The organism is Microbacterium istanbulense (assembly GCF_037204145.1).
Lineage (GTDB): Bacteria > Actinomycetota > Actinomycetes > Actinomycetales > Microbacteriaceae > Microbacterium > Microbacterium istanbulense.
The window spans coordinates 1-115,343 of the sequence record NZ_JBBDGN010000005.1; the positions used below are offsets into that span (position 1 = coordinate 1).

Below are 115,343 nucleotides of genomic sequence, written 5' to 3' on the forward strand. Positions count from 1 at the left end.
CACCTCCGATAATCATTGAGCCGGACCCCACCGGCCCGATACCCAAAACCTAACAAGCCCCCCAACCACACGTCGATGGGGAGGAGTACCCATCAGCCGCCGAGGCGCTCGCCCTCGACCAGCGGCATCTGCACGGTGACCTGACGGCCCGACTGCACGAAGATGCCGCGCCCCTCGGGGAAGTCGGTGCGCTTGACCTTCGGGAACGGCACCTTGAACACCGCGTCGCCGTCGAAGGCGTCGGGCTTGAGGATGATGCCCTTGCGCCCTGCCTTGAAGTCGCCGATGAAACCGAAGCCGCTGGTGACCTGCGTCACATCAGCGTCGCCCACGAGGAAGTGATCACTGCGGTTGATCGCCTGGAACAGCGCCTTCATCTCACGCTCGGCGGGGCCGTCCGCGAACTGGGGCACATCCTCCACGACGACCATCAGCCGCATCGGCAGCGTCTCGTCTGCGATCAGCTCGGCGAGCTCCTTCGCGAGCTCCTTCGCGTCGTCGGGCGTGACGGCGCTGCGCGTCCAGTCGGCGTAGTCCTTGAGCTGCGCGCGACGCCCCCCGAAGTGGAACAGCTTCACCTCCGGGTCGAAGCGTCGCATCGAGGTGATCATCGCCTTCAGCGCCGTGGTCTTGCCCGCCAGCGGCGGACCGGCCACGACGAAGGTGCCCACCGGATCGAACTCGCGTGCCGCCAGGGTGTCTTCGGCCACGCCGAGCACCGGGAACTCCCCCACGCGGTCCGGCAGGTCGCGCGGCGACAGGCGGGTGGGCAGGGCACCGATCTCGGCGACCTCCCTGGCGCCGGCGGCGCGCAGGTCGGCGGCCAGCGCCTCGAGCAGTTTGGTCTGCTCGGCGACGTTGGGGGTGCCGCCGAGGGTGGCGATCTGCGTCTCGAGGCCGTCGACGATGGCGCGACCGGGCGCAGAACGCTCGTCGAGCACGTCCTTGGGGGCGTTGAGCATCGCATAGCTGGATTCGTCGGCCAGGCGCAGCACCACGCGGCGCGAGACGTTGGCGCTCACTGCCGTGGGGACCGATCCGGAACGGTCGGCCGTGGCGACGACGTGCACGCCCAAGGGGCGCCCCTCGCCCAGGATCCGCATGAAGGTCTGGTAGAACGGCATCCGCGCCGTCGTCGATTCCCATTCCGAGCGGAACTGGGGGAAGCCGTCGATGAGCAGCAGGATGCGTGACTCGTCACGGCCGGTGAGCTCTCGGTACTCGGTGAGGCTGGCGGCGTTCGCGGCGCTGAACCGCTTGCCGCGGTCATCGAGCACGCGTGCGAGCGAGCGCAGCACGCGCTGCACGCGCTCGGCGTCGTCGCCGGCGATGATCGAGCCGACGTGCGGCAGGTTCTCGAGACTGCGCAGCGAGCCCGATCCGAAGTCGAGCCCGTAGACCTCGACGCGGGAGGCCGGGTCGTAGCCGGCCGCGATGGCCATGGTGCGCAGCACGGTCGATTTGCCCGAACCGCTCGTGCCGTACACGAGCAGCGAACCGTCCTTGTCGGGGTGGAAGTACGTGGCCTCCTGCAGCTGCCGGGCCGGCACGTCCATCTTGCCGAGCAGGATCTGCCCGTCGCCGAGCAGCGGCAGATCACGCAGGTCGACGGCACGCTCCAAGTCGTCGAGCCAGGGCCGGCGGGGAGCGGGGATGCCGGCGCTCTGCGCGGCCTTCACGAAGGTGGCGACCAGGCGCTTCTGGTCGTTGGGTCCGAGGTCTTCATCGTGCGAATCCGACTCCGGCTCCTGGTCGGCCTCCCACAGCTGCGTCGACCCGAACCGCAGTTCTGCGACTTTCACTTCCGCCGCCTGCACCTCATCGGTCGACCAGCCACCGGCGTACGCCGACTGGAAGGGCACGAGGCGCCCCGGGCCCGTCTTGGCGATGCCGCGCCCGGGCAGTGACGGCGGGAAGGATGCCGCCACCGGGTCATCCACGACGTCTTTCGAGTCGGACTCGTCGGCCATGCGCAGGGCGACGCGCAGGTTGGTGTTGGCGCGCAGGTTGTCCTTGATGACGCCGGCCGGGCGCTGGGTCGCCATGATGAGGTGGATGCCGAGGGAGCGACCGCGCTGGGCGATGTCGACCACCCCGTCGACGAACTCCGGCACCTCCCCGGCGAGCGCGGCGAACTCGTCGATCACCAGCACGAGCGCGGGCGGGGTGTCGGGGTCGCGCCGCTTCTCGAGCTCGAGGAGGTCCTTCGCCTTCTTGCGGTTGAAGAGGTGCTCGCGGTGGTGCAGCTCGGCACGCAGGCTGGTCAGGGCACGGCGCACGAGGTGCGGGCTGAGGTCGGTGACGAGCCCTACGGTGTGCGGCAGGTCGACGCAGTCGGCGAACGCCGAGCCGCCCTTGTAGTCGACGAAGAGGAACGTCACCCGGTCGGGGCTGTGCGCGGCCGCCATGCCGAGCACCCACGCCTGCAGGAACTCGCTCTTGCCGGCACCGGTGGTGCCACCCACGAGGGCGTGCGGGCCCTGCGTGCGCAGGTCAAGGGTCATGGCATCCGTCTGCGACTGGCCGATGATCGCACGCAGGTTGCCGGCCTTCTTCAGCCGTGCCTGTGGCGCGCCGGAACGGTCGAGGATCGTGTTGTTCTGCCGCCATCGGTCGACCACTGCTGCCGGATCGCTCGCCATGTCCGAGCCGACCAGCGAGAGGAACATCACCGAGTTCGGGATGTCGGAGGAGTCCTCGATCACGGTGCTCGAGTCGACGACCGGCGCGAGACGCTTGGCGAACATCGTCATGTACGCGTGCGAGACGCCCTCGACGCGCACGCCGGGGTAGCCGACGCCGCTGCGCACCGTGCCGACCGTGGCGTTCTCGAGCCCCTCGCTCACGTCGATGAAGCTGCGGCAGGCGGCGGGAAGTGCCGCGACGACCGGCGCCACGAACAGCGCGTACACGCCGACATCCGCTCCCCGCTCGAGAATCTGCGTGAGCCGGGCACGGTCGACGGGGGCGTCGTTGGTGACGATCACCAGCACGGCCGTCTGACCAGGGAAGCTGGCCTCTTCCGAGGCGCGCTTGACGTCGGTGCCGTACAGCATCGGATCCCAGTCGTCGCCGTACGGCGGGCGGGGCGAGGTGGCGGCCTTCGCGCGCCGCATGACGAGCTCTTCGAGGCCGCTGAGCAGGGCCGTGCCGGTGGATGCCGAATCTGCGAGCGGAACATCCTTGAACGGGTTACGTTCGCTCGAGGTGTGCGGCAGCCACTTCAGCCAGTCGAGTTCGTTGGCCCAGCCGGGCTCGGTGAGGGCGACGGCGACGAGCTCGTTGGGGGAGTGCATGCCGAACAGCTGCACGGCAAGGCCCCGCAGCGCGTCGCTGGCGAGGGAGGTGGGACCGGCGACGCCGATCGAGCCGACGCTCTGCAGCGACTCCAGGATCGGCACGTCGTCGATCATCTTGTAGCGCTCTTCGAGCCGGTCGACCCGTTCGACATACTCGACGAGGGCCTCGGGTGTGTCGGTGCGCTTGATGCGCGTGCGGGCCTCATCGGTGCTGACGCCCAGGCGCAGCGACAGGAAGTTCCAGTGCTCGGGCCGTCGCGTCCACAGCAGCGGTCCCAGCCGCATGGCCTCGTCGAAGACCACGGCGACAGCCGGCACCTCGTTGTGGCGCACCTCACGCTCCCGCGGGTGCGCGTGGTAGAGCCTCTCTTCGAGGCGCTCGAACTGCTCCTCGAACGAGTCGACCTCTTTGCGCAGGCGCTGCCCGAGGTTGGTCTTCTGCGAGATGAAGTTGCCGAACATCATCATCGGCGACGCCGCGGCCATGAGCAGGGAGAGCGCGCGTCCGGTGATGGCCCACATGCTCACGGCGAGCAGGATGGGCGCGACGAGCATGGGCCAGGGGAAGAGCCGCTGCACCTGATCGCGCGGGTACCGGGGTTCGTCGAGGTCCTCGCCGCTGAAGCGGGGCTCGACGCGAGGGCTGCGGTTGAACAGCAACGCTCCGCCACGCTCGAGCACGGGGTCGGCGGCGGCCGATCCGTCGAAGTCGCTCACCATGCGCACGACCAGGTCGCTGTCCCCGATGGTGAACGTCTGCCCGGGGATGACGCGCAGGCGCTGCACCAGACCGCCGTCGACGAGCAGACCGTTCGCGGAGTTCAGGTCGACGATCTCGACGAAGGTCGCGGCCACCTCGATGCGCGCGTGCCGCTTGGAGACCAGCGGGTCGGGCAGGGCGACGTCGCTGGCGGCGTCACGCCCGATGAAGAAGTGCCCCACCGGCAGGGGGAATTCTTTGCCTGCGGCCGGGCCCGAGGTGACCGTGAGCAACGCGGCGGGCTTGGCACCGCTGGGAGCGGCGGATGCCCGGTTCGGGCCGAGGTTGGTGATCTCTGCGAGGAACCCCGAGCCGATCGGTGCGTCACCGATCAGAAGATCGGGGTTCAGCGTCTCGAGCCCCTCACTCGTGGGCGCGGCCACCGACAGGCTCAGCGTGTCGCCCTGCCGCGCGGCGGTGCTGCGCAGCGGGTCGGTCGTGGCGATCTGGCGCGCCACATCGGCGACGGTCGCGGTCGAGTCTGCCATCACGACGATGTCCGTCAGCGGTGCGCCCGGGCGGCGCAGAGTGAGCTTGACTCTCATCGGTTCTCCTGATCGTCGGCGGTCGTCATGCGCGTTCCACGCTCAACGTGCGATCGCCGAAGCGCACGATGTCGCCGGCCTGCAGCGCGGCCGGATCCCCGGCCGCGAGCGGCGTCTCCACACCACCGCGCACCAGGCTGCTGCCATTGGTCGACCCACGGTCGACGACGATCACACCCCGGCGGGCGGGCAGAATCGCGAAATGCGTCTTCGACACCGATCGGGTGTCATCCGCCACCTGAATGAGCTGCACGGCGCCCTCGCCGGCAACGGGCGCCGGCGCCCGGCCGAACAGCGTCGCACCGCGCACGTCGATACGCTCACCGTCGTCGAGGACGACCACGGCTCGTACCGCGATACCGGGGCGGTCTTCCACCGCGGATGCCGACGGCGGGGGAATCTGCTCGGCGGTCGGAGATGCGGGCGCGGGAGAAGCGGTCGGCGCGGACGGCGCTTCGACGTTCGGCGGGGAGGCGGGCGGTGTGTGCGGCGCCGGTTGCACGGCGAAACTGTCGAGCAGCTGCCCCGGAGACAACGGCGGCGGCACCGCGTCGACCATCTCGGTCGGCGCCACGGGGACCGAGGGAGCAAAGGCGGGTACTGCCGGGGTCGCCGCGAGGGGCGAGACGGGAGACGGCGCTGCCGGTGCCGGCGCAGGAGCCTCGGATGCTCCCGTGCCGACGCTCATCCGGTGTGCACCGATCACCCCGCCGGACAGACGACCCGACGGAACATATTCCGCAGGAGCATCGCGGTCGACGGGGGTGGCCAGCGAAGGCAGGGGCGCCTTCTCTTCGTGCTCCGGTGTCGTGAGTGTCTTGCGCGCGATGCGCATTCTCTTGGTGTCGTAGGGGTTCAGCCCCCGGCGCACATCGACGAGCCACATCGCCGCTGCCATGTCCGGCCAGCCGCGCCCGCGGCGTTCCGGGTCGAACAGGGGCGAGAGGGCGATGACCAGCACCGGGCCGATGATCGGTACGAGGAAGGAGGCATACATGAGCAGGTAGCGCACGACGGCTCCGCGCCAGAAGCGCGGCTGCTCGAGGGTGCGCACGTTGATCGACCGCAGCCCGAACATGGCCTTGCCGACGGTGACGCCCTTGCGCCCGAGCAATACCAGCTGCACGATCGTGAAGATCATCACCAGGGCCTGTGAGATCACGACGGCCGCGATCGGCCAGAGCAGTTCGCCCGCCTGCAGCATCCGCATCGGGTCTTCCCCACCGGTGATGCGCAGGGCTGTCAGCGTGCCGACGATCGTGCCAGGCAGCGCGAGCACGGCGAAGATCATCAGCTCGACGATCGTCGCCATCACCCGACGGCCGTAAGGGGCGCGGATCAGCCCCAGCGCCGCCGCGTATGCGGGATCCGGGCGACCGTGCTCATCGAGTCCTTCCACGGCGCGGGGGCCGTCGTCGATCTCCCAGATCAATCCTGCTCTCCTTCGACGTCGGCCTGCGGCGCATCGAGCAGGCCCAGGTCGGCGCGGGTCACGAGCCGCGAAGCGACCGCGTGCTCGACCAGACGCGCGCGGCGGTTGGTGGCGAAGCTGCGCTGACCGCCACGCATGCCGGGCACCCCGATGCGGTCGAGCTTGTCGCACACGTTGTCGAGCTTGCGGTTGAACCGCGTCACGGTCCACCCCAGGCGCTCCGCGGCTTTCGCCGAGGTGGGGATCTCGCTGCGTCCCGTGCCGTCACGCCGCAGCTGCGGCTCGGCGAGGGCGAGGATGAGCAGCTTCTGGCTCTCGGTGAGAGGAACGTCACCGATCGTCGAGGCGCCGTCGGCATCCGCCTCATGCCGTGTGTGCCGGAAGGTGGGTTCGGCGGCGTGCACGGTGAGCTCGTAGGTCGTCGGCCCCGCGGTGAAGACGACGGTGGTGCGCTCGAACACGAGCGGCAACCTGGCCCCGGGGGACAGCCACGCCTGCACGCCTCCGGCCGAGTCGGTCACCGTCGCGGTGAGGCGCGTGCCGATGTTGGCCAGCCACCACAGGCCCTCGCCGTGCGCGATCTCGAGGAAGTGCCGGTGCAGGAACAGGTTGTCGTCGAGTTCGAGGTCGCCCTCCCGTCCCACGAGGAACGGTTCTTCATCGCTGACCGGGAAGTACTCCCCCGCGAACTCGACGGTCACCGCGCTCATTCCACGCACTCCCTCACCGGGTCGGATGCACGCCCGTCGGCGCGCTTCAACGTCACTTCGATGCAGGTGCGATCCGGATGCGCCCCCGGCAGGGTCACACTCGTCTCGGCGATGTTCTGCGCCGCCTGCGGGCCGTCGAGGGTGATCTCCTGCCAGATGAACGAGTCACCGTCTTCGGGGTCGGCGTTCATCCACGTGAAGCTGACCTGATCTCCCGCGCGGGTGCCGCTCAACTCCGTCACGGCTGGCACGAGGTCGGCGAGCGGGTCGACGGGGGCGGATGTCTCGGATGGCGCTGTCGTCGGTTCCGGCAGCACGAAGCCGGCGATCGCGTCACTGAACACGAAGTACAGCACGATGAGCAGCAGGGCGACGCTGCCGCCGACCCAGCCCCACCAGGGCATCCCGCCGCGCTTCTTCGCCGGCGCCTCGGTGGGCTGCGGCGGCGCGACGACCGCGTCGGCGGGCGCGGATGTCGGTGCCTCGGGCGCGAGCACGCGCGGCGCGCGCAGCAGCGTCTGGTCGTCGGCCGCCGCGGATGCCGCCGGTGTCGGCGGGCGCAGCTGCGTGTCTTCGACGACCGCGGCCACAGGCACGACGGGAACGTCGAAGCGCGGCATGTCCGCCGCGACGGCGCCAGGCCGCTTCGGCTCGGTGATGGCCGACGGGCGCGTCGCGGTCTGTGAGTTCGGGTCGATCGAGACGACCTCGCGCACCCGAGTGAGGCCGTCGCCGTCGTCGTCGACCTCGTCGGTCATCGGATGCTCGTCGACGATGTCGATCGGGGTCACCGAGTGCGACAGTTCGATCTGCACCTTCTGCAGCGCCCGCGCGAAGGCCACCGCGCTGGGGTAGCGGTCGTCGGCGTTCTTCGCCATCGCCCGATCGAGCACGGCCTGCAGGCTGGCCGGCGAATCGGGTCGGTTCAGCGAGGGCAGAGCCATCCGCTCGATGCGCTCGATGAGATCGGCGCTGGTGTTGCGTTCACCCGCACGTTCGAACGGCGACCGACCGGCAAGCAGGGTGTAGACCGTGGCGCCGAGGGCGTAGACGTCGGTGCGCGGACCACTGCGGGGCGGGTCGCCGAACGACTCGGGCGGCGACCACGGAATCGACATGCCGGCCGCCTCGGTCACGGCCCCGCCGGTCGAGGCGATACCGAAGTCGGTGAGGGCGGGCCGGTTGTACTCGGTGACGAGGATGTTCGCCGGTTTGATGTCACGGTGCAGCACGCCGGCGCGGTGCGCGGTCTCGACGGCGCCGGCGACCTGGATGCCGACGCGCAGCGCTTCGGCGACCGAGAACGGCTCCTTGCGTGCACGCACCTGCAGGTTCGGGCGCGGGCAGTACTCCATCACCAGATAGGGGCGGCCGTCGCCGGCGACTCCCGCCTGGTAGATCGTCACGATCGCGGGATGCGTCGACAGCATCGCCATCACGTTCGCCTCGTCAGTGAACTCCTGGGCGGCGCCCGAGGTGATCCGCTCGGCGATCAGCACCTTGACCGCCACCCGGCGGCGCGGCATCTGCTGCTCGTAGAGGAACACATCCGCGAAGCCGCCCGTCCCGAGCGGCTGCACGTAGACGAACCCGGGCAGCTCGGGCGGCGGCGAGGGAGTGCGGGTCACGCGAGCCCCTCGAAGGCGACGGTGATGCCATCGCCGAGGTCGACGACGTCGCCGGTGAGCACGAGCGTGTGCTCACCCGGGTGCAGACGCACCGGGTCGGCCCCGGGGCGCAGCAGGGTGGATCCGTTGGTGGTGTGCAGATCGATCACCACGACCGAGTCGCCCTCGGGGCGGATCTCGAGGTGGCTGCGCGAGATGTCTTGCTGCGGGCTCTCCACGGCGACCAGGTGCGGCAGCGTCGTTCCGCTGGCTCGCGTCGCGCGGGGACGACGTCCGATGATGATGGTGCGATCGAGCTCGATGACCTGACCGCTCGACACCCGCACTCGACCGGCGGATGCCGCCGGCTGCTCCACGACATCGAAGACGGCGGTCGGGGCATCCGGGGCGGATGACTCGTCGCGCAGACGGCGGGCCTCGGCCAGCGAGATGGTGGCGCCGTCGTGGTCACCGAAGGCGGCCGGAGTGGGCGGGGCGGCCGGTGCCGGAGGAGCGGATGCCGGCGAGACCTGCACGGTCGCGTCGGGGAAGAGGTCGTCGATCGACGGGGCGGCCTCCTCGTCGTGGTCGGTGACGTCCGCCTCCGGTTCCGGGGCGTAGGTGAACTCGCTGGGCATCAGCGTGTGCTGCGGGGCAGGGGGCTCCGCGACGACGTTCGCTTCCGCGTCCACCTGCTCGATCAGTTCAGTGGCGACCTGCTCGGGCGCGGCCGGCGGGTCGATCTCGATCTCAGCGTCGGGCTCCGGCTCGGCGATCTCGGGCGCGGCGTCGGGCTCCGGCTCGGCGATCTCGGGCGCCTCAGACGCGGGCGCGGCGAATGCGGGGGCGTCATCGGCGGGTGCCTCGCTTGCCGTCTCGTCTGCGGCGACGGCCAGGGGCACTTCCTCCTCCGAGGTGTCGCCGACACGCACCGCACCGGCGAGGACGACGCCCGACCGGAGCGGGTACTCGGCCTGCGCACGGCTGTCATCGAGCAGCAGTTCGAAACCGCGTGACTCGGCCACGAAACGCTCGCTCCAGGTGGTGACATCAGCACCCGAGACATGGCCGCCGTCGGCGACACCGGCGATCTTCACGTGCACCGGACCGCGCACCGCGAAACGCGTGCCATCCGGCCCGTCAAGCGCCATGGCGAAGGAGCCGAGCGTGGTGATCGAGCCGTCGGCGAGCGCGTCGATGACCTCGGTCAGTGCGGGTGCACCCTGCTGGAGCATGTCGGAGAGGCGGGTCACGCGGGTGGGCGCGGTGTCGGCGGGCACGGCGATCACGCCGGCATCCTCCGCGATGACCAACCACGACCCCGGGCGATAGACGATCTGCTTCATCGGACCCCTCCATTCAGTGCCTCACGCGGACGCGTGTCGTCATCGACCTCGTCCGAGTGCACGATCGTTCCCGGCCGAGACGCGACCGAGACGGCATCCACGATCACCACAGTGACATTGTCACGGCCCCCGGCCTCGACGGCTTCGGCGGTGAGGATGTCGGCGGCCCGCTGCGGGTCGCTCTGTTCCGCCAGGACAGCGCGGATGCGCTCTTCGCTGAGCTCGCTGGTGAGGCCGTCTGAGCAGACGAGCATGCGGTCACCGAGCTCTGCCGGGAACAGCCAGTAGTCGGCGTCGCCGGTGCTGCCCGCACCGATGGCCCGGGTGATGATGTTGCGGCGAGAGTCGTTTGCCGCTTCTTCCACGGTGATCTCGCCGCTGTCGATGAGCTCCTGGATCACCGAGTGATCCACCGTGATGCGTTCCAGCCGGCCGTCGGCGAAGCGGTAGGTGCGCGAGTCTCCGATGTTCAACGAGAGCCAGTACCCCATGCCGTCGACCGAGGCGATCACCACGCCGCTGAGCGTCGTGCCCGCGCGCGCGGCACCACCCGAGGCGAGATCTTCGACCGCGGCCCTGGCACGGCTGAGAGCGCCACGCACGTCTTCGAGGGCCAGCGCCTGCAGGCCGACGAGGCGCCCGAACTGCTCGATCACGGCGGCGCTGGCCCGCTCCCCCGCCTCGTGCCCGCCCATGCCGTCGGCGACGAGGAACACAGGTGCCGCGGCGAGGTGCGCGTCTTCGTTCAGGGTGCGGCGCTGGCCGGTGTGGGTGGCGGATGCCGCGCTCACGCGTACCGGGGCACTCATGCGTACCCGCCGATGGTGACGATGCGGTCGCCGATCTCGAGCGCGTCGCCCAGGCGCACCGGCATCCGCTGCCCTGGCGGGCAGGCGATGCGGGCGCCGTCACGGACGACGAGCGTGCCGTTGGTCGAGTGCCGATCCATCACCCAGCCACCCGAGGGTGATGCGCCTGCCTCGAAGTGCGTCTTCGAGAGCGAACGGGTCTCGTCGCGGACCACGACGACGACCGCGTCGGGCTCCTGTTCGGGGTTGCGCCCGAACACGGTGCGGCCAGACACGGTAACGCGCTGACCGTCGTCCCAGGTGAAGACGAGGCGGTGCCCGGGGATGCTGATGCGGGTCGACTCGATGTCGTCCTCGGATGAGGCCGGAGCAGGAGGAGCCACGGGCGCGGCTGGGGCAGGCGGAGCCACGGGCGCGGCCGGTGCAGGCGGAGTGGTCACCGACGGCGTGGGTGCCGGTGGCGCGGGTGCCGGCGGGACGGGCTCCGGCGGGACGGTAGCCGGCGGCGATACGACGGGCGCGGGCGTGCGCGGGGGCGTCGGCTGCGTCACACCGGGCACGAACGAGATGAGCGGATCCCCCGGCGCGGGGGCATCCGTCCGCGGTGCGACAACAGTCTCCTCGGGGAGAGCCGCGGGCGGCGCGACCGGCTGCGCCACGGGCGGTGCCGGCTGCGCCGCACTGACCGGAACGGCAACCGATGACGGTGCGGGCGGAGCCGGCAGCACCATGGCGCTCGTCTCGGGGTGCGCGTCGCCCTTCGGCACGCGCGCGTCGATCATCAGGGCGCCCGTGGCCTTGTCGTGCCAGCCCTGGAAGCGCCCGGACGAGTCGAAGAGCACCGAGAAGTAGCCGACGACGAATGCGGCGGTCAGCCCCCAGACGATGTTGCGCAGCAGGGCCTTGCCGAAGCCGAGCGGCTCACCGGTGGTGGCCGAGACCAGGCGCAACCCCTGCGCGCGCATGCCGATCGAACCGGCACCACCCTGCATCCAGGTGTAGACGAGCGCCCAGGCGAGCGAGACCAGCCCGAGCACCGGGCCGCCGAACAGCAGGGCCGTCAACTCGCGGCCGGTGAGCGCCCACACCCCGAAGAAGAGCAGCCCGGCGACGATCCCGATCGCACTCGCGATGAGCACATCGATGATGTACGCGATCGCCCGCCTCTGAAGCGGGGCGACAGTGCCCGCGGGAAGCATGGTCATGGGGTGTTCTCGCTCTCGGATCGCTTCGCGTTCTTGTCGATGTTGCCAGGTTCACGGCGGATGCGCGCGGTCGCGGCATCCTTCAGATCCTGCATCCGCGCGGCAATGCGGCCCTTGCCGGTGAGTGATCGGATGCTCAGTCGCGCCTTCAGGCGCTTCCAGAAGCCGACGTCCTTGCCCATGCCGCCGACGGCCGCGTCGACATCGTTCCAGAAGGCGTCGACCTCTTCATCGGTCGGCTCGGCCGGCCCGAACACCTGACCGTCCGCACGTTCGGCGAGAGCCGTGACCGTGGGAACCGTGAGGGCGGCTTCCACCACCGCCGCCTCTTCCGTTCGGGTGCCGCCGGGCGCGAGGCGGGCGCCGTAGTCGATCGCGCGATCGGTGAGTTCGTCCCATCCGCCGCTGATGCGGTCGCTGCGCCGTTCGGCGAGCCGTCGTGAGCGCCGCTTGGCAGCCTTCCACGCCCCGATCACGATGAACGGCGAGGCGAGGATGAGCAGCACGAGCAGTGAGACACCGACGATCGCGAGGATGACCGCGATGATGCCGAGGATGTTCGGAGTGTCGTCCTCGGGTTCACGGTCATCCGGCACGGTCGGAGGCAGGTCGACCGGCTCCTGCGGCGGGGGCGGCGGCTGCAGCACCTGCGGCTTCGGGTCGACTCGCGGCTTGGTGTTCTGATCCTGAGGAACCTTGTCCTCGGGCGGCGTGGGGTTGATCGTCACCCAGCCGAACCCCTCGAAGGCGACCTCGACCCAGGCATGCACGTCGTCACCGGTGGCGGTGAAGACCGGCTCGCCCTCCTGCTTCTCGTCGGGGTAATAGCCCATGACGACCCGGGCCGGGATGCCCATCTCGCGGGCGGCGAGCGCCATCACGACCGCGTACTGCTCGTCGTCACCGATCATCTGGTCGCCACCCAGCAGCGTGGCGATGCGCTCGGCGGTGTGGCCGGCTCGCGAGAGCACCTCGCCCTCGAGGCCGTGGCTGAAGAAGCCCCCCTCGGCGAAATAGGTCTCCAGCGCACGCACCCGCTCGATGTCGGTCTCGGCCTCGGCGTCCGAGATGATGTCGGCGGCGAGGGTGGCGAGGTCTTCGGGCACGTTCTTGGTGGGCGGCAGCGTGATGTTCGCGAACGACGCCTCGGCGAGCTGCTCGTCGGTCACCTTGGGCGGCACGATCACGTCGAGCGTGTACGCGTCGCCCTTGGTGAGACCAGCGGTGGTGATCGTGGTCTCGGTGCCGACGTTGTGATACGCCCCGCGGCGCAGTTCCTCGGCGCGGGAACCGTCGAAGGTGAGGTCGTCGGTGGCCGTGACCCCTGGCACCCACACGCCGCTGTAGTCGGCGATCTCGACGCGCACGGATGCGGGCACGCCTTCCGCCTCCGGCACCATGTCGGCGCGCAGGGGCGCGAAGGCGCTGGATGACTCGGGACCGCCGTCGGCGACGTTGTAGACCACGCCATCCCAGTCATCCATCGCAGCCAGTCGAACGCGGGCACCGTCGGGCAGGCCCGAGACGGTGAACAGCGTCTTCTCCTTCTGGTCGCGCACGGTGCCGCGGAACGACTGCAGCGGGCTGGCGTAGTCGCGCACGTTGAAGGGCGGGATGATGCTGTCGCGGAACACCTGCCGGGGCTCGATGGGGGTCGTGGCCGCGCTCACGGCGATGCCGGCGCCCGCGGCGATCGCGACGACCGCCACGCCGCCGATGAGTCGTCGCGTGCGCATGTGCGCGGCGCGGGTCGGGTCGACCTGTGACACGTCGACGGCCGAGTTCTGCGGCGCCCACCACGCGCGCAAGGACAGCCAGATGACGGTGACGACCGCGAGCACGACGCCCTGGACGAGCGGGAACGCCGGGTCGGGCACGCCCATCGCGATGACAAGCACGAAGGCACCGAGCACCGGCAGCAGTGCCCAGGCGGCCTGCCGCAGTCGTACGGCGAGCGAGCCGGCGGTGACCGCAGCCAGCAGCGCGACCAGGTAGACGACGAGCAGGTGGCCATCGGCGGCCGAGACCGGGGCGACCGTGGTGAGCAGCTGCTTCCACGAGGTGACGGCGCCCAGCGCGAGACCTGCGAACGTGTCGAGCGTCGGGATGACGCTGGCGATGGTCGTCTGCGGCAGCGCGAGCGCACCGCCGAAGAGGAAGTACACCACGATGGTGATGCCGGCGATGACGAGCACGCCCCAGCGCCGCCAGGCGCAGACGAGGGCGACAGCCAGCCCCAGCAGGATGCCGCCGATCGCGGTCAGCATGAAGCTGGCGCCGCCGAAGGTGGGCCAGAAGCCGATCAGAGCGACCAGCAGCAGCACCGCCATGGCACCGAGATCGAGTGCCCAGCGGCGCACGGGGCGGGCGGTGGTCACGGCGGTCATGCGAGCACCTTCTGCAGGGCGAGGGGGAGCTGTTCGAGCGCACCGATGGTGACGACGTCGGCGTCGCCGATCTTGCGCAGCGCGGGCTGGTCCAGGCCGCCCTGCACGACGACCGCGAGGGCCCGGGCACCGAACGGCAGGCGGGAGCAGGCCACCCGCAGATCTTCGGTCGAGACGGTGGATCCGCACACCAGCACCACGACGCTCGCGAGGGGCATGGTGGCCGAGAGCACGCCGGCCAGGTCACGGATGCCGCCCTCGCGCGGCTTGGATGCCTCGACCATCGCGAGGGAGTCCAGCAGCTGCTTTCCGGTGCCGGAGGTGAGTTCGCGTCCCTGCACCCGCACGTCGACGCGCTGCGAGTCGCGCAGGGCGCGCAGACCGATGGAGCCGGCAACAGAGATGCCGAGTTCGAAGTCGTCATCGGTGCGGTAGTCGCCGCTTGACCGTGACAGGCCGATCACGAAGTGCGAACGACGGGTCTCCTCGAACTGGCGCACCATCATCACGCCGGTGCGGGCGGTCGAACGCCAGTGCACGTGGCGCAGGTCGTCGCCGGGCTGGTACTCCAGCAGTGCGTGGAATGAGACGTCGTCGCGCGATAGATCTGCGGCCGGGAGGCCTTCGAGATCCCGCAGGAAGCCGAGGGACTGCCCGCCGAACAGCACGGTGCGCGGGTGCACGTACAGGTCGACGGGGTCGTCGCGGCGGTGCGCACGTTCGAAGATGCCCAGGGGGTCGCCGCGGACGACACTGACCGGGCCGACCTCGACCACGCCACGGCGCTGGGTGGGGATCGCGAAGAGCTCTTCGGCCTGCTGCTGCGGCGCGAGGCGCTGGATGGAAAACTCGCCACGGCCGGCGCCGACGGGCAGCACCACGCGGGAGGGCAGGATGGCGCGGCTGCTCGGGTTCGACAGCGTCAGGGCACCGATCGCGCGCTCGCCGACCACCACCCGAGTGCGGGCGAGGTCGAGGTCGACGTCGTACTCGGTTCGCCCGATCAGGAACAGCGCGCAGATCACGAGGATGAACGCCAGCACCGTGGCGGCGACCCGCAGCTCGTACCAGCCCATGAAGGCGCCGACCACCCACAGCACGACAGTGAGCGCGATGAGCACCCACCCGAGCGGTCGGATGGCCGAGGCGATCAGGCGCGCCCGTGCGAGGATGCGCGCGCCGAGCAGCGCGACGATGTCGCGCCATCCGGCTTCGCGTTCGTCCTCGCGGGGCGCGGCGGCCGTGCCTGCCGACATCAGGCCGCCGATCGAGCCTGGGGTGCGGCGACCGTCTCGAGCACGCGACCGATCACGACATCCGAGGTGGTGCCGGCGAACTCGGCCTCGGCATCGAGCAGCAGACGGTGCTGCCACACCGGGCGGGCGAGCGCCTTGATGTCATCCGGCAGCACGTAGTGCCGACCGTGAGCGGCCGCCCACACCTTCGCGATGCGGATCATCGCGATCGCGCCACGCACCGACACGCCGAGCTTGATCGCCGAGTCGGCGCGGGTCGCCTCGGCGAGCTCCGCGGTGTAACGCAGGACGGCGGGTTCGACGTGCACGGTGGCACCGAGGTCGGCCATGTCGGCGACGGCACCGGTGGTGATGACGGCCGAGAGGGCCGCCGACGGGTTGCGCTGCGAGGCGCCGGCGAGGATGCTCTCGGTGACGGCCAGGTCGGGGTAACCGATCGAGGTCTTGATGAGGAAGCGGTCCAGCTGCGCCTCGGGCAGCTTGTAGGTTCCGGCCTGCTCCACGGGGTTCTGGGTGGCGATTACGAGGAACGGGCGGCCGGCCTCGTGCGTGACGCCGTCGACGGTCACCCGCGACTCCTCCATGACCTCCAGCAGCGCCGACTGCGTCTTCGGCGAGGCGCGGTTGATCTCATCGGCCAGCACGATCGACGCGAAGATCGGGCCCTTGTGGAACTCGAAGCGGTGCGACTGCTGGTCGTAGATCGTGACGCCGGTGACGTCGGAGGGCAGCAGGTCGGGCGTGAACTGGATGCGCGAGCTGGTGCCCTGCACGGTGGCGGCGAGCGCCTTGGCCAGGCTGGTCTTTCCGGTGCCGGGGGCGTCTTCGAGCAGCACGTGGCCCTCGGCGAGCATGGCCGCGATCACCAGGCTCACCACATCGGGCTTGCCCTGCAGCGCCTTGTCGACGTTCTCGACGAGGCGGTGGAAGGTGCCCTGGAACCAGGCAGCCTGTTCGGGGGTCATCGTCATGTCAGTTCTGTTCCTTCTGTGTGCTTCACGGTGCGTCAGTCGGGTGGGCCGGCCGCGCTAATACCAGGTCATCGAGTCGGCGTTGCGACTGCCCATGCTCACCCACGCAGTCTCACCGGGATCGCCGAAGAAGCAGTTCAGCTGGTACTCGCCGTTGCCGGACAGCCGGACACTGTACGGGCCGCCCCATGTGCCACCGTTGATTCCGGTGGCGTTGCATCTCAGAGAGTAGGTCGCGTCAGGCAGGTTCGAGTAGACGATCTTCATCTTCGCGCAAGACGAATGCGTGCACTCGCCCGGCCAGTAGCCCGATGCGCCCTTGACCGTTCTCACCGACGGTTGCGGTGGCGAGTTGGTCTTGGCCGAGTAGGTCGGAGACACGGCCTGCTGGCCCTCGGAGTCGGTGGCACGCACGCGGATGCTCCAGGTCTGGTCATAGCCGTTGCCGCGCATGATCGAGCCGTTCAGCGACCCGGCGTTCTGCCAGCCGCCGCCGTTGATGCTGTACTCGGTCCGCACGATCGGTCGTCCGTTATCGGAGTTACGCGCATCCCAGTACAACTGCACCGACGTTCCCCGGTTCACGGCGTCACCGCTCGGCGGGCGGACCGGGCCGAAGGGCACGGCCTGGTTCGAGGAACCCGCGGCGCCGGGCTGGGACTGCTGCCCGCCGACGACCGAGTAGGCACGCACATGCACGGTGTAGGTGTTGCCGTTGGTGAGGCCGCCGATGTCGGAAGAGCCGTTCCAGTTGGTCCAGGCGCCGTTGTTGAGCTGGTACTGATAGCGCAACTCGCTGGCGCTGGCCCCGTTGCCGGAGGGAGCAGTGAACGTGACCCGCACCGCGCGGTCGAGCGGCGTCGCGCTCACGTTCGTGGGCGCGCCGGGCGAACCGAAGGCACGCTGCGGCGCAGACGCCGGGCTCGGGTTACCCCAGCCTGCCTTGTTGCTCGCCCGCACCGTGTAGGTGTAGTCGGTCTGATTGGTCGGCACCGACACCGTCTGCGACAGCTGCGAACCGGGCACGGTAACGCTGCCGACGAGCGCTCCGCCGCGGTACGTGCGCAGTTCGTAGTTGGCGATCGCGTCGCCATTCTGGAAGGCCGCATCCCACGAGACAGTCATCTGCGCCTCGGTGCCTACCGAGGGCGCACTGCTCACCCTCGGAGCGGGCGGCGCGCCCGGCACGCCGGCCGGCACTTCTGGCAGCGAAGGCTGACTCCAGTCCGACGGGTCGGGCGCCTGGTTGTGCGCGCGGACGCGCACGGTGTAGTTGGTGCCGTTCTCGAGCCCGTCCCAGACGAGGGAGTTGCCGGTCACCCCGGACTTCTCTCCGATACCCGACGGCGGGGTGGGCGAGATCTCGAGGGTGTAGCTGTCGACCGGTGAGCCGTTGGAGTTCGGGGTGGTCCACGCCACGTTCAACGACTTGTCGCCGAAGCTCAGCGTGGGCGGTGCCGGGGTGTCGGGTCGCGTGTCGGGTCGCGCGGGGCCCGACACCGGCGAGGGGTCACTCTCGCCGACCCGGTTGTGCGCGGTCACCTGGAACGTGTACGAGACGTTGTTGGTCAGTCCGTCCAGGGTGCATGTCGTCGACTCGCACGTCTTCGAATACGGTCGGCCGTCCACCGACGTGACGGTGTACTCGGTGATCTCGGCGCCGTTGTTCGACGGCGACGACCACGCCAGGACCACCGTGCGGTCCTCGACCGCCGAGACGGTCGGCATGCCGGGGGCATCCGGCACGCCCTGCACCGTCACCGTCACACGCCCGTCGACCTCACGGTCGGGGTCTTCCGTGGCGTCGGCGATGCGATAGCGAACGACCATCACACCGACGAACGTGGCATCCGGCGTGATCTTGAGCACGTCGCCGGCGACCTCGACATCACCCTGACCGCTCTCCACGAGCGCCGACAGCAGGTCGAGCGGCTTGCCCTCGCTCTTGAACGGGTTGGTGTCGTTGTCCAGCACCGGCACCGTGATGGTCTCGCCCTGATCGGCTTCAGACACGGTGTCCGGGTTGGCGACGGGCATGTTGCGGGTCGACGCGGACACCGTGATCTGCACCGTGCCCTCCACCGGCTCCGTGGTGCCGTCCGTGATGCGCACGGGCACGGTGACGGTCGTCCCCTTCTTCGCGTTCGACGCGGCCTCGGCCAAGAGCTTGTCGCCCTCGATGCGCACCGAGATGCCCTCACCGGGCTGGCCGGAGGTGGAGAAGCGCAGCTTGTCGGCGTCTTCGGGATCCGGATCGGTGGTCAGCGCACCCAGGTCCAGCGACGTGGCCTCCTCGCCGGGCGCGACCTTGACCTGGCCGTTCACGAACGTCGGCTGCTGGTTCTTCGGGGGCAGGACGGTGATCGGAATCGTCAGCACCGACTTGCGCCCCTCGGGGTCGTCGGGTCCGTCACCGTCGGTGACCTCGAACGTGAGCGCGTCGGCGCCGAAGTACCCGTCCTTCGACGTGTACACCAGAGTCGTCGTGTCCTTGATCAGGGAGTCACCGTTGGCGTTGACCGCGCTGACCTTCGCCGCCTCGGTCAGACGCACGTCTCCGCCACCGGCGACCACGACGTACTTCGACAGCGGCAGTTCCTTCGTCTCTCCGCTCTTGACCTCGACCGGTTTGGTCGAGCTGAGGGTCGGACGCAGCTCACTGATCGCCGGCACGAAGATGAAGGCCGACGCGACGCGCTCGTCCTGGTCGGTGACCGTGTACCGGATGAGCTGACGCTTCTCAGAGACGGTCACCCGAACAGTGCCGTCCTCTCGCAGACGACCGCCGTCCTCGACCTCGACCTTGAGTCCCTGGACGGTGCCGTCTGGATCCTCGTCGTTGGTGAGGATGTCGACGTCGACGGTGAGGCCGTCCTTCACGTCCGCGATCTGCACGCGGTCATCACGTGCGATCGGGGTCATCAACGGCACGTCCTCGTCGACGGTCACGAGGATCGGCGCCTGCGCCTGCGCGCCGCGCTCATCCTCGATGGTGTACTGCACGGAGGTCTCGAGCTCGCGATCCGGAACGTCGATGATCACGTGGCTGCCCGACACCTCGGCGGTGACGTCTTCCTCGCCGGCGGGCTCGAGCCCGTTCGGCACGAGACCGATCTTGTCGCCCTCGGGGTCGGAGTCGTTCGCAAGCGCGGGCACCGCGACCGATCGGCCGGGGCGCACGACCACGGCATCCTTCACGGCGTACGGCGCCTGGTTCATCGACTCGGGCGGCGCCACACCGACACGGATCGTGGCCGTCGCCTCGGCGCCCAGGCGGTCGCGCACCCGGTAGGTGAAGCTGTCGACGCCGGTCGAGTCGTCGAACGCGCGATACTCCAGGTAGTTCGGGCCGGTCTTGGTGATCTGCCCCTTGCCGGGGGCGCTGTCGATGCCGAGCAGCTCGATCGAGTCACCGTCGGCGTCGAGGCCGTCGAGTGTGATCGGGATGTTGATGCTCGACCCGGCCAATGCCCGTGCGGTCACATCATGCGGGCGGGGCGCCGCGTTCTTGTCCTTGACGATCGGCAGCACCTGCACGGTGACATGGCCGCCCGCCTTCTGCCCCATCGAGTCGACAGCCTCGTAGGTCAGGTAGACGGTGCGCGCCTCGGTACCGGCGCGGAAGCGCACGGTGTCTTGCGAGACGAAGGCCTCACCGTCTTCGGGGTCGGTCACCGGCTCGACGAGTTCGGGGGCGACACGCAGCTTGTCGCCGTTGGGGTGCACGTCGTTCTCCAGCACGGGGATGGTCACGACGTCACCCGCGCGCACGACGACCTCATCGTCATGCGCCACCGGCGGCATGAGCTTGGTCGGAGCGGGGATCGGGATGACGGTCACGTCGCCCTCGGCGGACTTCGATCCATTCGAGATCCGGTAGCTGATCTTGACCGGCTCATCCAAGGCGCCCTGATCGTTGATCCGCAGGGTCTCGTGGTTGAGCACCGAGACGGCGATGCCGCTGTCCTGCGGCACGGTCACCGACTGCACCACGAGCACGCCGCCCGACGGATCGGAGTCGTTCGCGAGCACACCGATCAGCGCTTCGCTGCCCTTGGGCAGCAGCGCGACGTCGCGCACGGCGACCGGAGGCAGGTCGGTCTCCTGCTTGTCGAGCACGTCGACGCGCACGATGCCCTTGGCCGGCTTCGGGCCCGACGTGGCCAGGTACTGCACGTAATAGGTACCCGAGGCGCCGGCCTTGAACGTGAACTCGTCGCTCGGGTAGTCGGGCACGAGGGTCGCCCCCGGTGTCGGCTCAACACGCGCCAGTCGCAGGCGCTCGGCACCTGCGCTGGTGTCGTTCGTGAGCGGCGCGACCGAGATGGTCTCACCGACGCGGGTGACCACATGGTCGGCATTCGTCACCGGGTCGGTGGAGCCGACCGGCTTGACGTCGAGCAGGATCTTGCCGACGGTCACCTTGCCGAGGGAGTCGGAAACCGTCACCTCGACCTCTTTTCGCCCCTGCAGGCTGGCCACCGCACGGTAGGTGATCTGGCCGTCGGTCGTGAACTCCACCTCATCACCCGGTGCGGCGCTCACCCCACGCAGGTAGACGTCGTCACCTTCGGGGTCGCGCCAGTCAGGCAGCACGTTGTACGACACCGTTCCACCGGTCTCGACCGCCAGCTTGGTGGTGCGCTTGGGCTTGGGCGCGGTGTTCTTGCTCCAGTCGTAGACCGTCGCGGTGACGAAGGCCGTGTCCTTGCCGTTGCGTCCATCGTCGATGGCGTACTCGAAGGTCGCCGTGCCCTTGGCATCCTCCGGCGCCATGATCTGCAGCGCGGCACCGTTGAGGATCGGCTGAACCTCGCCGATGGACGGCTGATCGTCAGCCAGGGACGCCACCAGCACGTCGCCATCGGTGTCGTTGTCGTTGTCGAGCACCGGTAGCAGCGTGGTGCCGCCCGGGCGCACGCCCAACTCGTCGTCCTCAGCGACGGGAGGAGTGTTCTCTTCCTTGCGCTCCGGCAGGGAGGTCTCCACCGTCTCCTCGGTGGTCTCCTCTTCGTTCTCGGTCTCGCCCTCCGGCGGAACGAGCACGCTCCAGTCGTCGACCCGCTGCAGGCTCTCGTTCGCCAGCCAGGCAGCGCCGCCCATGATGTCGTTGAGCACGATGACGTCGCGGTTCACGCGGAACGTGAGCGAGGTCGACTCCTCGGCACCCGGGATGGGCTTCTCGACATCCTGCGCGTCACCGGTGCAGTCGCGCACGAACTGTGCCGAGACACCCCACGCCGCGTAGGCGCAGCCGCGCAGGTAGACCGGTTCGGCCGGCACGCCCTCGCCGGCACCCGAGGGAATCGTGACCGGGTCCGCGCCGTCGAGCGGCACGCGGATGAGGTCGGTGGGGGTCGCGATGGCGACGCTGTCGGCCGCGGCGGATGCCTGCTGCAGTACGGCGTCGTCGGGAACGCTCACCTTGGTGGTGATGCCACCCGGCGTGCGCACCTGACCGCCCGCGGCGTCGAGCACCACAGGGGTCGTGCCGACGGCCGTGATCGACGCCGCTGCCGGGGTCTTGATCTCGCCGATCGACGAGGTCTGCGGTTGCAGCGGCTGTCCCTCAGGGTCGGTCGGGATCGTGACGACTTCACCACGCTTGGTCGAGAGCGCGTAGACGGTGCCGTCTCGACCGACCGCGACGTCGGCGTTCGCGCCGAGCTCGACCAGCGGCTCTGCCGACTTGATGTCGAAGCCGGCCAGGCCCTTCGCCGAGACGACCCAGAGATCACCCGACTTCTCGTCGAGCACCGCGGTGGTGAGGTTGCCGAGTTCGATGGTCGCGTCAGAGGGGATGGCCGCACTATCGGTGAGGGCCATCCGCGCGGGGTCGACCGCCGTGGCCGTGCTGTTGCCGTAGTCGACGGTCACGATCGTGCCGGCATCCTGCAGCACATCGAAGTCTTCACTGGAGGTGCGCAGTCCCCCGTCGATCACGGTGGACTCGTTGTTGAAGTGGCCCAGCAGCAGGCTCGACGTCTTCGTCAGCCACACGCCGGCATCGTTGAGGTCGACCTTGGTGGTCGGAAACCCGTCATAGGCGATGGCCATCGAGGTCAGCGCCAACGCACCGATCGCGACCCCCGCGACAGATGCGACAGATTTTGGCCGCGAACGTACCCACGACAGTGCCTTCATCGAAAATTTCCCCCTGAACAGCGCCGGTCTCGACTCCGACACCCGCGCACGTGTGCCGACACGCGCGACGATTCATCCTAACGACGGCCGACCGTGATAATCGAGTCGAGCGCATGGGGAGGAATACCCATCAGCCCCCGTCACGGGTGGGGAACAGCCCTCCAGCATCCCTCGACATGGTCGTCGACCATGCCAGCCGACTGCATCAGCGCATACATCGTCGTCGGCCCGACGAACCGGAACCCGCGCTTGCGCAGAGCCTTGCTCATCGCCTCGGACTCGGCCGTCACCGGCGGCACATCGCCAAGCGAGTGCGGGCGGGGTCGTGCGGGTGGGGCGAACGACCACATCAAGGCATCGAATTCACCTGCGGCCATATCTCGCACCAGCGCCGCGTTCGAGATCGTGGCCTCGATCTTGGCGCGGTTGCGGATGATTCCGGCATCCGCCATCAGGCGTTCGACGTCATCTGGACCGAACGCGGCGACCGTCGCCGGATCGAACCCGGCGAACACCTCGCGGAACCGGGGACGCTTGCGCAGGATCGTAATCCACGACAGCCCCGCCTGAAAACCTTCGAGCGCCATCTTCTCGAACAGCGCCCGGTCACCGCGCAGCGGCGAGCCCCACTCCTCATCGTGATACCGACGGTATTCGGCATCATCACCGACCCACCCACAGCGAGCGAGGTCGTCAGGGCCGGTGATCACAGATGCCATGTGTTCAGCGTAGAAGGCAGGACGGACACTCGATACGGTGGAGGCACGCAGCGGGGGCTGCGCAGAACTGGGGGAAGGTGCGGAATGCGCGCATCGAGGTGGACCGCTCGAATCATCACGGCGGTCATCGCCCTGCTGCTCGCACCGATCGCCGTCGGGATGGTGGCGACCGGCGGCGCCCAATGGCGCTTCGCCGCCACTGCAGCCAACGCCGGACTCGAGCTGTCCGGCGCGATTGCCCCTGGCCTGCAGTTGGCGATCGGCATCGCGCTGCTGGTGGGCATCGTGCTCACCGGCATCTGGAGCTCGGCCGGACTGCTCGCCGCTGGCGCGCTGGGCCTCGCCGCCCTGCTGTTCTCGTCCGTCCCCGCGCTGATGATGGGGATGTACCGCCTGCTGGCAAACTCGTTGCCCCGCGAATGGCTGGACGGCCTGATCGCCGGGGTGCCGTTGACCATCCTTCCCGCGCTCGGCGGGCTGGGCCTGGCGCTGGCAGCGCTGCGTCGACGCCCGGCCCCCTGGCGATCGGAGGCACGATCGGCGGTCTGATCGGCATCCCCCTCGCCCTGCTCGCCGGCGGCGTGGCCATCGCGTGGGGAGCCGGCGCAGTGGCGACGCAGGTCATGCGCTTCGCGCGCCTGGACGTGATGCCGCTGGTCGCGCTCGCGATCGTCGGCGGAACACTGCTGGTCGTCGCGGCGCTGGCTGCCGTTCGCTGGTCGCCCTACGCGCTGGTGCTGCCGGGCATCATCCTCGTCACGCTGAACGTCGTGGTTCTGCTGGGCAGCCCCGCACTGGTGTTCGGGATGCTACGCCCCTTCGGCATCGAAGCCGCCAACATGCTCATGCGGTTGCTCGAGCTGTGCGTGCCGCTCACGGTCGGCATCCTCTACCTGGCGTTCACCGCCACCGCACTGATCGTGCGGCGGCGGAGCCTGCGCGCACAGGCCGCCTGAGTCAGCGCGCCGCCGACTTCTTCAACGCCTTCTCGGAGATCGGGGCCTGTCCCGAAGCCGCGAGCTCGGCGTAGTACGCACGGGCCTCGTCCTGACGCTGCTGTTCGGCGCCAGAGGCGATCGGTGCACGCACGTGCTCCGGCTCGTAACCGAAGGCGTTGACGAGGTCGAGCGCATGGGGACGCAGACGCGCGCAGAGCCGGTCGATGTAGCGCGACACCGCCGCGGCGCGCTGCGCCGACAGACGCCCGTTGATGAGGTACCAGGCGAGGTGCTTCTCGATGAGCTGCAGGCCGAAGAGGTCGCGCAGCCAGGTGAGCACCTGCCGGGTGCCGGCGTCTTCGACGGAGTGCACAGCGTCGGTGAACGCCTCCCACTGGAGCAGCTCGCCGTGCGCACGTGCCGCCTCGATGAGCTCGGCCTGGTTCTCATTGAACAGCTTCTCGCCCAGCACCTTGTCACGGCCCGCGGGGCGCAGGCGCCCGGCGATGTCAGCGACCATCTGCTGCACGCGCTCGGCGAGCAGCTCGTGCTGCTGCTCCTCGCGCAGACCGTTCTCCACCGAACGCGCGGTCGAGCCGAGGTCGGCGACGGCCTGGCCGAGGGCTCGGAGCCCCGCGCCGTGGAAGACCTTGCCCGCCGTCTGCTCGACGGCGAACTTGGCCATGGCGGCAGCATCCTTGCCCTTGAACTGACCGGCGAAGTCGGTGAGCAGACGCTTGCCGACCAGCTGCAACAGCACGTTGTTGTCACCCTCGAAGGTGACGTAGATGTCGAGGTCGGCGCGCAGGCCGACAAGTCGGTTCTCGAACATGAAGCCGGCGCCGCCGCACGCTTCGCGGGCCTCCTGCAGGGTGTCGAGCGCGTGCCAGGTGGACAGCGGCTTGAGGGCGGCGGCCAGGGTCTCGAGATCCTCACGGTCCTCGGGGGTGTCGGTGCGGCCAGAGAAGACGCCGTCGAACTTCTGCAGGAACTCATCGTGCGCGAAGATCTGCGCGTAGGTGGTGGCCAGACGCGGCAGCAGGCGGCGCTGGTGCTTGCCGTAGTCGAGCAGCACGCGCTCCTCACCGTTCGCCCCGTCGAACTGGCGCCGCTGGGTGCCGTAGGTGATGGCGATGAAAAGGCCGAGTGCGGATGCCCACGAGGCGGCGCCGTCGAGCGAGACACGACCCTGCACGAGCGTGCCGAGCATGGTGAAGAACCGGCGACCGGGGCTGTCGATCGAGCTGCTGTAGGTGCCGTCGGCGGCGACGTCACCATAGCGGTTGAGCAGGTTGGTGCGCGGGATGCGCACGTGGTCGAAGCTGAGTCGGCCGTTGTCGATGCCGTTCAAACCGCCCTTGAGGCCATCATCCTCGCGGCCGATGCCGGGCAAGTCTTTGCCATCGTCACCGCGTAGCGGCACGTAGAAGCAGTGCACGCCGTGGTTGACGCCGTCGGTGATCAGCTGCGCGAACACGGTCGCCGCGATGCCGTGCAGGGCGGCGTTGCCGAGGTACTCCTTGGTGGCGCCGCGGAACGGCGTGTTGATCACGAATTCCTCGGTCTCGGGGTCGTAGGTCGCCGTTGTGCCGACGGCGGCGACATCCGAGCCGTGCCCGATCTCGGTCATCGCGAACGCGCCGGGGATCTCGAGGCTCATGATGCCGGGCAGCCACTTCTTGTGGTGCTCGGCGGTGCCCAGCTGCAGCACGGCCGATCCGAACAGTCCCCACTGCACACCGGACTTGATCTGCAGGCTCGGGTCGGCGACGACGAGCTCTTCGAAGCCGGCGATGTTGGCGCCGTTGTTCGCCTCGCCGCCGAACTCCTTCGGGAAGGCGCGGTGCACGGCCTTGTTCCGCACGAGCAGGTGCAGCTGGCTGAGCACGCGCTCGCGGTGCTCGTCCTTGCCGAGGCTGTCGTCACGCCAGAAGGCGGAGTCCTTGATCATCTCGCGCGCCTCACGACGCGTGTCAGCCCAGGTGCCGAGCAGCAGGTCGTTGACGCGAGCGACATCGAGGTGCGGCTCGTGCGTGGGGCTGTTGGCGGATGCGGGACGGACGGCGGCGTCGACCATGACGGTTCCTCTCGAGAGGTGTAGGGACATTGTCATGGTAGATCTACGACAACATCGCGTGAAGTCGACTGTGCATCCTGAACAAAGGGTCGGGAGGGGCGTGTCGTGCCGCGTTGTCGGCTGTCGACAGCCGGATGCATTCAGCGGGGCGGATGCGGGCCCCTCCCACCGCCCGCGACCAGTTTCTGTACGACGTCCAATTATGATGGGGGCATGGGTGCGCGGTACCGGACGCAGGCGATCAACAGCGATGGTGGTGACGGCAGGGCCCACGTTCCCGGGGGGCTGGACGTGGCCGTGGCGTCGCCGCTGGGCACGAACGTCGAGGCCGGCACCAATCCCGAGCAGCTGCTCGCGCTCGCCTGGTCGACGTGTCTCAACGCGACCGCCCAGGTGATCGTGGCGGGCGCTCGGCGCACCTCGGTGCGGGTGGAGGTGGAACTGCACCAGTCCGAACCCGGGCCGGGGTACGAGTTCCACGTCGACGCGTACCTCTCGGCCGAAGGCGCAACGCACGCCCAGGCCGAGGAGATCCTCACCGCGGCGCATGCGCGCTGCCCGGTGTCGAAACTGCTCAGCGGTTCCGCGACGGTGCATACACACGTCGAGGACTTCACCGGGCAGTGAGGGTGCGGCGCGCGCCGCGGTGAGGATGGAGAACGCTCGCTCCAGTGGGAACGAGCGAGCGTTCTCCACTTCTGCAGCGCCCTCTCCCGCATCCGGTGAGCACAAACGCATCCGGGGCCCTGCCTCCCGCATCCGGTGAGCCCAATCGCATCCGAAACCGGCGATTCAGCCGCATTTGCGCTCACTGCGCGCGTCGGCGCCCACGCGGTGTGCAGTAACGCTTCCCCCACGGGCGATTCAGCGACGTTAGTGCACTCCGCGTGCGAGAGCGCGGCGTGCGGGCAGGCGCGCGACCGGTCAGTGGGCGGCGATCACGGCGACGACGGCCTCGCCGTAGGCATCCCGCTTCTTCTCGCCGATGCCGCTGATGCCCTCCAGCGCGCTCACCGACGACGGGCGGTGCTCGGCGAGGGCACGCAGGGTGGCATCCCCGAAGACGATGTACGCCGGCACCCCCTGCTCGCGAGCAGTCTCGGCACGCCAGGCGCGCAGCGCCTCGAACAGCGACCGGTCACCCTCGGCGAGGGCGTCGGCGGCGGATGCCTTGCGGGCCCGCGTCGCGGTGGTGCGGCCCATCGTGTCGCGCCGCAACGGCACCGGCGTCTCACCGCGCAGCACCCCCGTGGCTGCCTCGCCGGGCGCGAGGGTGCCGTACTCCCCCTGCGCGACGAGGATGCCCCGAGCCAGCAGTTGTCGCACGACGCTGCGCCAGTCCTGCTCTGACAGGTCGACGCCGATGCCGTACGTGGCGATCTGCTCGTGCCCCATCTTGCGGATGCGGTCGGTGGATGCTCCGCGCAGGATGTCGATGAGGTGTCCTGCGCCGAATGCCTGGTTCCGCTCACGCTTCAGGCGCACGATCGTCGAGAGCAGCTTCTGCGCGGGGATCAGCCCATCGAACGTCTCCGGCGCCTCCAGGCAGGTGTCGCAGTTGCCGCAGGGCCCGGAGTCCTGTCCGAAGTAGCCGAGCAGGTTCTGCCGGCGGCAGGTGACCGTCTCGCACAGGGCGAGCATCGCGTCGAGATGCTGCCCCATGCGCATCTTGAAGGTGCGGTCGCCGGGGCTCTGGTCGATCAGGCGCCGCTGCTGCACGACGTCGCCCAGGCCGTAGGCCATCCACGCCACGGATGCCTCGCCGTCACGCCCGGCGCGACCGGTCTCCTGGTAGTACCCCTCGACCGATTTGGGCAGGTCGATGTGCGCGACGAACCGCACATCGGGCTTGTCGATGCCCATGCCGAAGGCGATGGTGGCGACCATGACCACGCCGTCCTCGCGGAGGAATCGCGCCTGGTTGGCGGCGCGCACCTCGGCCGGCAGGCCTGCGTGATACGGCATCGCGTCGATGCCCTGCGCGGCGAGATAGTCGGCCGTCTGCTCGACCGACTTGCGGCTGAGCGCGTACACGATGCCTGCCGGCTGGGTCCCTGAGCCCGTCGAAGGGCCCATCGACCGGATGAACGCGACGAGCTGCTTGCGCGGATCGACCTTCGGCACGATCCGGTACTGGATGTTGGGCCGATCGAAGCTCGCCACGAAGTGCTGCGCGGTCGGCAGGGCGAGCCGCTCGGTGATCTCCTGATGCGTGGCCCGCGTGGCCGTGGCGGTGAGCGCCATGCGCGGCACCCCGGGGAACCGTTCGCCGAGGTCGCCGAGCGCGAGGTAGTCGGGCCGGAAGTCATGGCCCCACTGCGACACGCAGTGCGCCTCGTCGATCGCGATGACGCTGAGCTGCCCCTTCTGCAGCAGCTGTGTGGTCTGCGGTGATGACAGCCGCTCGGGGGCGACGTAGATGAGGTCGAGCTCGCCGGCGAGATACGCGCGCTCGACGGCACGGCGCTCGTCGGGAGACTGGGTGGAGTTCAGGTACGCCGCGTTCACACCGTTGGCGCGCAGCGCGTCGACCTGGTCGTGCATGAGTGCGATCAACGGGCTGATCACAAGCCCGGTGCCTTCGCGCACCAGCGCCGGCACCTGGTAGGTGATGCTCTTGCCGCCACCCGTCGGCATGAGCACCACGGCGTCGCCGCCGGCGATGACGTGCTCGACGATCGCAGCCTGGTCACCACGGAAGGCGTCGTATCCGAAGACGGTGTGCAGCGCCTCGCCCGGCGTCGCGTAGCGGGCGGGTGCCGGGCGAACGGATGCCACCGGGGCCGCGGTCGGGCGCGAGGCGGCGGGCGCCGGCTGTCCCCAGTCGGACGACGGCACGTAGTCGTCGGCGGGCGGCACCCAGTCCATGTCCTCCGGGTCGCCCCAGGGCTCATCGTCGTAGGGGAGATCCTCGTACGGATCGCGCGGGGGCTGCGGCATCCTTCCACCGTAACCTGCGCGACCGACACCGGTCAGGCAGGTCCCGCCCCGACGCCTCAGCGTGGGCGTAGGTTTGGAGGCACCTTCTGGAAGGAGCCGCCATGGCAGACATCACGGTCACTCGCAACGACGAGGCATCCCGCTACGAGATCCACTATGACGGTGTGCTTGCGGGGTTCGCCGAGTACAAGCTGCGCCCGGGCGAGATCCTCTTCGTGCACACCGAGGTTGACCCTGCCTTCCAGGGGAAGGGCCTGGCGACCCGGCTTGCCCATGATGCCCTGACGGATGCCGTCGCCCACGACGAGACGATCGTGCCCTACTGCCCGTTCATCGCCCAGTACCTGGAGACCCACGAGATCCCCGGGGCCCAGATCCGCTGGCCGAACCGATGATTGGGCCGCGGCGGCTGACCCTCGAGCCCCGCGAGGTGCCGCTTGGCGGCGTGCGCAACATGTTCGTGCTGCGCACGTTGCCGCACCGCAACCTGCCGACGATCGGGGCGTGGTGCTTCCTCGACCGATTCGGCCCGGCCGACACTCGCATGCGGGTCGAGCCGCATCCCCACATCGGATTGCAGACCGTGACGTGGCCGCTCGTGGGTGAGATCCGCCATCGCGATGCGGTGGGCAGCGATGTCGACCTGCGCCGCGGGCAGTTGAATCTGATGACCGCCGGGTACGGCATCTCGCACTCGGAGTACTCCGTCGGTGAGGGTGCCCGCCCGCTCGATGCTCTGCAGCTGTGGGTCGCACTGCCCAGCTCGGCCACGACGCCGGGCTTCGAGCAGCACACGGAGCTGCCGGTGGTGACGCTTCCCGCGGCGGACGGCGAGGACGCCGAGGCCACCGTCGTGCTCGGGCGCTTCGCCGGGGTCGACTCTCCTGCGACCGTGTACACGCCGATCGTCGGCGCCGAGATCCGCCTGCCGGCCGGCACACGCGTCGAGCTGCCGCTCACGGTCGCCTGGGAGCACGCGATCGTGCTCGTCGAAGGCGACGCGCACGTGGCCGCGCATCCGATGGAACAGAACGAGATGCTCTACCTCGGTGACTCCCGTGACGCGGTCGAGGTGATGAGCGAAGAGGGCGCGCTGCTGTTCCTGCTCGGCGGCGCACCGTTCGACGAGGACCTCGTGATGTGGTGGAACTTCGCCGGCCGCTCGCACGAGGACATCGTCGCGGCGCGGGATGCCTGGGAGGCGGGCTCGGAGCGGTTCGGGCACGTCATCGGGCACGGCGACGAGCGGATCCCCGCTCCTCCCCTACCGCCCGTGCGGCTCATGCCCCGCACCCGAAAGCTCTGATTCCCGATGTGAACGAGCCCGGTTCCGTGGCATCGGGGGTCCACGGAACCGGGAGTCGATTAGTCGCGGGGCACGCCGGTGGCACGCGTGATGAGCGCGTCGAACTGGCGATCAGAGAGGATGTTCCCCGCAGCGATCAGCGGCTTGGCGCCGAATCCGACCGCGTACCGAGTCTTGGGACGGCCCGCGGTGACAGCCTTGCCGATGGCATCCGAGATCACCGACGGCGGGCTGTTGCGGTTCGCGTTGGCCTCGGAACGTAGCGACTTCGCGACCGCATCGGCCTGCCGCTTGTACGCGGAGCCCTTCGACGACTCGTCAAGGTGGTCGGCGGCGATTCCGCCCCACTCGGTCGCAATTCCGCCGGGCTCGATCACGACGACGTCGACCCCGAACGGTGCGAGCTCCAGGCGGAGGCAGTCCGAGAGCGCCTCGAGCGCGAACTTCGTGCCGTGGTACCAGCCGCCGAGCGGGGTGTAGATCTTGCCACCCATGGAGGTGATGTTCACGATCGTTCCGCTCTTCTGCTCGCGCATGTGCGGCACGACAAGCTGGACAAGGGCCATCGCACCGAAGACGTTGACCTCGAACTGGCGACGGCCCTCGTCGATCGGGACGTCCTCAATCGCGCCGTATGATCCATAGCCCGCGTTGTTGACGAGCACGTCGATCCGACCGGTCTCGGCAATGATCTTCGCGACGCCGTCTTTCATGGACTGCTCGTCGGTCACGTCCATCCCGAGCGGGCGGATGCCCTCTGCGGCGAGCTTCTGTAGACGGTCGGTGCGGCGCGCAGCGCCGTAGACGGTGAAGCCGAGGGACTGCAGCTTGCGAGCGGTCGACTCGCCGATGCCGGAGGAAGCGCCGGTGACGAGGGCAGTCTTGGTGGTCATTTCGTATCTCCCGATGTAATGTGAATCTTGGTTCATCAACATCATGAACCATGACTCACTTTGATGCAAGTGCGAGTTCGACTCTCATTTACGAAGACCTCACCTCCAGGAGCAGCACATGTCCCTTGACCGCCCCATGCGGGCCGACGCGGTCCGCAACCGCCGCAAGATCCTCGACGCGGCGCAGGCACAGATCAGCGAGCACGGACCGGATGTCGGGATGGACGAGATCGCGAAAGCGGCCGGCGTCGCCGTCGGCACCCTCTATCGGCACTTCCCCACCAAGACCGACCTGCTCGCTGCCGTGATCGCGGCGTACGTCGTGAGAGTCGCCGACGACGCGGAGGCGTCCCTGGCGCGCGCCCACGATGGGGCGGCAGCGGTCGATGAGGTCGTGGGGTTCTTGGACCGCGTGGTGGAGTCCGCTGCGCACACTCACGCCGTCAAGGCGGCGGCGCGGGGGCTCGGCGTGGGCGGCCACGGCGACCAGCCCGACGAGATCCGCGCGGGTGCGGCGCTGGCGGAGCTCCTCGCCCTCGGCCAGCAGGCGGGCGACATTCGTCCCGATGTCACCGTCGACGACTTCTACCTGCTGATGGCGACGGCGCCCACCGACCTCTCCGCCGAGGTCCGCCGCCGGTGGCTCACGCTTGTGCTGCCCGGCATCACCACCCAGCGCTGACACAGCCGTATCCGGGGTTCGGGGCCCTTCGACAGGCTCAGGGACCCATCGACAGGCTCAGGGACCCATCGACAGGCTCAGGGGGCCCATCCGGGGTTCGGGGCACAGGAAAGGGCCGGATGCCTCGTGTGAAGCATCCGGCCCTTTCGCGACCTCGTTACGGTGCGGTGACCGTCACGATGGTGCGCACACCGGAGTCGCCGTAGCGGACGACGCCGAGGTACTCACCGTCAGCCAGACCCGACCACGACAGGTCGTAGCTGGTGTTCTCACCACGGGTGACCGCCAGCGGGTTCGGGTCGGCGGTGAACGAACCCTCGCCACCGGGAACCGCGTTGGCGTAGGTCATGTCCCACGTCATCGGCCCGCTGGTCGAGTACATGTTCGCAACGACCATGTAGGTACCCGCGGTCGGCGCCGTGATCGTGACCTGCTCGTCGGCCGAGCCGGTCGCCGACTGCCAGCGCTGGTAGTAGCGCAGGTCGTCGGGCGAGATCACCCGGTAGACGGTCAGGTCGAGGTCACTGCCGGTGTCGTCCGACGAGTCGAGGTCGAAGCGCGACACGTCGGTGCCCTCGGGCACGTTCACGATCCACATGACGTCCTTGTCCTCGTCGCCCGAGTTCTCGTTGCCCGAGTGGCCCTCGACGGGGTTGGCCGCGTCGACCAGCAACTCGAACTTCGCCAGACCCGCCAGGTTCAGCGGCATCTCTCCGGTCAGACCGGGGGTGATCTCGATCTCGGTGCTGCCGTCGGCGCCCGAGGCGGCGACCTCGGCCGGCGCGTCGGCCGTCACGGGGAAGACCACCATCGGCGAGCGCACCGTGGTGTCGCCCTTCGTCCAGGTGAGTGAACCGCTCGCCCACTTCTCGACCGGGGCGGTGGAGTTGTCGAAGGTGACCGTGAAGGTCTTCGACTCACCGGCCTTCGCGAAGGAGAGGGTGGACGGCTCGACCGTGACGTTGACGCCGGGGATCGACGCCTGCGCGGTGTAGGTGCCCGCCTCGGTGGCGGTGACCGTCCGGGTGACGGTCTGCGCGCTGGCGAGCGTGCCGATCGAGATCGACGCGCCGTTCAGGTCGCTGCCATCGATCGGCTCGATGCCGTCGAACTCCGCCAGGCCCTTGCCCTCGATGAAGGCAGCCCAGTCCTGGATGCCGTTGAGGTACAGCAGCCCGGGTTCGAAGTAGCGGCTCGGGTCGACCTGACCGGCGCCCTGCGCGAACGGATCGGTGTTGGCCGAGCCGTCACGGTTGACCGTGTCGTAGGCGGTCGTCATGAGCGCGGACTTGATCTCGGCCGGCGAGGCGTTCGGACGCTCACCGAGGTACAGCGCACCGAGACCGGCGACGTGCGGCGCGGCCATCGAGGTTCCCGAGAGGATGCCGAAGGTCGGCTTCTCGTCGGGGCCGTTGTTGGTCGCGGCGAGGATTGCGACACCGGGGGCGGCGACGTCGGGCTTCATGATGTCGGAGCCGTCGGCGTTCATCGGGCCACGGCTCGAGAAGCCGGCGACCTGGGGTACCGGGGTCTCCTCGCCGGTGATGTTCTCACCGATGAGCGTGATCGGGCGGTCGGTACCACCGCGAACGTACGCGAGCACCGCGGCGTGGTGAACAGACGACAGGTGCACGGTGGGAACCGCGTGGAAGTCGTTGTCGAGCGAGTCGGCTCCGCCGGGCACGTTCAGCAGAACCATGCCCATGCCACCGGCATCCTTGACGACCTGCGACTTCTCGGCGCGGGCGTTGGTACCGCGCTCGCAGACCACGATGTGTCCGGCAACCTTGGCCGGGTCGAGCGAGCCGGGCAGGCACAGCTTCGCGCCGTCACCGGCCGAGGCGTCACCGGCGTAGATCGAGGGGCCGGTCACCTCTTCGCCGAACGGAACGCTCACCGAGGCGCCTGCCTCTTCGAAGCCCTCGAAGGTGACGGTGCCTTCCCAGGTCGGGATGGTGGATGCCGCGACCGTCGTGTACCACGGCGAGGCGTGGTCGGCCGTGGCGGCACCCGGTCCGCTGTTGCCGGCTGAGACCGAGACGAAGACGCCCGCGGCCGCCGCGTTGAGGAAGGAGATGTCGTCGGGCTCGAGCACGCTCGAGGCCGAACCGCCACCGATCGAGTAGTTGATCACGTCGACACCGTCGCCGACGGCCGTGTCGATGGCGGCCAGCAGGTCGCTCATCGCGCAGATGTCATCGTCGGTGGATGCCAGGTCGGGGCCCACGTAGCAGGCCTTGTAGGCCGATACCTTGGCGGCCGGGGCGACACCCGAGACCGTGCCGAAGTCGATGTTCTCGATCGAGGCATCGACGCCGAAGTTGCCGGCTGCGGTGCTCGCGGTGTGCGAGCCGTGGCCGTCGCCATCACGCGGCGAGAGGTAGTCGTAGGCGAAGTCGAAGCCAGCGGCCTTCGCGCCCGACGAGAAGTACTGACCACCGACGAGCTTGGTCGAGTAGTCGTGCTTGTTCCAGTCCTGGCCCTTGACGACCGGGCTCCGGAACGTCGTACCGTCGCTCTTGTCGTAGTAGACGAACTTGCCGTCGGTGTACGGCTGACCGTTCGACTTCTTGTTGCTCTTGTTCTTGAGCTTGTCGCCCGCGAAGGACGGGTGCTCCGGGGCGATGCCGGTGTCGATCACGCCGACCACGACGCCTTCGCCGGCGGAGTCCACGCCGCCGGTCTCCTCCCACAGGCCACCGGTGCCGTTGGAGTCAGAACCCAGCCCGAGGAAGTCGGTCGACGACTGCGCCTGCGGGTGGCGGACGCTGTCAGGGAACACGCCGAGCACATCCTTCGACGCGCGGAGCTTGTCGACCTGCGCACCACTCAATTCGGCGCTGAAGCCGTTGAGGGTGACCGCGTAGCTGGCGTCTGGGGTGACGCCGGCTGCCTTGGCCAGCTTGCGCTGCTCGTTCTTGAGGTGCGCCACGTACTTCTGCGAGTTCGCGGACTGCGCGTCGAGCTGCTTGCCCTTCTGAGGCTTCGTCGCCTTCAGGCCGGCGGTGCCGCCGTCGTAGCTCGCGAGAGGATCGGCCTTCAGCACCACGATGTAGTGGCCGGGCGTCCCCTCGATCGGGGTGGGTGTCGTCACCCCCTCTGCCGCATATCCGGTGGTTGCTACGGACCCTATGAACAACGCGGCCAGGGATACGGCCGCTGTCACTCGGAGGGGATTTCGTCCCATGAGCTGCTCCTGATGATTGCAGTGCGGCCGCGTTGCCGCACCGTCGCCCAACCTACCCATTGGCTATGACGCCCGGCTACCCAACGTGCCGCAGCCCGGAATTTCTCCGGCATCCGGCCCAGCCCTGGCACCGGACGCGCCGATAGGCTGAGTCGGTGAAGACCCGCCCGTTCCTCAGCACGCGGACGCTGCTCGTCTGCGCCGCGATCGGCGTGGCCACCGGCATCCTCGGCGGGATCGCCGGGCTGCTCACGCCGGCCGTCCTCGTGCTCGCCCCCTACGCCTACGGGTTGGTGCTGGGGTCGCACGTGCTGCCGGGCATCATCGCGCAGGAAGTGCTGCGCGAGCGCTACGTCGCCCTGGTCACGCACCTGATCGCGGCGCTCATCGCGAGCGCGTTCAACCCGGCGTGGGCACTGCGGTTCATCGGCACCGCGCTGCTGTTCGGTGCCGTGCAGGAAGGCGTCGCCGCGCTCACCCGCTACCGCTCGTGGGGGCCGTGGCGCTTCTTCATCTCTGCAGTCATCATTGGCGCGATCGTCGCCGTCGTGGTGTTCTTCGTGGCGCACCTGAGCACCCTGCCGCCGTGGGCGCAGATCGCCTACCTGCTGCTGTCGGTGCTCGGGCCGGTCATCTGGACCGCCATCGGGCTCGGCATCGGCTCGGCGCTGCGTCGCGCGGGCGTCGCCCAGCGCTGAGGACTCCGGCCGCGGTGGCCGGTCAGGTTAGGGTCGACTAACCTGGAGGAATTCGATCCGCTGGAGACCGGGGTTACGCCGTGCGCCCATCCGCGCCCCTGCTGAGCGTGCGTGACCTGTCGATCACGCACGCGGATGCCACGCATCCCGCCCCGCGCAGCGCGACTTTCGACATCCACCCCGGGGAAGTGGTGCTGTTGCTGGGGCCGTCCGGGTCAGGCAAATCGACGCTCACCCTGGCGCTGAACGGGCTGATCCCGCACGCGGTTCCCGCTGCGATGACCGGCGATGTGATCGCCGGGGGGCTGGACACCGCGACGACGCCCACCGCCACCCTGAGCACGCGGGTCGGCATGGTGTTCCAAGACCCCGACGCGCAGATCGTCACCGCCACCGTCTACGACGAGGTCGCCTTTGGCCCCGAGAACCTGCTGTTGCCGGTCGCCGAGGTCGAGCGGCGCACCGAGGATGCCCTGCGGCGCACCCAGCTGTGGGAGCGCCGGACAGAGAGCCCGGACGTGCTCTCCGGAGGCGGCCGGCAGCGCCTCGCGATCGCGTGCGCGCTTGCGCTGGACTCCCCGCTGATCGTGCTCGACGAGCCGACGGCGAATCTCGACCCGCAGGGCATCGACGACGTGTACGCCGCGCTCGCCGATGTGGTCGCCGCGGGTGACCGGGCGATCCTGCTCGTGGAGCACAACCTCGACGCGGCGATGGACTTCGTCACCCGAGTGATCGTGCTCGACCGCGCGGGGCACGTCGCGATCGACGGCCCCGCCGCCGAGGTGCTGCGCGCGCACACCGACGACCTCGTCGAGATGGGGGTGTGGCTGCCGGCGGCATCCCTCGCCGCGCTGCGACTGCGCGCGCTGGGCGTGCGGCTCGAACCGCTGCCGCTGACGCCGGGTCAGTTGCGTGCGGGGCTGGATGCCGCACCAGATCTGCCGGATCTCAGCACGCTGAGCGAGCAGTCGGATGCCGTCGCCGCTCCCCCGATCGTCCAGGCGCGTGGCTTGACCGTACGCCGCGGCCGCACCGAGCTGCTGCACGGCATCGACCTCGACATCCCCGCGGGCAGCCTGACCGCGATCGTCGGCGCGAACGGTGCCGGAAAGACGACGCTCATCCAGGCGCTGGCAGGCGTCGTGCCGCCGCCGCGTGGGCAGGTGCAGGTCGATGGACGGGATGCGGCGAAGGCGTCTCCCCGAGAGCTGTCGGCGCGCATCGGTTTCGTGTTTCAGAACCCCGAGCATCAGTTCATCTCGGCCACGGTCTTCGAGGAACTCGCGCACGGCCTGCGCCGGCAACGCGTACCGGATGCCGAGATCGACGAGCGCGTCGGCGAGATGCTGCGACGGTTCGGACTCGCCGGGAAGTCGGGCATCCATCCCTTCCTGCTCTCGGGCGGTGAGAAGCGGCGCCTGTCTGTGGGCACGGCGCTGATCACCCGGCCGCGGGTCCTCGCGCTGGACGAGCCCACCTTCGGTCAGGACCGCGCCCGGGCCGGCGAACTGCTGGATCTGCTGGAGCAGCTGCGCGACGAGGGGACGACGATCGTGCTGGTCACGCACGACCTGCAACTCGTCGCCGATCACACGACGCACACGGTGATCCTCGCCGACGGTCGCCTGCACGCGACAGGGAGGACGGCGGAGCTGTTCGCCGACGAGACGCTGTTCGAATCGGCCGGGCTGCGACTGCCCGCACTGCACCGGCTGCTGCCGCCGGGGCTGCGCGGACGGATCGGAGGCGTATGAGCCTTCTGGACCCGTATGCCCGGTTGGTGCCGACCAGGCCATGGCAGTTTCTGTACGGGCTGAATCCGCTCGCGAAGATCGCCGGAGTGCTACCCGCGATCGTGCTGCTGGTGTTCGTGCGCGATCTGGTCGTGCCGGCGGTCTTCCTCGCGGCGGCATACGTCGTGCTGCTGATCGGGGCGCGGCTGACCCGCACGACGGCGCTCGCGCTGTTCGTGGCGGTGCCGCTGGCACTCGTCGTGATCGGGGTGGGATTCGCGATCTGGGTCGATCCCGCTCAGGTGGATGCGTCTGCGGTGCTGGTGCAGTGGGGTGGATGGATGCTGCACGCCGGGGCGCTGCAGATCGGCTTCGCCACGTCACTGCGGCTCGGCGCGATTCTTGCCCTGTCGCTCATCGGCGGCTTGACCACCAGCGGACCCGACCTGGTGCGGGCGAGCGTGCAGCAGCTGCGGATGCCGTACCGGATCGGGTACACGGCGCTCGCGGCGTTCCGGTTCGTGCCGAGATTCCGGCATGAACTCGACGTGATCCGGGCCGCTCATCGGGTGCGGGGGCAGCATGGGGGCCGCGGGCCGTTCGCCCGGCTGGCGCGCGGCTGGGGATACATCGTGCCGCTGTTGGCCGGTGCGATTCGTCATGCGGAGCGGGTGGCGCTGGCGATGGATGCCCGCGCCTTCGGCGCCTACCCGACCCGCACCGAGCGCCACCTGGTGCCCTGGCGCACACGGGACACCGTGTTCGTGGCGGCCGCCGTCGCGGTGTCGGCCGCGATCTTCTGGATGCTGTTCCCGTGGGGCCTCAGCGGCTGAGCGTCCGCTCACCGTGCATGTCCCACTTTTCGTCGTGCATGTCCCACTTTTCGTCGTGCATGTCCCACTTTTCGTGGTGCGTGTCCCGCTTTTCGTGGATACCGCCGGGCGGGAAGGTTGCTTCGCGCGGAGATGTGCGCTTTGCGCGGAGAGAAATGACGGATGCCTCCGCGCGAAGCGCACATTCCCGCGCGAGGTCGACACGGCTGTAACCCTCGCGCGTGGTCGCATCCGGCATCCGGCATCCGGCATCCGGCATCCGGCATCCGGCATCCGGCATCCGGCATCCGGCATCCGGCATCCGGCATCCGGCATCCGGCATCCGGCGCAGCATGTCCCAAAAACTGCTGTCAAACAGGCCGGATAACCGCAGTTTTTGGGACATGCCCTGCAGAAAGTGGGACATGTACAGCGGAAAGTGGGACACGGGCTGCGGGAGGGGGAACATGCAGAGAGGGCCCCGGATGCAGCATCCGAGGCCCTCGTCCGACGTGGGCGTTAGCGCTTGCCGGCGATCTTTCGGCCGACGAGCTCGCGCATGATCTCGTTCGTGCCGCCGTAGATACGGTGCACGCGGGCGTCGAGGAACGCACGGGCGATCGGGTACTCGGTGATGTAGCCGTAGCCACCGTGCAGCTGCACGCCGGTGTCGAGCACCTCCCACTCGCGCTCCGTTGCCCAGAACTTCAGCTGCGCGGCCTCTTCGGCGGTGAGCTTCTCGGCCGCGTAGAGCTTGAGACCGCGGTCGACGTACGCCCAGACGGCGTCGACGGTGGTGGCCATGTCGGCGATCTTGAAGCGGGTGTTCTGGAAGTCGATGATGCGCTCACCGAACGCCTCGCGCTCCTTGGTGTACGCGACGGTCCACTTCAGCGCGGCCTCGGTCGCGGCGGCGGCCGAGACGGCGATCGACAGGCGCTCGAGCGGCAGGTTCATCATGAGCTGGACGAAACCGAGCCCTTCCTTACCGCCGATGAGGTTCTCGTCGGGGACGAAGACGTCGGTGAACGACAGCTCGGCGGTGTCCCAGCCGTGGAAGCCCATCTTGCTGAGCTTCTTGCCGTGGTCGAAGCCTTCCATGCCGTTCTCGACGATCAGCAGGCTGAACGCGTCGGGGCGGGTGCCTTCACCGGTCTTGACGAAGGTCACCACGATGTCGGCGGTCTTGCCCGACGAGATGAACGTCTTTGCACCGTTGAGGATGTACCCGCCGTCGACCTTCTTGGCGTTGGTCTTGATGCCGCGCAGGTCGCTGCCGGCTCCCGGGTCGGTCATCGCGAGGGCGCCGAGGATCTCGCCGGATGCCATGCGCGGCAGCCACTTCTCCTTCTGCTCCTGCGTACCCATGTGCACGAGGTAGGGCACAGCCAGGTCGTCCTGGATGCCGAAGGCACCGGCGAGCGAACCGGCGCCCGCACCGATGACCTCTTCGTTCACGATCGCCCGGAAGCGGTAGTCCTGGAGCATGCCTGCGCCGCCGAATTCCTCGGGCACCGACAGACCGATCAGGCCGGCCTCACCCGCGGCGAGCATCGTCTCGCGGTCGATCTCACCGGCGGCATCCCACCGCTCGATAGCCTCGTTCGAGACGTGGCGCTTGACGAAGTCCTTGACGAGGTCGCGGAAGGCCTCGTGATCCTCTTCGTAGATGTCGCGTTCCATGGCATCCTCCTGACGTGTGCGTGCGTCTTCGCACCCGCGATTCTACGTCTGCGTCCACGGCCGGGACACTCGATTGTGAGAATGCATCCCACAATCAGTGAGACTGCGTACCGGCGTTGTGGGATGCCGCAACGGCGGCGTCAGCCGGTGTAGTCCGGGGCGTGCGGCAGCGAGAAGAATTGCTCGAGGCAGTGGAAGCCGCCCGCACGGTACGCCTCGGCAAGCTCGGGGCCGATATACCGCAGGTGCCAGGGCTCGGCGAGGTATCCGGTGGTCCTGGTCTGACCGTCTTCGTAACGCACGATGAAGCCGTAGCGCCATGCGTTCTCGGCGACCCATGTGCCCTGCGGAGTGGCACCGAACGCATCCAGCCCCGTGCATCCGTCGTCACCGCACGCCACGACGTCGACCGCGAGCCCCGTCTGATGCTCGCTGTGACCGGGGCGGGCAGATCCGGCGTCGGCCTTCTCCTGCCCGTGCTCGTCGACGTGCGCCGCATACGTGGCCTGCTGCAGCCCGTAGGAGCGGTAACCGTTGTTGACGCCGATCGCGCCGACGCCATCGGCCTCGGCCTGCGCAGCCATGTCAGCCAGGGCCTCGACCACCTCGGGACGCATCCGACCCGAGGGACTCGTCGTCTGCAGCGTGTTCTGCGCGAGGGACGCCGGCGCGTAGTCGGTGGGCGCCAGCGGGCGCGCCTTGTTCACCACCACCCACACACGCTTCGGATTTGCCAGCGAGACGCACGGAGCATTGCCGGCCGCGACGGCGGCGCGGAACTCCTCGCCCCCGCCGAAGGCTCGCACGATGGCCTCATCGTCACCGTCGGCGACGGCGGCCTCGACCTCGGCATCGGCGCACGGGTCGGCGGCGATCTGCTGCTCCACGTCGATCGACGGCAGCTGCGCGGCCGCGGCGGGCAGCGGGGGCGCCGAGGAGTCGATCTTCGGCGTCGAGGCGAGCACCCCGAGGGATGCCGCGGCCGTGAACAGCAGTCCGATCGGGACGGCGACAAGAAGCATTCGGGAGTGCGACGCAGCGTGCCGGGGCTGCGAAACATGCATCCGTCCATTCTGACCCAGATCAGGACAGCACGCAGACCGTACATGTCTTCTACACCCCCTCGACAAACCTTCGTTTCTTTGTTCTAATGAACATATGCGGTGGCAGGGACAGACGATCGACGATGCGGATGCCGATGCGCTGCCTGGACTCGAGAACCGCACCGGCATCGTGCGCTCGGTCACGACGCCCGAGTTCGCCGGGATGACCTTTCACGAGGTGCTCGCGAAGTCAGCGCTCAATCGCGTGCCGGGGCCATCGAAGATGCCGTTCGGCTGGACCATCAACCCCTACCGCGGATGCAGTCATGCCTGCACGTATTGCTTCGCCCGAGGGACGCACGAGTACCTGGATCTCGACGGCGGCGGTGACTTCGACTCGCAGATCGTCGTCAAGACCAACGTCGCCGAGGTGCTGCAACGCGAACTGCGGCGCGGCTCGTGGCAGCGAGAGACTGTGGCGCTGGGCACGAACACCGACCCGTATCAGCGCTCCGAAGGGCGCTACAAGCTCATGCCCGGCATCATCCGGGCCCTGGCGGATTCCGGCACGCCGATGTCGATCCTCACCAAGGGCACGCTGATCCGGCGCGACATCCCGCTGCTGCGTGAGGCCGCGCGCCAGGTACCGATCGACGTACAGATGTCGATCGCGATGTACGACGACGACCTGCAGCATTCGATCGAGCCAGGAACGCCCTCCACTCAGGCGCGGCTCGACACCGTGCGCGCCCTGGCGGATGCCGGCTTCGAGGTCGGGGTCTTCCTCATGCCGGTGCTCCCCCACCTCACCGACTCCGTCGCCCACCTCTCCGAAGCGCTGCGCCGCATCAAGGAAGCGGGTGCGGATTACGCCATCTACGGTGCCCTGCACCTGCGGCCAGGCGTGAAGCCCTGGTTCCTACAGTGGCTCGAGCGCGAGCATCCGGAACTGCTCTCGTCGTACCGCGGGCTGTACCCGGGCACTGCCGCCGAGGCGCCGAAGGGTTACCGGCAGTGGCTCGCCAAGCGCGTGCGGCCGCTCATCCGCGCACACGGACTGCAGATGCGGCACGAAGACGAACAGCCGCGCCCTCCGCGCGCACGCCCGCGCTCGACCGTGCCCGCGGCCGCCGCACCACCTGCCGCGCCGACCCTTTTCTGACGCCGTCGCGCGTCCCCGCCGATCACGCCGGATACGCTGACGACATGCCCACCGATGACCTGCCGATCTCGGAGTACGCCTTCCCCGGGCCCCTCCGCGACCGACTCCTGGCAGCCATCCGTTCCGGCGCGAAGACGACCACGACACTTCTGCTGCTCGAACTCGACGTGGATGGCGAGCCCCTCCCCGACGTCGGCTCTCGGGCATCCGTCGTCGACTCCTCGGGAGCGTCAATCGGCATCGAGACGATCGAACAGGTGCGCATCGTGCGCCTCGCGGATGTCGACGAAGAGCACGCGCGCAACGAGGGCGAGGGGTACGCCACCGTCGCCGAGTGGCGCGAAGCGCATGAGCGCTACTGGCACGGCGCCGACTACCGGACCTGGCTGGGGGATCCCACCTTCCGTGTCGATGACGACACCCTCGCCGTACTCGTGCGGTTCCGCTTCGAGGCGACTGCGCATCCCGCGTAGGCTCGACGATCATGGCCATCGGTTCAACGATCATCACGTTCGACGTGCAACTGGCAGACACCGATCGTGGCGTCTATGAGGACTACTCACTCCGCGTCGCGCGGCATCCGTCCGAGACCGACGCGTACATGATCACCCGCGTGATCGCGCACGGCCTCGAGCACGCCGAGGGCATCGACTTCGGCGGCGGCATCTCGCAGACCGACGAACCCGCCGTGCTCGTGCGCGACCTCACCGGCAGCATCACCGCCTGGATCGAAGTCGGTGCGCCAGACGCCGAGCGACTGCACTACGGCAGCCGCCTCGCCGACCGCACCGTCGTCTACACGCACCGAGACCCCGCCAAGGTGATGGCGCCGTGGGCCGGCAAGCGCATCCACCGCGCCGAGGACATCCGCGTGTTCAGCTTCGACACCGGGTTCATCGACGCGGCAGCAGATCTGCTCGAACGCCGCAACACGCTGACGCTCACCATCACCGAACGGGTGCTCTACCTCGACCTCAACGGCACGGCGTTGAGCACCTCGGTGCACGAGCACATGCTGGTCTGACGACCCCGCAGACGCGACGAGGGGTCAAGATCCGTCGCCTGCGCGGGCAGGATGCGACAGTTCTTGACCCCTCGAGGGCGTGCGGGTCAGCGGGTGAGGTCGGCCTCGCTCGGCATGCGGCCGGCGATCTCCTCGATCACGTCATCACCGGGCTGGGCCTGATCGAACGGCGCGTCGATCTCGGCGCGGCCGAGCAGATCCTCCATGCGACGACGACGGTGACGGGTGATCAGCGTGACCACACGCCCCGAGCGACCAGCGCGGCCGGTACGGCCCGAACGGTGCAGGTACGTCTTGTACTCGTCGGGAGCGTCGGCCTGCACGACCAGATCGATGTCGTCGACGTGGATGCCGCGCGCGGCGACATCCGTCGCGACCAGCACCTGCACCTTGCCTGAGGTGAGCTTCTGCAGGTTGCGGGTGCGCTTGGCCTGGTTCAGGTCACCGTGCAGCGAGACAGCGGCGATGCCGGCATCCTCGAACTGCTCGGCGAGCATCTCGGCGTAGGCGCGGGTACGGGCGAACACCAGGGTCTGGCCCTCGCGGTCGACCAGCGAGGTGAGCACGTCGGCCTTGTCGCGGTGCTCGATCACGAGCACGCGGTGGTCGATCGTGCCCGAGTTCTGGTCTTCGCCGGCGACCTCGTAGACGGCCGGATCGACGAGGAACTCGTCCACGAGGGCTGCGACCTCACGGTCGAGCGTCGCTGAGAACAGCAGCTTCTGGCTGGCGGCACCGTCGTCGAGGTCGGTGCCCGTCTGACGAAGGATGCGCTGCACGGGCTCGGCAAAACCGAGCTCGGCCATGTGGTCGGCCTCGTCGAGCACGGCGATGCGCACCTCGGAGAGGTCGAGCTTGCCCTGATCGATGAGGTCTTCGATGCGGCCGGGGGTGCCGATGATGATGTCGACGCCCTTCTTCAGCGCGCCCACCTGCCGCGCCTGCGGCACACCACCGTAGATCTGCGTGGTGAACAGGCCCACGCTGCGCGCGATCGGCTGCACGGTGCGGTCGATCTGCAGGGCGAGCTCACGGGTCGGGGCGAGGATGAGCGCGCGCGGCTTGCGGCCGATCTCGCGGCGCTTGCCCTTCTGCGACAGCAGGATGCGCTCGACGAGCGGCGCGCCGAAGGCGATCGTCTTGCCCGAGCCGGTGCGACCGCGGCCGAGCACGTCGCGCCCCTCGAGGATCGACGGGATGGTCGCGGCCTGGATCGGGAAGGGCGTCTCGGCGCCCATGTTCTTCAGCGTCTCGACGATGTTCGAGCCGAGGCCGAGGTCACCGAAGGTGACATCCGCGACCTCGACGGCCTGCACGGCCTGCGCCTCAAGGCGCTCGTGCACGACGTCTTCGACCTGCTCGCGCGCGGGGGCCGCGGTGCGGTTCCAGTCGCTGCGGCTCGGACGATCGGCGCGCGCTGCGCGCTCGTCACGGTCGAACCGCGGACGCTCAGTGCGCTCGAAGCGACGGTCGCCGGATGCCCGGTCGTCGCGACGCGGGCGCTCATCACGGTCGAAACGCGGACGGTCGGTGCGATCGTTACGGTCGAAACGCGGACGCTCGTTGCGGTCGAACCGCGGACGGTCGGTGCGGTCGTTGCGGTCGAAACGCGGACGCTCGGTGCGGTCGAACGAGGGGCGCTCGGTGCGGTCGAAGCGACGGTCGCCGGATGCCCGGTCGTCGCGACGCGGGCGCTCGTCGCGGTCAAACCGCGGACGGTCGGTACGGTCGTTCCGATCAAAGCGAGGACGCTCGTTACGGTCGAAACGGGGACGGTCAGCGCGATCGTTACGGTCAAACCGCGGACGGTCGTTCCGGTCGTACCGCGGACGGTCATCGCCACCGCTCCGGTCGAACGAGGGGCGCTCGGTGCGGTCAAACCGCGGACGCTCGCCACGTTCCTGGCGCTGACCCTCGAAGCGACGGTCGTCGCGACGCGGTCCACGGTCGTCGCGGCGGTCGTACCCGCGGTCGTCGCGGCGATCGTAGCCGCGGTCGTCGCGGCGATCGTGGTGCGGGGCCTCGCGGCGGCCGGACTCGGCGCGGTTGCGGATCGAGCGGGCCTCATCGCGGCCGGCGCGCTCCTGTGCACTCCAGCGACGCTTCTCGCCACCCTCGGCCTCAGCGGGACGGTACCCGCGGTGCTTCGGGCTCACCGAACCGGGGCCGCGCGGGGTGCGGCGCTCACCGGCATCCGTCCGGTCATCGCGACCAGGGCGACCACCGGCGTGCCGGTCGTGGAACGAAGTCTTCTTGGCGCCGTAGCGCGGCTCGAAGTTGCGGGCGGGGCGACCGCCCTTGGGCTTGCCATTCTTGGGCATGGTGTTTCCTGACTGTCTCTGACACGAGAACAGCGTCCGCCCCGTGCGCACAGAGCTCAGCGCACGGCGGACATACCCGGGCGTTCATCGGCCGGGGCCATTCATGTGATGGTTTATGAACCATCGGCCCCTGGGCTCACACATTCAGAACACGATCCGCGCGGAGCGCGGCGCCCGAAGCCGACGCCCCCAGAATACCGGAGCCACCTGTGAAGCCGCCGCGCGGCATACGATGAGCGCATGTCTGAGACGCCTTCGCCCACCGGCATCCCGTTCTCCCTGCGCCGCGGCGACGTAGCCGCCGAGATCACCCAGGTGGGTGCGTCACTGCGCCACCTGGCCGTCGGCGGGGTCAACATCGTGCCGCCGTACCCGGCCGATGAGCCGACGCCGATGGCCTCGGGTGTCGTGCTGGTGCCGTGGCCGAACCGCATCCGCGACGGCGTCTGGCAAGACGGCGATGTCACTCGCGCGCTCGCGATCACCGAGCCGAAGCTGCGCAACGCCAGCCACGGTCTGCTGCGCTTCACCGCGTACGACCTCGTCGAGCAGTCCGAGTCATCGCTCACCCTGCGCGGCACGATCGTGCCGCAGACCGGCTATCCGTACCTCGTCGAGACGACCGTGACGTACGCGCTGACGGATGCCGGAATCGAGGTCACCCACACCCTCACGAACCACTCGGCCACGACCGCGCCCGTCGCCCTCGGCACGCATCCGTATGTGACGATCGGCGGCGTCGACCCGCGCGAGCTCGTGCTGCACATCCCCGCCGAGACCTATTTCGAGACCGACGACCGGATGCTGCCGATCGGCGAGCAGCCCGTCTCTGGCGGCACCGACCTGCGTGCGGGGCGGCGCCTGGGCGACGTCGAACTCGACACCGGCTTCGCAACGCTGCGGCGAGACCCCGACGGCCTCGCCCGCACGACGCTGACGGCACCGGACGGCCGCACGGTCACGGTCTGGCAGGGCGAGGGTTTCGACTACGTGCAGGCCTTCACCACCGACCGCTATCCGGGTCAGCCGCTCGTCGTCGCCGTCGAACCGATGACCGCGCCCGCAGAGGCCTTCAACTCCGGCCGCGGGCTGCGTCGCCTCGCCCCGGGTGAGACGTGGGAGCTGCACTGGGGCATCCGACTCGACTGACCTCGCGTCGCACCCAGCCGCGCGCCGCGCGCTTGGGAGGAGATCTCCGCGTGGGGAGGAGTCGCAGGTCAGAATCTTCCTCCCCAGCGTGCGATCTCCTCCCGAACAGGCGGGGCGCGGCGACCTCAACCCCCGTGTCGCTCGCGCCGCGTGAGCGGGTGGTCGTCGGATGCCGCAGGCGCGGCCTCTTCGGCATCCGTACCCCGCCGCTTCGCGGCTCGCCGCTCCTTGGCACCCTCGACGAGGTTGTACAGGGTCGGCAGCACGATCAGGGTGAGCACGGTCGACGAGACCAGACCACCGATCACGACGATCGCGAGGGGCTGCGAGATGAACCCGCCGTGCCCGGTGATGCCCAGCGCCATCGGCGTCAGGGCGAAGATCGTCGCCAGCGCCGTCATCAGGATCGGGCGCAGACGCTTCTCTCCACCGGCGAGCACGGCGTCGGCGGTGGACAGCCCCTTCTCGCGGTACTGGTTGACGAGGTCGACGAGCACGATCGCGTTGGTCACCACGATGCCGATGAGCATCAGCACACCGATCAGCGACGGCACACCCAGCGGCACCCCGGTGATGATCTGCAGCAGGATCGCACCGGTCGCCGCGAACGGCACCGACACCAGCAGCAGCAGCGGCTGCCGCAGCGACTTGAAGGTCGCCACCATCACCACGTAGACGATGAGGATCGCCGCCAGCATCGCCAGACCCAGCTGTGAGAACGAGTCCGCCTGCTGCTGGGTGACGCCACCCACCTCGGCGCGCGCGCCGTCGGGCAGATCGGTTCCGGTGAGCGCGGCGTTCACCGACGTGGTCGCCACGGCGAGGTCGTCGGATGCCGGAGGCACGGTGATCGTGGCGGTGCGCTGACCCTTCTCGGTGGTGATCGAGGTCGGTCCCTCCCGCTCCTCGACCACGGCGATGTCCTGCAGCTCGACGGGACCGGTCGCCGTGGGGATGACCAGTTCGCGCAGGGCCGCGACCGTCGTGGGCGGTTCGTCAGCGGCGAGGTAGACGGTCAGCGCCGTCTCGTCGATCTCGACCGTGCCGATCTGCTGCGGGCGCATCGACGCGGAGACGATCGAGCCGACGGCCACCTCCGACAGACCGCGGGCAGCGGCATCGTCGCGGTCGACGACCACGGCGATGTAGGGCAACGACGAGGCGAGGTTGTCGGTGACCTGACCGATGCCGTCACGCCCCTCGAGGTCGGCGACGAGCGTGTCGGTCGCCTCTTGCAGCGCGTCGGCGTTCGGCGCCGTGACGGTCACCTCGATGTTGCTCGACCCGAAGCCGCTGGATCCGGCGACGACGATCTCACCGGCATCCTCGACGCCTTCAACGGCCTTCTGCACGGTGGCGCGCAGCGCCTCCTGGTCGACATCGGCATCCGTCTGGATCGAGTACGTGACCCCGGCCCCGCCGGAGAACGCGTCGCGCAGCGCGGAGCCGCTCGAGCCGATCGACGCCTGCACGTGCTCGATGCCGTCGATGTCGGCGAGGGCGTCCTCGACGGCCAGGGCCGCCTCCGACTTCGCCTCGAGGCTGGCGCTGGGGCCGAGATCCTGCGTGACGGTCATGGTGTTCTGGCCCGAGTCGCTGAGGAAGTTGATCTTCATCAGCGGTGCGGCCGCGAAGGTCGCCGCGAGCACGACGATGGCGAGAACGACGGTGAGGGCCGAGTGCTTGAGCGTCCAGCCGAGAATCGGCCGGTACATCCGCTGCAGCGGGGTCGGCGGGGCGGCCGGGTCTTCGGGGTCGATGCGCTGGCCGTTCTCGTCGATGACGGGCTTGCCGGGTCGCAGGAACCAGTACGCCAGCACCGGCACGATGGTGAGAGCCACAAGCAGTGACGCGACCATGGCGATCGTCACGGTCACAGCGAACGGGCGGAACAGCTCACCCACCATGTCGCCGACGAAGACGATGGGCAAGAACACCGCAACCGTCGTGATGGTGGATGCCGTGATCGCCGCCGCCACCTCGCGCACCGCGAGGAGGATGGCCTTCATCTTGTCGGCACCCTCGACGTAGTGGCGCTTGATGTTCTCGATGACCACGATCGAGTCGTCGACAACCCGCCCGATCGCGATCGTGAGAGCGCCGAGGGTGAGGATGTTCAGCGAGTAGCCGAACGCCTGCAGCCCGATGAAGGTGATCAGCACCGAGGTCGGGATCGAGATCGCGGTGACCAGGGTGGAGCGGATCGAGAGCAGGAAGACGAGGATGACGATCACCGCGAATGCCAGACCCAGCAGGCCTTCGGTCGCAAGCGTCTCGATCGACTGCTGGATGTACGGGGCCTGATCGAAGATGACGGTGAACTCGGCGCCGGGGAAGGTCTCGCCCAGGTCGTCGAGCACGGCGAGCACCCCGTCGGACACCTCGACGGTGTTCGCCGCCGGCAGCTTGGTCACCGCGATAGAGAGGGCATCCTCGCCGTCCACACGCGAGAGCGAGGTGACGGGGTCGGCCTCCTGCACGACCTCGGCGACGTCGCCGATGGTCACGTCGGTGCCCACCAGTGGCAGTTCGGCGATCTCGTCGGCCGACGTGATCTTCGCCCCGGTCTGCACGGTCAGCGTCTCGTCGCCCTCGGTGATGTCACCTCCGGGGAACAGCACGCCGTTCTGGTCGAGCGCATCGCGGATCGCGGAGGTGCTGACGCCGGCGGCCGCGAGCTCGGCGTCATCCGGGGTGATCGTGACACGCTGACCCACCCCGCCGACGATCTGCGCGGCGTTGACGCCGTCGACGTCTTCGATGTCGGGGATGACCACGTTCTCGAGATCAGCCTGGGCGGTCTCGGCGTCATCGAAGCCGGTCACCGCGATCTGGATGACGGGGAAGTCGTCGATCGAGACGCTGAGCACCTGCGGTGAGACATCTTCGGGGAGCGTGGAGGAAATGCGGTTGATCGCCTGCTGCATCTTCTGCTCGGCCGTGGCGAGGTTGGTGCCGTAGTCGAACGTCGCCTGCACGATCGACGCGTTCGTCGTGCTCGTGGCGCTCGACGAGTCAAGCCCCGGGACGCCCTGGATCGCGGTCTCGATGGGGGTGGAGACGTCGTTCTCGACGACCTCGGGCGAGGCGCCGGGGTAGCTGGTCATCACGACGAGGGCGGGCAACTCGAGCGAGGGGATGAGCTCCTGCTTGAGGTTGGTGAGCGCCAGGCCACCGAAGACCGCGGCGACGATCGTGATCAGCGCGATGAGCGCGCGGTTGCGCAGGCTCAGGACGGCGAGGTTCGACATGCAGGGCTCGTTTCAGTCGCTCGGGGACGAAGTGCGGGATTCCTCGCCGAGCAAGTCGGCGAGGGCGGTCTGAATGAGGTGGGCAGGCAGCGGCTGCGCGTGCATCTGCGAGTGCCAGAGGATGCCGTCCATGAAGACGGTGACGGCGGTGGCGCGCTGAACGCCATGGGTCTCGGCGAGGAACTCGGTCATCTGGTCGACCCAGCGCCGGGCCAGAGTACGCACCGTCGGGTCGTGCACCGCGGCGGTGACCACCGCCCGATCAGCTTCGAGCGCATGCGCGTCGTTCAGCCCCTGCATGACGAGATCGGTGAGCACAGCGGCGGTCGCTCCGCGTTCAGCGAGCGCGGCGCGCATGTCGTCGATCCGGGTATCCACCACCGCGGCGAGGCATGTCAGCGCCTCGGCGCGAAGGTCGTCCAGCGTCGCAAAATACTGCGTGGTCGCGCCGAGGGGCACACCGGCCCGCGCGGCAATCATGCGGTGCGTGAGCGCGTCCACGCCGACCTCGATGATGAGCTCGGCCGCGGCGGTGACGATCTCGCGGCGGCGCGCTTCGGGGTCGCGACGACGACGCGGTGTGGCGTGCGGCATCCTGACCCCTTTCTGTACAGATGTACATTACCGCGATCGGGACCACAGAACCGCATTCAGAGGAGAGAGCCCAGCCCCATCCCCGCGGCGGCGGCGAGCAGGCCCAGCAGCAGCATCCCGGCGGCGTTGAAGACGGATGCCCGACGTGCCCCGTCGCGCCAGAGCGCGACCGTGTCGACCATCGCGGTGCTGAACGTCGTGAACCCGCCGAGCAGCCCCAGGCCGACGACCGTGGCGGCATCCGGCAGCAGCGCGGTGACCAGCCCGAGCAAGAACGAACCCAGCAGGTTGATGGCGAACACGCCCCACGGGAATCGCGTGCCGGTGAGACGCGCGACGGTCACATCGAGCACATACCGCGCGGCGGCGCCGACACCGCCGGCGACCGCGGTCAGCGCGAAGATCAGCGGCGTCATCGCGCTGCCTCCGATCTCCGACCGAGCCGCAAGCCCAGGGCCGCGGCGACAAGGCCCAGCACGATGCTGCCCGCCGCATAGACGATGCCGAGCAGCGGAGCATCCTGCGCGGTCTGCAGGGCACCGACGGTGAGTGCGCTGTAGGTCGTGAAACCGCCGAGAGCTCCGGTGCCGAGAAACACCCGCACCTCGGGCGAGGGCAGACGCGCGGTGAGGACGCCGATCAGCAACGCCCCCAGCACGTTCGCCGTGAGCACGGCCCAGGGCAGACCGGCATCCGGAAGCACGAGACCGAGCGCGAGACGCGCGGACGTGCCGATCATCCCGCCGACAGCGACGAGAAGAACACGCAGCGCAGTCACGCCGCCACTCTAGCGGGGGTGCGCTTTCCGTAGACTCAGCCCAGGGGGCGAGAACAGGAGGGCGACACCGCGCGTGATCACGAGACAGGCGTTCGGCTGGTCACGTCTGGTGACCGCTTTCGTGTGTCTGGTCTCGCTCGTGCACCGCGGCCTGTGGGGGCTCAGTTCGCAGTCGATCGCCGGCGACAATTTCTTCGCCTATCTGACCATCCAGTCGAACACCGCCTTCACCATCGTCGCCGTGATCGCGGGCATCGTCGCGATGCGCCTGCCGGAAGATCCGACCTGGCTCACCACGACGCGTGCACTGGTGCTCAGCTGGACCACCACGGCGGGGCTCGCCTTCGGTCTCATCGTCTGGCAGGCCCGGTTGCGCGGCATCCCGATCTCGGTTCCCTGGTCGGATGCCGTGCTGCACTTCATCCTGCCGGCGTGGACGCTCGTCGCATGGACACTCGGCCCGGGCCGCCATCCCGCACATTGGCGGGTGGTGCCCTATGTGCTGCTGTACCCGGTGGTGTGGGGCGTCATCACCATCTGGCGTGGGTCGCTCATCGGGTGGTATCCGTACTACTTCCTCGATCCGCGGCAGGTCTCGGGCCTGCCAGAACTCATCGGGAGCACGGCGATCGCGTTGGCCATCTTCGCTGCCGTGGCGACCGTGCTCGTCGCCATCAGTCACGCCTACCCGACGGTGGCCATTCCCACCCCCGCCCGCACGTCGACGATTCGCGCAGTCACTCGCCAGCGGGGATGACGTAGGTCAGCGAGGCCGCCGTGACCCGTTCTGCGTCCTCGTCGTCCAGCGCCGCGAACGCCTCTGCCTCCGCGCCGCCGACCAGCCCCACCAGCACCGGCTCACCCGTCGCCGGGGCGAGGTTCAGCCAGGTGCGGATCGAGGCGTCCCCGCCGATGATGTGCCAGATCGCGGCATCCGTCTGCCAGAACGGCTCGTCGAAGCGCAGCCACACCGTCTCGATAGCCCCCGCGGCCAGCTCGGCGATCGCACCACGATGGGTGAGCGGCAGAGCGGGGGCAAACTCGACGCCCCCCTTCTGCAGCACGCCGAGAGGTACGGTCACGATCGCGCGGGCGAACGAGAGTGATTCGCCGGTGCCGAGCCGCAGGCTCACTCCGCTGTCATCGTGAGCGACACGCACCACCGGCGAACTGAGCGAGATGTCGAGCCCCTTGGCGGCCTCAGCGACGACGGCCCCCACATCGCCGCGCGCACCCACGAGCTCATCGGCCAGGAGGTTCGGCGGGTACCAACTGGACGCCCGTTCCGGGTCGACCCCCGAGGTGGCCGACACCCAGGCGAGCGAGGCGGCGAGCGCCTCATCATCGAGATCGGCGCCGGCCTGCGCGAGCGCGTCAGTGAGGGGTATGTCGATGGCACCGTCACCGGCACGGCGAATGGCCTCGCGGAGCGGGGTCGTGTCGAGCGAGGCGGTTTCGCCATCTGCGGTCCATCCGGTGCCGGTGTCGAGATCGATCTCAGTGAGGCCGAGCGAGAGCAGCCGTGCGCGCAGCGCCGCGGCCTCGTCCGGGCCGCTGAGCCAGGAGCCGAGCTGGGCAGGGAGGTCGGAGTCCTTGTCGGTGACGGAATGGATGCGGCCGCCGATACGGTCGCGCGCCTCGATCACCGTGACGGTGTGACCGGCGTCGGCCAGCGCACGCGCGGCCACGGTTCCGGCCAAACCGGCCCCCACGACAGCGATGCGCTCGGGCCCGTCCGCGGCGGCGATCGCGGCGGCGGCAGCAGCGCGGCCGGCGTCGACCGCACCCAACACCGTGCCGGGCCTGCTCTCATCGGTGGCCTCGCCGGCGAGGAATAAGCGGTCGGCGATGGGCGCCGCCAGCGCCTGACGCAGCTCGGGAGCGGACCCCGCAGGCAGGTAGCTGCGAGCGCCGAGCGCATACGGATCGGTCGACCAGCGGCTGCGCATCCACGAGACGGGTGCGGGCATGGCGGTGGGCGGCGTGGGCCGCGGCGTGGGCGACGAGGTGGACGGCGAGGGGACCGGATCGCCGGTGCACGCGGCCAGCATCACCCCGACGACGCCGGCGCCAGCGCCGACGAGCAGGGTGCGGCGCGTGATGCTCATCGTGCAGTCAGGATAGCCCGCGCCGAAGCGTCGCATGGCCCGCTCTGCGTGCCGTGACGCCAGAGACCCCCTCGCGCTGGAGCCTGTCGGCACGTGAAGATGTGAACACCGACCGATATACCGGCTCCCCACTCCCCACTCGGGGGAAACACATGATCCCTCATCGATGGACCACGCGTGCGCGCCTGCTCGCGTGGTCGCTGTGTCTGCCACTGGCAGCGCTGATCGCCGCACCCGCAGCCACCGCGGCGACATCCCCCCTCCCCACCGCCCCCACTCCCCGCACGGCATCCACGCAGCTGAGCATCCTCGACGCCGACGACGCGATGATCCTCGGGTGGGCCTCCCACACGCTCACCACGATGGCCACCGAAGAGAAGCAGTTCAGCTACACCAACGGGATGCTGTCGACCTACGTCGACTTCGTGCAGTCACCCGGATTCCCGCACAAGTTCGCCGATGCCGCCGCCCGGCGTGGCTCCGCGCTGCTCATCGCCTGGGAGCCCTGGAACTGGAGTCTTCCGGCAGGGCAGCAGCCGCAGTTCGCGCCGCGTAACATCGCCGCCGGCCAGTTCGACGCACATCTGAAGTCCTGGCTGGCGCAGGCCGCCACCCGTACCGACGAGGCCGAGATCATCGTGCGCTTCGCGCCGGAGATGGACGACTCAGCGCGCCCCTGGTCGAGCGGCACCGCCCCCGGCGCCAACACCCCGGCGGAGTACATCGCCATGTGGCGACACGTGTACGCCCTGAAGCAGGCGATCGCCCCCGAGGTGGTCCTGCTGTGGAACCCGCTCAACTATGGCGCGGGCCCGTACCCCTTCGAGGCGTACTATCCGGGCGATGCGTACGTCGACGCGCTCGCCCTCGACGGGTTCAACTGGAGCAACGTGCGCGCCGGCTCGCCCGGTTGGCAGAGCGCTGAAGATGTCTTCGGCTTCGCCCGTGCCGACGGTCCCGTCGTGCGCCTGAAGGCGCTGGCGAACGGCAAGCCCTGGGGCATCGCCGAGACGGCATCCGCTCCGGATAAGCCCACCGACTTCCAGCCGGGCGGGCCGTTCTTCGCCGCCTGGGGCACCTGGGTCTACCAGTGGCCGGAGAATCCCCCGTACGAGGCGACCGCCGCCGACTGGATCACCCAGGAGGGGTGGACGCGCATGGTCATCGAGCGCGCACGCGACCACGGCGCCTCGTTCGTGAACCTGTTTCACACCAACAAGGAGACCGACTGGCGCCTGACCGACACGGCCGTCGGCCGCGCGGTGTTCCGCGACGCGTCCTGAGCGAGCACGACAAAGCGGGCGTCCGGCCAGGCTGGGGGAACGGCCGGACGCCCATTCGGGGGCAGGCTGGGGGAAAGCCTGCGGGTCTCAGAGCTCGATCTGACCGCGCTCGAAGTAGGCGACGAGGTCGGGGTCCAGCGGCGGCACGGCGACGGCGGAACCGTCGCCGCGCAGCGACTGCGTCGCGAGGATGCCGGCGGCGACCGCCTCGCGCGCCGCCACGGGCGAGGTCTCGGTGAGCCCGCCGTCCCGCACGAAGCGCAGGAACTCGGCCACCAACAGGCCATCGGCGCCGTCATGCCCGGCATCCGGGGCCGACTCGATCGGGAACACCTCGTCGGGCTCGGCGTAGCCGCGGTGCCGCCTGTTCCACAGGTTCACCACGCCGCCGGCCGTGTCGCCGACGTTCTCGATCCGTCCCTCGGTCCCGATCACTGTGTAGTTGCGCCAGTAGTCGGGCGTGAAGTGGCACTGCTGGTACGAAGCGAGGATGCCGCCGGCGAGCCGCATGTTCACCTGCGAGATGTCTTCGACGTCGATCGTGGGATGCAGGCCGGTGAGCGATGCCGGCGGCCAGTTGTCGACGCTGAACCAGTCCGGCATCCGCTCGCCCGTGCGGTCACGACGGTCGGTGACATCCCCGTACACGCTGAGCTCGCCCATGGCCGCGACCTGTTCGGTGTAGGCGCCGGCGAGCCAGTGGATGACGTCGATGTCATGCGCGCCCTTCTGCAGCAGCAGCCCGGTGGAGTAAGTGCGATCGGCGTGCCAGTCCTTGAAGTAGAAGTCGCCGCCGTGGCCGACGAAGTGGCGGCACCAGACGGCCTTGACCTCGCCGATGCGCCCCTCCTGGATGAGGCGGCGCATGAGCGTGACGACGGGCATGTGCCGCATGTTGTGACCGATGTACAGGCGGGTGCCCGTGCGCCGAGCCGTCTCGAGCATGGCGTCCGCGTCGGCGAGGTCGATCGCCAGCGGCTTCTCACAGAAGACCGCGACGCCGGCTTCCAGCGCCCGAATGCTCAGTTCGGCATGCGTGTGGTCGGGGGTGAGCACCATCACCGCGTCCACGCCGGAGGCCAGCAGCTCATCAACGTCGTCGGTGATCAGTGCCTCGGGCAGCTCGGCTCGTGCGGCATCCCGCGCCCCCGCGTCGAGGTCGCAGACGGCCGTCACCCGCGAGCCCTGGCCGGGGCGGTGTACCTCCTCGCGCAACGAGGCGCGCGCGCCGAAGCCGATGATGCCGATCTTGAGGTCCAACAGGTCTCCTTCTGAGTGCGTGTCACTGCCGGACGGCCGGCGCGTCGAGGTCGGTGGATCCGCCGGGGAACAGCGACCACGGAAATTCATGCAGCTGCGCGGGCGCATCCTCATCGGCGAGCGCCCGCTCGACGATGATCTGCGCCTGCCGCGTGTAGAAGTCGGTCGGGCCGACGGTGGTCAGGGTGGGGGTGATGGCGGTGGCATCCGGCGTGTTGCCGACACCGATCACCGCCACATCGTGCGGCACGCGCAGGCCGAGCATGTGGGCGGCGTTGATCGCGGCGATCGCGGCGAAGTCGGTGGTGGCGTAGATCGCCGTCGGCCGATTCTTCGCCGACAGCAGCCGCACTGCGGCAGCGAAGGCACTCGCCTGCGTCTCGCCGTAGGTCTGGGTCCAGTCCTCGTCGGGCACGAGACCACGGCTCGCCATCTGCTCCAGGTACGGGGTGTACCGGGTGGCTCGTTCGCCAGCCAGCCGCACCGCGTTCTCGGCGGCGAGGCAGCCGATCGCTGTGTGTCGCTCGAGCAGGTGCGCCATCGCAAGCGTGCACCCGGGTAGCGCATCCGAGCGGATGACGTCGTAGCCCTCGGGTTCGAGGGTCTCCGAGAACACCACCAGGCGCTGGCCCCGCTCGACGAGATCGGCCAGGTTGCGGCGCCCCTCGTCGGTATCGGGAGCCTGGTCGAGGTACGCCACATCACATTCGATGCGGTCCAGGGCTGTGTGCCAGTCGCCATCTGCGAGGATGAGCGTGGTCAGGCCCTGCCGGTTGGCGAGGGTGTTCACCGCATCCGCCACGGCCAGCGACCACGGGTCGCTGAGCATGTGCAATGACAGCTGCACGGTGTCGGTGCGGCCGGTGCGCATCGCGCGCGCCGACCGGTTGGGCCGGTAGTTCAGCTGCTCGGCCGCCTCACGCACCCGGCGCGCGGTCTCGGGGGCGACGCCGGCACCGGATGCCGCGCCATGACGCCCCGAGAAGACGTACGACACCGTCGCCGTCGACACCCCGGCGAGCTCCGCCACCATGCGCAGTGTGGGGCGGCGGCGTGCCGCCCCGCTCGTCTTGTCCGAACCTGACATCCGTCACCCCTTGGTTCCCGAGAAGGCGATGCCCTGGATGAACTGCTTCTGCAGGATCATGAACGTCACGAGCATCGGGAGGGTCGCCAGCAATGCCCCCGCCATCAGAACAGGGTAGTCAGTGCCGTGCAGGCCGACGAGCTGCGCCAGGCCGACCGACAGCGGCATCTTCTCGGGGTCGGTGGTCACCACGAGCGGCCAGAGCAGATCGTTCCACGACCACAGCACCGTGAACACGACCAGGGCGATGATGCCGGGCTTCGCCAGCGGCACCATGATGCGCCAGAAGGTCTGCCACGGGTTCGCGCCGTCGATCCGGGCCGCCTCTTCGAGCTCGGCCGGCATCGACATGAAGAACTGCCGCATGAGGAAGGTGCCGAAGGCGCTGAAGATGCCGGGCACGATCAGCGCCTGCAGGGTGTTCAGCCAGCCGAGCGACTGGATGATCTCGTACTGCGGCAGCAGGTACAGCTGCGAGGGCACCATGAGCACCGACAGGAACAGCACGAAGACGACGTTGCGACCGGGGAACGGGATGCGGGCGAAGGCGTAGCCGGCCATCGTGCACAGCGCCACCTGCCCGACCGTCCGGCCGATCGTGAGCAGCACGGAGTTGGCGAACATCTGCGCGAACGGCATCGAGTCGAAGACCTCGGCGAAGTTCGTGAACACCCACGGATCGGGGATCACCACGGGCGGCACCTGCACCGAGTCCTGGAAGGTCTTGAACGCGGTGAGGGTCTGCCAGATGAACGGGAAGACCATGATCACGGCGCCGAGGATGAGCACGACGTGCACGGCCCAGATGCCGCGGATGCGCGGGGTGCCACCGGCCCGGCGGCGCGCGGCATCGGGCACGCCGGCGACAGCGCGGGTGTCGACCGAGAGCTCACTCATAGTGCACCCACTTCTTCTGGAGGCGGAACTGGATGACCGTCAGCACGAGGATGATCACGAGCAGCAGGAAGGCGATCGCCGCCGCATAGCCGCGCTCGTTGTCGATGAAGCCGGCCTCGTAGAACAGGTAGACGATGGTGCGGGTGTCGGGCATGGCGGGGTTGTTGGTGCCGAGCATCATGTAGACGAGGTCGAACACCTGCAGGGCACCGATCACGCTGATCACCGAGACGAAGAAGATGCTCGGCGACAGCAGCGGCAGGGTGATGGAGAAGAACTTGCGGAACGGGCCGGCGCCGTCGAGGTCAGCAGCCTCCATCAGGGTGTCGGGGATGCCCTGCAGCCCGGCGAGGAAGATGACGATGTTGGTACCCAGGCCCGCCCAGATGCCCACCACGGCGATCGCCACCAGGGCGGTGCTGGGGTCGGTGAGCCAGCTGCGACCGTCGATGCCGACCCAGCCGAGGGCGGTGTTGAGCACGCCGTAGTCGCCGTTGTAGATCATGCGCCACACCAGCGCGATTGCGGCTGGCATGGTCACCACAGGGATGAAGTAGAGGGTGCGGTAGGCGCTGCGGCCCTTCAGGCCGGTCGTGTTCAGCAGCGCGGCGATGCCGACGGCGAGAGGGATGCCGATGAGCGCGATCACGGTGTAGATCGCGGTGTTGCGCAGGGCTCCGATGAGCTCGGGGTCTTGGAAGAGCCGTTCGTAGTTGGCGATGCCCACCCACTCCGAGCCGCCGAAGGGCCCCGATTCGGTGAACGAGAGGATGAGGGTGCGCACGGTCGGCCAGAGGTAGAAGGCCGCAAGACCGAGCGCGGTGGGGCCGATGAACACCAGCGCCCACCAGGGCGAGGCGCCCGGGTTGCGCCGCCGGCGGCGGATGCCGGAGGGGTAGCCCCCGGCATCCGCACAGCCGACGTCTCGGCGCGAGGCACGACGACGTCGCTCATGGATTCAGCTCCTACTCGGCGTCGAGCGCGGCCTGCATCTGCTCCGCGAGGTCGGCGAGGCCGTCCTTCGGAGTGACGCTGCCCGCCCAGACCTGCGAGAGGATCTCGCCTTCGATGCTCGTCCACGCCGCGGTGTTCTTCGAGACCGGGTAGGGCACCGCGGTCTCGAGCGCGTCGATGTACACCTGCAGGTCGTACTGCGGCAGGGCGTCGACCCAGGCCTGCTGCTTGCCGTTGAAGGCGGGGATGACGGTGCCGGACTCTGCCATGATGTCGGCGGCCTGCTCGCCGCTGGCAAAGGTGGCGAACTCGGTCGCGACGTCGAGGTGCTCACTCTTGGCGTTGACGACGTTGGCGAGACCGTGGATGACGCTCTGGTTGCCCGCGACGCCCGCTGCCAGAGGAGCGACGTTCACCTTGTCGGCGATGTCGGCATTGCCGGCGTACGCGCCCGCGGCCCAGGAGCCGTTCTGGAACATCGCGACCTTGCCCGACAGGAAGAAGTCCTGCGCCGAGGTGTCGGTCATCTGCTGCGCGGTGGGCGAGGACCCCTCGGCGATGAGGTCGGTCCACAGCTCGATGCCAGCGAGAGCCTCTGGGGTGCCGTAACCGGTCTCGGTGCCGTCGGCGTTGATGACCTCGCCACCGGCCTGCGCGATCGAGTTGTAGTAGTTCTCCTGGCCCGCCTGGGCGGCGGCGATGCCCCACTGCCCCTTCGCGGGATCCGTCAGCTGGGCTGCGGCATCCTTCAGGTCATCCCAGGTCCATCCGGCGGAGGGGTACTCGACGCCGGCCGCGTCGAACAGTTCGGTGTTGTACCAGAGCGCGATGGTGTCGAAGTCCTTGGGAGCGCCGTAGAGGTCGCCCTCGAAGGTGTACAGGTCGACGAGTCCCTGCGGGTAGTCGGCCGCCTCGACGGCGTCGCCGAGCGGGGCGAGCACGCCGTTGGAGGCGTAGAGCTGGAAGTTCGGGCCGTTCATCCAGAAGACGTCGGGCGCAGAACCGCCGGATACCGACGTCTGCAGCTTGGTGAAGTACTCCTTGTACGGCGTGGTGACGATCTTGATCGTGACGTTGGGGTGCTCGGCGGTGAAGGCATCCGCGATGGCCGTCATGGCCACTTCCTGCTTCTGGTCCCAGACGCCGTACTCGATCGTGACCTTCTCGTCGTCTCCGGTCGTACCGGTGCTGCCGCTGCTGGAGCAGCCGGTGATCGCGAGGGCGGCGATGGCCGTGGTCGCGAGTGCGGCGACCCCTCGTCGAGCGAACGCTGTGCGAAGCATTGCGATCCTCCTTTGGATCTGGATTGCTTGGTGTGACTTGGGTGGGGGAAGGGGCAGAGCCCGAAGTTAATCGTTTAGCTAAACGATTAACGCTAGTGTGCCATGGGCGCACGGCAGGTGCAAGGATCAGTTCTCAACGGACGCTGGATGCATCCATCTCGCGCCGCCACGCCGCCCGCGCGGCCAGCAGTTCCGCCACGATCTCCGGATGCTCGGAGGCGACGTCGTGCTCCTCCGCGGGATCGGTCGCGAGGTTCACCAGGCTGAGCCCGGCACCGGGCTCGGTGTGCTCGACCCGGCGGATCTCGGCCGCATGTTCGGAGTCTTCCTCGACGAACCGCAGCTTCCACTCCCCCCGCCGCACCGCCCACTGCCAGCGCGTGTCCCAGTGCAGCTCGCCGCGCCCGCCGTCGTCATCGCCGGCGAGGAAGGCTCGCAGATCGCGACCGTCAAGCCCGCCGGCATCCGCTCCCGCCGCCGCGACGACGGTGCCGGCGATGTCCATCGAGCTCACCAGCCCCTCGCGACGCGCGCCGGCGGGCACGTGCCCCGGCCAGCGCACGAGGAAGGGCACGCGGATGCCACCTTCGAGCAGGGTGTACTTCGAGCCGCGCAGCGGGGTGTTCACGCCATAGTTGCAGTTCGAGCCCCCGTTGTCGGTGGTGTAGATCACGATGGTCTCCCCGGCTATTCCGAGGTCGTCGAGCTGGTCGAGGAGTCGCCCGATCTGGGCATCCATGAGCTCGAGCTGCGCGAGGTAGTAGCCGCGGCCATCCGGCAGATTCGGGCTGATCGCACCGTCGTACCAGTCGAGGTAGTCGGATGCCCCCGGGTACCAGTCCTCGACCGCGGGCAAGCCGCGGGCCTCGAGCTCTTCGGGCGGCAGCTGCCAGCAGAAGTTGTGCACCGCGTTGAAGGCAACCATCGCGAAGAACGGGCGCTCGTCGCCTGCGCCGATGAACGCGGCGGCGCGATCGGCGATCTCGTCGGTGAGGAAGCGTTCGACCTCGACCGGCTGCCCGTTCTCAGAGAGCGGCTGCACGGCCATCGCCTTGGCCGCGGCGCCGTACTCGTCGACGGCCGCCTGCGAGTGGTGCAGATAGTTCAGTCGCCCCATCGAGAGTCCGGCGAGGCCGTAGAACGAGTCCTCGAAGCCGTGCTCGGGCGGGGTGCCCCGATCGCCCTCGTGCTCTTTTCCGTAATGCACTTTGCCGTAGTAGCCCGTGCGGTAGCCGGCATCCCGCATCCGCTCCGCGAGCGTCTGGTGGTCTTCGCCGGGAATCGACGAGTCGTCGAACCAGTGCGCACCCCAGCGCTGCTGGTAGGCGCCGCCGATGAGGCCGGCCCGCGAGGGCGAGCACACCGGAGCGGTGACATAGGCCTCGTCGCAGGTGGCGCCCTGTGCAGCAAGCCGATCAAGTGCGGGGGTATGCACGGCAGGATCGACCCCCATCGCCGAGCGGTCGGCGTAGCCGTGGTCATCCGACACGATCACGAGCACGTTCGGGCGGGTCATGGCTCTCCTCGGCGAGTTGTGAAACGTTTAGCATCACGCTATCGAGCCGAGGGGGCCACGCACAAGGGAGGAGATCTCACGTTCGGGAGGAGCCCTGGGTGGGATTCCTCCTCCCGAACGTGAGATCTCCTCCCGAACGTGCGACCCGCGTGCGGCTTACAGCTGGGCCTCGGCGTACACGCGCAGCGCGTCACGCACGAACTCCGCCCCCTGTGTGCCACCGTCGCTCGTGGCGTAGTTCGCCCCGAAGCGCGGGTCGGCGACGTACATCTCGCCGAGTCCGATCACGTAGCCCTTGACGTCTCCGCCAGCCGCAGGGGTGCCAGGGATGCCGGTCAGCCAGGCGACGTGGCGGCGGGCGAGCTCCTGCGCCTCAGCGGATGCCGGGTCGACGCCGCGCTCGGCGGCAGCCGCCCAGTCTGCGCTGAGCTCGGTCACCTGGCGCTGCCAATCGGCGCGCTCGGCGTCGGTCATGCCGCGCCACCAGCGGTCGCCCTCGGCGTAGGCCTTGGCGCCCCAGCGCTGCTCCACCTCGTCCTTGTACTGGGTGTGGTCGAAGCCGTCGAACATGTTCTCGGCCATGAGTTCTCCTCCTTCTTTCAATGTGGTGATGGTGTGTTCGACAGAGGCGATGCGCCGCGCGAGAGCATCCTGCTCCTGCCGCAGCAGCACGAGATGCGTCTGCAAGGCATCGATCTGCCCGCTGGTCTCGTTGCGCTCGCGCAGAGCCCCGCGAGGGGCACCATCGAGGGCCTGGCCGATCTGCGGCAGGCCGAGCCCCAGCCCGCGCAGCAGCAGAATGCGCTGCAGGCGCACGAGGGCGGCCTGATCGTAGTGTCGGTAGCCATTGAGGGCGATGCGCGAGGGCCGCAGCAGGCCGATGTCGTCATAGTGACGCAGCGTCCTGCTGGTGGTGCCCGCCAGCCGGGCGATCTCCTGGATGGACCAGTCCATCGCATCCTCCTTCTCTGTCGATGTTTCCACCGTAAAAGTTGACGCAACGTAAAGGTCAACCCGCGTCAGAAGAAATGTTTCGCATCCCGCGCGAGGAATGACTACGGTCGATACGTGCCAGATTCCCTCAGCCCCACCCACCCCCTTGCCTTGGCCCCCGTCTTCGCTCCCGCGAGCACGAAAGACGGCTTCGTCGAGCAGTTCCTGCACAACCTCAATTTCGATCAGGGCGTCGCCCTGTCGAGTTCGAGTGCCACCGACCAGTACCTGGCGGTGGCCCACACGGTGCGCGACTACCTCATGGCCCGCTGGCTCGAAGATCTGCGTCGCCAGCGCGAGACGCAGTCGAAGGGTGTCTGCTACCTGTCGGCCGAGTACCTGCTCGGTCGCCAGCTCGACAACAACCTGCTCGCCAGTGACCTCACCGAGATCGCTCGCGAGGCCCTCGCCGAGTGCGGCATCTCGCTCGATGACATCCGCGCCGAAGAGGTCGAGCCCGGCCTCGGCAACGGTGGCCTCGGACGCCTCGCCGCCTGCTTCATCGACTCTCTGGCCACGCTCGGCGTGCCGAGCATCGGCTACGGCATCCGCTACGAGTACGGCATCTTCCGCCAGACGTTCGTCGACGGGCAGCAGGTCGAGCAGCCCGACGCATGGCTGACGGTCGGCTCGCCGTGGGAGTTCGCCCACCCCGAGAACGCCCAGACCATCTCGTTCGGCGGCCACACCGAGACCTACGACGACGAGGGCGTCACCCGCTCGCGCTGGGTGCCGGGCTGGAACGTCCAGGCGGTGCCGTACAACTACATGGTCCCCGGCTACCAGAACGGGCGGGTCAACACCCTGCGTCTGTGGAGCGCCGTCGCCACCGACGCCTTCGACCTGCGCATCTTCAACTCCGGCGACTACGAAGAGGCCGTGCGCGCGCAGACCTTCGCCGAGACCATCTCGAAGGTGCTCTATCCCGAGGACTCCACCCCGCAGGGCAAGGAGCTGCGTCTGCAGCAGCAGTACTTCTTCGTCGCGGCATCCATCCACGACTTCCTCGACAACATGCTGAGCGAGGGCTACGACCTCAGCAACCTGCCCAACCGGGTGATCTTCCAGCTCAACGACACACACCCGGTGATCGCGGTGCCCGAGTTCATGCGGGTGCTCGTCGACGAGAAGCACATGGAGTGGGATGCCGCGTGGGCTATCACCCAGCAGTGCTTCGCCTACACCTGCCACACCCTGCTGCCGGAGGCGCTAGAGGTATGGCCGGTCGAGCTGCTCGGTCGGCTCCTGCCGCGGCACCTTGAGATCATCTACCGCATCAACGAGGAGTTCCTCACGGCGGTGCGCGCGCAGTACGGCGATGACGAGATGCTCATCCGCAACATGTCGATCATCGCGGAGCATCCGGTGCGTTCGGTACGGATGGCGTACCTCGCCACCGTCGCCGGGGCCAAGGTGAACGGCGTGGCCGAGCTGCATTCGCAGCTGCTGCGCGAGAAGGTACTGCCCGACTTCGACGCGTTCTTCCCCGGCAAGTTCACCAACGTCACCAACGGCGTCACCCCGCGGCGGTTCCTGCGGCTGTCGAACCCCGAGCTGTCGCGCCTGATCACCGCGGCAATCGGCGACGGCTGGGTCACCGATCTCGAGCGGCTTCGCGAGCTGGAGCCGTTCGCCGAGGATGCCGACTTCCGCCGCGCGTTCGCCGAGGTGAAGGCCGCGAACAAGCGTGTGCTGAGCACGGTGCTACGCGAGCGCGACGGCTTCGCGGTGAGCGACGGGCACATGCTCGATGTGATGGTCAAGCGCCTGCACGAGTACAAGCGCCAGCTGCTGAAGGTGCTGCACATCGTCAGCACCTATGAGGGCGTGGTCTCGGGACGCGTGGCGGTCTCTGACGTCGTGCCGCGCACGGTGATCTTCGGCGCCAAGGCCGCGCCGGGTTACGCGATGGCCAAGCGGATCATCCACCTGATCAACGCCGTCGGCGAGGTGGTGAACAACGATGCCCGCCTGGAGGGCCGCCTGCAGGTGCTGTTCCCGCCGAACTACAACGTCACGCTCGCCGAGCGCGTGATCCCGGCCGCCGATCTGTCTGAGCAGATCTCACTGGCCGGCAAGGAGGCCTCGGGCACCGGCAACATGAAGTTCGCCCTGAACGGCGCTCTCACGATCGGCACGGACGACGGCGCGAACGTCGAGATCCGTCAGCTCGTGGGCGACGACAACTTCTTCCTGTTCGGCATGAGCGAGCCCGAGGTGGATGCACTCGAGACGGCCGGCTACCGGCCGAGCGAGTTCTATCAGGCCGACCCGCAGTTGCGTGCGGCGATCGACCTCATCGCCTCCGGCGCGTTCTCCCACGGCGACCGCTCGGTGTTCGAGCCGGTGGTGTCGAACCTGCTCTACGAAGACCGCTTCATGGTGCTCGCCGACTTCGCCTCGTACGTCGCCGAGCAGGGCCGGGTGGATGCGGCCTACGCGGATCAGGATGCCTGGACCCGCAGCGCGATCCTCAACGTTGCCCGCACCGGCTTCTTCTCGTCGGACCGGTCGATCGGCGACTACATCGATCGGATCTGGCACACGCCTCCGGCGCTCTGAGCGCGAACGAGTCGACAGCGCCCACATGGTCGCCCTCTCGCAGGGTGGCCATGTGGGCGTTTTCACAGGCACGCACGGGTGCATTTCGAGATATATCGTGTTACTCTCGCCATACGCGATATATCTTGAATCGCCGTGACCAAGGAGAACCCCCCATGACCGAGAAGTGGCTCATCGCCCCGGGCGAGGAACGCGTGATCGACATCGCATCGGCATCCCGCCTCAAGGTGGGTCTCGTCGGCGGCCAGGTCGACGTCATCGCCCACGACGAACCCGGCATCCGCATCGAGGTGACCGGCGTCACGATCAAAGACCTGCGCATCGAATCCGACGGCACCCAGATCGAGATCGACCACCCGCAGCTGGGCTGGGACAACTTCCTCGAAGTGTTTCGCAACTTCGGATCCGGCGGGCCCAAGGCCGAGGTCAGCGTGGCCGTGCCGCGCGATATCGCCCTCAACCTCGGTGTCGTCAGCGCGGGGGCCCTCGTCTCGGGCATCCGCAACGACGTGCGCCTGAGCACCGTCTCCGGCGACATCATCGCCGACACCCTGACCGGCGACCTGGCGACCAACTCCGTCTCGGGCGACGTGCAGGTGCGCGAGCTGACCGGCTCGGTGACGGCCAACAGCGTCTCCGGCGATGTCGCTGTGACCGGCACGCTGCGCAAGGCGTCGATCGACACCGTCTCTGGTTCGATGCTCGTCGACGCCACCGGCGACGTGAACACGATCAACCTCAACACCGTGGCGGGCTCGAGCACGATCCGCCTTGATGCCATCACCTCGGCGAACTACGTGCTGCGCACCCTCAGCGGCAAGCTGCTGGTCGACGGCGTCGAGCGCTCCAGCAGCGGACCGACCTCCTACTCCGGGCAGGTCGGCGAGCTCGCCGGCAGCTTCGTCGATGTGCGTGCCAACTCGGTCTCGGGCGGCATCACCGTGGTGCGCCGGCCGCTCACGACCGTCGCCGACGACGAGGAGTGGGAGTCATGAGTCCCGCCGTCTTCTCACACGGCGACCTGCGACTGTACCTGCTGTCGCTGCTGGCCGAATCGCCGCAGCACGGCTACGGCATCATCCAGGCGCTGACCGATCGCACCGGCGGCACCTACACCCCGAGCGCTGGCACGATCTACCCGCGGCTGGCGAAGCTCGAGGAAGAGGGCCTGGTCACCAAGACCGCCGACGGCCGCACCACGATCTATGCCATCACCGACGCCGGCCGGGCGGAGCTGGAGGCGCGCCAGGGTGACCTCGCGGGCATCGAGTCGGGCCTGGCGGATTCGGTACGGCTGATCGCGAACGAGGTGCGCCAGAGCGTGCAGGAGGCGATGAAGAGCCTGCGGGCCGATCTTGCCGCCGCCGCGCAGGAGCAGTCGCCACCCGAGACCCCCCGGGCGCCGTCGAACGACGCGCGCGCCGAGAGCCGGGCCGAGCTGCACAGGGCGGATGCCGTGTTGAACGCCTTCCGCGCCCAGGTGCGCACCGATCTGCGCACGCACGTCGCCAAGGGAGGAACCCTCGCTCCCGCGGTGGTCAGCGAGCTCGATGCCGCGCTGGACGCGGCCGCGCATCAGATCACCCGGGCGTTGAATCCGTCCTGACGCCCATTCGGGCACACGACCCCCACCGGGAGGACATCTGGCTATTCGGTCCAGATGTCCTTCTGGTCGTCCGGCACCTGCTCGCCCTGCGGCACGACGAGGATCGAGCGGTGCTGGCGGTGCGCGAGACGTGCGGCCACCGAACCGGTGAAGAACTCGCGGATCGACTCACCCAGGCCGCGCTTGCGCGTGCCGACGACGATCAGCTGAGCGTTGAGCTTGTCGGCGAGCTGCTTGATCGCCAGAGCCGGGTCACCGACCAGCTGACGGGCGGTCCAGGTGATGCCCTGGTCACCCATCTGCTCCTCGGCTGCCTTCTGCACAGCCTCGAACTCGGCGACGCCCGCGTCGAGGTTCATGTCGATCGGAGCGGAGTGCACGTAGCCGTCGGGATCCTCGTAGGTGACGAACCGCGTCACGTCGACATGGACGATCACCAGCGGCGCGCCGAGCAGCTTGGCGTACTTGACGGCCTCGTCGAGCACATGCGGCGGCTGATCCGGCTGAATGCCGACGATCACAGCCTTCTGCAGTGCTGCATTCTGGGCGGCCTCGTCCGATGCGGCGGGCGTGGAATCCGTCATGACCATCGTTCCCCTCACCGGTCGTTGTACGGCCGGATGCTGTGGCGTGCGTGCTATCCTGAATGCTACTCTTACCGGCCCGCGGCCGGTGCCGTGAACAGAACATCGGGCCTCATTGAGCCCGCTGCCGACTCGTAAGGGGGTCTCGCGCATGGGGCGTGGCCGTCAGAAGGCGAAGCACACGAAGATCGCCCGTGAACTCAAGGCTTACAGCCCTGATGTGAACTACGCGGCGCTCGAGCGTGAGCTCGGTCATCCGAGCGAAGAAGAGCAGTACGTCGACAAGTGGGCGGATCAGTACGCCGACGAAGACGAGGACGAGCTAGAGCGAGCCTGAGCTTGCCTCTCGGCTGAGCCGACGCGTTGACTGTGGTCAGCGCGTCGGCTTCTTCGCCGTACTCTCTCGCACGATGAGCTCGGTCGCGATGAACTCCTGATCGATCGGCTCATCACCGTCGAGTTCGGCGATGAGCGCGTCGACCGCGCGACGACCGACCTCATCGAAGCTCTGCCTGATCGTCGTCAGCGGCGGCCACAGGTACGCGGCATCCGGAACATCGTCAAAACCGACCACGCTGACCTGCGCGGGCACGGCGATGCCCTGCTCATGGAATGCGCGCAGCACCCCGATCGCCATGGCGTCGTTGGCCGCGAACACTGCCGTGACACTCGGGTCAGCGGCGAGCCGCAATCCCGCCTCGTAACCGGAGCGGGCAGACCAGTCGCCTGGCTGCGGTTCTGACACCGGCAGACCGTGCTCTTCGAGCACCGCACGCCACGCGTGCTGCCGCCGCTCGGCCGCATACGACTCGGGCGGACCGGCGACGTGATGCACGGTCTCGTGCCCGAGCGCCAGCAGGTGCTCCACCGCGGTGCGAGCGCCCTGTGCCTGGTCGATGTCGACGAACGGATGCCCGAAGCGCTTGTTCGAGTCGATCACGACGATCGGCATGCCCGGCGGGATCTCGATCTCGGAGCCGTCGAGCTCGTGCGCCTCGATCAGGATGATGATGCCGTCGACCGCGTGCTCCTCAAGCCGGCTGAACGCCCCGTTGACCGTCGCCCGATTGGAGGCATCGACGGGGATCAGGGTGAGCGTGTAGCCGGCTTCGGTCGCACGTGAGGCGATCGCGTCGAGCGTGCGGTGGTTTCCGTAGGGAGCGAGGGTGAACATGATCACGCCGAGAGTGCGGAACCGCCCCGATCGCAGCGCCCTGGCCGCGCTGTTGGGCCGGTACCCCAGCCTGGCCATCGCGGCGGTGACCTTCTCGCGCGTGGCCGCCCCGACGTAGCCGCGGTCGTTCACGACGCGCGAGACAGTCTGGCCGGAGACACCGGCCTCTCGGGCCACGTCTTCCATCGACGGTTCACGCCGGCGGACACCTGTCGGATGCTGCGAGTTCACTTCACCCACTCTTCCTATGTTGACGTTGACACACTAGCGCGTGATGACATATGTTGACGTTGACACATCCCCGATCCGTCGGGATCTCGCACCAGAGGACTTTGCCAATGACGACAACGACGCCCGCGCTACCGCTGCGCGTCGCCTCGCGCACCGACAAGCGCGACTGGCGAGGGTGGGCCTTCGTCTCCCCGTTCATGATCGTGTTCGCGCTGGTCTTCCTGGCCCCGCTCGCCTACGCGCTGTACCTGAGCCTGTTCCGCCAGCAGCTCGTCGGAGGCACGGTCTTCGTCGGCTTCGAGAACTACGCCACCGCCCTCGCCGACCCGCAGTTCTGGTCGGCGTTCGGCCGGGTGCTGGTGTTCCTCGTGGTGCAGGTGCCGATCATGCTCGCCCTCGCACTCGGCGCGGCGCTGGCGATCGACAGCGGCCGCCTGCGGGGAGCGTCGTTCTTCCGCATCCTGGTCTTCCTCCCCTACGCCGTGCCCGCCGTGGTGGCGGTGCTCATGTGGGGCTACATCTACGGCGACCAATTCGGTCTCACCGCCAACGTCAACGAAATGCTCGGCTTCGAGCTGATCACCCCCTTCGCCAAGGAATGGATGCTGGTCTCGATCGGCAACATCGTCACGTGGGAGTTCGTCGGCTACAACATGCTGATCTTCTACTCGTCGCTCAAGACCATCCCCGGCGAGCTGTACGAGGCCGCGGCGATCGACGGCGCCGGTCAGTGGCGCATCATCACGGCGATCAAGATCCCGGCGCTGCGCGGCGCGATCGTCATCGCCACGATCTTCTCGATCATCGGCAGCTTCCAGCTGTTCAACGAGCCGAACATCTTGCGTCCGCTCGCCCCCAATGTGATCACGACCTTCTACACACCCAACATGTATGCCTACAACCTCTCCTTCGCGGGCCAGCAGTTCAACTACGCCGCCACCGTCGCGATCATCATGGGCATCATCACGGCCGTGATCGCCTACGTCGTGCAGCTGCGCGGCTCGCGGGCGGAGGTGCGCTGATGGCCCTCACGATCGCTCCGGCATCCACCCGCCGCACCACGACCGACGGCGGTGCCCGCCGCGCCGGCGGCGTCCGCACCTCGAAGACGTTGCTCATCGTGATGATCGTCTACGGTCTCTACACGGTCGTGCCGCTGCTGTGGCTGCTGTTCTCGTCCACCAAGACGCAGGCCGGGCTGTTCAGCTCGTTCGGGTTGTGGTTCGCCGACGACAACGCCTTCATTGACAACCTCGTCGCCACCCTCACCTATCGCGACGGCATCTTCTTGCGGTGGCTCGGCAACACGCTGCTGTACGTCGTCGTGGGCGCGGGCGGCGCGACGCTCCTCGCCACGCTCGCCGGCTACGGGCTGGCCAAGTACCGCTTCCCCGGCCGCCGGGCCGTGTTCGCGATCGTGCTCGGTGCGGTCGCCGTGCCCGGCACCGCCCTCGCGGTGCCGACCTTCCTGCTGTTCAGCGAGCTGGGCCTGACGAACACGCCCTGGGCCGTGATCATCCCGTCGCTGATCAGTCCGTTCGGTCTCTATCTCATCTGGACGTTCGCCTCGGATGCCATCCCCACGGAACTGCTCGAAGCTGCTCGCATCGACGGTGCCGGCGAGTTCCGCACGTTCTTCACCATCTCGCTGCGCCTGCTCGCGCCCGGCATCGTCACGGTGGTGCTGTTCACGGTCGTCGCGACCTGGAACAACTACTTCCTGCCCCTGATCATGCTCTCCGACCCGGCCTGGTATCCGCTCACCGTGGGTCTGAACCAGTGGAGCGCCCAAGCGATCGGCGCCGGATCGCAGCCCATCTACAACTTGGTGATCATGGGCTCGCTGCTCACGATCATCCCCATCGTCGTCGCCTTCCTGATGCTGCAGCGGTTCTGGCAGTCCGGCCTCACCGCCGGTGGCGTCAAGCAATAGAACACTCCGACCGCCGCCTGCCCTGGCGGCCCCAACCGAAAGAAGAAACGCAATGACGCACCTCACTTTCCGTGCGCGGCGGCTGACCGCCGTCGCGGCCATCGGCACTGTCGCAGCCCTCACCCTTGCCGGGTGCGGCGGAGGCAGCACCACCGACGGCGCCGACCAGCCGGCGGCATCCGGCTCGCTCGACTCGATCGAAGCCGCACTGGAAGAAGGCGGTGAGCTCACCTACTGGTCGTGGACGCCGTCGGCGGAAGCACAGGTCGCCGCATTCGAGAAGGCGTATCCGAAGGTCGACGTCAAGCTCGTCAACGCGGGCACCAACAACGACGAGTACACCAAGCTGCAGAACGCGATCAAGGCGGGCTCCGGCGCCCCCGACGTCGTGCAGATCGAGTACTACGCCTTCCCGCAGTTCGCCCTGACCGATGCGTTCGTCGACCTGTCGGCCTACGGCTTCGGTGAGCTGGAAGAGGACTACACCGCATCCACGTGGAGCTCGGTCACCGCCGGTGACGCCATCTACGGCCTGCCGCAGGACTCGGGCCCCATGGCGCTGTTCTACAACCAGGAGGTCTTCGATGCCGCGGGCGTCGAAGTGCCCACCACATGGGACGAGTACTACGAGGCCGCCAAGGCCATCCACGAGGCCGACCCACAGGCCTACATCACCAACGACATCGGTGACGCCGGTTTCGCGACCTCGATGATCTGGCAGGCGGGCGGACAGCCGTTCCAGACCGACGGCACCGAAGTGACCGTCGACCTGCAGGATGCCGGAAGCAAGAAGTGGACCGAAAACTGGAACCGCCTCGTCGAGGAAGACCTCCTTGCCCCCTACGGCAGCTGGAGCGATGAGTGGTTCCAGTCGCTCAGCAACGGCAAGCTCGCCTCGCTGGTGATCGGCGCGTGGATGCCCGCCAACCTCATCTCCGGTGCCCCCGATGCGTCAGGCGACTGGCGAGTGGCCCCGATGCCCACGTACGACGGCCAGCCGGCGAGCGCGGAGAACGGTGGTGGCGGTCAGGCCGTCACCAAGCAGAGCGCCAACCCGGAGCTCGCGGCAGGCTTCCTGTGGTGGCTGAACAACAGCGAGGAGAGCATCTCGATCTTCCTCGAGACCGGCGGCTTCCCCTCGACCACGGCCGAGCTCTCCAGCGAGGAGTTCCTCTCTGCTGCCCCCGAGTACTTCGGCGGCCAGGAGATCAACCGGGTGCTGGCCGACGCCGCAGCGTCCGTGGTGACCGGCTGGGAGTACCTGCCGTTCCAGGTCTATGGCAACAGCATCTTCGGCGACACCGTCGGCCAGGCCTATCAGGACGGCACTGACCTGAACGACGGTCTCGTCGCCTGGCAGGACGCCCTCGTCGCTTACGGCAACGACCAGGGCTTCTCCGTCAACCCCTAAGCACGTCCATCCGTGGGGAGGGCGGCCTGTCCGTCCTCCCCCGGCCTTTTCCGGGAGCACCCCTGTGAGCACCTTCTCGATCGGTCAGACCGACTTCTTGCGCGACGGCGCACCGCATCGCATCCTCTCCGGCGCGATCCACTACTTCCGCGTGCACCCGGATCTGTGGGCCGATCGCATCCGCAAGGCGAAGCTGATGGGGCTGAACACGATCGAGACGTACGTCGCCTGGAACGCGCACGAGCCGCGCCGCGGCGAGTGGGATGTCACCGGCGCAAACGACCTCGGGCGCTTCCTGGATCTCATCGCCGCCGAGGGGATGGATGCCATCGTGCGCCCCGGCCCCTACATCTGCGCGGAATGGCACAACGGCGGCCTGCCCGTGTGGTTGACCGGCATGGCTGTCGACCTGCGCTCCTCGGACGAACGCTATCTGACCGAGGTCACGGCCTACCTGCGCCGTGTGTACGAGATCGTCGCGCCGCGGCAGATCGACCGTGGCGGGCGCGTGGTGCTCGTGCAGATCGAGAACGAGTACGGCGCCTATGGGTCGGACGCACGCTATCTGGAAGAGCTCGTGCGCGTCACGAAGGATGCCGGCATCACCGTGCCGCTCACGACGGTCGATCAGCCGTTGGATCGGATGCTTGAGGACGGCAGCCTCGACACGCTGCACCGCACCGGGTCGTTCGGCTCCCGCGTCGCCGAACGACTTGCGACGCTGCGCGAACACCAGAGCACTGGCCCGCTGATGTGCTCGGAGTTCTGGGACGGCTGGTTCGATTGGTGGGGCGGCGTGCACCACACCACGGATGCGGCGACGGCGGCATCCGATCTCGACGCGCTGCTGGCCGCCGGCGCCTCGGTGAACATCTACATGTTCCACGGCGGCACGAACTTCGGCACCACGAACGGCGCCAATCACAAGGGGCGGTACCTGCCGCTGGCGACCTCATACGACTACGACGCCCCGCTGGATGAAGCGGGCAACCCGACGGCGAAGTTCCACGCATTCCGCGAGGTGCTGGCGAAGTACACGTCGGTTCCGACGGATGCTGTCGCCGCAGCCACGCCCGCGCCCGAATTCGCCGTGCCGCTCACGCCGGGGGGTTCATGGACGGATGCCGCCCCCGCCGCATCCCTGTCTGAGGCACCACCTACCTTCGATGCTCTGGGCACGCTGGACCCGCTTGTGCGCTACGAGACGTCGCTTGACGGCCGCGGTGGTCTGCTGTCGTTCACCGAGGTGCGCGACCTCGCATGGGTGTCAGTCGACGGCGTCTCTGTCGGGCGCATCTCCCGCTCACTCGGCGAGCGCGCCCTCGCGATCCCCGCCGGCGAGACGCTCAGCGTGCTCGTCGAAGACCAGGGGCGAGTCAACTACGACCACCATCTCGGTGAGGAGAAGGGCCTGATCGGCCCGGCGCTGCTCGACGGCGCGCCGCTGACCGGGTGGACCGCGACGCCGGTTGCCGCTGCAGCTGAGGCGGCGCTGACTCCCGTGCGTGCTGGCACCCCGACCATGTGGCAGGGCTCGTTCGAGCTGGATGCTGGCGCCGACCTGTTCCTCGAGACGACCGGGTGGGGCAAGGGTTTCGCGTTCGTGAACGGTTTCGCCCTCGGTCGCTATTGGCGCACAGGACCCGCCCAGACGCTCTACGTGCCGGCTCCCGTGACGCACGCGGGCCGCAACACCGTGACCGTGCTCGAACTCGAGCATCTGCTCTCAGCGGAAGCGACGTTCGTCAGCGCCCCGCTGCTCGGTCCGCACGAGGAGTGAGCCCTCGTGCGGCTGACGCGCCTCACCAGCGGCCGTGTCGCCGCTCCCACTCTTCTTCGACGGTGATGCGGCGGCCGGTCACGATGCCGGCCGGGACCGACACGATCAGCACGGCGAGGATGACGAGCAGCGGCAGCGTCCACCCGTGCGTCGCCTCGTGCAGCACACCGATGAGCACGGGGAACACCGCCGCCATGACGTAGCCGGCGCTCTGCACGAAACTCGACAGCAGCACCGCCCTCTCGGGCGTGCGGGCGCGGATGCTGATGAGCACGAGGCTGAGCGGGAAGAGCAGACCCGCCATGCCGTACAGCACCACCCACAGGGGCAGCAGGGCCGGCAAGGGGGCGAGCAGCAGACCCACGAGTCCGATGGCGCTGCACACCACCGACACGAGGAAGACCGGAATGGTCGCCTGGAAGCGCACCACGAGCACGGGCACGAGCAGGGAGGCGGGGAGCCCGATGAAGGCGAACAGCGACAGCAGCAGGCCAGCCGTCGCCGCTGACACTCCAGAGATGTCGACGAGGATCGCGGGCAGCCACGCGAATGTCACATAGGCCATCGTCGACGACGTGCCAAAGGTCACCGACAGTGCCCAGACCAGCGGAATGCGGGTGAGCCGCGCGAAGAGCGCCAGGTTCGTCGGCGACGTCGGGATGGGCCCGGTCGCCACGAACTCCTCCCCCGGATCCTTGGCCCCCTGAGCCCTAGGCTCCGGACCCTTGGGTCCCTGAGCCTGTCGAAGGGTCGGCCCCTGAGCCCCCGGCTCCGACGCCGCGGGTCCCTGAGCCTGTCGAAGGGCCCCCAGCAGCATCACGATCCACGGGATCATCCCGGCGACCGCGAACACGCCCCACATCGCCAGCGAGAAGCGCCAGTTCGTGGCATCCGCCACCGGCACCGCGAGCAGCGGCGGCACGAACGTCGAGAACGCCATCGCCGTCGTGTACAGCGTCATCATCAGCCCGAGCCGGTCGGGGAAGTACTTCTTCACCAGGGGCGGCAGCAGAATGTTGCCGATGCCGACGCCGGCGAAGACCAGTGCGGTGGTCAGCAGCAGACCGATCGAATCGCCGACGAAGCCGCGCAGCAGGAGTCCGGCCGTGATCGCCCCGAGGGAGACCACCGTCAGCCGTTCCAGGCCCATCGTGCGCTCGAGCAGCGGTGTCAGCAGCCCGAAGATGGCGTAGCAGACCGGTGGCATCGTGCCGATGAGGCCCAGCGTCGCCGCCGACAGCGGAAAGTCGGCGCCGATCTGATCGACCACCGGCGAGAGCGAGGCGACCGCGGAACGCAGCGAAAATGCGCAGAGCAGGATGCCGAGCACCGCGAGCACACGCCCGCGCCACAGCGGCGCAACCGTCATGATGACTGGGACTTCTCGACCCAGTCGAGGTACTCGTCGGTGACCGTGCCGGTGACATAGCGGCCGTCGAAGCAGCACATGTCGAGATCGGTCAGGTCGGAGCCTTCGATAATGGCCGCCTTGAGGTCTTCGACCTCCTGGTACACCATCCGGTCGGCACCGAGCTCCTCGGCGATCTCGGGGATCGTGCGGCCGTGGGCGATCAGCTCATGCCGCGACGGCATGTTGATGCCGTACACGTGCGGGTGCCGCACGGGCGGGGCGGCCGAAGCGAAGATGACCGAGGTCGCGCCGGCATCCCGCGCCATCTGGATGATCTGCTGGCTCGTCGTGCCGCGCACGATCGAGTCGTCAATGAGCAGCACGTTCTTGCCGCGGAACTCGGCCGACATCGCGTTCAGCTTCTGCCGCACGCTCTTCTTGCGCACCGCCTGCCCCGGCATGATGAAGGTGCGGCCGACGTAGCGGTTCTTGTAGAAGCCCTCGCGGTACTCCTTGCCCAGCTTGCGTGCCACCTCCATCGCCGACGGCCGTGACGAGTCGGGAATCGGCATGACCACGTCGATCTCGTCGAGCGGCACGTGCTTGGCGATGGTGTCAGCCAGACGCTGACCCATGCGCAGCCGCGACTCGTAAACCGAGACGCCGTTCATGATCGAGTCGGGACGGGCCAGGTAGACGTACTCGAACGCACACGGGGTCAGCTGCGGGTTCTCGGCGCACTGCTTGGTGAACAGCTCCCCGTCGGTCGTGATGAACACGGCCTCGCCGGGCTCGACCTCGCGGACCACCTCATAGTCGCCGTTCTCGAGCACGAGCGACTCGCTGGCTACGACCCACTCGTCGCCGACCGAGGTCTCGTCTCCCGCCGCACGGCGGCGGCCGAGGATGAGGGGACGGATGCCGAACGGGTCGCGGAAGGCCAGCAGGCCGTAGCCGGCGATGATCGAGATCACCGCGTACGCACCCTCGATGCGCTTGTGCGTGTTGGCGACGGCCTCGAAGATCCGCTCCGGCTCGAGATCGACCGTGGAGGTGGTCGCCTGCAGCTCACCGGCGAGCACGTTCAACAGCAGCTCGGTGTCGCTCGACGAGTTGACGTGGCGGCGGTCGCGCTGCGCCATGTCTTCGGTCAGCTCACGGGTGTTGGTGAGGTTGCCGTTGTGCACGAGGATGATGCCGTAGGGCGCGTTCACGTAGAACGGCTGCATCTCCTCCTCGCTCGACGCGGTGCCCTTGGTGGCGTAGCGCACATGCCCCAGGCCGACGTTGCCCAGCAGCGAGCGCATGTCGCGGGTACGGAATGCCTCGCGCACCATGCCGGAAGCCTTGGCGAGGTGCATGATGCCGCTGGGCTCTGCAGTGGCGATGCCCGTGGCATCCTGCCCGCGGTGCTGCAGAAGCAGAAGAGCGTCGTAGATGTCCTGGTTGACCGGGCCGTTGCCGACCATTCCGACGATGCCGCACATGGGGTGTTAGTTCGCTCCGTCCGCGTACGCGCCCACCAGACGCACCGCACCACCGTCGACGCCCTTGGCGCCTTCTTCGAATGCGCCGTCAGGGCGCGCGTTCATGTGCACCGTCGCGACCTGCCAGGCGTCGATGCCCTCGGCCTTGATCGCGGCGATGGCGGCATCCTTCGCTTCGGCCGCGACCACCGCGAGGAAGCCGATGCCGAGGTTCCAGGTGCCTTCGGTCTGCTCGATCGGCGTGCCGGCGATGTCGGCCAGCACCCGGAAGACCGGGCTCGGCGTCCAGGTCGAGCGGTCGATCTCTGCCCAGCTGCCCACCGGCAGCACGCGGGCGAGGTTGGCGGCGATGCCGCCACCGGTGACGTGGCTGAGCGCGTGCACGCCGCCCTGGGCCGCAGAGCCTGCCTGGGCCCCTGAGCCCGTCTGGGTCCCTGAGCCTGTCGAAGGGCCCAGGGCCTCGATGAGGCGCAGCAGCGGCAGCGTGTACAGGCGCGTCGGCTCGAGCAGAACCTCGCCCCAGGTCGCGCCGAAGTCGGCGGCGTTGTCGCCGTAGCCGATGCCCGCGTTCGTGACGATGTGCCGCACGAGCGAGTAGCCGTTCGAGTGCAGACCGCTCGAGGCGAGGGCGAGCACGACGTCGCCGTCCTGTACGCGGTCGGCGCCGAGTACGGCATCCGCCTCGACGACACCCGTCGCCGCCCCCGCGACGTCGTAGTCGCGCACACCCAGCAGACCCGGGTGCTCCGCGGTCTCGCCGCCGACGAGCGCGGTGCCCGTCGCCGCGCAGGCCTCGGCGATGCCGCGCACGATGTCGGCGATGCGGTTCGGGTACACCTTGCCGCAGGCGATGTAGTCGGTCATGAACAGCGGCTTCGCACCGACCACGACGATGTCGTCGACGACCATGCCGACGAGATCCTGACCGATCGTGTCGTGCTTGTCGATCGCCTGCGCGATCGCGACCTTGGTGCCGACGCCGTCGGTGCTGGATGCCAGCAGCGGGCGCCGGTAGCCCAGCAGCGCGCTCGCATCGAAGAGGCCGGCGAACCCGCCCACTCCTCCGAGCACCTCGGGTCCGTGGGTCGCGCGGACGGACGACTTCATCAGCTCGACGGCCAGGTCACCAGCAGCGGTGTCGACGCCGGCCTCGGCGTAGGGATTGGTGGGGGAGTCTGCCACACCTCAAGCGTACCCGCCGCGCCCGGTGCCGCGGGCCGGGTGACCGACGGGCCTCCGCCTCCTACGATGGGGCCATGGCAGACAAGCCGCAGTGGCTCATCCGCGAAGACGCGAGCACCCCGGTGCTCGTCGCGCTCGCGCTGCGACAGTTGCTCGGCGTGCGCGCACCGGATGATCTCCCGGCCCTGCGCGGTCTCGAGGTTCGCGCCCCGGATGCACCGGATGCCAGCCCCGAGCTCGAGTCTCAGTGGAGCGACTACTGGGACATGACCGTGGAGCCGCGCGCGCACCGCTCCGGGGTTCCGCTCGATCTCGTCGACGGCTTCGACACGCTCGTCGCCCTGCCGACCAGCGGGGCAGACGAGCTGCGCAGGGCGATCGAGCCGCTCGCGGCATCCGTCCTCGACTACGCCACGGGCACGCACAAGAAGTATGTGGAGTCGGTCAGCCGCAGCGGCGATGCCTACCGCGCCTACGCCAGCGCGATCGCCGAGTTCGAACGCGAAGTGGGCCGCCGGGCCCACTCCTTCGAGCTGAACGTGCAGGTGTTGCCGTTCTCGCAGCGCGGCATCTGGTGGATCGGTGCGCTGAGCGTCGCCGTCACCGACGGTCTGCGCCGGGACGTGGTCGCCTTCGACGCAGCGATCAAACCGGTGATCGCCGAGCTGGCCTGATCAGTCGTCGGTCGTGACGGTCTCGTGCGAAACGCGCACCGTGCGGGCGTGCTTGCGCGAGGTGCGCTCGAGGAGCAGGGCCACGACGCCGCCGAGGGCGAGGCCGATCGGCACGGTCCACAGCAGCAGGAAGCCGAACACCTGCCCGGCCGGGTACACCACATCAAGGGCAGCAGACGGCTCGTAGCTGCCGATCCAGGTGAGGAATGCGGCCGCGATCAGCCCGACCACGACGCCCACCCCCATGAAGACGCCGTAGCGCGGGACGGGACGGATCGTCGCCTCGACGGTCTCCTGTTCGGTGTTGCGTGCCATGCATCCATTGTCCCACGCTCCCCCTCCATCTGCCGGGTTTGGGGCGCGATCGTGCGTTTGGGGCGGCGCTGGGGCGCCCCGAACGCGAGAATCCGCCCCAAACCGGGCTCGGGGTCCGGGGTCCGGGCTCGGGGTCCGGGGTCCGGGTGGGGACGGGGGGAGGAGACGGGTCGGTGCAGGGGCAGGTCAGGGGCGCAGGGGGAGCAGATCAGACAGGTCGGCGCGCACGCCCGACGCGCTCACACGGCCTGCGGCCACGGCATCCGACCAGGATTCCGCGCCGGTGGCGAGGACGATCCAGGTGGCGGCGTCCATCTCCACGACGTTCGGCGGCGTACCGCGAGTGTGGCGCGGCCCCTGCACGACCTGCACCGCGCCGAACGGCGGCACCCGCACCTCGACGCTGTTGCCCGGTGCCTTCTCGTCGAGCAGCTGCAGCAGGTACCGCACCGCCATCGCCGTCTGCGGGCGAGCGGCGGTGCCGGCGTCGACGGCGGCGAGCGCGGCACGTCCGTCGGCGGTATCGATCCTGCGGGTGGGCATGACCCCAGAGTACGACGCGAGGCATAGGCTCGAATCGATGACAGCATCCGAGAACCTGCGCGGAGCGCGTGCCCAACTACTCGCCGCCGCCCGCAGCGGCAGCGCCTGGGCCGACCGGTACCCCCCGATCGTCGGTCGGGCACACCCCGCCGCAGTGCTGGTGCTCTTCGGACGACTCGACGACGTGCCCGCGCGGTCAGACGACGCCACCGTCGCGGCCGATCTCGACGTGCTGCTGCAACGCCGCGCCGCGACCCTCTCGTCGCACCCGGGACAGGTCTCGTTCCCCGGTGGGCGTCGCGAAGAGCAGGATGCCGATGACGTCGCGACCGCCCTGCGTGAAGCGCAGGAGGAGACCGGCCTCGACCCCGACGGCGTCGAGGTGCTCGCCACGCTGCCGGAGCTGCCGCTCGCCGCCAGCAACCATTCCGTGACCCCGGTGCTGGGGTGGTGGCGGTCCCCCTCCCGCGTCGCCGCCGTCGATCACGCCGAAACCGTTGAGGTGTTCCGTGTGCCGGTGGCGCAGCTGCTCGACCCGGCCACCCGCTACACCTCCACGCTGCACCGCATGGGGCGCACGTTCCGCGGCCCGGCCTTTGATCTCGACGGCACGATCGTGTGGGGATTCACCGCCATGGTGCTCGATGCCCTCTTCGACGCTGCCGGCTGGACGATCCCGTGGGATCGCAGCGATGAGCGCCCGATCCAGCTCTGACTCGCACCGAAACCGAGCCCTCCCCCGCCGGTAGGCTGGGCGGCATGAAGATCCTGGTCCTCGGCTCCGGCGCGCGCGAGCACGCGATCATCCTGTCCCTGCGTTCCGAGGCAGCAGAGCACGAGATCTTCGCCGCCCCCGGCAACGCCGGCATCGCGCAGGATGCCACCCTCGTCGACCTCGACCAGCTCGACGGCGCCGCCGTCACCGACTTTGCCAACACGAACGGCATCGACCTCGTCGTCATCGGCCCCGAGGCGCCGCTCGTCGCCGGCGTCGCCGACGCGCTGCGCGGGCGCGGCATCCCCGTGTTCGGCCCCGGTCGTGCGGCCGCGCAGCTGGAGGGGTCGAAGGCTTTCGCCAAGCGCATCATGGAGGCCGCCTCCGTTCCCACCGGCCGCGCCGTGCGTGCGGCATCCACGGCCGACGTCGAGGCGGCATTCGACGATCTCGGCGCCCCCTACGTCGTCAAGGCCGATGGCCTCGCGGCTGGCAAGGGTGTCATCGTCACCGACGACCGCGCGGCCGCTCTCGCGCACGCCGAACAGTACCTGCCCGCAGGCCCGGTGCTCGTCGAGGAGTTCCTCACCGGCCCCGAGGTGTCACTGTTCTTCCTCAGCGACGGCGACACGGTGCGCGCGCTCAGCCCCGCGCAGGACTTCAAGCGCGCCTTCGACGGCGACGAGGGCCCCAACACCGGCGGCATGGGTGCCTACTCGCCGCTGCCGTGGCTGGCGGAGCAGTTCGGCAGCATCGACGCGTTCGTCGACGAGGTCACCCGCGACGTTGCTCTGCCCGTCATCCGCCAGCTGGATGCCGAGGGCACCCCGTTCATCGGCCTGCTCTACGCCGGCCTCATCCTCACGCCCGCCGGCGTGCGGGTGATCGAGTTCAACGCCCGCTTCGGCGACCCCGAGACGCAGGTCGTACTGCCGCGCCTGGTCACTCCCCTCTCGCAGCTGCTGCTCGCCGCGGCATCCGGAAATCTCGAGGACGAACCGCAGCCTGTCTTCTCCGACGACGTCGCGATCACCGTCGTACTCGCCAGCGAGGGCTATCCCGAGGCGCCGCAGACCGGTCGACTCATCGAGGGCCTCGCGGAGGCGGCATCCGTCGACGGTGTGCAGATCGTGCACGCCGCGACCGCAGGACCGGATGCCCCGGGGGGTTCGCTCGTGGCCACGGGCGGCCGTGTGCTGAACGTCGTCGCGACCGGCACCGACTTCACCGACGCCCGCGCCCGCGCGTACGACGCGATCGGCCGGATCGCTCTCGACGGCGCGCACTACCGCAGCGACATCGCCGCCCGCGTCGCCGACTGAGCGGAGGCGCGGCTCAGAGCGGCTTTTCCTCCATGCCCCACGGCGAGCCGTAGCCGGCGGGCGCGGGGGCTGCGAGCAGGTCGAGGAACGGACGCGCGTCGAAGGCCTCCGGGCCCAGGATGCCGGTGCCCGACCACACGCCGGTGGCGAGCAGTTCCAGGGCGATCACGGGGTTGATCGCGGTCTGCCAGACGACGGCTTGGGAGCCGTACTCGGCCATCGTCTGCTCGTTGTCGGCCACGTGGTAGAGGTAGGTCGAGCGGGGCCGGCCGTCTTTTCCGGTGCCGCGCACCCACACGCCCGCGCACGTCTTGCCGCTCATCTTGTCGCCGAGCGTGGCGGGGTCGGGGAGGACGGCGGCGACGACGTCGCGCGGTGACACCTCGACCCCCTTGACGGTGACCTTCTCTGTGCGGTCCAGGCCCAGCTTGTGCAGCACCTTCAGCACCTCGATGAACTCGTCACCGAGCCCGTACTTGAAGGTGACGCGCTTCGCGCCCGTCCACCGGGGCATGAGCAGCACCTCCTCGTGCTCGACGTTCACGCACTCGACGGGGCCGATGCCCTCGGGAAAGTCGAACACCTCCGGCTCGGAGAACGGCGCGGTGGTGAACCAGCCGCGGTCCTGCTCGTAGACGACCGGTGGGTTCAGGCACTCCTCGATGGTGGTCCAGATCGAGAACGAGGGGGCGAAGTCGTACCCGGCGACGACGAGGTTGGCGCCGTCGCGCACACCGAGCTCGTCGATCTCGCTGAACAGCTCATCCTCGGCGTAGCGGGCGAACACGTCCGATAGGCCGGGCTCCACGCCGATGCCGACGAGCGCGAGCCGGCCGGCATCCGCCCACTCCCCCTCTTTCGCGAACTGCTCGTCCCCGAGCTTCACCCCGGTCAGCTCGTGCGGACGGTCGGGGTGCGGATGCGACAGGCTCATCGCCATGTCGAGGTAGGTGGCGCCGGCGTCGAAGCAGCCGTCGAAGATCGGCATGACGAACCGCGGATCGACGGCGTTGAGCACGTGCGTGATGCGGTGCTCGCGGATGAGTGCGGCGACGGATGCCGCTGACGAGGCGTCCACCTGTGCGGCCGTCAGGCGCGGGTCGTCGAGGGCGTCGACGAGCGCCTGCGGACGCGCCGGATCGTAGTCGGCGACGACGAGCGCGTCGAAGAACTCACGACGCACGGCGATGCGGACCGCGGCCGAGCCGACGCCACCGGCGCCGATGATGAGAATGCGCATGTCAGATGCCTCCGTCGATCGAACGGGTGAGATCGCCCGGCTCGTCGGGGACGAGAACCGGGGTGTCGCGGTTCAGGCTCTCGCCGGCGAAGAAGCGCTTCGAGCGGGGGAACAGGTACCACAGCAGCATCAGCACGACACCGATCGCGAGCGAGCCGATGCCCACCACGAAGGTGCCGCCGATGCCGAACAGCACGGAGTAGCCGTAGTCGACGTCCCACATGTCGATCGCCGACTGCACGAAGGCGAACGTGAGCATGAGCGAGCCGAGCAGCGGGAACAGGCCCTTGTAGAAGAAGTTGCGTGCCGAGGTGAACAGCTCGGCGCGGAAGTACCAGACGCAGGCGTAGCCGGTGATGGCGTAGTAGAAGGCGATCGCCAGACCCAGCGAGAGGATCGAGTCCTGCAGGATGTTGTCGCTGATCAGGGTCATGCCGATGTAGTACAGCGACGCGACGACGCCCATCACGAGGGTCGAGAACGACGGTGTCTTATACCGCGGGTGCACGTCCTTGAACTTCTCCGGCAGCGCGCGGTAGACGCCCATGGCGAGCGTGCCGCGGGCGGTCGGCAGGATCGTCGTCTGGGTCGACGAGACCGCCGAGATGAGCACGGCGACGACGAGCACCCAGCCGAACGGGCCGAGCAGTCCGTCACGGATCGCGAGGAAGAAGTCATCGGCGTTGGCTTCGTTGCCGAGCCCGACACCGTCCTCACCGAGCCCGGCGTACATCATCGCGGCGATCGTGACGGCGACGTAGGTGACGAGCAGGATGACGCAGGTGAGCAGCGCGGCGGCGCCCGGGGTGCGCTTCGGGTCCTTGGTCTCCTCGTTCAGGGCGAGGCAGGTGTCCCAGCCCCAGTAGATGAACAGCGCCAGCAGCACGGCCTCGGTGAAGCCGCTCCACGAGGTGAAGGCGAACGGGTTCATCCACTCCCAGTCGAAGGCCGTGGCGCCGGGAGCCGTGCCGCTGAAGTACTGCACGAGAGCGGCGACCACGAAGATGCCGAGGGCGGCATATTGAACGGCGAGCAGGATGTTCTGGATGCGCTCGCCGATCTCGACACCCCGCCAGCTGACCCAGGTCATCGCCGCGATGAAGGCGACCGCGACGAGGATGACCCGCCAGTCGTTGTTCGCGAACTCCTGACCGAGCAGCGCCCAGAAGTAGATGCTGGCGATCTGGGCAAGGTTGGCGAGCACGACCATGCCGGCCACGGCCACGCCCCAGCCACCCATCCAGCCCACCCAGGGTCCAAACGCCTTGGTGCCCCACGTGAACGTGGTGCCGCAGTCGGGAATCTCGCGGTTGAGCTCCCGGTACGCGAAGGCGATGAACAGCATCGGGATGAAGGCGACGATGAAGGCGATGGGAGCCTGCGCCCCAACGGCGAGCACGACCCAGCCGAGGGTGGCCACCAGCGAGTAGACCGGTGCGGTGGATGCCAAGCCGATCACGGTAGAGCCCCACAGACCGAGCGTGCCGGCGGCGAGGCCTTTGCCGTCGCCGCGGCTGAGGTGAATGGGTGTGGTCGAGGGTGTCGTCGTCATTGAGCAAACTCCGGGTGCGTCTGGAACAGCGAAAGCCTAGGGGAACGGATGCCACGAGTCCAGTGGTTCTTCGTGAGTTTTCTGTCGTGATTCGTGCCTTGCGCTTGGTATGGCGACGATTTGGATAGTGATTGGCACTTCAAGGTGCGCTTTTCGTGGCATCCGGACGCCTGTCGAGATTGCCCTCTTGACGGTGCTCGCTTTCTTTAAGAAAGTAGACGGATGCCGCTTCGCTCCGACTGGTCGTCTACGACCTGCCCCATCGCCCATGCCGCCGACGTGCTCGCCGACCCGTGGGTGTTGCTCGTGCTCCGCGAGATGTTCAGCGGGCGTCTGCGCTTCGACGAACTGCGCGAGGCGACCGGGGCCGCCGACAGCGTGCTCGCGCGTCGACTGGCATCCATGACCGACGCCGGACTCATCACCCGCGAGGCATCCGGATCCGGCTACCGGCTGACCGATGCCGGCGAGGCGACCCTGCCCATCCTGCACGCCTACGCGAACTTCACCCGGGCGACCGACCCCGACGGCCCCTGGGGGCTCACGGTCACCTGCGCGCACTGTGGCGCGGTCGCGGCATCCGTCGACCGCTGCGATCAGTGCCGGGCAGAGCTCGACGCGGAAGGCACCCGCTGGGCTCGACGCAGCATGGGCGGCACGCCCTTCGCCCTGACGGGGGCGGCGGCATGACCGCCGCACCGCAGGCCGCGCCCTCGCCCGAGCGCGTGCGCCGCATCCATCCCGCCTGGATCATCGCCTTCGTCGCCCTCATCGCCCTCATCGGCGCGGCCGGATTCCGCGCCGCTCCTGGCGTGCTCATGCTGCCGTTGCACGAGGAATTCGGCTGGTCGCTGGCCGAGATCTCCCTGGCTGTCACGGTGAATCTGCTGCTGTACGGCCTGATCGCGCCGTTCGCGGCGGCACTCATGCAGCGCTTCGGCATCCGGCTGGTGACGGTGATCGCCCTCCTCATCATCGGTGCCGGCTCAGCGCTCACGGTGTTCGTCTCGTCGCCCGCGCAGCTGATCCTCACCTGGGGGATGCTGATTGGCCTCGGCACCGGGTCGATGGCGCTCGTGTTCGCGGCGACGATCACCGACACCTGGTTCGTGAAGCGGCGTGGGCTTGTGTCTGGCGTGCTCACCGCCGGCAGCGCCACCGGGCAGCTGATCTTCCTGCCCGTGATGGCCCTGGCCGCCGAGGAGTACGGCTGGCGGACGGCATCCCTCATCATCGCCGGTGGCTCGCTACTCGTCGTGCCGCTGGTGTGGATCTTCTTGCGCGATCGCCCGAGCGATCTCGGCGTGCGTCGGTACGGTGAGGCGGCGGACGCTCCACCCGCACCCCCTGCGCCGAAGACGAACGCCGCACGGCTCGCGCTGACGGCGCTGCGGGATGCCGCGCGCACCCGCACCTTCTGGGCTCTCGCGGCCGGGTTCGCAATCTGCGGTGCGACGACCAACGGGCTCGTCGGCACACACTTCATCCCGAGCGCCCACGATCACGGCATGGCGCAGACCACGGCCGCGGGACTCCTCGCGGTCGTGGGGATCTTCGACATCCTGGGCACGATCGCCTCGGGCTGGCTGACCGACCGCGTAAATCCGCGCATTCTGCTTGCGGCATATTATGCGCTGCGTGGGGTGGGGCTGGCATTCCTGCCCAGCCTGCTGTCGGCCGAGGTGCAGCCGAGCATCGTGATCTTCGTCGTGATCTACGGGCTGGACTGGGTGGCGACCGTGCCTCCGACGATCGCGCTGTGCCGCGAGGCCTTCGGCGACCGCGGCCCGCTCGTGTTCGGCTGGGTGTTCGCGGCTCACCAGATCGGCGCGGCCATCGCCGCCGTGCTCGCCGGCATCGTGCGCGACCAGACCGGGCACTACACGGTGGCGTGGTTCGCGGCCGCGGGGCTCTGCGCGGTCGCGGCCGTGGTGAGCATCAGCATCCGCCGCACCAAGGTCGTGGCCTGAGGCGGGCGGGCTGGCTAGCCCGCCGCCCGCCGCACGGGCGCGGGGGCCGCCGCCCGACGCGCCGGATCTGCACCCACGCGCCGGTCGTGCGCAGGCGCGTCAGCGCAGAACCGGCGCATCGAGGCAGTGGCGGATGCCGAGACCGGTGTTCTGCGTCGAAACCCTTGTCCTCAACATCGGTCTCGACACGCAGGCGCTGTCTCGAACCAGAGGCGCGGTCTCGAAGCACCGGCACGGATGCCTCTTAGGGCGGTCCGCCCGACGCGCCGGCTGTGCGCCCACGCGCCGGTCGTGCGCAGGCGCGTCAGCGCACAAGTGGCGCGTCGAGGCAGTGGCGGATCCCGAGACCGGCGTTCTGCGCCGAAACCCGTGTCCTCGACATCGGTCTCGCCACGCAGGCGCGGTCTCGAAGCACAAGCGTGGTCTCGAAGCACAAGCGTGGTCTCTCGAAGCACGCGTGCTCCCTTCCGAGACCGGAGCCGCCCGACGCGCCGGGTCTGCGCCCACGCGCCGGTCGTGCGCAGGCGCGTCAGCGCAGGAGCGGCGCGTCGACCCAGAAAGACGGCTCAGGCGAGCGGAATCCAGTAGCGCCGAAGGCGCGGATGCCCCTCATCGGCCGCATCCACCACGTCTTCGAGCACCCCACCGGCACCTTCGATCGTGCGGAACGATCCGGGGTTGTCGTCATCGCAGGTGAGCATCACCCGGTCGTAGCCCTCGGCGCGGGCGCGGTCGAGCAGCATCCGCAGCGCCGCTGAGACGATGCCCTCCCGTCGCCGCGAGGGGCGCACCGAGTAGCCGATGTGCCCACCGAAGCGCCGCAGCCAGTCGTTGAGCTCGCGTCGGAACGCGATGAAGCCCACCACCTCGTCGGCATCCGTGATCCAGAAGTAGTCGCATGGCACGTGCCCCTCGGGCAGTTCCGCGCCGGGCCGCGCGTACAGCTCGGCCCTGACGATGAACTCCTCGGCGGCATCCTTCGTCGGCACGGTACCGAGCTCGAGACCCGCGCCGTCGATGTGCACACCCCCGAACTCTGCGACCGTGGCGGCCCAGGAGTCAAAGAGGTCGACCGAGGGACGGGCGAGTGCGATCAGCATCCGCCCATCCCATCACACCTTCTTGGCGGCCCCCGCCGGCTGCGACCGCCCGAGGAACAACGAGGCCACGAGCGCGACCACCATGACACATGCCGGCAACAGCATGGACTGCGCCATGCCGGTCGAGAAGCCCTCTGCGATCACGGGCGGAAGTGCACCACCGGCGAATCCCTCTCCGGCTGGCGCTTCGGCGGCGCCTGCCGGAAGGTTGGCCTCCAGGCGCGCCTGCATGAACGCCGCGATCGCCGCAGAACCGACCACCGAGCCGATCGTGCGGGTGGTGTTATAGATACCGGCGCCAGCGCCGGCCTGCCGCGGGGGCAGCTGCCGGGTCGCGGTCGTCGCGAGCGGGCCCCACATGCCAGCGCTGCCGATGCCGAGCAGGGTCGACGGCAGCAGGAACATCCAGGTCGGGGTGTCGAGATTCATCAGCGCGGCGTTCCACACGATCGCGCCGCCGACGCAGAGCAGCCCAGGAATGAGGATGAGCCGCGGATCGACACGGTCGAGCAGCGCACCGGCGACCGGGGCGAGGAGGCCCGAGATCACCGCCATCGGGATCATCAGCAGGGCTGCCTCAGTGGGGGTGAGGCCGCGCGCGAGCTGCAGGTAGAACATGTACGGCAGCGACATGCTCGTCACGGTGAAGCCGACGGCGGCGATCGCGACGTTCGCGCCGGCAAAGTTGCGGTCGCGGAACAGCTCGAGAGGAACGAGCGACTCGCTGCGGGTGTAGCGCTGCTGCACGATGAACACCGCCAGCAGCACGACGCCGGAGATGATCAGCCCCCACACGGTGATCGGCCCGGTGATCGTGCCCCAGTCGAACTTCTCCCCCTCCTGCAGACCGAACACGATGAGGAAGATCGCCGCCGCGCTGAGCACCACGCCGACCAGGTCGAAACGGTGCGGGTGCGTCTTCAGACGCGGCACGAGGATGGCGGCGAGCACGAAACCGACGATGCCGACGGGGATGTTCACGAAGAAGATCCACTCCCAGCCGAGGGCGTCGACGAGCACGCCGCCGAGCAGCGGCCCGACAAGAGTAGCCACGCCGGCCGTCGCACCCCAAAGGCCCATGGCCGCGCCACGACGATCGGCGGGGAACGTGCGGGTGATGACGGCCATCGTCTGCGGCGTCATGAAGGCCGCACCGAAGCCCTGCACGGCGCGGGCGATGATCAGCATCTCGAGCGTCGTGGACAGACCGCACCACAGCGACGCGAGCGTGAAGATCGCCAGGCCGATGAGGTAGATGTTCTTCGGCCCGAACCGATCACCCAGCCGCCCGGTGATGAGCAGCGGCACCGCATAGGCGAGCAGGTAGGCGCTGGTGACCCATACGACGTTGTCGAGGTTGTTCGTGTCCGGATCGAGCGCGGCCTTGATCGCCGGGTTCGCCACCGACACGATCGTCGTGTCGACCAGAATCATGAAGAACCCGATGACCAGGGCCCAGAGGGCCGGCCACGGCTTGCGCGTGGAAGTGTCGGATGCCGCAGGTGAAGTCACCGAGCAACGGTACACCCGGGGGCGAAGATCCGCCCCCGCACTGAGGGCGCCGCGCACCCGCGATAATGAACACGTGAGCGAAGCGCAGAGCATCCCCGGTTGGCGGCACGTCTACTCCGGAAAGGTGCGCGACCTGTACGCCTCCGAAGACCCGGGCGATGACCGCATCCTCGTCGTCGCATCAGACCGGGTGAGCGCGTTCGATTTCGTGCTCTCCCCCGGCATCCCCGAGAAGGGGGCCCTGCTCACCACGCTCAGCCGGTGGTGGTTCGACCAGCTCGACGAGATTCCCAACCATCTGGCCGACGGCGAGATCCCCGCCGTCGTCGCCGACCGAGCCATGCTCGCCCAGTCACTGCAGATGCTGCCGATCGAGTGCGTCGTGCGCGGATACCTCACCGGCACCGGATGGGCCGAGTACGTCGCCGAGGGAACGGTATGCGGCATCCCCCTTCCGGTGGGCCTCGAGAACGGCGACCGACTGCCCGAGCCCCTGTTCACCCCCGCGTACAAGGCACCCATGGGCGAGCACGACGAGAACATCACCTTCGAGCGTGCGGAAGAACTGGTCGGCCCCGAAATGGCCGCGCGACTGCGCGACACGTCACTCGCGATCTACACGCAGGCCGCGGCGATCGCCGAGGAGCACGGGCTCATCCTCGCCGACACCAAGTTCGAGTTCGGGACGGATGCCGACGGCACCCTGCGCCTGGCCGATGAGGTTCTCACCAGCGACTCGTCGCGGTACTGGGATGCTGACGCGTGGAACACCGGCACGACCCCGGCCGAGCGGATGGCAAGCTTCGACAAGCAGATCGTGCGCGACTGGCTGGCATCCAACTGGGACAAGCAGGGCGAGCCGCCCGCACTCCCCGACGAGATCGTCGAGCGCACCGCCGGTCGCTACCGCGAGTTGATCGAGCGGCTCACCGCGTAGTACCCGCGGCGGCGGCCATGTCGTCGCGCCGTCGGATGCCGCCGCAGTGTCGGATCCCGCCGCAGTGTCGGGTCTGAGGGATCAGATGGCCCCGCCCGGCGTGTCGCGCCCCGACGCGCCGGGCGCGGCATCCTTCGTCTCTGATACGCGTCAGCATCCGCCGGTCGATAGTGTTTCTCCAGCATCCCCCACCGCTCCAATCCCTAGGAGAGCCCCATGCCGCTGTGGAAGATTCACGGCGACGGACGTACCGTCGCGCCCGGCCAGGTCGTCGCCCCCGATGAGCGCCTGAACTGGCCCGCCACCATCGCGATCGGCGCCCAGCACGTCGTCGCCATGTTCGGCGCCACGTTCCTCGTGCCGATCATCACGGGCTTCCCGGTCTCGACGACCCTGCTGTTCTCGGGCGTCGGTACCCTGCTGTTCCTGCTGCTCACCCGCAACCGCCTGCCCAGCTACCTCGGTTCGTCGTTCGCGTTCATCGCTCCGATCACGGCGGTCAACAGCGGCAAGGCGCTCGAGACCGGCGAGCAGATCGCGCAAGCCCTGGTCGGTGTCGCCGCCGCCGGTGTGCTGCTCGCCGCGATCGGATTCCTCGTGCAGGCGGTCGGCACCGGCTGGATCGACAAGCTCATGCCGCCCGTGGTGGCCGGGTCGATCGTGGCGCTGATCGGCTTCAACCTCGCCCCCGCGGCCTGGAACAACTACAAGCTGCAGCCCGAGCTCGCCACCGTGACGCTCGCGGCCGTCGTGCTGTTCAGCGTGCTGTTCCGCGGGTTCCTCGGCCGCATCTCGATCTTCCTCGGCGTGATCGTCGGGTACGTCATCGCTGCCGTCACCGGTCAGATCGACTTCTCGGCCGTGGCGGATGCCGCCTGGATCGGCCTCCCGGAGTTCCACCTCGCATCCTTCGCCGACCCGTCGGCCTGGGCGCTCGTGCCGATGTTCCTGCCCGTCGTGCTCGTGCTCATCGCCGAGAACGTGGGTCATGTGCGCGGCGTTGCCACCATGACCGAAGACCCGGCCATCAACAAGCACACCGGCCGCGCGCTCATCGCCGACGGCCTCGCGACCACGATCGCCGGCAGCTTCGGCGGTTCGGGCACGACCACCTATGGCGAGAACATCGGCGTGATGGCGGCGACCCGCGTCTACTCGACCGCCGCGTACTGGGTGGCCGGAACCGTGGCGATCCTGCTGGCGTTCTCGCCCAAGGTCGGCGTCATCTTCAACACCATCCCGCCCGGGGTGCTCGGCGGCGTGACCACCGCGCTGTACGGCCTCATCGGCGTCATCGGCATCAAGATCTGGGTCGACAACCGCGTGGACTTCTCACGCCCGGTCAACCAGTACACCGTCGCGGTGTCGTTCGTCATCGCGATCGCCGGATTCGCGATGAGTTGGGGCGCGTTCCAGCTCGGAGCGATCGTGCTCGGCACCGTCGCTGCATTGGTGATCTACCACCTGGGCAATGCGGTGGCCCGCTGGCGCCAGACCGGTGCGGATGACGGCGGCCCCATCCCCGCCGTCGGCCCTCTGGGTGGCGACCCGGCCTGATCCTCCCACCCCCGGGCACCCATCCGCCCCGGGGCACCCATCCACCCCGGGCATCCTCCCGTCCCCGGGCATCCATGTCCCGAAAAGCGCTCCCAAACCACCCGGTTAGGAGCGCTTTTTGGGACATGCTCTGCGAAAAGTGGGACACGTACAGCAGAAAGTGGGACAAGGGGGGTGGATGCCCCGGGGTCAGGCGATGTGGGCGAGGGGGGCGTCGGCAGCGAGCACGGCACCGACGGATGCCACGTGGGCCAGCACTCCGCTGCGGTGGGCGACCACCGCGGTCTCCATCTTCATGGCATCCAGCACCGCCACGGCATCGCCCTCAGCGACCTCGGTGCCGTCGTCCACGAGCCAGCGCACCAGGGTTCCGGGGGCGGGTGAGCGCAGTTCGCCGGGATCCGTCTGACCGGCAGCCTCCGGCTCGGTCTCCGCACCGGCGAAGCCGGCCAGCAGGCCGAGCGGCACACCGAGCATCACCCGCCGGCCGTCGATCTCCACCGGGAACCGGGCAAGCGCAGCATCCGTCACCGCCGCAGGGCGCAGCTGCGGCTCGATGCGCGACATGAGGGCCGACTCGATCCACTGCGTGTGCACGGCGAACGTCGCCGTCGCGAACTCGGGCTGCTCGATCGCGAGCCGGTCGAAGCCGATCACGGTCGCCGGCCCCTCGACGTCGAGTTCACGCAGCGCGCGGCGGGCCCGCACGAGTGCGTCGTCCCGCGTGTCGGCGTGCACGATGAGCTTCGCGATCATCGAGTCGAACGCCGGCTGCACGGCATCCCCTGCCTCGATGCCGCTGTCCCAGCGCACGCCTGGCCCGCCCGGAACGCGCAGCACCTCGACGCGACCGGGACTGGGCAGGAACCCGCGCCCGGGATCTTCGGCGTTGATCCGAAACTCGAAGGCGTGCCCGCGCACGCGCGGCGTCTGCGTCAGCGAGGGCCCGTCACCGAACGCGATCCGGAACTGCTCGCGGACAAGGTCGACGCCGGTGACCTCCTCGGTGACCGGATGCTCCACCTGCAGGCGCGTGTTCACCTCGAGGAAGGAGATCGTGCCGTCGGCCGCGAGCAGGAACTCCACCGTGCCTGCCCCGCGATAGTCGACCTCACCGCAGATCCGGCGGGCGGCATCGTGCAGGCGCTCGCGCTGCTCGGCGGTCAGCCCCGGCGCCGGGGCCTCTTCGATGAGCTTCTGATTGCGACGCTGCATCGAGCAGTCGCGGTCGCCGACGGCGATCACGCCGCCGCGTCCGTCACCGAGCACCTGCACCTCGATGTGCCGGGGGCTTTCGAGGAAGCGCTCGACGAAGCACTCGCCCCGCCCGAACGCGACGATCGCCTCGCGAGTAGCCGCGTCGAACGCCTCGGCCACCTCGTCGAGCTCGCGGACGACCTTGAGCCCTCGCCCGCCGCCGCCGAATGCGGCCTTGATCGCGATCGGCAGGCCGTGCTGCTCGGCGAAGGCGACCGCCTCGGCGGGGCCTGAGAGGGGTTCATCCGTGCCGGCGGCGAGCGGCGCGCCCACGCGCTGCGCGATGCGGCGGGCGGTCATCTTGTCGCCCAGGGCGTCGATGCTCTCGGGGGTCGGGCCGATCCAGACGAGGCCGGCCGCTTCGACGGCGCGCGCGAACGCGGCGCTCTCCGACAGGAATCCGTACCCGGGATGCACGGCATCCGCGCCGGCGATCTCGGCCGCCCGCAGGATGGCGTCGATCGACAGGTAGCTGTCGGCGGCGGTCGTCCCGCCGAGCCCCACAGCCTCGTCTGCCAGACGGACGTGCAGTGCATCGGCATCCTGATCGGCGTAGACGGCAACCGAGGTGTACCCGGCCTCGGCGCACGCGCGAATCACGCGGACGGCGATCTCGCCCCGGTTGGCGATGAGGATGCTGGTCATGACGGGAGTCCTTCCCCGGTGGCGGTCTGCGAGGCGCGCCGTGCGCGGCGGGTGGTGGATGCTGCAGGCGCGGCATCCGTGTCGGATTTCAGGGACGGTTCGGCGTCAGCACGGCGTGTCGAGGGCGGACACGCCGCGTCGGCAGCATCCGCTCCCCGGCATCCGACGGCCGCTCCCGGCGCCGCGACCCGGAACCGAATGCGCGCCCCCGGCGGCAACTGCCCGGCGAGGTCCAGACAGCAATCGGTCAGCGCACCGATGATCGGGTATCCCCCGGTGAGCGGATGGTCGGGCAGGAACAGCACGGGCTGCCCGTCGGCAGGCACCTGGATGGCCCCGGTGACGGCGCCTTCGCTCGGCAGCTCGCCAGGCACGGCTCGTTCCAGCGAACGCTCGCCGTGCAGGCGGATGCCCACCCGGTCAGAACGCGGCGTGACCACCCATTCCTGGTCGGTCAGGGTGGCGAGAGCGGCGGGCGTGAACCAGTCCTCGCGCGGCCCGAGGGTGATGTCGAGGACGACGAGATCACCGGATGCCGGCAGCGAGCGCAGCTGGGGATACGGGTCGACGGCATGCGGAGCATCCGTGCCGATCTCGACGACGTCGCCCGCGTTGAGGGGTGCGGGGCCGAGACCGGCGAGGGTGTCGGATGCCGTGCTGCCGAGGGACGCGGCCGAACGGATGCCGCCGCGCACCCCGATCACATAGCGCAGGCCACGCTCGGGAGCGCCGAGGTGCAGCTCGTCACCGTCGACGGTCGCGAACGGGACGCCGTGCGCGATGGGGCGAGCGGTGCCCTCGACGTCGGTGAGCGTGAGGGCGCCGATCGCTCCGGCGACGGCGGCGACCCCCGCGCCGCGGAAACGCAGAACGGCGCCGCCGACACTTTCGAGCACCGCGGCGGTCGCCGCGTTGCCGACGGCACGGTTCACGTCGCGCAGCGCGGTGCGATCGGCGACACCGGATGCCGAGACGCCGAGCGCCGCATGGCCGGGGCGGCCGAGGTCTTGGATGAGCAGCTGCAGCGACGGCCGGACGACCTCGACGGCCGGGCGGGGCGCTTCGACAAGCTCAGCGACCCACCCTTCGTCTGCCTGCACGGTCCCTGAACGAGGAGCGAAGCGACGAGACGAAGGGCGCTCAGACCCTTCGTCTCGCTGCGCTCGCTCAGGGACCTCCACCATCTCCCGCTCGGCGCGCACGAAACGCACGCGGGTGCCGGGCGAGAGCAGGGCGGGAGGATCGCGGTCGATGTCCCACATCACGGCATCCGTCCGGCCGATGAGCTGCCAGCCACCGGGGCTCTCGCGCGGATATACGCCGGTGAAGTGCCCGGCGAGCGCGACCGAGCCGGCCGGCACGCGGGTGCGAGGCGAGGAGCGGCGGGGCACATCGAACAGCGCGTCACCGCTGACCGCGTATCCGAACCCGGGCGCGAAGCCCGAGAACGCCACCTGCCAGTCGGCCGCGAGATGCCGGCCCACGACGTCAGATGCGGATACGCCCAGCAGCGTCGCGACCTCGGCGAGATCCTCGCCGTCATAGCGCACGGGCACGGTCACCTCGCGGGCAGCGCCGGCGCCTGCGGCATCCGCTGTCGTCGCCGCGAGCACGTCGGCGAGCGCCGCCGCCGACACGCGCACGGGATCGAATCTCACCAGCACCGTCCGCGCGCCGGGAATGCGCTCGACCACACCGGGCACGCCGTCCCACGCGAGGTTCAGGCGCATCGCCTCGTCGAGGTCGGCGGCCTCGACGAGCAGCGCACGATCGGATGCGGTGAGGATGCGCATCAGGCGAAGGGGGCGATCGTGATGCCGGCGTCGTGCAGCATCCGCTTGGTCTCTGCTGCCATCGCGACCGAACCCGGGCTGTCGCCGTGCACGCAGATCGACTGCGCGTCCACGCGCACATCGGTTCCGTCGATGGCTCGGATGACGCCCTCCTCGGCGAACCGGACCATCCGCTCGGCGACCGCGACGGGGTCGTGCAGCACAGCGCCGTCCTGCGTGCGCGAGACGAGCTGCCCGTCGGGCTGATACGCCCGGTCGGCGAAGGCCTCGGCGGCCACGCGGAGTCCCGCCCGCTCGGCGACATCGAGCACCACGCCGCCGGCGAGCCCGAGCAGCACGAGATCGGGCTCGATCGCCCGGACCGCGGCGACGACATCAGCTGCCTGGCGTTCATCGCGGGCGATGGTGTTGTAGAGCGCACCGTGCGGCTTGACGTACGCGACGCGTCCGCCGACCGCCGCGGTGAGACCGATGAGCGCACCCAGCTGGTATTCGACGTGCGCCTGCAGCGTGGCCGAATCGAGGTCCATGGCCGTGCGTCCGAAGTTCTCATAGTCGCGGTAGCCCGGGTGCGCGCCGATGACGACACCGCCCGCCACCGCCGCGGCCAGGGTCTCGCGGATGCCCTCGGGGCTGCCGGCGTGGAATCCGCACGAGACGTTCGCGCTGGTGACGATCTCGAGCATCGCCGCATCATCGCTGACGATGCGTCCAGGCACGTTCTCGCCCAGGTCGGAGTTCAGATCGATGGATGCCATGTCATGCTCCCATTCCGAGGAAGGCGAAGATCGGGCCGACCGAGACGGCGCCCATGTACCAGGTCAACGCCGTCACGACAGTACCGGCGATGAGCAGCCACAGCGGGTACTTCTTCGTGCCGAGCAGGTCGCGGCGGAACCAGCCGATGTACATGAACACGGTGAGGCCGATCGGCAGGATCAGGCCGTTGAACCCGCCGACGAACACCAGGATCGCTGCCGGCGCGGTGCCGATCGACAGGTAGACGATGAGCGAGACGACGATGAACGCGACGGTCGCCAGCTGCAGCGGCCACCCCACGGCGAGGCGGCGGGTGAACGTCGAGAGGAAGGTCGCCGAGGTGTAGGCGGCGCCGATCACCGAGCTGATCGCCGCGGCCCAGAAGATCGCACCGAAGATGCGCAGACCCGCGTCGCCGAGTACCGCGCCGAACGCCTGACCGGCCGGGTTGGCGGCCTGGCTGGTGAGGTCGAGGGTCACACCCGATGCCACGACGCCGAGGATCGCGAGGAACAGCACGTACCGCATGATGCCGGTGACGAGGATGCCGTTGGCCGCCGCCTTCATGACCGGGCCCGCGTGCTCGGGGCCTGTGTGGCCCGAGTCGAGGTAGCGGTGCGCGCCGGAGTAGGTGATGTAGCCACCCACGGTGCCGCCGACGATCGTGGTGATGGTGGCGAAGTTGAGGGTGTCGGGCGCGAAGGTCTGCCGGAGCGCGTCGCCGACAGGCGGCTGCGAGATGAACGCGACGACGAGGGTCATCACGATCATGCCGACGCCGAGCACGACCAGCACGACGTCCATCACGCGTCCGGCCTTCTTGATCAGGAACAGGATGATCGCGAGCGCTCCGGTGAGCAGCCCGCCGACCTTCGGGTCGATGCCGAGCAGGGCGTTGAGGCCGAGGCCGCCGCCGGCAATGTTGCCGATGTTGAAGGCCAGGCCACCGATGATCACGAGTGCGGCGATGACGTGGCCGGAGAACGGGATCGCGCTGTTGGCGAGTTCACCGGCGCGCTTTCCGGATGAGGTGATCATGCGCCAGACGTTGAGCTGCACGGCGATGTCGATGAGCACCGAGACGAGGATGGCGAAGGCGAACGCCGCTCCCAGCTGCGCGGTGAAGGTGGCGGTCTGGGTGATGAAGCCCGGTCCGATGGCACTGGTGGCCATGAGGAAGATCGCGCCGATGACGGCGCTGCGGCCGATCCGCTTCTTCGCGGTGGCGATGCGCGCCTCGTCTTCGGGGGAGACGGGCGCAGAGGTCTGCTCGGTCAAGGGGGATCCCATCGTCGTTGGTGGGTGTCGGATGACACCGAGTGTAGAACACTACCTTCAATATTGTTCAACAATTTTTCGGATGACGTGGGACGGATGCTGCGGAGTCCGCCTAACATGAGGGCATGGTCCCCCAGCGCGTGCTCGCCGACGAGCTGCGACAGCACATCATCGCGGGCGAGTTCGCCCCCGGGTCGCGGCTGTCGGAGTCTGCTCTCGCCGAGCGCTTCGATGTCTCACGGAACACACTGCGCGAGGCGTTCCGCGTGCTGAGCGAGCAGGGCCTGGTCGAGCACATCCCCCACCGCGGGGTGTCGGTCGCCTCGCCCACGATCGCCGACGTCGTCGACATCTATCGCGTGCGGCGCGTGATCGAATGCACGGCGCTGCGGGAGTCAGAGCCCGAGCATCCTGCCGTGCAGCGGATGCGGCAGGCGCTGGCCGAAGCGGAAGAACATCTGCCGGCGGAGGATTGGCAGCGCGTGGGCAGCGCCAACATGGCCTTCCACCTCGCGATCGTCGACCTCGCCGACAGCCCCCGGCTCGCACGTACGTACAGTGACGTGGCCGCCGAGCTGCGGCTGGCGTTCCTCAAGATCGACGATCCGCGGTCGTTGCACGAGCCGTTCGTGCGCAAGAACCGCGCCGTGCTGACGGCACTCGTCGAGCGGGGTCCACAGGCCGCCGCAGACGAACTCGAGCGCTATCTCATCGCCTCCGAGCGCAGCGTGCTGGGCGCCTTCGCTCGCATGGGAAACGGCTGATCCGCGTATCTGCGAGAGCGTCGGCGATTCCTTCGATCTGGGCCGGATAGGGGTTTTTCACCTCGGCACAGAAACTTTTCCGGCACGCCCCGCGACTGCTTGACACCGATATTTCACCCTGGTTACGGTGGGCGGGCTTCAGCCTCACAGGTGACGCAAAGGTGCTCACCTCCCCGGCTAGAAGTGCGCTCGCCGACCAGGTGGGCGCTCATCGCACAGTTCAAAAGGAGCACTGTATGCGACTCAGGAGAACCCTCGCCCTCGCCGCCACCGCGGCCGCCGCACTCGCGATCGGATGCGTCTTGCCGGCCGCCGCGGCGACGCCGGCGGATGACACCGACGCGCCTTCGTACCAGGAGTTCAAGGCGTCGACCTTCCGTGACGTCGACGGCAGCTACGTCGTCAACGGCGACGAGGTCGTCTCGGGGCAGAGCGACCTGCGGGCCTTCTACGACAAGCTCATGGGGCCTGCGACCCTCACCGATGGACTCATCGTCAACACGGTGAGCGGCATCGATGACAAGTGGTCGGCGTCGAAGGTGAGTAACCTGACCTACTGCGTGAGCACCAAGTTCGGCACGCGTCACGCCGACGTCGTCAACGCCATGCAGAGCGGCGCCGCTCTGTGGGAGGCGGCCTCGTCGAAGATCAACTTCGTCTACCTGCCCAGCAACGACAGCAAGTGCACCACGCGCAACAACGCCGTCGTGTTCTCGGTCGAGCCGGTAGCCACCACGCAGTACATCGCGCGGGCCTTCTTCCCCAGCACGCCGGATCGCCAGCAGAACGTGCTCATCGATGACTCGATCTGGAGCTCCGGCTCGTGGACGCCGACCAACATCATCGGCCACGAGCTGGGTCACGTGCTGGGCTTCCGCCACGAGCACACCCGCCCCGAATCGGGCACGTGCTTCGAGGACAACAACTGGCGTCCGCTGACCCCGTACGACTCCTCGTCGATCATGCACTACCCGCAGTGCAACGGTTCGTCGGATGACCTGTCGATGACCAGCACCGACCGTGCCGGTGTCGTCGCGCTCTACGGAAACTGACCCGCCGCTCGTCTGAGCAGTTCGTCAGACCCTCGCGGGGTCCGGTCTTCTGGCCGGGCCCCGCATCCGCATCCGCATCCGCATCCGCCGTCCGGCATCCGCATCCGCCGTCCCGCATCCGCCGTCCTGCATCCCCCTCCGACCGCCGCTCCCGCCACACCGTGTCCCACTTTCTGCTGTTAAACCGCCGGTTTCACAGCAGAATTTGGGACATGCTCTTCAGAAAGTGGGACATGTCCTGCGAAAAGTGGGACACGGTGCGGCCAGGCGGGCAGACGGGGATCCCGGATGCCGCGGGGAAGACGGGTCAGAGGGCGCGGGCGGCGATGATGCGGGCGTACTCGGCGCCGCTGTCCTTCACGGTGCGCTCGAGCGTGTCGTAGTCGACGCGCACGATGCCGAAGCGCTTCTCGTAACCCCACGACCACTCGTAGTTGTCCATCAGTGACCAGTAGAAGTAGCCGTGCAGGTCGACGCCCTGCTCGATCGCGTCCAGGCTCGCGCCGAGATGGGCCTGCAGGAACGCGAGCCGATCGGCGTCGTGGACCACGCCATCCTCGCCCACCGCGTCGTCGTAGGCGGCGCCGTTCTCGGTCACGTACAGGGCGACGCCGGGGGCGTACTCCTCTGCGACGCGCACCAGCAGGCGGGTCAGCCCCTCGGGCTGCACCTCCCAGTCCATGCCCGTGCGCGGCAGGCCCCGCTCGACCCAGTGGATGCCCTCGTGCGAGGGGAACGGGTTGCCGACCGGGCGGGCCAGATCGCCGCCATCGTGCGGCGTCCCGCCCGTGCCCTGCGGATGCCCGGAGAGCATCTCGCCGTGGTAGTAGTTCACGCCCAGCGCGTCGAGCGGGGTGGAGATCGCCTCCAGGTCGCCCGGCTGCACGGCATCCTCCCAGCGCGCCACCGCGTCGGGATCGACCGCGCGGAAGTCCTCCACGATGTCGGCCGGATAGCTGCCGCGGAAGATCGGGTCGAGGAACCAGCGGTTGAACTGTCCGTCGATGCGCCGCGCGGCATCCACATCCGCCGGGTCGGCAGGGTCGGCGGCATCCGCCACCGTGAGGTTCAGCGTGATGCCCTGCGAAAGCTCCGGAGCCCGCTCGCGCAGCGCCTGCACCGTGCGGCCGTGCGAGAGCAGCAGATGATGTGCGGCGAGCATCCCGTCGCCGACGCCGTACCGACCGGGCGCGTGCGCGCCGGCCGTATAAGAGAGGAACGACGAGCACCACGGCTCGTTCAGCGTCGTCCAGTGCTGCACCCGGTCGCCGAGCGCATCGTGCACGCTGAGCGCGTACTCGACGAACCGGTCGACCGTGTCGCGGCTCGTCCAGCCGCCCTTCTCCTCCAGCGCCTGCGGCATGTCCCAGTGGTGCAGCGTGAGCCAGGGCATGATGTCGGCCTCGAGCAGTTCGTCGACGAGACGGCTGTAGAAGTCAATGCCGGCGGGGTTCACCGGACCGCCGTCAGGGCGCACGCGCGACCATGACGTCGAGAAGCGGTATACCTGCAGCCCGAGGTCCTTCATCAGCGCGACATCCTGCGGGTAGCGGTGATAGTGATCGCAGGCCACGTCACCGTTGTCGGCGTTCAACACGGCGCCCGGCACGCGAGCGAACGCATCCCAGATGGAGGCGGTGCGGCCGTCTTCGAACGCCGCCCCTTCGATCTGGTAAGCCGCCGTGGCGACGCCGAACAGGAAGTCTTCGGGGAAGGCGCGAGTCATGAAGACATCTTTCCATCCGCGGCAGCCCCAGCGGGAGGTGCAGACCTACTCGTCGTTCAGCAACGAACCAAGGTCGCGCGACGTGTGCAGCACCCGCCACACCTCGACGCGGTCGGCGTACTCCATGGTGAAGATCGCATACGGAAAGCGCTCCAGGGTGAAGGTGCGGAGCGCAGGGATGCCGATCTCCAGCCCGATCCGCATCGACCCGATACCGGGGTTCTGGGCGATGAGTTCATAGGCGCGCTCAATGTCGTCGACGAGGTCGAGTGCGACGTCCGGACCGGCCTCTGAGATGTACCAGGCAACGGCGTCCTCGACATCTGCGTCTGCGAGCGACCTGCGACGCAGAGGCAGACTCATGCGCCTGCCGCGCCCCGCAGACGCGTAAAGAGATCCTCCGTCGACTCTGTCACCAGTGGCGACTCGGCCCCGAGCAGAACACGTTCGCGCAGATCACTGCGCGCCTGATCGCGCCGGATCAGGTCACGCACGTACTCGCTTGCCGAGCCGTAGTTGGCCTGAGCGACGCGCTGATCGACGTAATCCCTCATGGATGCCGGAAGCGAGACGTTCATGGTGCTCATCGGTCAAGGATATCTCCGATGGCAAAGACTGTCATCAGAGCACAGCAAGTCACGGCCGGAGTAATCTTGCCCGGTGCCCACCACCGAGCTGTCTCCCGAACTCGTCCGCGCCGCCGGTCTCATCCGTGAGATCCCCGACTACCCCGAGCCCGGCATCCTGTTCCGCGACATCACCCCGCTGCTGACCGACGCCGCGGCGCTGAAGGCGACGACCGAGGCGCTCCTTGCCCCGTTCGAGGGCACCTTCGACGTGGTCGCCGGCATCGAGGCCCGCGGGTTCATCCTCGCCGGTGCAGCGGCGATCGCCGCCGGGGTCGGGTTCGTGCCGATCCGCAAGGCCGGCAAGTTGCCGCGGCCCGCGGCATCCGTCGACTACGCCCTCGAGTACGGCACCGCCACGATCGAGATGCACGACGACCTCCCGGCCGGCACCCGGATGCTGCTCATCGACGACGTGCTCGCCACCGGCGGCACGCTCGCCGCCGGCCGTCAGCTCGTCGAGCAGGTCGGCTGCACGGTCTCCGGCATCAGCGTGCTGTTCGAGATCGAGGGCCTGGGCGGCCGCGAACTCATCGGCGACCTGCACACCGTCTTCCACTCCTAACCGGAGCGGCTCAGGATGCCTTCGTCTCCTCAGGAGCCGGGGGCATCGCCGCCTGCGGCGGCAGATCACCGCGTTCGATGGCGCCACGCACCGAGACGGCCGCGTGCGCGAGGTTGCTGATCGCCAACAGCTGGCGCGCCCTGGCGGTCACGACCGCCAGCATCCGCCGGGCGATGACATCGGCCGATCCGGGGCCGAGCGCCGCGACGTGCTTGGTGGCGAGCGGCTCGACGGCGTCGGCGTACTCCATGAGTCGCTCGACGTCGTAGTCCAGCCCCACCTCACTCGCGACGGCCAGCGCGTGGGTCATGCCGCGCTCGGCCGCACCGGGGTAGCCGCGCCAGCCGCGCCGACGCATCAGCTCGTAGGTGCGCTCCCGGAACGGCTCGTAGGCATCGTCGGTGGCGACGTCGTTCGGGATGCCCCAGATGAACTCCTGGCATGCGTTCATGACCTCGACGGTCGTCGTGCCCTCCGTGTCGATGAGGGTGGTGAGGGTGCGCACCTCATCGAGGGATGCCCCATGCTCCTCTCTCATCGCACGGATGAGCAGCGCGCGATCGAGATGACTCTGGTCATAGACGGCCGTCGTCTTGTTCCGCAGTCGGCCGGCGGGCAGCACGCCCACCCGGATCCAATGCTTGAGAGTGGACGCGCTCGCGCCGCTGCTCTCAGCGAGTTCGCTGAGCTTCATCGTCATCCTCTTCTTGGAGAGTCAGATCGGGCCGAACTCTCCACGGTGCGCTTTCGGGTGTGTTGACTCTAACCTGCTGATGAGGGAGTGCGTCCTGCCGCCATGGCTTGGGCGGCATACGAGTCGAGTCTTCTGGGGAGATCTCGGCCCACCCGGTCGGAGCAACGGGGGTTCGCCTCCGCCCGGGTCTTCCCCCTCGCCGCACCGTCGCTGCCGACGCAAGCGGCGACGGTGCGGCCTTCATACAGCGGTAGACTGCTCGTGTCTCTCGCCCACGACTCCCGGAGCCGTTCATGCCCACCATCGTCGTCGACGTCATGCCCAAGTCCGAACTGCTCGACCCGCAGGGGAAGGCTGTCTCCGGCGCATTCGCCCGCCTGGGCGTCGAGGGCTTCTCCGATGTGCGCATCGGCAAGCGCTTCGAGCTGACCGTCGAGGGCGAGGTCACCGACGAGCTGCTCGCCGAGGCCCGTCGCCTGGCCGACGAGGTGCTCTCGAACTCCGTCATCGAAGACGTCGTGGGCGTCGAGGTGGTCGAGTGACCGTCCGCATCGGGGTCGTCACCTTCCCCGGTTCGCTGGACGACCGCGACGCGCAGCGCGCGATCCGCGTGGCCGGCGCCGAGCCCGTCGCTCTCTGGCACGGATCACACGACCTCGAAGGCGTCGACGCCCTCGTGCTGCCCGGCGGCTTCAGCTACGGCGACTACCTGCGGGCCGGCGCGATCGCCGCGCTCTCGCCGATCATGGCAGAGGTGAAGGATGCCGCCGCGGCCGGCATGCCCGTGCTCGGCATCTGCAACGGATTCCAGATGCTCGTGGAGGCGCACCTGCTGCCCGGTGGCCTCATCCGCAACGACAACCAGCACTTCGTGCGCCGCGATCAGCGCCTGATCGTCGAGAACGCCGACACCGCCTGGACCAGCGGCTTCACCGCCGGCCAGGAGATCATCATCCCGCTGAAGAACGCCGACGGCGGCTACATCGCCAACGACGAGACGCTCGACCGCATCGAGGGCGAGGGCCAGGTGGCGTTCCGCTACCTCGGCGTGAACCCGAACGGGTCGCTGCGCGACATCGCCGGCATCACGAACGAGCGCGGCAATGTGGTGGGCCTCATGCCGCACCCCGAGCATGCCGTCGAGGCGGGTTTCGGCCCGAACACCCCGGCAGCGATGCGCTCCGGCGTCGACGGCCTGAACTTCTTCACCAGCGCGATCGCGGCTGTCGCCCGCGCCGCCGCCTGACCTCTTCCACACTCGCGGGCCGTTTCACAACCCGTTTCTCCGCGCGTCACCGGGTGGTAGCTTGGCGACGTCGTGCCCGGCGATCCCGGGCCAGCGCACATAGGAGTGAACGTGAAACGACGTACCCGCGGCATCCTCGCCGCATCCACCGCAGGGGCGACGATCGTCGCCGGCGCCGTGATGATGCCACCCGCACTGGCGGCCCCACCGGCTGACGACTCCGGCGGATCATCCGCCCAGCGTCAGGACGACCACCCCGGCCCCCTCACCGATCGACAGAACGAGCGTCGCAAGGTGGCCCAGGAGCTGATCCTCTCGGGCAAGGCCTCACCGAATGAAGACGGCGTCGTCGCCCTGAACGACGACGGCGACAAGTACTACCAGGCGACGGTGAGCGGCACGGGCCGGCTCTTCACGATCCTCGCCGAGTTCGGCGACCAGGGCAGCGGAAAGCTCGGCACTGTGCCCGGCCCGCTGCACAACGAGATTCCCCAGCCCGACCGGAGCGTGAACAACAGCACGCACTGGCAGGCCGACTTCAACCCCGACTACTACCGCGAGCTGTTCTTCGGCAGCGGCCAGTCGTTCGCCGACTTCTACGAGAAGCAGTCTTCCGGCGCGTACACCGTCGACGGTGAGGTCAGCGAGTGGGTCCAGGTGCCGGGCAACGCCTCGACCTACGGCGACAACACCGTCGAGGACACCGGCGGCTCGTGGGCGTTCATCGCCGATTCGGCGACGGCCTGGTACGACGCGCAGATCGCGGCCGGTCGCACGCTCGCCCAGATCAAGGAGGAGCTGGCGACCTTCGACGTCTGGGACCGCTACGACCACGACAACGATGGCGACTTCGACGAGCCCGACGGCTACATCGATCACTTCCAGGCCGTGCACGCGGGCGAGGGTGAGGATGCCGGCGGCGGCGCGCAGGGCGAGGATGCCATCTGGTCGCACCGCTGGTACGTCAACTCGACCGACTTCGGCGTCGCCGGCCCCGAGGGCGCGCAGTTCGGCGGCACGCAGATCGGTGACACCGGCATCTGGATCGGCGACTACACGGTCGAGCCGGAGAACGGCGGCCTGGGCGTCTTCGCCCATGAGTACGCGCACGACCTCGGCCTGCCCGACCTGTACGACACCGCGGGCGGCGAGAACTCGACCGGGTTCTGGACGCTGATGTCGAGCGGCTCGTGGCTCGGCGACGGCCAGGAAGACATCGGCACCACCCCGAACTACATGGGCCCGTGGGAGAAGCTGCAGCTCGGCTGGCTCGACTACGCCGTGGTGAGCCCGGGTCAGAACGGCGAGTACACCCTCAGCCCTGCTGCCCGTCAGGTCGACGGCCAGGAGCAGGCGGTCGTGGTGGATGTGCCGGATGCCACGATCGAGAAGCACTACGTCGACCCCGCTGGCGGCCACGCCTGGTGGACCTCCAGCGCCGACGACCTGAACACGACGCTCACCCGCACGCTGGATCTCAGCGCGGTGAAGTCGGCGACGGTCACGGCGAAGGCCTGGTACGACATCGAGGCCGGGTACGACTACTTCTACGCGGAGTACTCCGTCGACGGTGGCGACACGTGGATGCAGGTCGGAAAGCCGATCAGCGACACCTCGCGCGACCGCTGGAAGACCCTGCGCTACACGATCCCCGGTGGCAACGCCGACACGCAGTTCCGGTTCCGGTACCAGACCGACGGCGGGGTGCACCTGGCGGGGGCCTTCCTCGACGACATCGTCGTCAAGAGCGGCGGCACCACGCTGCTCAGCGACAACGTCGAGGGCGGCGCCAACGGCTGGGTCGCCGCGGGCGGATTCGAGATCAGCACGGGTACCGGCACCTCGACGGGTGACCGCTACTACCTGGCCGAGAACCGCACGTACGTCGACTACGACGCGACCCTCGAGGTGGGGCCGTACCAGTTCAGCGAGGGCATCACGCGTCCGGACTGGGTGGAGCACTTCCCGTTCCAGGACGGCATGCTCGTGTGGGCGGTCGATGAGGCCTACACCGACAACAACACGATCGAACACCTCGGTCACGGCCTCGCCCTGCCGGTCGACGCCAACGCCGAGCCGATCGTGTACGAGGACGGCTCGATGCCCAGCAACCGTCGCCAGCCCTTCGACGCGGCGTTCGGCACGAACCCGCTCGACGAGGTGAGCCTGCACAAGCAGGTGCTGGTCGGCAAGGGCAAGAAGGCGACCGTGCAGACGCTGACGGCGAGCTCGACCCCTGGCACGCAGCAGGCGACCTTCGACGACTCCGTCGAGGACGCCTACTACAGCGACGCCAACAAGCTCGGCGGCGTGCTGGTGGCCGGTCACGGTGTGACCATCACCGTGACCGAGCAGAACACCGGCGGCACGATGACCATCTCGGTCACCAACCCCGCAGAGTGATCTCAGAGTTCAGGCCCGTCCCCCTCAGCGGGGGCGGGCCTGACTCGCGTCTGCGGGCGCTTGCTGTCTCCGCGTCGACGCCCCGACGCCGAGACCCCGTCTTAGCGCCGAGACCCCGCGTCATTGTCGTCCATACCTCGGGGTGTGGACGACAACACGGGGTCTCGGCGGACGGGAGTGAGAGGGGGGGGAAGGCCGGCTCAGCCGAGCGCGGGCGGCCAGACGCCGATGATGATCGCCATCACGACGACGGTGACGAGCTCGTGCGCGATGTTCATCACGGTGAGGTTGGTGGGACGCCCCTCGAAGGCGTCGTGCGTGATGAAGCGTGCGGCGGTGAAGCCGGCCCACAGGGCGACGGCCGTGACGGTGGCGCTGACGAAGTAAGAGCCACCGTAGAAGTGCCAGGCGATGGATGCCGCACCCGCGAGCACCCAGGCGGTGATGAAGCTGACGATCACGGTGGTGATGATCGGCATGACGGCGGCAGAAGCCGGCTTGTCCATGTCGACCTTCGCCAGCTTCGACCAGCGGGTGCCGAACACCTTCGGGGAGTACCAGACGGTTCCCACGACCATGCTCGAAAGCATCGCCAGCAGCACTGCCCAATAGTTGATCTCGGGAACCATGTCTTCTCCTTGGTCGGGTCTGCCGTCAGGATACTCCCCGGTATTCCGGTCAGTGGAGCAGTGCGAGCGCGCGAACCAGAGCCGTCTGCGAGCCGCGGGGATAGTGTCGAAGGGTGAGCCTGCACATCACCGTCCCCACTGCCCGCCTGGCCGAGAATCTGGGCCCCCTGCCCGAGGGTGTCACGCTGACGATCTGGGATCTGAAGACACCGCCGCCGGCCGGCCGGCTCGACATCGTCGTGCCGCCCTACATGGGTGGCACCTCGGCGCTGAGCGCCCTCGAAGGCGTGGATGTCGGGCTCGTGCAGGGGCAGTCGATCGGCTACGACGGCGTGGCGCAGAAGCTGCCCGCCGGCATCCCCTTCGCGAACGCGGCGAGCGTGCACGAGACCTCGACGGCCGAACTCGCCGTGGCGCTGATGCTCGCGGCGCAGCGGCAGCTGCCGCGATTCGTGCTGGCGCAGGAGCGCGGCGAGTGGTCGCCGGTGTTCGCCACGAGCCTGGCCGACCGGCGGGTGTTGCTGGTCGGCTTCGGCGGAGTTGGCACGGCGATCGCCCGACGCCTGGCACCGTTCGAGGTCGAGCTGTCGGCCGTGGCGCGCACCGCGCGCACCGAGCGGATCGACGGGGTCGGCGACGTGACCGTGCACGCCGTCGACGAACTGCCGGCGCTGCTGCCCGATGCCGAGATCGTGGTGCTCAGCCTGCCCGGCGGCGCCGAGACCGAGCACCTGTTCGATGCCGAGATGCTGGGCCACCTGGCCCCCGGCGCCCTGCTGGTGAACGTCGGCCGCGGGCCCCTGGTCGACACCGACGCCCTGGTGACCGCGCTCACCGCGGGCCGCATCCGCGCCGCTCTCGACGTCGTCGAGCCAGAGCCGCTGCCGGCGGGGCATCCTCTCTGGACCGCCCCGAACCTGCTGCTCAGCCCGCACGTCGGCGGCGCCTCCACGGCGATGAACCCGCGCATCGCCCGGCTCATCCGCACCCAGATCGATCGGATGCTGGCCGGCGAGCCGCCCGTGAACGTGGTGCTCCCGGCATCCTGACCCCGCCCCGGTAGGCGGGCACGAGCGCCGCCGCGCCCGACATTCCCGAAACATCGAATCGATTCGACGGGGAGGATCGTTCCGGCTAGCGTGGATCGCATGGCACAGCTCGAACAGTTCGCAGCCCCCGGTTCCGAGTGGTGGCGCACCGCCGTCATCTACCAGATCTACCCCCGCTCCTTCGCCGACGCCTCGGGCGACGGCATCGGCGACCTGCCCGGCGTCACGAGCCGCCTCGACGACCTGAAAGACCTCGGTGTCGACGCCATCTGGCTGAGCCCGTTCATGACCAGCCCGCAGAAGGATGCCGGCTACGACGTCACCGACTACCGCGACGTCGACCCACTGTTCGGCACGCTCGCCGACTTCGACGAGTTGCTCGCGCAGGCGCACGCCCGCGGCATCCGCGTCATCGTCGACCTCGTGCCCAACCACTCCTCTGACCAGCACGTCTGGTTCCAGCAGGCGCTGAAGGCCGCGCCCGGCAGCCCCGAACGCGCGCGCTACATCTTCCGCGACGGCAAGGGCGAGAACGGCGAACTCCCGCCGAACAACTGGGAGAGCGTGTTCGGCGGCGGCATGTGGGAGCGCGTGATCGAGGCCGACGGCACCCCGGGCCAGTGGTACCTGCACATCTTCGACGCCACCCAGCCCGACTTCGACTGGACCAACGAAGAGGTGCGTGAGGAGTTCCGCAGCATCCTGCGCTTCTGGCTCGACCGCGGCGTCGATGGTTTCCGCGTCGACGTTGCCCACGGCATGATCAAGGCCGACGGTCTGCCCGACTACATGCCCCCCACCGACGCCGACTCGATGGGTGGCGGCGAGGACGACGTGCCCTACTGGGGGCAGGACGGCGTGCACGAGATCTACCGCGACTGGCACGAGGTGCTCGCCGAGTACGACGGCGATCGCGCCCTCGCCGGCGAGGCCTGGCTGCCCACGCTCGAGAAGACCGCCCTGTGGGTGCGTCCCGACGAGATGCACCAGACGTTCAACTTCCCGTACCTGATGACGCACTGGGATGCCGCCGACCTGCGCGCCGTGATCCGCGACTCGCTCGACGCCTTCGGCGGCGTGGGCGCGCCGAGCACCTGGGTGCTCTCGAACCACGACGTGGTGCGCCACGCGAGCCGTCTGGCGCTCACGGCCGACAACCCGCAGGGTGAGGGCATCGGGCCGAAGTCGGCCGGCAAGCCCGACCCGGCGGTCGGTCTGTCACGCGGTCGCGCGGCGTCTACCGTCATGCTGGCACTGCCCGGCTCCGCCTACATCTACCAGGGCGAGGAGCTGGGGCTGCCGGAGGCGATGGAGATCCCCGACGAGTTCCGTCAGGACCCGACGTGGTTCCGCACGAACGGCGAGCGGTACGGCCGCGACGGATGCCGCGTTCCGCTCCCCTGGACGGCGGATGCTCCGGCCTTCGGGTTCAACGACACCGGGCTCTCCTGGCTGCCGCAGCCCGACGAATGGGCGGCGTCGGCGCGTGACGTCGAGGCATCCGACCCGGACTCCACACTCAACCTGTACCGCCGCCTCATCGCGCTGCGCCACGAGCGCGAGCTGGGCTACGGCTCGCTCGTGTGGGAGGACGCGGGAGCGAATGCGGTGGCGTTCCGCCGCGGCGACCTGCACGTGGTCGCGAACCTCGGCACCGAGCCGATCGAGCTCGGCGAGGGTGTGGAGTTCCTCGTGCGCAGCGAGCCGTTCGCCGGCACCGCCCTGCCGCCCGACACGGCCGCCTGGTTCATCCGCGCCTAAGCCTTGGGGACGCCCCGCTTTCGCCGCGGTGTGCAGTAACGCATCCGAATCGCGCGATTCAGCAGCGTTTCTGCACACCGCGCGCGGTCAGGGCGCGCGTCAGGCGGCGGTAACGACGGGGGCGCGGGTCGCGCGGGCGACGGTGAGATGCAGCACGAGCGTCACCCCGAGCACGATGGCGGATGCCGGAAGCAGGCCATCTGCGGGCAGCCCGGCCGTGAGCAGCGCGCCGCCGAGGATGCCGCCGAGCGCCGACCCGAGCGCCATCGCGCTGCCGTAGAGCGCGAGCACGAGCGAGACCGATTCGGGCGCCATGCGGCTCAGCCGCGATTGCAGTGCCACGCCCGATCCGCCGTTGAACAGGGCGGTCGCGAGGAACCAGGCGACCGCGGCGATTGCGCCGGCGAGGCCGGGCAAGGCGAGGCCGAGTGTGCCGAGCAGGGCGACGACGATGAGCGTGCAGATGATGAGGGTGATCACCCGAACCGGTGCGAAGCGGTCGGTGACCCGGCCCGAGATGATGTTGCCGATCAGGCTGACGACGCCGTAGCCGAACATCGCCGCGATCATGGCGTCGGCTCCCTCGACGCGCGGCCCGATGATGAGGGTCGCGTAGGTGAAGCAGAGATAGCTCGCCGTCATGATGCCCGTCGCGACCAGCAGTCCGCCGATCAGGGTGGGCCGGGCGAGCGGGCGCAGCGTCTCGCGCAGGGAGACGGCGGGCAGGTGCAGGCGGGGCACGCCGATCAGGATGCCGATGAGGGCGACGGTCCCCACACCGGCGACGAGGAAGAGCGGCACCCGCCAGTCGGAGCGGCCGAGCAGCAGCCCCAGCGGCACACCGAGGGCGGTGGCGGCGAGCCATCCGCCCAGCACGAACGAGAGGGCGCGGCCCCGGCGCTCCGGCGGGGCCTTGGCGACGACGTAGCTGCTGACGACCGCGCTGAGCAGTGAACCGCCCACGGCGGAGAACACCCGACCGAACATCGCCCAGGCGTAATCGGGCGCGAGCCCGACGATGAGGTTGCCGATGATGAACACCGCCAGGGCGGCCGCGATCGTGAACCGGCGCTCCCACCGGCCGGTGAGCGCGCTGAGCACGGGGCCGGCCACCGCACCGGTCAGGGCGAACATCGCCACCAGCTGCCCGGCGGCGGCCTCGGTCACCTGCAGGTCGCCGGCGATCTGGGGCAGCAAGCCCGCCAGCACATACCCGTCGATGCCCATCGAGAAGGTCGCCAGAGCCAGCCAGAGCAGGGCGCCGTAGCCCGCCGACCGGGATTCGTCAGTGATCCGCACGAATCCCATCCAAGCAGGTCGGAAGGCGCTTGCCGACCATCGTTTCCGTCCCGCAGTCGCCCACCGCCGCCACATGGCGACGGCGGGCGTGTCGGCTGACTAGGCTCGGTGCATGACCATCGACCTCGAGGCCCTCTACATCGACCTGCACCGGCACCCCGAGTTGTCCTTCCAGGAGACGCGCACGGCCGGTATCGCGGCCGCGCATCTGCGTGATCTCGGCCTCGAGGTGCAGGAGGGCGTCGGCGTCACCGGCGTCGTCGCCGTGCTGCGCAACGGCGACGGACCAGTGGTGTGGCTGCGCGCCGACATGGACGCCCTGCCCGTGAAAGAGGAGAGCGGTCTGGCCTACGCCTCCACCGCGACCGGGATCGACCCCGAGGGCAAGACGGTGCACGTCATGCACGCGTGCGGGCACGATATGCACGTGACCGCGATGATCGGTGCCGTCGAGCGACTGGTCACCGACCGCGAAGAGTGGTCGGGCACCGCAGTTGTCCTCATCCAGCCCGCCGAGGAGTTCGGCGCCGGCGCCCGCGCGATGCTCGACGACGGGCTGCTCGAGCGCGTCCCGCGCCCCGATGTCGTGCTCGGTCAGCACCTCACTCCCCTGCCCGCCGGCACGATCGGCGTGCGACCGGGCCCGCAGATGTCGGCATCCGACGGCATCCAGGTGGTGCTCTACGGCCGAGGCGGCCACGGCTCGCGCCCGCACTCGACCATCGATCCGATCGTGATGGGCGCGGCGACGGTGATGCGCCTGCAGACGGTGGTCTCACGCGAGGTCGACCCGCACGATCTCGCGGTGGTGACGGTCGGCTCGTTCCACGCCGGCACGAAGAACAACATCATCCCGGCCGAGGCGACGCTGCAGCTGAGCCTGCGCTACCCCGACGAGAAGCTGCGTGAGAAGGTGCTCGAGCGGGTGGAGCGGGTGATTCGCGCCGAGTCCATGGCCTCGGGCGCGGAGCGCGAACCCGAGATCAGCACGCTGCACCGCCTGCCGGCGACGATCAACGACGTGGATGCCACGGCGCGCATGATCACCGCGATGAAGGCCGAGTTCGGCGATCACGCCGTGGTCGACCCCGGGCTGTACGCCGGCAGCGAGGATGTCTCGTGGTTCGCCCGCGACGCCGGGGCTCCGCTGGTGTTCTGGTTCTGGGGCGGCATCGACCCGGCGGCGTACGCCGAGGCCGTCGCCGGCGACACCGTCGACCGCGATGTGCCCACCAACCACTCGCCGTTCTTCGCGCCGGTGCTGCACCCCACGATCGAGGTCGGCGTGACGGCCATGGCGACGGCGGCCCGGGAGTTCTTGGGCTGAGCAGGCTCGGCCCCGGTGCGCACGCTCAGCCCACGCGTGCCGGTGGCAACCCACCCGACGTCGTGGTCGCCACCGTCGGCGGCGGCCGATAGCCGTCGAGTTCTCGGCGCTCCGCGACCGGCTTGAGGCCGCCGACTCGGCACTCGCCGAGGGGTGAGGGTCAGACTTCGAGCACCCGACCGTTACTGGCGTGCACCTCGCGGTGCAGACTCTCCATGCGGCGGTCGAGCTCGCCGGCCGTCTCGGCCGCCTCGGTGAGACTCTGCACCAGCGCGGCCGGGACCGCTCCGGCGAACTTGTAGTGGATCTTGTGTTCGAGGCTCGCCCAGAAGTCCATGGCGATCGTTCGGAACTGCACCTCGACGGGCACCGCGACCGTGCCCGTCGACAGGAAGACGGGCACCTCGACGATGGCGTGCAGGCTGCGGTATCCGTTCTCCTTGGGCACGGCGATGTAGTCCTTGACGACGCGTACGGTGATGTCGTTCTGCTGGGTGAGCAGGTCGAACAGGCGATACACGTCGCTCACGAAACTGCAGGTGACCCGCACCCCGGCGATGTCGGTGATCTCGGCCCGCACCACGTCGAAGTCGGCGTCGATGCCCTTGCGGGCGACCTTTTCGACGATGCTGTCCGGTGACTTGACGCGACTCTTCACGTGCTCGATCGGGTTGTATGCGTGGTTATGGGTGAACTCGTCGCGCAGAATCGAGATCTTCGTCTCGACCTCACGCATCCCGAACTCGTACTCGCGCAGGAACCGCTGGAACTGATCGCGGAGCGCCCTGGCCTGCTCGATCGCGGCCGGGTCGACGGGCACCGATGTCATGGCATCGACGTTACGCTTCGGGGTTCAGAATCGGCTGATGGTGGCGCCGATCAGACTCCGATCGTCAAGGCGGCGGTATACCCGGCATCCACGCTGCCGCTCATCGTCGCCAACTGCAGGATGCCGCCATCCTCACCGAACACGTTGTCGCTGGTGAGCGTCACCTGCGATGAGGTGCGCACGCTCTGCTCGTAACCGCTCGTGGCGTAGACCTTCGCATTGGTCTCGGCGGGCAGGGCGATCTGCGAGGTCTTGACGATCGGCCCGGTCGCGACGGCGGTTGCGACATCTTCATATACCTCAAAGTGAATATGAGGCCAGCGTCCCGTGTAGCAGGCGGGATAGATCGAGGTGAAGCGCACGGTGCCGGTGTCGTCGGTCTCCTGCACGCCACGCAGATAGTTCTCGTTCTGCGCCGCCTGCGAGTAGAGCGAGTAGTTGCCGTCGCGGTCGCAGTGCCAGAGGTAGACGCCCGCGCCGACCATGGCTGCGCCGGTGGCTGCGTCGCGCACGGTGAGCACGATCTCGAGCGGCACACCCTCGGCGGTGGTGGTAGACGAGCCGAAGCTGGAGCGGATGTCGGAGCGCACGATGCCGGAATCGTCGAGCACATTCACACCGTTGGATCCGTCGCCGGGATAGGGGCCGGCGGTCTCGTCTGGCACCTCTTCGACGGGTCCGGTGGCCTCGGTTGTCGCCTCGGTGGTGGGCTCGGTCGTCGGGGTGGTCGTCGCGGTGGGCGTCGCGGTCGCCGTGGACGACGAGGTGGCCGGCGCGCAGGCGGCGAGCAGGGTGGTCGCCGCGATACCGCCGAAGATGCCGAGCGCCCGCCGGCGATCGATGAGAGTGCGGATGTCGTAGACGAGTCCGCGGTGGTCTTCGTCGATCGGATCCCCGTTGGCGTCGAGCCAGCGCGGGTCGGTGTCGGTGCTCATGGTGTCGTCCTCTCGGCGGGCGGTGGTGCCCATGGTGACAGCAGAGCAGCGCGAACTGAAGAGTCGATAAGGAGGGGACAAGAGTCGCCTATGTCAGAGGTATGCGAATCCTATGATCACCCAAGAGCGCCGACCTCTGGCATCCCTCCTGCCCACCGACCCATGTCCCAAAATCTGCTGTCAAACCACAGGTTTAACAGCAGGAATCGGGACATGCTCTGCAGAAAGTGGGACATGTCCGGCGGAAAGTGGGACATGGGTACGGCGGGGTCAGGCGTCGCGCGACCGCCACAGCAGCCAGACGAAGTAGGGGGCGCCGAGCAGGGCGACCAGCAGGCCCGCGGGCAGCTGGGTGGGGGCGATGATGGTGCGGCCGACGGCATCCGCCACCCCCACCAGCACCGCACCCAACAGCACCGCCACCGGGATCACACGCGTGTGACGAGAGCCGACCAGGGCGCGTGCGGCGTGCGGGGCGACGAGCCCGACGAACCCGACCACCCCCACCGCGACCACGCTGAGAGCGGCCAGCATGGCAGCGGCGACCAGCAGCAGCAGGCGGGTGCGCTCAAGACGGATGCCGACGAGACGTGGGGTGTCCTCGTCCATCGCCAGGATGTCGAGGTCGCGACGGTGCAGGAACGCGAACGGCAGCACCACCAGCAGCACGATCGCCAGCGGCACGACCTGCTCCCAGATGCGGCCGTACGTGGTGCCCGAGAGCCAGGTGTAGATCTTGGGGGTGTCCCACGGGTTGGCGCGCAGCAGCACGAAGGTGGTCAGCGCCGTGGCGCCGTACGAGACGCCGATGCCGATCAGGATGAACCGGTCGGCACTCAGCCCGCCGCGCCAGGCCAGTCCGTAGACGAGCACGAAGGCCAGCAGGGCCCCGACCACGGCAGCGACGAGCATCCCGAAGTTCGATGCTGTCGCGCTGGTGACCACCAGCACCGCACCGAGCCCCGCGCCACCGGTGATGCCGAGCAGGCTGGGATCGGCGAGCGGGTTGCGGCTGACGGCCTGCGTGAGGGTGCCGGCGAGCGCGAGCGCCGCCCCGGCGGTGACCGCCGCGATCACGCGCGGGGTGCGCTCATCGAGGGCGAAGGCGATGCGCGGGGCCGCA

General features: G+C 68.9%; 95 protein-coding genes (1 of these 95 running past the window's edge). 39 read left to right on the forward strand and 56 right to left on the reverse strand.

Annotated features, from left to right (window positions below; all coding sequences use genetic code 11):
- Positions 1 to 92: 92 nt before the first annotated feature.
- The 12 genes from WDU93_RS06635 to WDU93_RS06690 all read right to left on the reverse strand — a co-directional run bounded on the left by WDU93_RS06635 (position 93) and on the right by WDU93_RS06690 (position 23,190).
- On the reverse strand, positions 93 to 4,604 hold the full coding sequence (locus WDU93_RS06635) for an FtsK/SpoIIIE domain-containing protein (protein ID WP_337318831.1): 4,512 nt from the start codon (positions 4,602 to 4,604) through the stop codon (positions 93 to 95).
- A gap of 25 nt (positions 4,605 to 4,629) precedes the next feature.
- The gene (locus tag WDU93_RS06640; protein ID WP_337318832.1) at positions 4,630 to 6,036 is read right to left on the reverse strand and encodes an RDD family protein; all 1,407 of its coding nucleotides are present in this window, start codon (positions 6,034 to 6,036) and stop codon (positions 4,630 to 4,632) included.
- Positions 6,033 to 6,746 carry a hypothetical protein gene (locus tag WDU93_RS06645; protein ID WP_337318833.1) on the reverse strand — a complete coding sequence of 238 codons (714 nt, stop codon included), beginning with the start codon at positions 6,744 to 6,746 and terminating at the stop codon, positions 6,033 to 6,035. The genes WDU93_RS06640 and WDU93_RS06645 overlap by 4 nt, the downstream gene beginning before the upstream one ends.
- The gene (locus WDU93_RS06650; protein WP_337318835.1) at positions 6,743 to 8,374 is read right to left on the reverse strand and encodes a serine/threonine-protein kinase; all 1,632 of its coding nucleotides are present in this window, start codon (positions 8,372 to 8,374) and stop codon (positions 6,743 to 6,745) included. Before WDU93_RS06650 ends, WDU93_RS06645 begins: the two co-directional genes overlap by 4 nt.
- Positions 8,371 to 9,699, reverse strand: coding sequence for an FHA domain-containing protein (locus tag WDU93_RS06655; RefSeq protein WP_337318837.1), 1,329 nt, complete (start codon positions 9,697 to 9,699; stop codon positions 8,371 to 8,373). The genes WDU93_RS06650 and WDU93_RS06655 overlap by 4 nt, the downstream gene beginning before the upstream one ends.
- Positions 9,696 to 10,508 (reverse strand): PP2C family protein-serine/threonine phosphatase, encoded by an 813-nt coding sequence (locus tag WDU93_RS06660; RefSeq protein WP_337318839.1) that lies wholly within the window; start codon positions 10,506 to 10,508, stop codon positions 9,696 to 9,698. Before WDU93_RS06660 ends, WDU93_RS06655 begins: the two co-directional genes overlap by 4 nt.
- Positions 10,505 to 11,713 carry an RDD family protein gene (locus WDU93_RS06665; RefSeq protein WP_337318841.1) on the reverse strand — a complete coding sequence of 403 codons (1,209 nt, stop codon included), beginning with the start codon at positions 11,711 to 11,713 and terminating at the stop codon, positions 10,505 to 10,507. Before WDU93_RS06665 ends, WDU93_RS06660 begins: the two co-directional genes overlap by 4 nt.
- A complete protein-coding gene (locus WDU93_RS06670; protein ID WP_337318843.1) occupies positions 11,710 to 14,100 on the reverse strand; it encodes a transglutaminase-like domain-containing protein in 2,391 nt (796 codons plus the stop codon). The genes WDU93_RS06665 and WDU93_RS06670 overlap by 4 nt, the downstream gene beginning before the upstream one ends.
- Complete coding sequence (locus WDU93_RS06675; RefSeq protein WP_337318845.1) at positions 14,097 to 15,356, reverse strand: DUF58 domain-containing protein; 1,260 nt, start codon at positions 15,354 to 15,356, stop codon at positions 14,097 to 14,099. The genes WDU93_RS06670 and WDU93_RS06675 overlap by 4 nt, the downstream gene beginning before the upstream one ends.
- Positions 15,356 to 16,327, reverse strand: a complete 972-nt coding sequence (locus WDU93_RS06680; protein WP_337318847.1) for an AAA family ATPase — start codon at positions 16,325 to 16,327, stop codon at positions 15,356 to 15,358. The genes WDU93_RS06675 and WDU93_RS06680 overlap by 1 nt, the downstream gene beginning before the upstream one ends.
- A gap of 57 nt (positions 16,328 to 16,384) precedes the next feature.
- Positions 16,385 to 22,384 (reverse strand): Ig-like domain-containing protein, encoded by a 6,000-nt coding sequence (locus WDU93_RS06685; protein WP_337318848.1) that lies wholly within the window; start codon positions 22,382 to 22,384, stop codon positions 16,385 to 16,387.
- Positions 22,385 to 22,611: 227 nt separating this feature from the next.
- On the reverse strand, positions 22,612 to 23,190 hold the full coding sequence (locus WDU93_RS06690) for a DNA-3-methyladenine glycosylase I (protein WP_337318850.1): 579 nt from the start codon (positions 23,188 to 23,190) through the stop codon (positions 22,612 to 22,614).
- 84 nt (positions 23,191 to 23,274) lie between these two features.
- Here WDU93_RS06690 and WDU93_RS06695 point away from each other — a divergent pair, with 84 nt between their 5' ends.
- Together WDU93_RS06695 and WDU93_RS06700 are read left to right on the forward strand one after the other, a co-directional pair.
- Positions 23,275 to 23,739, forward strand: coding sequence for a hypothetical protein (locus tag WDU93_RS06695; RefSeq protein ID WP_337318852.1), 465 nt, complete (start codon positions 23,275 to 23,277; stop codon positions 23,737 to 23,739).
- A gap of 59 nt (positions 23,740 to 23,798) precedes the next feature.
- Positions 23,799 to 24,146 carry a hypothetical protein gene (locus WDU93_RS06700; protein WP_337318854.1) on the forward strand — a complete coding sequence of 116 codons (348 nt, stop codon included), beginning with the start codon at positions 23,799 to 23,801 and terminating at the stop codon, positions 24,144 to 24,146.
- Between the two features lies 1 nt (position 24,147).
- Here WDU93_RS06700 and WDU93_RS06705 read toward each other — a convergent pair whose 3' ends face one another.
- Positions 24,148 to 26,205: an acyl-CoA dehydrogenase family protein gene (locus WDU93_RS06705; protein ID WP_337318855.1), complete on the reverse strand. Its 2,058-nt coding sequence runs from the start codon at positions 26,203 to 26,205 to the stop codon at positions 24,148 to 24,150.
- A 213-nt stretch (positions 26,206 to 26,418) separates the two neighbouring features.
- Between WDU93_RS06705 and WDU93_RS06710 the strand changes: the two genes are divergently transcribed.
- Entirely contained in the window at positions 26,419 to 26,832 is a 414-nt protein-coding gene (locus tag WDU93_RS06710; RefSeq protein ID WP_337318857.1) for an OsmC family protein, read from the forward strand.
- 297 nt (positions 26,833 to 27,129) lie between these two features.
- On the opposite strand, the gene recQ is transcribed toward WDU93_RS06710, so the two are convergent.
- Positions 27,130 to 29,145 carry a DNA helicase RecQ gene (gene recQ / locus WDU93_RS06715; RefSeq protein WP_337318859.1) on the reverse strand — a complete coding sequence of 672 codons (2,016 nt, stop codon included), beginning with the start codon at positions 29,143 to 29,145 and terminating at the stop codon, positions 27,130 to 27,132.
- Between the two features lie 101 nt (positions 29,146 to 29,246).
- On the opposite strand from recQ, the gene WDU93_RS06720 reads away from it, so the two are divergent.
- Together WDU93_RS06720 and WDU93_RS06725 are read left to right on the forward strand one after the other, a co-directional pair.
- Positions 29,247 to 29,540, forward strand: coding sequence for a GNAT family N-acetyltransferase (locus tag WDU93_RS06720; protein ID WP_337318861.1), 294 nt, complete (start codon positions 29,247 to 29,249; stop codon positions 29,538 to 29,540).
- Complete coding sequence (locus WDU93_RS06725) at positions 29,537 to 30,451, forward strand: pirin family protein (RefSeq protein ID WP_337318862.1); 915 nt, start codon at positions 29,537 to 29,539, stop codon at positions 30,449 to 30,451. The genes WDU93_RS06720 and WDU93_RS06725 overlap by 4 nt, the downstream gene beginning before the upstream one ends.
- 59 nt (positions 30,452 to 30,510) lie before the next feature.
- Here WDU93_RS06725 and WDU93_RS06730 read toward each other — a convergent pair whose 3' ends face one another.
- Positions 30,511 to 31,344, reverse strand: coding sequence for an oxidoreductase (locus tag WDU93_RS06730; RefSeq protein ID WP_337318865.1), 834 nt, complete (start codon positions 31,342 to 31,344; stop codon positions 30,511 to 30,513).
- Positions 31,345 to 31,462: 118 nt separating this feature from the next.
- Between WDU93_RS06730 and WDU93_RS06735 the strand changes: the two genes are divergently transcribed.
- The gene (locus tag WDU93_RS06735; RefSeq protein WP_337318867.1) at positions 31,463 to 32,026 is read left to right on the forward strand and encodes a TetR/AcrR family transcriptional regulator; all 564 of its coding nucleotides are present in this window, start codon (positions 31,463 to 31,465) and stop codon (positions 32,024 to 32,026) included.
- Between the two features lie 157 nt (positions 32,027 to 32,183).
- Here WDU93_RS06735 and WDU93_RS06740 read toward each other — a convergent pair whose 3' ends face one another.
- Complete coding sequence (locus WDU93_RS06740) at positions 32,184 to 35,120, reverse strand: S8 family serine peptidase (RefSeq protein WP_337318869.1); 2,937 nt, start codon at positions 35,118 to 35,120, stop codon at positions 32,184 to 32,186.
- A 248-nt stretch (positions 35,121 to 35,368) separates the two neighbouring features.
- Between WDU93_RS06740 and WDU93_RS06745 the strand changes: the two genes are divergently transcribed.
- The 3 genes from WDU93_RS06745 (at position 35,369) to WDU93_RS06755 (ending at position 38,480) form a co-directional block, all read left to right on the forward strand.
- Entirely contained in the window at positions 35,369 to 35,911 is a 543-nt protein-coding gene (locus tag WDU93_RS06745; protein ID WP_337318871.1) for an ECF transporter S component, read from the forward strand.
- 80 nt (positions 35,912 to 35,991) lie between these two features.
- Positions 35,992 to 37,668, forward strand: a complete 1,677-nt coding sequence (locus tag WDU93_RS06750) for an ABC transporter ATP-binding protein (protein ID WP_337318873.1) — start codon at positions 35,992 to 35,994, stop codon at positions 37,666 to 37,668.
- Positions 37,665 to 38,480 carry an energy-coupling factor transporter transmembrane component T gene (locus WDU93_RS06755; RefSeq protein ID WP_337318875.1) on the forward strand — a complete coding sequence of 272 codons (816 nt, stop codon included), beginning with the start codon at positions 37,665 to 37,667 and terminating at the stop codon, positions 38,478 to 38,480. The genes WDU93_RS06750 and WDU93_RS06755 overlap by 4 nt, the downstream gene beginning before the upstream one ends.
- On the opposite strand, the gene WDU93_RS06760 is transcribed toward WDU93_RS06755, so the two are convergent.
- The 3 genes from WDU93_RS06760 to WDU93_RS06770 form a co-directional block, all read right to left on the reverse strand.
- Entirely contained in the window at positions 38,470 to 38,814 is a 345-nt protein-coding gene (locus WDU93_RS06760) for a hypothetical protein (protein WP_337318877.1), read from the reverse strand. The genes WDU93_RS06755 and WDU93_RS06760 overlap by 11 nt on opposite strands.
- Before the next feature lie 164 nt (positions 38,815 to 38,978).
- Complete coding sequence (locus WDU93_RS06765; RefSeq protein WP_337318879.1) at positions 38,979 to 40,142, reverse strand: acyl-CoA dehydrogenase family protein; 1,164 nt, start codon at positions 40,140 to 40,142, stop codon at positions 38,979 to 38,981.
- A gap of 140 nt (positions 40,143 to 40,282) precedes the next feature.
- A complete protein-coding gene (locus WDU93_RS06770) occupies positions 40,283 to 41,206 on the reverse strand; it encodes a M15 family metallopeptidase (RefSeq protein ID WP_337318881.1) in 924 nt (307 codons plus the stop codon).
- A gap of 94 nt (positions 41,207 to 41,300) precedes the next feature.
- On the opposite strand from WDU93_RS06770, the gene WDU93_RS06775 reads away from it, so the two are divergent.
- The 3 genes from WDU93_RS06775 to WDU93_RS06785 are packed head-to-tail and all read left to right on the forward strand — an operon-like array spanning position 41,301 to position 43,371.
- On the forward strand, positions 41,301 to 42,347 hold the full coding sequence (locus WDU93_RS06775) for an Rv2578c family radical SAM protein (protein WP_337318883.1): 1,047 nt from the start codon (positions 41,301 to 41,303) through the stop codon (positions 42,345 to 42,347).
- Between the two features lie 44 nt (positions 42,348 to 42,391).
- Positions 42,392 to 42,820: an ASCH domain-containing protein gene (locus tag WDU93_RS06780; protein WP_337318885.1), complete on the forward strand. Its 429-nt coding sequence runs from the start codon at positions 42,392 to 42,394 to the stop codon at positions 42,818 to 42,820.
- 11 nt (positions 42,821 to 42,831) lie between these two features.
- Complete coding sequence (locus tag WDU93_RS06785; protein WP_337318887.1) at positions 42,832 to 43,371, forward strand: YaeQ family protein; 540 nt, start codon at positions 42,832 to 42,834, stop codon at positions 43,369 to 43,371.
- Between the two features lie 86 nt (positions 43,372 to 43,457).
- On the opposite strand, the gene WDU93_RS06790 is transcribed toward WDU93_RS06785, so the two are convergent.
- Positions 43,458 to 45,692 carry a DEAD/DEAH box helicase gene (locus WDU93_RS06790; RefSeq protein WP_337318889.1) on the reverse strand — a complete coding sequence of 745 codons (2,235 nt, stop codon included), beginning with the start codon at positions 45,690 to 45,692 and terminating at the stop codon, positions 43,458 to 43,460.
- Between the two features lie 240 nt (positions 45,693 to 45,932).
- Between WDU93_RS06790 and WDU93_RS06795 the strand changes: the two genes are divergently transcribed.
- Positions 45,933 to 46,841 carry an aldose 1-epimerase family protein gene (locus WDU93_RS06795; protein WP_337318890.1) on the forward strand — a complete coding sequence of 303 codons (909 nt, stop codon included), beginning with the start codon at positions 45,933 to 45,935 and terminating at the stop codon, positions 46,839 to 46,841.
- Positions 46,842 to 46,966: 125 nt separating this feature from the next.
- On the opposite strand, the gene WDU93_RS06800 is transcribed toward WDU93_RS06795, so the two are convergent.
- From WDU93_RS06800 to WDU93_RS06815, 4 genes are read right to left on the reverse strand one after another with little or no spacing between them, the layout of a single operon-like run.
- The gene (locus WDU93_RS06800; RefSeq protein ID WP_337318892.1) at positions 46,967 to 50,092 is read right to left on the reverse strand and encodes an efflux RND transporter permease subunit; all 3,126 of its coding nucleotides are present in this window, start codon (positions 50,090 to 50,092) and stop codon (positions 46,967 to 46,969) included.
- 12 nt (positions 50,093 to 50,104) lie between these two features.
- Positions 50,105 to 50,686, reverse strand: a complete 582-nt coding sequence (locus tag WDU93_RS06805; RefSeq protein ID WP_337318894.1) for a TetR/AcrR family transcriptional regulator — start codon at positions 50,684 to 50,686, stop codon at positions 50,105 to 50,107.
- A gap of 56 nt (positions 50,687 to 50,742) precedes the next feature.
- Positions 50,743 to 51,102, reverse strand: coding sequence for a fluoride efflux transporter FluC (locus WDU93_RS06810; protein WP_337318895.1), 360 nt, complete (start codon positions 51,100 to 51,102; stop codon positions 50,743 to 50,745).
- Entirely contained in the window at positions 51,099 to 51,464 is a 366-nt protein-coding gene (locus WDU93_RS06815) for a fluoride efflux transporter FluC (protein ID WP_337318897.1), read from the reverse strand. The genes WDU93_RS06810 and WDU93_RS06815 overlap by 4 nt, the downstream gene beginning before the upstream one ends.
- Positions 51,465 to 51,537: 73 nt before the next feature.
- Between WDU93_RS06815 and WDU93_RS06820 the strand changes: the two genes are divergently transcribed.
- A complete protein-coding gene (locus WDU93_RS06820) occupies positions 51,538 to 52,221 on the forward strand; it encodes a Pr6Pr family membrane protein (protein WP_337318899.1) in 684 nt (227 codons plus the stop codon).
- On the opposite strand, the gene WDU93_RS06825 is transcribed toward WDU93_RS06820, so the two are convergent.
- Positions 52,202 to 53,572: a flavin monoamine oxidase family protein gene (locus WDU93_RS06825; protein ID WP_337318901.1), complete on the reverse strand. Its 1,371-nt coding sequence runs from the start codon at positions 53,570 to 53,572 to the stop codon at positions 52,202 to 52,204. The two genes, WDU93_RS06820 and WDU93_RS06825, sit on opposite strands and share 20 nt — an antisense overlap.
- A 152-nt stretch (positions 53,573 to 53,724) precedes the next feature.
- On the opposite strand from WDU93_RS06825, the gene WDU93_RS06830 reads away from it, so the two are divergent.
- Entirely contained in the window at positions 53,725 to 54,855 is a 1,131-nt protein-coding gene (locus WDU93_RS06830; RefSeq protein ID WP_337318903.1) for a glycoside hydrolase family 26 protein, read from the forward strand.
- An 87-nt stretch (positions 54,856 to 54,942) separates the two neighbouring features.
- Here WDU93_RS06830 and WDU93_RS06835 read toward each other — a convergent pair whose 3' ends face one another.
- The 7 genes from WDU93_RS06835 to WDU93_RS06865 all read right to left on the reverse strand — a co-directional run bounded on the left by WDU93_RS06835 (position 54,943) and on the right by WDU93_RS06865 (position 62,806).
- Positions 54,943 to 56,115, reverse strand: coding sequence for a Gfo/Idh/MocA family protein (locus tag WDU93_RS06835; RefSeq protein ID WP_337318905.1), 1,173 nt, complete (start codon positions 56,113 to 56,115; stop codon positions 54,943 to 54,945).
- A gap of 22 nt (positions 56,116 to 56,137) precedes the next feature.
- Positions 56,138 to 57,202 carry a LacI family DNA-binding transcriptional regulator gene (locus WDU93_RS06840; protein WP_337318907.1) on the reverse strand — a complete coding sequence of 355 codons (1,065 nt, stop codon included), beginning with the start codon at positions 57,200 to 57,202 and terminating at the stop codon, positions 56,138 to 56,140.
- Between the two features lie 3 nt (positions 57,203 to 57,205).
- The gene (locus WDU93_RS06845; RefSeq protein WP_337318909.1) at positions 57,206 to 58,099 is read right to left on the reverse strand and encodes a carbohydrate ABC transporter permease; all 894 of its coding nucleotides are present in this window, start codon (positions 58,097 to 58,099) and stop codon (positions 57,206 to 57,208) included.
- Complete coding sequence (locus WDU93_RS06850) at positions 58,092 to 58,937, reverse strand: carbohydrate ABC transporter permease (protein ID WP_337318911.1); 846 nt, start codon at positions 58,935 to 58,937, stop codon at positions 58,092 to 58,094. Before WDU93_RS06850 ends, WDU93_RS06845 begins: the two co-directional genes overlap by 8 nt.
- Positions 58,938 to 59,064: 127 nt before the next feature.
- Complete coding sequence (locus tag WDU93_RS06855; RefSeq protein WP_337318913.1) at positions 59,065 to 60,336, reverse strand: ABC transporter substrate-binding protein; 1,272 nt, start codon at positions 60,334 to 60,336, stop codon at positions 59,065 to 59,067.
- Positions 60,337 to 60,469: 133 nt separating this feature from the next.
- Positions 60,470 to 61,852 (reverse strand): sulfatase family protein, encoded by a 1,383-nt coding sequence (locus WDU93_RS06860; protein ID WP_337318914.1) that lies wholly within the window; start codon positions 61,850 to 61,852, stop codon positions 60,470 to 60,472.
- Positions 61,853 to 62,008: 156 nt separating this feature from the next.
- Positions 62,009 to 62,806 (reverse strand): MerR family transcriptional regulator, encoded by a 798-nt coding sequence (locus tag WDU93_RS06865; RefSeq protein ID WP_337318916.1) that lies wholly within the window; start codon positions 62,804 to 62,806, stop codon positions 62,009 to 62,011.
- Between the two features lie 114 nt (positions 62,807 to 62,920).
- Between WDU93_RS06865 and WDU93_RS06870 the strand changes: the two genes are divergently transcribed.
- The 3 genes from WDU93_RS06870 to WDU93_RS06880 all read left to right on the forward strand — a co-directional run bounded on the left by WDU93_RS06870 (position 62,921) and on the right by WDU93_RS06880 (position 67,013).
- Positions 62,921 to 65,407: a glycogen/starch/alpha-glucan phosphorylase gene (locus WDU93_RS06870; protein WP_337318918.1), complete on the forward strand. Its 2,487-nt coding sequence runs from the start codon at positions 62,921 to 62,923 to the stop codon at positions 65,405 to 65,407.
- A gap of 155 nt (positions 65,408 to 65,562) precedes the next feature.
- Positions 65,563 to 66,402: a DUF4097 family beta strand repeat-containing protein gene (locus WDU93_RS06875; protein ID WP_337318920.1), complete on the forward strand. Its 840-nt coding sequence runs from the start codon at positions 65,563 to 65,565 to the stop codon at positions 66,400 to 66,402.
- Positions 66,399 to 67,013, forward strand: coding sequence for a PadR family transcriptional regulator (locus WDU93_RS06880; RefSeq protein ID WP_337318922.1), 615 nt, complete (start codon positions 66,399 to 66,401; stop codon positions 67,011 to 67,013). The genes WDU93_RS06875 and WDU93_RS06880 overlap by 4 nt, the downstream gene beginning before the upstream one ends.
- Before the next feature lie 41 nt (positions 67,014 to 67,054).
- On the opposite strand, the gene WDU93_RS06885 is transcribed toward WDU93_RS06880, so the two are convergent.
- Positions 67,055 to 67,597: a universal stress protein gene (locus tag WDU93_RS06885; RefSeq protein ID WP_337318924.1), complete on the reverse strand. Its 543-nt coding sequence runs from the start codon at positions 67,595 to 67,597 to the stop codon at positions 67,055 to 67,057.
- 151 nt (positions 67,598 to 67,748) lie between these two features.
- Here WDU93_RS06885 and WDU93_RS06890 point away from each other — a divergent pair, with 151 nt between their 5' ends.
- Positions 67,749 to 67,934 carry a DUF3073 domain-containing protein gene (locus tag WDU93_RS06890; RefSeq protein WP_337318926.1) on the forward strand — a complete coding sequence of 62 codons (186 nt, stop codon included), beginning with the start codon at positions 67,749 to 67,751 and terminating at the stop codon, positions 67,932 to 67,934.
- 36 nt (positions 67,935 to 67,970) lie between these two features.
- Here the strand turns inward: WDU93_RS06890 and WDU93_RS06895 are convergent, their stop codons facing one another.
- Positions 67,971 to 69,011 (reverse strand): LacI family DNA-binding transcriptional regulator, encoded by a 1,041-nt coding sequence (locus WDU93_RS06895; RefSeq protein WP_337318928.1) that lies wholly within the window; start codon positions 69,009 to 69,011, stop codon positions 67,971 to 67,973.
- Positions 69,012 to 69,109: 98 nt separating this feature from the next.
- Between WDU93_RS06895 and WDU93_RS06900 the strand changes: the two genes are divergently transcribed.
- From WDU93_RS06900 to WDU93_RS06915, 4 genes are all read left to right on the forward strand, one after another.
- Positions 69,110 to 70,024: a carbohydrate ABC transporter permease gene (locus WDU93_RS06900; protein ID WP_337318930.1), complete on the forward strand. Its 915-nt coding sequence runs from the start codon at positions 69,110 to 69,112 to the stop codon at positions 70,022 to 70,024.
- On the forward strand, positions 70,024 to 70,935 hold the full coding sequence (locus WDU93_RS06905; RefSeq protein ID WP_420064046.1) for a carbohydrate ABC transporter permease: 912 nt from the start codon (positions 70,024 to 70,026) through the stop codon (positions 70,933 to 70,935). Before WDU93_RS06900 ends, WDU93_RS06905 begins: the two co-directional genes overlap by 1 nt.
- Positions 70,936 to 70,987: 52 nt before the next feature.
- Entirely contained in the window at positions 70,988 to 72,346 is a 1,359-nt protein-coding gene (locus WDU93_RS06910) for an ABC transporter substrate-binding protein (protein WP_337318931.1), read from the forward strand.
- A gap of 64 nt (positions 72,347 to 72,410) precedes the next feature.
- The gene (locus WDU93_RS06915; protein WP_337318934.1) at positions 72,411 to 74,126 is read left to right on the forward strand and encodes a glycoside hydrolase family 35 protein; all 1,716 of its coding nucleotides are present in this window, start codon (positions 72,411 to 72,413) and stop codon (positions 74,124 to 74,126) included.
- 22 nt (positions 74,127 to 74,148) lie between these two features.
- Here the strand turns inward: WDU93_RS06915 and WDU93_RS06920 are convergent, their stop codons facing one another.
- The 3 genes from WDU93_RS06920 to purM are packed head-to-tail and all read right to left on the reverse strand — an operon-like array spanning position 74,149 to position 78,146.
- Positions 74,149 to 75,495: an MFS transporter gene (locus WDU93_RS06920; RefSeq protein WP_337318936.1), complete on the reverse strand. Its 1,347-nt coding sequence runs from the start codon at positions 75,493 to 75,495 to the stop codon at positions 74,149 to 74,151.
- Positions 75,492 to 76,964, reverse strand: coding sequence for an amidophosphoribosyltransferase (purF, locus tag WDU93_RS06925; RefSeq protein WP_337318939.1), 1,473 nt, complete (start codon positions 76,962 to 76,964; stop codon positions 75,492 to 75,494). Before purF ends, WDU93_RS06920 begins: the two co-directional genes overlap by 4 nt.
- Positions 76,965 to 76,970: 6 nt before the next feature.
- Positions 76,971 to 78,146, reverse strand: a complete 1,176-nt coding sequence (gene purM / locus WDU93_RS06930; protein WP_337318941.1) for a phosphoribosylformylglycinamidine cyclo-ligase — start codon at positions 78,144 to 78,146, stop codon at positions 76,971 to 76,973.
- Between the two features lie 74 nt (positions 78,147 to 78,220).
- On the opposite strand from purM, the gene WDU93_RS06935 reads away from it, so the two are divergent.
- Positions 78,221 to 78,820, forward strand: a complete 600-nt coding sequence (locus WDU93_RS06935) for a zinc-binding alcohol dehydrogenase (protein WP_337318942.1) — start codon at positions 78,221 to 78,223, stop codon at positions 78,818 to 78,820.
- On the opposite strand, the gene WDU93_RS06940 is transcribed toward WDU93_RS06935, so the two are convergent.
- On the reverse strand, positions 78,821 to 79,135 hold the full coding sequence (locus WDU93_RS06940) for a potassium transporter Trk (protein ID WP_337318943.1): 315 nt from the start codon (positions 79,133 to 79,135) through the stop codon (positions 78,821 to 78,823).
- A 186-nt stretch (positions 79,136 to 79,321) separates the two neighbouring features.
- Entirely contained in the window at positions 79,322 to 79,678 is a 357-nt protein-coding gene (locus WDU93_RS06945; RefSeq protein WP_337318945.1) for a sterol carrier family protein, read from the reverse strand.
- A 37-nt stretch (positions 79,679 to 79,715) separates the two neighbouring features.
- Between WDU93_RS06945 and WDU93_RS06950 the strand changes: the two genes are divergently transcribed.
- The gene (locus tag WDU93_RS06950; RefSeq protein ID WP_337318947.1) at positions 79,716 to 80,393 is read left to right on the forward strand and encodes an NUDIX hydrolase; all 678 of its coding nucleotides are present in this window, start codon (positions 79,716 to 79,718) and stop codon (positions 80,391 to 80,393) included.
- Positions 80,394 to 80,437: 44 nt separating this feature from the next.
- On the forward strand, positions 80,438 to 81,715 hold the full coding sequence (purD, locus tag WDU93_RS06955) for a phosphoribosylamine--glycine ligase (RefSeq protein WP_337318949.1): 1,278 nt from the start codon (positions 80,438 to 80,440) through the stop codon (positions 81,713 to 81,715).
- 13 nt (positions 81,716 to 81,728) lie between these two features.
- On the opposite strand, the gene WDU93_RS06960 is transcribed toward purD, so the two are convergent.
- Together WDU93_RS06960 and WDU93_RS06965 are read right to left on the reverse strand one after the other, a co-directional pair.
- A complete protein-coding gene (locus WDU93_RS06960; RefSeq protein WP_337318951.1) occupies positions 81,729 to 82,955 on the reverse strand; it encodes a saccharopine dehydrogenase family protein in 1,227 nt (408 codons plus the stop codon).
- Between the two features lies 1 nt (position 82,956).
- Positions 82,957 to 84,507, reverse strand: a complete 1,551-nt coding sequence (locus WDU93_RS06965; protein ID WP_337318952.1) for an APC family permease — start codon at positions 84,505 to 84,507, stop codon at positions 82,957 to 82,959.
- A 222-nt stretch (positions 84,508 to 84,729) separates the two neighbouring features.
- Between WDU93_RS06965 and WDU93_RS06970 the strand changes: the two genes are divergently transcribed.
- On the forward strand, positions 84,730 to 85,197 hold the full coding sequence (locus WDU93_RS06970) for a winged helix-turn-helix transcriptional regulator (protein ID WP_337318953.1): 468 nt from the start codon (positions 84,730 to 84,732) through the stop codon (positions 85,195 to 85,197).
- The gene (locus WDU93_RS06975; RefSeq protein ID WP_337318955.1) at positions 85,194 to 86,477 is read left to right on the forward strand and encodes an MFS transporter; all 1,284 of its coding nucleotides are present in this window, start codon (positions 85,194 to 85,196) and stop codon (positions 86,475 to 86,477) included. The genes WDU93_RS06970 and WDU93_RS06975 overlap by 4 nt, the downstream gene beginning before the upstream one ends.
- A 566-nt stretch (positions 86,478 to 87,043) precedes the next feature.
- On the opposite strand, the gene WDU93_RS06980 is transcribed toward WDU93_RS06975, so the two are convergent.
- Complete coding sequence (locus tag WDU93_RS06980) at positions 87,044 to 87,577, reverse strand: GNAT family N-acetyltransferase (protein ID WP_337318957.1); 534 nt, start codon at positions 87,575 to 87,577, stop codon at positions 87,044 to 87,046.
- A 12-nt stretch (positions 87,578 to 87,589) separates the two neighbouring features.
- On the reverse strand, positions 87,590 to 89,182 hold the full coding sequence (locus WDU93_RS06985) for a DHA2 family efflux MFS transporter permease subunit (RefSeq protein WP_420064047.1): 1,593 nt from the start codon (positions 89,180 to 89,182) through the stop codon (positions 87,590 to 87,592).
- Here WDU93_RS06985 and WDU93_RS06990 point away from each other — a divergent pair.
- Positions 89,163 to 90,026, forward strand: coding sequence for a phosphoribosylaminoimidazolesuccinocarboxamide synthase (locus WDU93_RS06990; RefSeq protein ID WP_337318961.1), 864 nt, complete (start codon positions 89,163 to 89,165; stop codon positions 90,024 to 90,026). The genes WDU93_RS06985 and WDU93_RS06990 overlap by 20 nt on opposite strands.
- A 216-nt stretch (positions 90,027 to 90,242) precedes the next feature.
- Positions 90,243 to 91,583, forward strand: coding sequence for a uracil-xanthine permease family protein (locus tag WDU93_RS06995; RefSeq protein ID WP_337318962.1), 1,341 nt, complete (start codon positions 90,243 to 90,245; stop codon positions 91,581 to 91,583).
- 189 nt (positions 91,584 to 91,772) lie between these two features.
- Here the strand turns inward: WDU93_RS06995 and WDU93_RS07000 are convergent, their stop codons facing one another.
- From WDU93_RS07000 to WDU93_RS07015, 4 genes are read right to left on the reverse strand one after another with little or no spacing between them, the layout of a single operon-like run.
- Complete coding sequence (locus WDU93_RS07000; protein ID WP_337318964.1) at positions 91,773 to 93,485, reverse strand: acetyl/propionyl/methylcrotonyl-CoA carboxylase subunit alpha; 1,713 nt, start codon at positions 93,483 to 93,485, stop codon at positions 91,773 to 91,775.
- Entirely contained in the window at positions 93,482 to 95,278 is a 1,797-nt protein-coding gene (locus tag WDU93_RS07005) for a 5-oxoprolinase subunit B/C family protein (protein ID WP_337318966.1), read from the reverse strand. The genes WDU93_RS07000 and WDU93_RS07005 overlap by 4 nt, the downstream gene beginning before the upstream one ends.
- Entirely contained in the window at positions 95,278 to 96,036 is a 759-nt protein-coding gene (locus WDU93_RS07010; protein WP_337318969.1) for a LamB/YcsF family protein, read from the reverse strand. The genes WDU93_RS07005 and WDU93_RS07010 overlap by 1 nt, the downstream gene beginning before the upstream one ends.
- 1 nt (position 96,037) lies before the next feature.
- Positions 96,038 to 97,315, reverse strand: coding sequence for an NRAMP family divalent metal transporter (locus tag WDU93_RS07015; protein ID WP_337318971.1), 1,278 nt, complete (start codon positions 97,313 to 97,315; stop codon positions 96,038 to 96,040).
- Positions 97,316 to 97,440: 125 nt separating this feature from the next.
- Between WDU93_RS07015 and WDU93_RS07020 the strand changes: the two genes are divergently transcribed.
- Positions 97,441 to 98,079 carry a GntR family transcriptional regulator gene (locus WDU93_RS07020; protein WP_337318973.1) on the forward strand — a complete coding sequence of 213 codons (639 nt, stop codon included), beginning with the start codon at positions 97,441 to 97,443 and terminating at the stop codon, positions 98,077 to 98,079.
- A 236-nt stretch (positions 98,080 to 98,315) separates the two neighbouring features.
- Positions 98,316 to 99,131 (forward strand): M57 family metalloprotease, encoded by an 816-nt coding sequence (locus WDU93_RS07025; protein ID WP_337318975.1) that lies wholly within the window; start codon positions 98,316 to 98,318, stop codon positions 99,129 to 99,131.
- A gap of 307 nt (positions 99,132 to 99,438) precedes the next feature.
- Here the strand turns inward: WDU93_RS07025 and WDU93_RS07030 are convergent, their stop codons facing one another.
- The 3 genes from WDU93_RS07030 to WDU93_RS07040 are packed head-to-tail and all read right to left on the reverse strand — an operon-like array spanning position 99,439 to position 101,444.
- Entirely contained in the window at positions 99,439 to 100,857 is a 1,419-nt protein-coding gene (locus WDU93_RS07030; protein WP_337318977.1) for a glycoside hydrolase family 1 protein, read from the reverse strand.
- 45 nt (positions 100,858 to 100,902) lie between these two features.
- Entirely contained in the window at positions 100,903 to 101,220 is a 318-nt protein-coding gene (locus WDU93_RS07035; protein WP_337318980.1) for a type II toxin-antitoxin system RelE/ParE family toxin, read from the reverse strand.
- Positions 101,217 to 101,444 carry a type II toxin-antitoxin system ParD family antitoxin gene (locus WDU93_RS07040; RefSeq protein ID WP_337318982.1) on the reverse strand — a complete coding sequence of 76 codons (228 nt, stop codon included), beginning with the start codon at positions 101,442 to 101,444 and terminating at the stop codon, positions 101,217 to 101,219. The genes WDU93_RS07035 and WDU93_RS07040 overlap by 4 nt, the downstream gene beginning before the upstream one ends.
- A 73-nt stretch (positions 101,445 to 101,517) precedes the next feature.
- Here WDU93_RS07040 and WDU93_RS07045 point away from each other — a divergent pair, with 73 nt between their 5' ends.
- Positions 101,518 to 102,048, forward strand: coding sequence for an adenine phosphoribosyltransferase (locus WDU93_RS07045; RefSeq protein WP_337318984.1), 531 nt, complete (start codon positions 101,518 to 101,520; stop codon positions 102,046 to 102,048).
- Positions 102,049 to 102,058: 10 nt separating this feature from the next.
- Here WDU93_RS07045 and WDU93_RS07050 read toward each other — a convergent pair whose 3' ends face one another.
- On the reverse strand, positions 102,059 to 102,748 hold the full coding sequence (locus tag WDU93_RS07050) for a MerR family transcriptional regulator (protein ID WP_337318987.1): 690 nt from the start codon (positions 102,746 to 102,748) through the stop codon (positions 102,059 to 102,061).
- 287 nt (positions 102,749 to 103,035) lie between these two features.
- On the opposite strand from WDU93_RS07050, the gene purS reads away from it, so the two are divergent.
- From purS to WDU93_RS07065, 3 genes are all read left to right on the forward strand, one after another.
- Positions 103,036 to 103,284, forward strand: a complete 249-nt coding sequence (gene purS, locus WDU93_RS07055) for a phosphoribosylformylglycinamidine synthase subunit PurS (protein ID WP_337318989.1) — start codon at positions 103,036 to 103,038, stop codon at positions 103,282 to 103,284.
- Positions 103,281 to 103,988, forward strand: a complete 708-nt coding sequence (gene purQ, locus WDU93_RS07060; protein ID WP_337318991.1) for a phosphoribosylformylglycinamidine synthase subunit PurQ — start codon at positions 103,281 to 103,283, stop codon at positions 103,986 to 103,988. The genes purS and purQ overlap by 4 nt, the downstream gene beginning before the upstream one ends.
- Before the next feature lie 111 nt (positions 103,989 to 104,099).
- Positions 104,100 to 106,391: an immune inhibitor A domain-containing protein gene (locus WDU93_RS07065; RefSeq protein WP_337318993.1), complete on the forward strand. Its 2,292-nt coding sequence runs from the start codon at positions 104,100 to 104,102 to the stop codon at positions 106,389 to 106,391.
- Positions 106,392 to 106,591: 200 nt separating this feature from the next.
- Here the strand turns inward: WDU93_RS07065 and WDU93_RS07070 are convergent, their stop codons facing one another.
- Complete coding sequence (locus tag WDU93_RS07070) at positions 106,592 to 107,020, reverse strand: DUF1761 domain-containing protein (protein WP_337318995.1); 429 nt, start codon at positions 107,018 to 107,020, stop codon at positions 106,592 to 106,594.
- A 113-nt stretch (positions 107,021 to 107,133) separates the two neighbouring features.
- On the opposite strand from WDU93_RS07070, the gene WDU93_RS07075 reads away from it, so the two are divergent.
- Positions 107,134 to 108,069 carry a 2-hydroxyacid dehydrogenase gene (locus WDU93_RS07075; RefSeq protein ID WP_337318997.1) on the forward strand — a complete coding sequence of 312 codons (936 nt, stop codon included), beginning with the start codon at positions 107,134 to 107,136 and terminating at the stop codon, positions 108,067 to 108,069.
- A 99-nt stretch (positions 108,070 to 108,168) separates the two neighbouring features.
- Positions 108,169 to 109,830 carry a glycoside hydrolase family 13 protein gene (locus tag WDU93_RS07080; RefSeq protein ID WP_337318999.1) on the forward strand — a complete coding sequence of 554 codons (1,662 nt, stop codon included), beginning with the start codon at positions 108,169 to 108,171 and terminating at the stop codon, positions 109,828 to 109,830.
- Between the two features lie 99 nt (positions 109,831 to 109,929).
- On the opposite strand, the gene WDU93_RS07085 is transcribed toward WDU93_RS07080, so the two are convergent.
- Complete coding sequence (locus tag WDU93_RS07085; protein ID WP_337319001.1) at positions 109,930 to 111,129, reverse strand: MFS transporter; 1,200 nt, start codon at positions 111,127 to 111,129, stop codon at positions 109,930 to 109,932.
- 112 nt (positions 111,130 to 111,241) lie between these two features.
- On the opposite strand from WDU93_RS07085, the gene WDU93_RS07090 reads away from it, so the two are divergent.
- On the forward strand, positions 111,242 to 112,456 hold the full coding sequence (locus tag WDU93_RS07090) for an amidohydrolase (protein WP_337319003.1): 1,215 nt from the start codon (positions 111,242 to 111,244) through the stop codon (positions 112,454 to 112,456).
- Between the two features lie 160 nt (positions 112,457 to 112,616).
- Here WDU93_RS07090 and WDU93_RS07095 read toward each other — a convergent pair whose 3' ends face one another.
- The 3 genes from WDU93_RS07095 to WDU93_RS07105 all read right to left on the reverse strand — a co-directional run.
- Complete coding sequence (locus tag WDU93_RS07095; protein WP_337319005.1) at positions 112,617 to 113,285, reverse strand: GTP pyrophosphokinase; 669 nt, start codon at positions 113,283 to 113,285, stop codon at positions 112,617 to 112,619.
- Between the two features lie 50 nt (positions 113,286 to 113,335).
- Positions 113,336 to 114,220, reverse strand: coding sequence for an intradiol ring-cleavage dioxygenase (locus WDU93_RS07100; protein WP_420064048.1), 885 nt, complete (start codon positions 114,218 to 114,220; stop codon positions 113,336 to 113,338).
- A gap of 270 nt (positions 114,221 to 114,490) precedes the next feature.
- Positions 114,491 to 115,343 carry the final stretch of an iron ABC transporter permease gene (locus WDU93_RS07105; protein ID WP_337319009.1) on the reverse strand. 1,202 nt of this gene lie beyond the right edge of the window, so 853 of the gene's 2,055 nt are visible here — the last part of the coding sequence; its start codon lies off the right edge, out of view — the gene reads right to left on this strand; it ends in the stop codon at positions 114,491 to 114,493.

What these genes read in the sequence shown, in the direction of transcription:
- WDU93_RS06635 (WP_337318831.1), bottom strand. Translation starts at nt 4,604, where the DNA reads ATGAGAGTCAAGCTCACTCTGCGCCGCCCGGGCGCACCGCTGACGGAC.
- WDU93_RS06645 (WP_337318833.1), bottom strand. Translation starts at nt 6,746, where the DNA reads ATGAGCGCGGTGACCGTCGAGTTCGCGGGGGAGTACTTCCCGGTCAGC.
- WDU93_RS06655 (WP_337318837.1), bottom strand. Translation starts at nt 9,699, where the DNA reads ATGAAGCAGATCGTCTATCGCCCGGGGTCGTGGTTGGTCATCGCGGAG.
- WDU93_RS06660 (WP_337318839.1), bottom strand. Translation starts at nt 10,508, where the DNA reads ATGAGTGCCCCGGTACGCGTGAGCGCGGCATCCGCCACCCACACCGGC.
- WDU93_RS06665 (WP_337318841.1), bottom strand. Translation starts at nt 11,713, where the DNA reads ATGACCATGCTTCCCGCGGGCACTGTCGCCCCGCTTCAGAGGCGGGCG.
- WDU93_RS06670 (WP_337318843.1), bottom strand. Translation starts at nt 14,100, where the DNA reads ATGACCGCCGTGACCACCGCCCGCCCCGTGCGCCGCTGGGCACTCGAT.
- WDU93_RS06675 (WP_337318845.1), bottom strand. Translation starts at nt 15,356, where the DNA reads ATGTCGGCAGGCACGGCCGCCGCGCCCCGCGAGGACGAACGCGAAGCC.
- WDU93_RS06680 (WP_337318847.1), bottom strand. Translation starts at nt 16,327, where the DNA reads ATGACGATGACCCCCGAACAGGCTGCCTGGTTCCAGGGCACCTTCCAC.
- WDU93_RS06685 (WP_337318848.1), bottom strand. Translation starts at nt 22,384, where the DNA reads ATGGCCATCGCCTATGACGGGTTTCCGACCACCAAGGTCGACCTCAAC.
- WDU93_RS06690 (WP_337318850.1), bottom strand. Translation starts at nt 23,190, where the DNA reads ATGGCATCTGTGATCACCGGCCCTGACGACCTCGCTCGCTGTGGGTGG.
- WDU93_RS06695 (WP_337318852.1), top strand. Translation starts at nt 23,275, where the DNA reads ATGCGCGCATCGAGGTGGACCGCTCGAATCATCACGGCGGTCATCGCC.
- WDU93_RS06705 (WP_337318855.1), bottom strand. Translation starts at nt 26,205, where the DNA reads ATGGTCGACGCCGCCGTCCGTCCCGCATCCGCCAACAGCCCCACGCAC.
- WDU93_RS06710 (WP_337318857.1), top strand. Translation starts at nt 26,419, where the DNA reads ATGGGTGCGCGGTACCGGACGCAGGCGATCAACAGCGATGGTGGTGAC.
- recQ (WP_337318859.1), bottom strand. Translation starts at nt 29,145, where the DNA reads ATGCCGCAGCCCCCGCGCGATCCGTACGAGGATCTCCCCTACGACGAT.
- WDU93_RS06720 (WP_337318861.1), top strand. Translation starts at nt 29,247, where the DNA reads ATGGCAGACATCACGGTCACTCGCAACGACGAGGCATCCCGCTACGAG.
- WDU93_RS06725 (WP_337318862.1), top strand. Translation starts at nt 29,537, where the DNA reads ATGATTGGGCCGCGGCGGCTGACCCTCGAGCCCCGCGAGGTGCCGCTT.
- WDU93_RS06730 (WP_337318865.1), bottom strand. Translation starts at nt 31,344, where the DNA reads ATGACCACCAAGACTGCCCTCGTCACCGGCGCTTCCTCCGGCATCGGC.
- WDU93_RS06735 (WP_337318867.1), top strand. Translation starts at nt 31,463, where the DNA reads ATGTCCCTTGACCGCCCCATGCGGGCCGACGCGGTCCGCAACCGCCGC.
- WDU93_RS06755 (WP_337318875.1), top strand. Translation starts at nt 37,665, where the DNA reads ATGAGCCTTCTGGACCCGTATGCCCGGTTGGTGCCGACCAGGCCATGG.
- WDU93_RS06760 (WP_337318877.1), bottom strand. Translation starts at nt 38,814, where the DNA reads ATGCTGCGCCGGATGCCGGATGCCGGATGCCGGATGCCGGATGCCGGA.
- WDU93_RS06765 (WP_337318879.1), bottom strand. Translation starts at nt 40,142, where the DNA reads ATGGAACGCGACATCTACGAAGAGGATCACGAGGCCTTCCGCGACCTC.
- WDU93_RS06770 (WP_337318881.1), bottom strand. Translation starts at nt 41,206, where the DNA reads ATGCATGTTTCGCAGCCCCGGCACGCTGCGTCGCACTCCCGAATGCTT.
- WDU93_RS06775 (WP_337318883.1), top strand. Translation starts at nt 41,301, where the DNA reads ATGCGGTGGCAGGGACAGACGATCGACGATGCGGATGCCGATGCGCTG.
- WDU93_RS06780 (WP_337318885.1), top strand. Translation starts at nt 42,392, where the DNA reads ATGCCCACCGATGACCTGCCGATCTCGGAGTACGCCTTCCCCGGGCCC.
- WDU93_RS06785 (WP_337318887.1), top strand. Translation starts at nt 42,832, where the DNA reads ATGGCCATCGGTTCAACGATCATCACGTTCGACGTGCAACTGGCAGAC.
- WDU93_RS06790 (WP_337318889.1), bottom strand. Translation starts at nt 45,692, where the DNA reads ATGCCCAAGAATGGCAAGCCCAAGGGCGGTCGCCCCGCCCGCAACTTC.
- WDU93_RS06795 (WP_337318890.1), top strand. Translation starts at nt 45,933, where the DNA reads ATGTCTGAGACGCCTTCGCCCACCGGCATCCCGTTCTCCCTGCGCCGC.
- WDU93_RS06800 (WP_337318892.1), bottom strand. Translation starts at nt 50,092, where the DNA reads ATGTCGAACCTCGCCGTCCTGAGCCTGCGCAACCGCGCGCTCATCGCG.
- WDU93_RS06805 (WP_337318894.1), bottom strand. Translation starts at nt 50,686, where the DNA reads ATGCCGCACGCCACACCGCGTCGTCGTCGCGACCCCGAAGCGCGCCGC.
- WDU93_RS06810 (WP_337318895.1), bottom strand. Translation starts at nt 51,102, where the DNA reads ATGACGCCGCTGATCTTCGCGCTGACCGCGGTCGCCGGCGGTGTCGGC.
- WDU93_RS06825 (WP_337318901.1), bottom strand. Translation starts at nt 53,572, where the DNA reads ATGAGCATCACGCGCCGCACCCTGCTCGTCGGCGCTGGCGCCGGCGTC.
- WDU93_RS06830 (WP_337318903.1), top strand. Translation starts at nt 53,725, where the DNA reads ATGATCCCTCATCGATGGACCACGCGTGCGCGCCTGCTCGCGTGGTCG.
- WDU93_RS06840 (WP_337318907.1), bottom strand. Translation starts at nt 57,202, where the DNA reads ATGTCAGGTTCGGACAAGACGAGCGGGGCGGCACGCCGCCGCCCCACA.
- WDU93_RS06845 (WP_337318909.1), bottom strand. Translation starts at nt 58,099, where the DNA reads ATGAGTGAGCTCTCGGTCGACACCCGCGCTGTCGCCGGCGTGCCCGAT.
- WDU93_RS06855 (WP_337318913.1), bottom strand. Translation starts at nt 60,336, where the DNA reads ATGCTTCGCACAGCGTTCGCTCGACGAGGGGTCGCCGCACTCGCGACC.
- WDU93_RS06860 (WP_337318914.1), bottom strand. Translation starts at nt 61,852, where the DNA reads ATGACCCGCCCGAACGTGCTCGTGATCGTGTCGGATGACCACGGCTAC.
- WDU93_RS06865 (WP_337318916.1), bottom strand. Translation starts at nt 62,806, where the DNA reads ATGGACTGGTCCATCCAGGAGATCGCCCGGCTGGCGGGCACCACCAGC.
- WDU93_RS06875 (WP_337318920.1), top strand. Translation starts at nt 65,563, where the DNA reads ATGACCGAGAAGTGGCTCATCGCCCCGGGCGAGGAACGCGTGATCGAC.
- WDU93_RS06880 (WP_337318922.1), top strand. Translation starts at nt 66,399, where the DNA reads ATGAGTCCCGCCGTCTTCTCACACGGCGACCTGCGACTGTACCTGCTG.
- WDU93_RS06885 (WP_337318924.1), bottom strand. Translation starts at nt 67,597, where the DNA reads ATGACGGATTCCACGCCCGCCGCATCGGACGAGGCCGCCCAGAATGCA.
- WDU93_RS06890 (WP_337318926.1), top strand. Translation starts at nt 67,749, where the DNA reads ATGGGGCGTGGCCGTCAGAAGGCGAAGCACACGAAGATCGCCCGTGAA.
- WDU93_RS06900 (WP_337318930.1), top strand. Translation starts at nt 69,110, where the DNA reads ATGACGACAACGACGCCCGCGCTACCGCTGCGCGTCGCCTCGCGCACC.
- WDU93_RS06905 (WP_420064046.1), top strand. Translation starts at nt 70,024, where the DNA reads ATGGCCCTCACGATCGCTCCGGCATCCACCCGCCGCACCACGACCGAC.
- WDU93_RS06910 (WP_337318931.1), top strand. Translation starts at nt 70,988, where the DNA reads ATGACGCACCTCACTTTCCGTGCGCGGCGGCTGACCGCCGTCGCGGCC.
- WDU93_RS06920 (WP_337318936.1), bottom strand. Translation starts at nt 75,495, where the DNA reads ATGACGGTTGCGCCGCTGTGGCGCGGGCGTGTGCTCGCGGTGCTCGGC.
- purF (WP_337318939.1), bottom strand. Translation starts at nt 76,964, where the DNA reads ATGTGCGGCATCGTCGGAATGGTCGGCAACGGCCCGGTCAACCAGGAC.
- WDU93_RS06935 (WP_337318942.1), top strand. Translation starts at nt 78,221, where the DNA reads ATGGCAGACAAGCCGCAGTGGCTCATCCGCGAAGACGCGAGCACCCCG.
- WDU93_RS06940 (WP_337318943.1), bottom strand. Translation starts at nt 79,135, where the DNA reads ATGGCACGCAACACCGAACAGGAGACCGTCGAGGCGACGATCCGTCCC.
- WDU93_RS06945 (WP_337318945.1), bottom strand. Translation starts at nt 79,678, where the DNA reads ATGCCCACCCGCAGGATCGATACCGCCGACGGACGTGCCGCGCTCGCC.
- WDU93_RS06950 (WP_337318947.1), top strand. Translation starts at nt 79,716, where the DNA reads ATGACAGCATCCGAGAACCTGCGCGGAGCGCGTGCCCAACTACTCGCC.
- purD (WP_337318949.1), top strand. Translation starts at nt 80,438, where the DNA reads ATGAAGATCCTGGTCCTCGGCTCCGGCGCGCGCGAGCACGCGATCATC.
- WDU93_RS06960 (WP_337318951.1), bottom strand. Translation starts at nt 82,955, where the DNA reads ATGCGCATTCTCATCATCGGCGCCGGTGGCGTCGGCTCGGCCGCGGTC.
- WDU93_RS06965 (WP_337318952.1), bottom strand. Translation starts at nt 84,507, where the DNA reads ATGACGACGACACCCTCGACCACACCCATTCACCTCAGCCGCGGCGAC.
- WDU93_RS06970 (WP_337318953.1), top strand. Translation starts at nt 84,730, where the DNA reads ATGCCGCTTCGCTCCGACTGGTCGTCTACGACCTGCCCCATCGCCCAT.
- WDU93_RS06975 (WP_337318955.1), top strand. Translation starts at nt 85,194, where the DNA reads ATGACCGCCGCACCGCAGGCCGCGCCCTCGCCCGAGCGCGTGCGCCGC.
- WDU93_RS06980 (WP_337318957.1), bottom strand. Translation starts at nt 87,577, where the DNA reads ATGCTGATCGCACTCGCCCGTCCCTCGGTCGACCTCTTTGACTCCTGG.
- WDU93_RS06985 (WP_420064047.1), bottom strand. Translation starts at nt 89,182, where the DNA reads ATGCTCTGCGCTTCGCTCACGTGTTCATTATCGCGGGTGCGCGGCGCC.
- WDU93_RS06995 (WP_337318962.1), top strand. Translation starts at nt 90,243, where the DNA reads ATGCCGCTGTGGAAGATTCACGGCGACGGACGTACCGTCGCGCCCGGC.
- WDU93_RS07000 (WP_337318964.1), bottom strand. Translation starts at nt 93,485, where the DNA reads ATGACCAGCATCCTCATCGCCAACCGGGGCGAGATCGCCGTCCGCGTG.
- WDU93_RS07005 (WP_337318966.1), bottom strand. Translation starts at nt 95,278, where the DNA reads ATGCGCATCCTCACCGCATCCGATCGTGCGCTGCTCGTCGAGGCCGCC.
- WDU93_RS07010 (WP_337318969.1), bottom strand. Translation starts at nt 96,036, where the DNA reads ATGGCATCCATCGATCTGAACTCCGACCTGGGCGAGAACGTGCCTGGA.
- WDU93_RS07020 (WP_337318973.1), top strand. Translation starts at nt 97,441, where the DNA reads ATGGTCCCCCAGCGCGTGCTCGCCGACGAGCTGCGACAGCACATCATC.
- WDU93_RS07025 (WP_337318975.1), top strand. Translation starts at nt 98,316, where the DNA reads ATGCGACTCAGGAGAACCCTCGCCCTCGCCGCCACCGCGGCCGCCGCA.
- WDU93_RS07030 (WP_337318977.1), bottom strand. Translation starts at nt 100,857, where the DNA reads ATGACTCGCGCCTTCCCCGAAGACTTCCTGTTCGGCGTCGCCACGGCG.
- WDU93_RS07035 (WP_337318980.1), bottom strand. Translation starts at nt 101,220, where the DNA reads ATGAGTCTGCCTCTGCGTCGCAGGTCGCTCGCAGACGCAGATGTCGAG.
- WDU93_RS07040 (WP_337318982.1), bottom strand. Translation starts at nt 101,444, where the DNA reads ATGAGCACCATGAACGTCTCGCTTCCGGCATCCATGAGGGATTACGTC.
- WDU93_RS07050 (WP_337318987.1), bottom strand. Translation starts at nt 102,748, where the DNA reads ATGACGATGAAGCTCAGCGAACTCGCTGAGAGCAGCGGCGCGAGCGCG.
- purS (WP_337318989.1), top strand. Translation starts at nt 103,036, where the DNA reads ATGCCCACCATCGTCGTCGACGTCATGCCCAAGTCCGAACTGCTCGAC.
- WDU93_RS07070 (WP_337318995.1), bottom strand. Translation starts at nt 107,020, where the DNA reads ATGGTTCCCGAGATCAACTATTGGGCAGTGCTGCTGGCGATGCTTTCG.
- WDU93_RS07080 (WP_337318999.1), top strand. Translation starts at nt 108,169, where the DNA reads ATGGCACAGCTCGAACAGTTCGCAGCCCCCGGTTCCGAGTGGTGGCGC.
- WDU93_RS07090 (WP_337319003.1), top strand. Translation starts at nt 111,242, where the DNA reads ATGACCATCGACCTCGAGGCCCTCTACATCGACCTGCACCGGCACCCC.
- WDU93_RS07095 (WP_337319005.1), bottom strand. Translation starts at nt 113,285, where the DNA reads ATGACATCGGTGCCCGTCGACCCGGCCGCGATCGAGCAGGCCAGGGCG.
- WDU93_RS07100 (WP_420064048.1), bottom strand. Translation starts at nt 114,220, where the DNA reads ATGAGCACCGACACCGACCCGCGCTGGCTCGACGCCAACGGGGATCCG.